The organism is Myxococcales bacterium, from assembly GCA_022563535.1.
Taxonomy (GTDB): domain Bacteria; phylum Myxococcota_A; class UBA9160; order UBA9160; family UBA4427; genus DUBZ01.
In genome coordinates this window covers 57,020-142,052 of sequence record JADFNE010000003.1, presented here as the reverse complement: position 1 = coordinate 142,052, position 85,033 = coordinate 57,020, and the positions used below count along the sequence as shown (strand labels likewise).

General features: G+C 60.2%; 78 protein-coding genes and 1 pseudogene (1 of these 79 only partly in view). 38 read left to right on the top strand and 41 right to left on the bottom strand.

Annotated elements, in window-relative coordinates:
* Positions 1 to 1,025 (top strand): transposase (locus IH881_02250; protein ID MCH7866488.1); only part of this gene is annotated, 1,025 nt, incomplete at its 5' end.
* 51 nt (positions 1,026 to 1,076) lie between these two features.
* Here IH881_02250 and IH881_02245 read toward each other — a convergent pair.
* Complete coding sequence (locus IH881_02245; GenBank protein ID MCH7866487.1) at positions 1,077 to 1,541, bottom strand: hypothetical protein; 465 nt, start codon at positions 1,539 to 1,541, stop codon at positions 1,077 to 1,079.
* 101 nt (positions 1,542 to 1,642) lie between these two features.
* Between IH881_02245 and IH881_02240 the strand changes: the two genes are divergently transcribed.
* Positions 1,643 to 2,872, top strand: coding sequence for a transposase (locus tag IH881_02240; GenBank protein ID MCH7866486.1), 1,230 nt, complete (start codon positions 1,643 to 1,645; stop codon positions 2,870 to 2,872).
* 328 nt (positions 2,873 to 3,200) lie between these two features.
* Here the strand turns inward: IH881_02240 and IH881_02235 are convergent, their stop codons facing one another.
* The 8 genes from IH881_02235 to IH881_02200 all read right to left on the bottom strand — a co-directional run bounded on the left by IH881_02235 (position 3,201) and on the right by IH881_02200 (position 10,264).
* Positions 3,201 to 4,133 carry a glycosyltransferase family 2 protein gene (locus IH881_02235; protein MCH7866485.1) on the bottom strand — a complete coding sequence of 311 codons (933 nt, stop codon included), beginning with the start codon at positions 4,131 to 4,133 and terminating at the stop codon, positions 3,201 to 3,203.
* Positions 4,134 to 4,146: 13 nt separating this feature from the next.
* Complete coding sequence (locus tag IH881_02230; GenBank protein ID MCH7866484.1) at positions 4,147 to 4,830, bottom strand: acetyltransferase; 684 nt, start codon at positions 4,828 to 4,830, stop codon at positions 4,147 to 4,149.
* 82 nt (positions 4,831 to 4,912) lie between these two features.
* The gene (locus tag IH881_02225) at positions 4,913 to 6,019 is read right to left on the bottom strand and encodes a DegT/DnrJ/EryC1/StrS family aminotransferase (protein MCH7866483.1); all 1,107 of its coding nucleotides are present in this window, start codon (positions 6,017 to 6,019) and stop codon (positions 4,913 to 4,915) included.
* A gap of 5 nt (positions 6,020 to 6,024) precedes the next feature.
* Entirely contained in the window at positions 6,025 to 6,954 is a 930-nt protein-coding gene (locus IH881_02220) for a Gfo/Idh/MocA family oxidoreductase (protein MCH7866482.1), read from the bottom strand.
* Positions 6,932 to 8,386 carry an NDP-hexose 2,3-dehydratase family protein gene (locus IH881_02215; protein ID MCH7866481.1) on the bottom strand — a complete coding sequence of 485 codons (1,455 nt, stop codon included), beginning with the start codon at positions 8,384 to 8,386 and terminating at the stop codon, positions 6,932 to 6,934. Before IH881_02215 ends, IH881_02220 begins: the two co-directional genes overlap by 23 nt.
* A 1-nt stretch (position 8,387) precedes the next feature.
* Positions 8,388 to 8,813 carry an FdtA/QdtA family cupin domain-containing protein gene (locus IH881_02210; protein ID MCH7866480.1) on the bottom strand — a complete coding sequence of 142 codons (426 nt, stop codon included), beginning with the start codon at positions 8,811 to 8,813 and terminating at the stop codon, positions 8,388 to 8,390.
* Between the two features lie 36 nt (positions 8,814 to 8,849).
* Positions 8,850 to 9,035 (bottom strand): hypothetical protein, encoded by a 186-nt coding sequence (locus IH881_02205; protein ID MCH7866479.1) that lies wholly within the window; start codon positions 9,033 to 9,035, stop codon positions 8,850 to 8,852.
* 158 nt (positions 9,036 to 9,193) lie between these two features.
* Positions 9,194 to 10,264 (bottom strand): chemotaxis protein, encoded by a 1,071-nt coding sequence (locus tag IH881_02200; GenBank protein ID MCH7866478.1) that lies wholly within the window; start codon positions 10,262 to 10,264, stop codon positions 9,194 to 9,196.
* Positions 10,265 to 10,569: 305 nt separating this feature from the next.
* On the opposite strand from IH881_02200, the gene IH881_02195 reads away from it, so the two are divergent.
* The 3 genes from IH881_02195 (at position 10,570) to IH881_02185 (ending at position 14,572) form a co-directional block, all read left to right on the top strand.
* On the top strand, positions 10,570 to 11,376 hold the full coding sequence (locus IH881_02195; GenBank protein ID MCH7866477.1) for a hypothetical protein: 807 nt from the start codon (positions 10,570 to 10,572) through the stop codon (positions 11,374 to 11,376).
* A gap of 25 nt (positions 11,377 to 11,401) precedes the next feature.
* A complete protein-coding gene (locus tag IH881_02190; protein ID MCH7866476.1) occupies positions 11,402 to 13,555 on the top strand; it encodes a hypothetical protein in 2,154 nt (717 codons plus the stop codon).
* 414 nt (positions 13,556 to 13,969) lie between these two features.
* Positions 13,970 to 14,572, top strand: a complete 603-nt coding sequence (locus IH881_02185; protein ID MCH7866475.1) for a lytic transglycosylase domain-containing protein — start codon at positions 13,970 to 13,972, stop codon at positions 14,570 to 14,572.
* Positions 14,573 to 14,580: 8 nt separating this feature from the next.
* Here IH881_02185 and IH881_02180 read toward each other — a convergent pair whose 3' ends face one another.
* Complete coding sequence (locus tag IH881_02180) at positions 14,581 to 15,792, bottom strand: cytochrome P450 (GenBank protein MCH7866474.1); 1,212 nt, start codon at positions 15,790 to 15,792, stop codon at positions 14,581 to 14,583.
* A 355-nt stretch (positions 15,793 to 16,147) separates the two neighbouring features.
* On the opposite strand from IH881_02180, the gene IH881_02175 reads away from it, so the two are divergent.
* Genes IH881_02175 through IH881_02165 form a run of 3 tightly spaced genes read left to right on the top strand, consistent with a single transcriptional unit; the run spans position 16,148 to position 18,166 of the window.
* Positions 16,148 to 16,657: a hypothetical protein gene (locus tag IH881_02175; GenBank protein MCH7866473.1), complete on the top strand. Its 510-nt coding sequence runs from the start codon at positions 16,148 to 16,150 to the stop codon at positions 16,655 to 16,657.
* Positions 16,658 to 16,717: 60 nt separating this feature from the next.
* Complete coding sequence (locus IH881_02170) at positions 16,718 to 17,488, top strand: SDR family oxidoreductase (protein ID MCH7866472.1); 771 nt, start codon at positions 16,718 to 16,720, stop codon at positions 17,486 to 17,488.
* 33 nt (positions 17,489 to 17,521) lie between these two features.
* Positions 17,522 to 18,166 carry a class I SAM-dependent methyltransferase gene (locus tag IH881_02165; protein ID MCH7866471.1) on the top strand — a complete coding sequence of 215 codons (645 nt, stop codon included), beginning with the start codon at positions 17,522 to 17,524 and terminating at the stop codon, positions 18,164 to 18,166.
* Between the two features lie 27 nt (positions 18,167 to 18,193).
* Here the strand turns inward: IH881_02165 and IH881_02160 are convergent, their stop codons facing one another.
* The 5 genes from IH881_02160 to IH881_02140 form a co-directional block, all read right to left on the bottom strand.
* The gene (locus IH881_02160) at positions 18,194 to 19,426 is read right to left on the bottom strand and encodes a thiolase domain-containing protein (protein ID MCH7866470.1); all 1,233 of its coding nucleotides are present in this window, start codon (positions 19,424 to 19,426) and stop codon (positions 18,194 to 18,196) included.
* Positions 19,427 to 19,518: 92 nt separating this feature from the next.
* On the bottom strand, positions 19,519 to 20,868 hold the full coding sequence (locus IH881_02155; protein ID MCH7866469.1) for a 3-hydroxyacyl-CoA dehydrogenase family protein: 1,350 nt from the start codon (positions 20,866 to 20,868) through the stop codon (positions 19,519 to 19,521).
* Positions 20,869 to 21,185: 317 nt separating this feature from the next.
* Positions 21,186 to 21,749: a DNA-3-methyladenine glycosylase I gene (locus tag IH881_02150; protein ID MCH7866468.1), complete on the bottom strand. Its 564-nt coding sequence runs from the start codon at positions 21,747 to 21,749 to the stop codon at positions 21,186 to 21,188.
* 61 nt (positions 21,750 to 21,810) lie between these two features.
* Complete coding sequence (locus tag IH881_02145; GenBank protein ID MCH7866467.1) at positions 21,811 to 22,269, bottom strand: YkgJ family cysteine cluster protein; 459 nt, start codon at positions 22,267 to 22,269, stop codon at positions 21,811 to 21,813.
* A 147-nt stretch (positions 22,270 to 22,416) separates the two neighbouring features.
* Complete coding sequence (locus IH881_02140; GenBank protein MCH7866466.1) at positions 22,417 to 23,055, bottom strand: HAD family phosphatase; 639 nt, start codon at positions 23,053 to 23,055, stop codon at positions 22,417 to 22,419.
* Between the two features lie 145 nt (positions 23,056 to 23,200).
* On the opposite strand from IH881_02140, the gene IH881_02135 reads away from it, so the two are divergent.
* On the top strand, positions 23,201 to 24,073 hold the full coding sequence (locus tag IH881_02135; GenBank protein ID MCH7866465.1) for an SDR family oxidoreductase: 873 nt from the start codon (positions 23,201 to 23,203) through the stop codon (positions 24,071 to 24,073).
* Here the strand turns inward: IH881_02135 and IH881_02130 are convergent.
* Positions 24,051 to 25,367 carry an alpha/beta hydrolase gene (locus tag IH881_02130; protein ID MCH7866464.1) on the bottom strand — a complete coding sequence of 439 codons (1,317 nt, stop codon included), beginning with the start codon at positions 25,365 to 25,367 and terminating at the stop codon, positions 24,051 to 24,053. The genes IH881_02135 and IH881_02130 overlap by 23 nt on opposite strands.
* A gap of 220 nt (positions 25,368 to 25,587) precedes the next feature.
* On the opposite strand from IH881_02130, the gene IH881_02125 reads away from it, so the two are divergent.
* Positions 25,588 to 25,902: a metal-sensitive transcriptional regulator gene (locus tag IH881_02125; GenBank protein MCH7866463.1), complete on the top strand. Its 315-nt coding sequence runs from the start codon at positions 25,588 to 25,590 to the stop codon at positions 25,900 to 25,902.
* Between the two features lie 3 nt (positions 25,903 to 25,905).
* On the top strand, positions 25,906 to 27,129 hold the full coding sequence (locus tag IH881_02120) for a permease (GenBank protein ID MCH7866462.1): 1,224 nt from the start codon (positions 25,906 to 25,908) through the stop codon (positions 27,127 to 27,129).
* Positions 27,130 to 27,149: 20 nt separating this feature from the next.
* Here IH881_02120 and IH881_02115 read toward each other — a convergent pair whose 3' ends face one another.
* Positions 27,150 to 30,191, bottom strand: a complete 3,042-nt coding sequence (locus IH881_02115) for a hypothetical protein (protein ID MCH7866461.1) — start codon at positions 30,189 to 30,191, stop codon at positions 27,150 to 27,152.
* Between the two features lie 234 nt (positions 30,192 to 30,425).
* Between IH881_02115 and IH881_02110 the strand changes: the two genes are divergently transcribed.
* The gene (locus IH881_02110; protein MCH7866460.1) at positions 30,426 to 31,682 is read left to right on the top strand and encodes a hypothetical protein; all 1,257 of its coding nucleotides are present in this window, start codon (positions 30,426 to 30,428) and stop codon (positions 31,680 to 31,682) included.
* A gap of 5 nt (positions 31,683 to 31,687) precedes the next feature.
* Here IH881_02110 and IH881_02105 read toward each other — a convergent pair whose 3' ends face one another.
* Together IH881_02105 and IH881_02100 are read right to left on the bottom strand one after the other, a co-directional pair.
* The gene (locus tag IH881_02105; GenBank protein MCH7866459.1) at positions 31,688 to 31,948 is read right to left on the bottom strand and encodes a hypothetical protein; all 261 of its coding nucleotides are present in this window, start codon (positions 31,946 to 31,948) and stop codon (positions 31,688 to 31,690) included.
* Positions 31,949 to 32,053: 105 nt separating this feature from the next.
* Positions 32,054 to 32,923 carry a TIGR03619 family F420-dependent LLM class oxidoreductase gene (locus IH881_02100; GenBank protein MCH7866458.1) on the bottom strand — a complete coding sequence of 290 codons (870 nt, stop codon included), beginning with the start codon at positions 32,921 to 32,923 and terminating at the stop codon, positions 32,054 to 32,056.
* A 146-nt stretch (positions 32,924 to 33,069) separates the two neighbouring features.
* Between IH881_02100 and IH881_02095 the strand changes: the two genes are divergently transcribed.
* The 4 genes from IH881_02095 (at position 33,070) to IH881_02080 (ending at position 41,829) form a co-directional block, all read left to right on the top strand.
* Complete coding sequence (locus IH881_02095; GenBank protein MCH7866457.1) at positions 33,070 to 33,597, top strand: ACT domain-containing protein; 528 nt, start codon at positions 33,070 to 33,072, stop codon at positions 33,595 to 33,597.
* A gap of 348 nt (positions 33,598 to 33,945) precedes the next feature.
* Positions 33,946 to 36,252 (top strand): thioredoxin family protein, encoded by a 2,307-nt coding sequence (locus IH881_02090; protein MCH7866456.1) that lies wholly within the window; start codon positions 33,946 to 33,948, stop codon positions 36,250 to 36,252.
* Positions 36,253 to 36,362: 110 nt separating this feature from the next.
* Positions 36,363 to 39,485: a HEAT repeat domain-containing protein gene (locus IH881_02085; protein MCH7866455.1), complete on the top strand. Its 3,123-nt coding sequence runs from the start codon at positions 36,363 to 36,365 to the stop codon at positions 39,483 to 39,485.
* A 121-nt stretch (positions 39,486 to 39,606) separates the two neighbouring features.
* Entirely contained in the window at positions 39,607 to 41,829 is a 2,223-nt protein-coding gene (locus tag IH881_02080; GenBank protein MCH7866454.1) for a thioredoxin domain-containing protein, read from the top strand.
* On the opposite strand, the gene IH881_02075 is transcribed toward IH881_02080, so the two are convergent.
* Complete coding sequence (locus IH881_02075) at positions 41,830 to 42,798, bottom strand: HupE/UreJ family protein (protein ID MCH7866453.1); 969 nt, start codon at positions 42,796 to 42,798, stop codon at positions 41,830 to 41,832.
* A 130-nt stretch (positions 42,799 to 42,928) separates the two neighbouring features.
* Between IH881_02075 and IH881_02070 the strand changes: the two genes are divergently transcribed.
* Positions 42,929 to 43,786 (top strand): SDR family NAD(P)-dependent oxidoreductase, encoded by an 858-nt coding sequence (locus IH881_02070; GenBank protein MCH7866452.1) that lies wholly within the window; start codon positions 42,929 to 42,931, stop codon positions 43,784 to 43,786.
* Between the two features lie 21 nt (positions 43,787 to 43,807).
* Here IH881_02070 and IH881_02065 read toward each other — a convergent pair whose 3' ends face one another.
* Both IH881_02065 and IH881_02060 read right to left on the bottom strand, forming a co-directional pair.
* A complete protein-coding gene (locus IH881_02065) occupies positions 43,808 to 44,389 on the bottom strand; it encodes a hypothetical protein (protein ID MCH7866451.1) in 582 nt (193 codons plus the stop codon).
* A gap of 201 nt (positions 44,390 to 44,590) precedes the next feature.
* A complete protein-coding gene (locus IH881_02060) occupies positions 44,591 to 45,487 on the bottom strand; it encodes a hypothetical protein (protein ID MCH7866450.1) in 897 nt (298 codons plus the stop codon).
* A 187-nt stretch (positions 45,488 to 45,674) separates the two neighbouring features.
* Between IH881_02060 and IH881_02055 the strand changes: the two genes are divergently transcribed.
* The 4 genes from IH881_02055 (at position 45,675) to IH881_02040 (ending at position 49,078) form a co-directional block, all read left to right on the top strand.
* Positions 45,675 to 46,664 (top strand): calcium/sodium antiporter, encoded by a 990-nt coding sequence (locus tag IH881_02055; GenBank protein MCH7866449.1) that lies wholly within the window; start codon positions 45,675 to 45,677, stop codon positions 46,662 to 46,664.
* A 95-nt stretch (positions 46,665 to 46,759) separates the two neighbouring features.
* Positions 46,760 to 47,536 (top strand): DUF481 domain-containing protein, encoded by a 777-nt coding sequence (locus IH881_02050; protein MCH7866448.1) that lies wholly within the window; start codon positions 46,760 to 46,762, stop codon positions 47,534 to 47,536.
* A 5-nt stretch (positions 47,537 to 47,541) separates the two neighbouring features.
* Positions 47,542 to 48,150: a hypothetical protein gene (locus IH881_02045; protein MCH7866447.1), complete on the top strand. Its 609-nt coding sequence runs from the start codon at positions 47,542 to 47,544 to the stop codon at positions 48,148 to 48,150.
* Positions 48,151 to 48,373: 223 nt separating this feature from the next.
* Positions 48,374 to 49,078 carry a urate hydroxylase PuuD gene (locus IH881_02040; protein ID MCH7866446.1) on the top strand — a complete coding sequence of 235 codons (705 nt, stop codon included), beginning with the start codon at positions 48,374 to 48,376 and terminating at the stop codon, positions 49,076 to 49,078.
* 108 nt (positions 49,079 to 49,186) lie between these two features.
* Here IH881_02040 and IH881_02035 read toward each other — a convergent pair whose 3' ends face one another.
* From IH881_02035 to IH881_01985, 11 genes are all read right to left on the bottom strand, one after another.
* Positions 49,187 to 50,902, bottom strand: coding sequence for a DUF885 family protein (locus IH881_02035; GenBank protein MCH7866445.1), 1,716 nt, complete (start codon positions 50,900 to 50,902; stop codon positions 49,187 to 49,189).
* Between the two features lie 25 nt (positions 50,903 to 50,927).
* The gene (locus tag IH881_02030; protein MCH7866444.1) at positions 50,928 to 51,794 is read right to left on the bottom strand and encodes a sterol desaturase family protein; all 867 of its coding nucleotides are present in this window, start codon (positions 51,792 to 51,794) and stop codon (positions 50,928 to 50,930) included.
* 68 nt (positions 51,795 to 51,862) lie between these two features.
* On the bottom strand, positions 51,863 to 52,567 hold the full coding sequence (locus IH881_02025; GenBank protein ID MCH7866443.1) for a hypothetical protein: 705 nt from the start codon (positions 52,565 to 52,567) through the stop codon (positions 51,863 to 51,865).
* 235 nt (positions 52,568 to 52,802) lie between these two features.
* Positions 52,803 to 53,198, bottom strand: coding sequence for a DsbA family protein (locus IH881_02020; protein MCH7866442.1), 396 nt, complete (start codon positions 53,196 to 53,198; stop codon positions 52,803 to 52,805).
* Between the two features lie 36 nt (positions 53,199 to 53,234).
* Positions 53,235 to 53,546, bottom strand: coding sequence for a hypothetical protein (locus IH881_02015; protein MCH7866441.1), 312 nt, complete (start codon positions 53,544 to 53,546; stop codon positions 53,235 to 53,237).
* Positions 53,547 to 53,697: 151 nt separating this feature from the next.
* On the bottom strand, positions 53,698 to 54,330 hold the full coding sequence (locus IH881_02010; GenBank protein ID MCH7866440.1) for an MGMT family protein: 633 nt from the start codon (positions 54,328 to 54,330) through the stop codon (positions 53,698 to 53,700).
* Positions 54,327 to 56,432, bottom strand: a complete 2,106-nt coding sequence (locus tag IH881_02005; protein ID MCH7866439.1) for a M3 family metallopeptidase — start codon at positions 56,430 to 56,432, stop codon at positions 54,327 to 54,329. Before IH881_02005 ends, IH881_02010 begins: the two co-directional genes overlap by 4 nt.
* A 35-nt stretch (positions 56,433 to 56,467) precedes the next feature.
* Positions 56,468 to 57,922 carry a sodium:solute symporter family protein gene (locus tag IH881_02000; GenBank protein MCH7866438.1) on the bottom strand — a complete coding sequence of 485 codons (1,455 nt, stop codon included), beginning with the start codon at positions 57,920 to 57,922 and terminating at the stop codon, positions 56,468 to 56,470.
* Positions 57,919 to 58,296 carry a hypothetical protein gene (locus tag IH881_01995; protein ID MCH7866437.1) on the bottom strand — a complete coding sequence of 126 codons (378 nt, stop codon included), beginning with the start codon at positions 58,294 to 58,296 and terminating at the stop codon, positions 57,919 to 57,921. The genes IH881_02000 and IH881_01995 overlap by 4 nt, the downstream gene beginning before the upstream one ends.
* Positions 58,293 to 59,267, bottom strand: a complete 975-nt coding sequence (locus IH881_01990; GenBank protein MCH7866436.1) for a sigma-54-dependent Fis family transcriptional regulator — start codon at positions 59,265 to 59,267, stop codon at positions 58,293 to 58,295. Before IH881_01990 ends, IH881_01995 begins: the two co-directional genes overlap by 4 nt.
* A 211-nt stretch (positions 59,268 to 59,478) precedes the next feature.
* Complete coding sequence (locus tag IH881_01985) at positions 59,479 to 60,168, bottom strand: SOS response-associated peptidase (GenBank protein ID MCH7866435.1); 690 nt, start codon at positions 60,166 to 60,168, stop codon at positions 59,479 to 59,481.
* Positions 60,169 to 60,237: 69 nt separating this feature from the next.
* Here IH881_01985 and IH881_01980 point away from each other — a divergent pair, with 69 nt between their 5' ends.
* Positions 60,238 to 61,254 carry a DUF368 domain-containing protein gene (locus IH881_01980; GenBank protein ID MCH7866434.1) on the top strand — a complete coding sequence of 339 codons (1,017 nt, stop codon included), beginning with the start codon at positions 60,238 to 60,240 and terminating at the stop codon, positions 61,252 to 61,254.
* Positions 61,255 to 61,666: 412 nt separating this feature from the next.
* Here IH881_01980 and IH881_01975 read toward each other — a convergent pair whose 3' ends face one another.
* The 4 genes and pseudogenes from IH881_01975 to IH881_01960 form a co-directional block, all read right to left on the bottom strand.
* On the bottom strand, positions 61,667 to 64,144 hold the full coding sequence (locus tag IH881_01975; GenBank protein ID MCH7866433.1) for a sulfatase-like hydrolase/transferase: 2,478 nt from the start codon (positions 64,142 to 64,144) through the stop codon (positions 61,667 to 61,669).
* Positions 64,144 to 64,500 carry a zinc-binding dehydrogenase gene (locus tag IH881_01970; GenBank protein MCH7866432.1) on the bottom strand — a complete coding sequence of 119 codons (357 nt, stop codon included), beginning with the start codon at positions 64,498 to 64,500 and terminating at the stop codon, positions 64,144 to 64,146. The genes IH881_01975 and IH881_01970 overlap by 1 nt, the downstream gene beginning before the upstream one ends.
* Positions 64,501 to 64,510: 10 nt before the next feature.
* Positions 64,511 to 64,652 (bottom strand): annotated as a pseudogene (locus IH881_01965) (transposase).
* Between the two features lie 515 nt (positions 64,653 to 65,167).
* Complete coding sequence (locus IH881_01960) at positions 65,168 to 66,892, bottom strand: amidohydrolase family protein (protein MCH7866431.1); 1,725 nt, start codon at positions 66,890 to 66,892, stop codon at positions 65,168 to 65,170.
* A 287-nt stretch (positions 66,893 to 67,179) separates the two neighbouring features.
* Between IH881_01960 and IH881_01955 the strand changes: the two genes are divergently transcribed.
* The 4 genes from IH881_01955 to IH881_01940 are packed head-to-tail and all read left to right on the top strand — an operon-like array spanning position 67,180 to position 70,209.
* Positions 67,180 to 68,253, top strand: a complete 1,074-nt coding sequence (locus tag IH881_01955; GenBank protein MCH7866430.1) for a ferredoxin--NADP reductase — start codon at positions 67,180 to 67,182, stop codon at positions 68,251 to 68,253.
* Positions 68,254 to 68,258: 5 nt separating this feature from the next.
* Complete coding sequence (locus IH881_01950) at positions 68,259 to 68,849, top strand: DUF4202 domain-containing protein (protein MCH7866429.1); 591 nt, start codon at positions 68,259 to 68,261, stop codon at positions 68,847 to 68,849.
* 42 nt (positions 68,850 to 68,891) lie between these two features.
* Positions 68,892 to 69,293 (top strand): peptide-methionine (R)-S-oxide reductase MsrB, encoded by a 402-nt coding sequence (msrB, locus tag IH881_01945; protein ID MCH7866428.1) that lies wholly within the window; start codon positions 68,892 to 68,894, stop codon positions 69,291 to 69,293.
* Positions 69,294 to 69,324: 31 nt separating this feature from the next.
* A complete protein-coding gene (locus IH881_01940; protein ID MCH7866427.1) occupies positions 69,325 to 70,209 on the top strand; it encodes a beta-lactamase-like protein 2 in 885 nt (294 codons plus the stop codon).
* Between the two features lie 5 nt (positions 70,210 to 70,214).
* On the opposite strand, the gene IH881_01935 is transcribed toward IH881_01940, so the two are convergent.
* Complete coding sequence (locus tag IH881_01935; protein MCH7866426.1) at positions 70,215 to 71,417, bottom strand: FAD-dependent oxidoreductase; 1,203 nt, start codon at positions 71,415 to 71,417, stop codon at positions 70,215 to 70,217.
* A 44-nt stretch (positions 71,418 to 71,461) separates the two neighbouring features.
* Complete coding sequence (locus IH881_01930; GenBank protein MCH7866425.1) at positions 71,462 to 72,268, bottom strand: cobalamin-binding protein; 807 nt, start codon at positions 72,266 to 72,268, stop codon at positions 71,462 to 71,464.
* Between the two features lie 92 nt (positions 72,269 to 72,360).
* On the opposite strand from IH881_01930, the gene IH881_01925 reads away from it, so the two are divergent.
* From IH881_01925 to IH881_01910, 4 genes are all read left to right on the top strand, one after another.
* Positions 72,361 to 72,726: a hypothetical protein gene (locus tag IH881_01925; GenBank protein MCH7866424.1), complete on the top strand. Its 366-nt coding sequence runs from the start codon at positions 72,361 to 72,363 to the stop codon at positions 72,724 to 72,726.
* Positions 72,727 to 73,065: 339 nt separating this feature from the next.
* Positions 73,066 to 73,476 carry an iron-sulfur cluster assembly accessory protein gene (locus IH881_01920; GenBank protein ID MCH7866423.1) on the top strand — a complete coding sequence of 137 codons (411 nt, stop codon included), beginning with the start codon at positions 73,066 to 73,068 and terminating at the stop codon, positions 73,474 to 73,476.
* 73 nt (positions 73,477 to 73,549) lie between these two features.
* Positions 73,550 to 75,427 carry a hypothetical protein gene (locus IH881_01915; protein MCH7866422.1) on the top strand — a complete coding sequence of 626 codons (1,878 nt, stop codon included), beginning with the start codon at positions 73,550 to 73,552 and terminating at the stop codon, positions 75,425 to 75,427.
* Positions 75,428 to 75,702: 275 nt separating this feature from the next.
* The gene (locus tag IH881_01910) at positions 75,703 to 76,170 is read left to right on the top strand and encodes a NifU family protein (GenBank protein MCH7866421.1); all 468 of its coding nucleotides are present in this window, start codon (positions 75,703 to 75,705) and stop codon (positions 76,168 to 76,170) included.
* A gap of 7 nt (positions 76,171 to 76,177) precedes the next feature.
* On the opposite strand, the gene IH881_01905 is transcribed toward IH881_01910, so the two are convergent.
* Positions 76,178 to 77,026 carry an LLM class F420-dependent oxidoreductase gene (locus IH881_01905; GenBank protein MCH7866420.1) on the bottom strand — a complete coding sequence of 283 codons (849 nt, stop codon included), beginning with the start codon at positions 77,024 to 77,026 and terminating at the stop codon, positions 76,178 to 76,180.
* 74 nt (positions 77,027 to 77,100) lie between these two features.
* Here IH881_01905 and IH881_01900 point away from each other — a divergent pair, with 74 nt between their 5' ends.
* The 4 genes from IH881_01900 (at position 77,101) to IH881_01885 (ending at position 80,748) form a co-directional block, all read left to right on the top strand.
* Positions 77,101 to 77,703: a tetratricopeptide repeat protein gene (locus IH881_01900; GenBank protein MCH7866419.1), complete on the top strand. Its 603-nt coding sequence runs from the start codon at positions 77,101 to 77,103 to the stop codon at positions 77,701 to 77,703.
* Between the two features lie 62 nt (positions 77,704 to 77,765).
* Entirely contained in the window at positions 77,766 to 78,221 is a 456-nt protein-coding gene (locus IH881_01895) for a VOC family protein (GenBank protein MCH7866418.1), read from the top strand.
* Between the two features lie 65 nt (positions 78,222 to 78,286).
* Positions 78,287 to 79,507 (top strand): MFS transporter, encoded by a 1,221-nt coding sequence (locus IH881_01890; GenBank protein ID MCH7866417.1) that lies wholly within the window; start codon positions 78,287 to 78,289, stop codon positions 79,505 to 79,507.
* Between the two features lie 122 nt (positions 79,508 to 79,629).
* Positions 79,630 to 80,748 (top strand): cytochrome P450, encoded by a 1,119-nt coding sequence (locus IH881_01885; GenBank protein ID MCH7866416.1) that lies wholly within the window; start codon positions 79,630 to 79,632, stop codon positions 80,746 to 80,748.
* A gap of 19 nt (positions 80,749 to 80,767) precedes the next feature.
* Here IH881_01885 and IH881_01880 read toward each other — a convergent pair whose 3' ends face one another.
* Positions 80,768 to 81,013 carry a hypothetical protein gene (locus IH881_01880; protein ID MCH7866415.1) on the bottom strand — a complete coding sequence of 82 codons (246 nt, stop codon included), beginning with the start codon at positions 81,011 to 81,013 and terminating at the stop codon, positions 80,768 to 80,770.
* 98 nt (positions 81,014 to 81,111) lie between these two features.
* On the opposite strand from IH881_01880, the gene IH881_01875 reads away from it, so the two are divergent.
* From IH881_01875 to fdhF, 4 genes are all read left to right on the top strand, one after another.
* The gene (locus IH881_01875) at positions 81,112 to 81,720 is read left to right on the top strand and encodes a molybdenum cofactor guanylyltransferase (GenBank protein MCH7866414.1); all 609 of its coding nucleotides are present in this window, start codon (positions 81,112 to 81,114) and stop codon (positions 81,718 to 81,720) included.
* Positions 81,721 to 81,816: 96 nt separating this feature from the next.
* Positions 81,817 to 82,374: a porin family protein gene (locus IH881_01870; protein MCH7866413.1), complete on the top strand. Its 558-nt coding sequence runs from the start codon at positions 81,817 to 81,819 to the stop codon at positions 82,372 to 82,374.
* Between the two features lie 75 nt (positions 82,375 to 82,449).
* Positions 82,450 to 84,021 (top strand): NAD(P)H-dependent oxidoreductase subunit E, encoded by a 1,572-nt coding sequence (locus tag IH881_01865; GenBank protein MCH7866412.1) that lies wholly within the window; start codon positions 82,450 to 82,452, stop codon positions 84,019 to 84,021.
* On the top strand, positions 84,015 to 85,033 hold the beginning of the coding sequence (gene fdhF, locus IH881_01860; protein MCH7866411.1) for a formate dehydrogenase subunit alpha. 1,822 nt of this gene lie beyond the right edge of the window; 1,019 of the gene's 2,841 nt are visible here — the first part of the coding sequence; the start codon lies at positions 84,015 to 84,017; the stop codon falls past the right edge of the window. Before IH881_01865 ends, fdhF begins: the two co-directional genes overlap by 7 nt.

The window sequence follows — 85,033 nt, the reverse complement described above, 5'->3', positions numbered from 1 at the left end:
CGGGCTTAGGCGAGCGATCGAGGCGACCCGAAGGATGCTCCCACGAGACCGCGATCGAGATCACCGAGTCCATCCTCGAGTTGCGCCGCAGACATCCTTACTGGGGTGCGAAGAAGCTCCTGGTCATCTTGAAGCGACGGCACCCCAAGGTCGATTGGCCGGCCCGCTCCACCGTCTGCGACCTCCTCTCGCGACACGGCATGATCGACAAGAAGAGAAGGCGGAAGTATCCCGGCCATGCGGGGAAGCCAGCGCAATCGATGGACGCTCCCAACGACACTTGGTGCGTCGACTACAAGGGAGAGTTCAAGACGCGCGATGGCATCTACTGCTACCCACTCACTGTCACCGATGGATGCACGCGTTTCATCATCGGTTGTCATGGTTTGCGTTCGACCGCACACAAGGGCGCCAAGCCCGTCTTTCACGGCCTCTTCAGGGAATACGGGCTTCCGAAGATCATTCGCTCCGATAACGGAGTGCCCTTCGCCACCACTGCCATCGGCAGACTGAGTCGACTCTCCGTCTGGTGGATCCGCCTCGGCATCTATCCCGAACTCATCGAACCCGGTCACCCCGAACAGAACGGCAGACATGAGCGTATGCACAAGACCCTCAAGCAGCAGACCACACGGCCTCCGGCCGCGACCCTGCGCAGCCAACAACGCCGCTTCGATCACTTCTGTAAAGAGTTCAACGAAGAACGCCCGCACGAAGCCCTCGACCAAGAGACGCCCGCTTCGCGATACAAGCCGTCGCCGCGGGAGTTCCCTTCCAGGCTTCCCCCGATCGAGTATCCCGCTCACTTTGAGAAGAGACTCATGAGCCGCAACGGAGGCTTCCGGTGGACAAGCAAGCGCGTGCCCCTCTCGCATCTGCTCGAAGGGCAGTACATTGGACTCGAAGAAGTCGGAGATGGAATCTGGGATGTCTACTTCAGCCATGTCCGATTGGGACAGATGGACGAGCGCATCCTCAAGGTTGAGGATGCACTTGGGAGAAGAATGAGGAATCCAATCGTGTAAACCATGTCCCCAGACTAAAGTGTTAACGATGTGTCCGGCCGTTCATCACGGCTACCCGGTGCCACCGCCCTCACCTTCTAGGAACTCGCGGAATGACTCAATAAACATGACCCGCCTGGATTGCCACCATTGTTGGATGCCAGGCTGACGGAAAGTCCATAGGATGTTCCTGGCAAAAACTTCCCATTCCTCTTCATCGAGCTGGTTCTTGCGGTACTGCTGGAAGGTGTTCTGGAAGTCTCGAAACACTGTAATCATCAGCGCATCGAACTGAACTGCCTCGTCCTCGCCGAACTGGCTCGAATCCTTGAGGCCCAAGCGGTAAAGGCGGGCGACCTTCTCATCGGTGATCAACATGGCACTGAAGTTCTGGCTCAGTTGGACGAAAGAAAGGCTGCTAGTTGCACGAACGGTCCTTGTGTTTTGCCGGATCTGAGCAGCCAAATATATAACGGACGCGATCACCGCGAGGGCACCCGCGAACTCACCGATGCTGCCCAGATCTTGAATCGTCACTTCCGCCGCCTGACGGTTCGGCGTTAATCGGCGTTGAAACGCACCACCGACTCTACCTAGGAGCCTGACCCAAGACTCGTTAAGTGGTAAGTATGACAGTCATGAATGAAGAGATCGAGTTCAAAGGCTACGAACAGGACCAGGGCCAGCTGTTTCCGGCGCATTTGAGCGAAGCGTTGGATGCGGACGACGCAGCATTCTTCATTAACGACTTTGTCGAAGGTCTGGACCTCATGGCTTTCGAGGAGCGTTATGCCGTGGCGGGTGAGCGAGCCTATCCGCCACGGATGCTGCTGAAGCTGTGGTTGTTCGGCGCGATCGAGGGGGTCTACAGCGGTCGCGAGATCTCGCGCCGTCTTCGGTGGGATCTTCGGTTCCGCTATCTCGGGGGCGGGTTGTCGCCCGACTTTCGCACGATCAATCGGTTTCGGATCCGTCACCGTGTGGATTTCGCTCAGGTGTTCCGCGAGACGGTGCACACGGCACGGGCCGCTGGCTTGGGAAAACTCGGCCGCGTTGCGATCGACGGGACGAAGATCCGCGCGAACACGTCTCGTCACAAAGCGATGAGCTACGGCCGGATGGATCAGGCGGAAGCGCAGTTGGAAGCGGAGATCGCGGAGATCCTGTCGAAGCTCGAGGCGGTGAACGAGTCGGAGGACGAGACGCACGGGGATGGAGACGGAGGTGGCGGTCTCCCTGCCGAGTTGCAGACCCGGCAACGACGGGTTGAGAAGATACGCGCCGTGCGCAAGCAGTTGGCAGCTGAACGCGGCGTGACGCTCAAGGCCAGCAGCCAGAAGAGCTTCGCCGATCCCGATGCAAACATGATGATGACGGGCGAGGGTTCGCTTCAGTACTGTTACAACGCTCAGGTGGCAGCGAGCGAGGATGGAGTGATCGTGGCTTCCGAGGTCACGACATCGGCCCTGGACAAGCAGCAGTTGGTCCCGATGGTCGAGGCCATCCAAGCGACCACGCGTCGCAAACCAGGCATCGTGCTTGCTGACGCTGGCTACCTGAGTGAAAAGAACTTGGAGCAACTTCAAAAGAAGCGCCAACGCTGCTTGGTAGCGGTCAGCGGCCGGAACAAACGGAAGTGGCCTCGGGGTATTCATACCCAACGAATGCACCGCCTCCTTCGACTGCCTTGGGCGCAGAAGATCTACAAATACCGAAGAACACAAGGCGAGCGTCCCTTTGCAGAGATCAAGCAGACGATGCGCTTCCGCCGTTTTTCTACGCGAGGACGCGCGAACATCCGTGGCGAGTGGCACTTGGTGTGTGCCGCTGCAAACGCGTTAACGATCTACCGAGCCGCAAGGGCATGAAGAGACGAACAGGCACAGGTGCGCGACGTTCAAAGGATGGCTTGAACTACCAGCCAATTCAGTCGGCACCTGCCAGAGCCAAGGAAACGAGCCTAGACCCATGCCTCACGGTGTGTCTTGGGTCAGGCTCCTAGTTATCAACGAGCATCAGTCTAGTCGTGTTATCCCGGGATGTCGCTTGGGTTCTGCCCTGATTTCGCGGACACTCCTCCGGCCGCATTATCGGCCTTTTTGGATGTGTCCGCGAAATCAGGGTAGAACCCCTTCATGGATACAAACCACAAACGGAAGCCGCACCGTGATGGTGCCCGCCCCCGCCGCGCGATTCTCACCAAATCTCTTCGATCACCGATTCCGGGCGGTGGTTTACTTCGTCGAAGATTCGCCAGATGTATTCGCCGATGATGCCGAGCATGACGATGATCAAGCCCAGCAAAAACGAGATCAAGGCGGCCAGCGTCGCGAAGCCCCTGTTCTCTTCGAAGCCCGAGTATCCGAGCACCCCCAACACGACGACGACGATGCCGTAGAGAAAGGCCAGGGTGGCGACGGCGAGACCGGTGAGTGAGATCAAGCGCAGAGGCACCATCGAGAAGCCGAGCAGCGAATCCACAAAGAGTTTGAGACGCTTGCGGAAGGTCCAGCGGGAGACGCCGTGTTCCCGCGCCTGCCGCTCGTATTGAATCACGGCAGGTTTGAAGCCCAGATAATGTGCAAAGATCGGAAGGCTGATGTTCTTGCCCGACTGCTGCATGTGGGTGAGCAGTGCGCGGTCCATCAACATGATGTCGAAGCCACCGGTCGGGTAGTCGCTCAGCACGAACATCTGCACCAGCTTGTGGTACATCCAGGCGAACAACCTCGAACTCCACGAATCCTGGCGCTTGCTGCGGGCGCAGATGACGTACTTGGCGCCGGCCAGCCACTTGTCCACCATTTCGATTACGAGTTCCGGCGGGTCCTGAAGATCTGCCGTGAGGATGGTGAAGCAGTCGCCGTCGACGAACTGGAAACCGGTCTTGAGCGCCATCATGGCGCCAAAGTTGCGGCTGTGCTTGATCACCTTGATGGCGTCATTGCCGGCTGCGATATCGAGCAACTCGCGGAGCGATCCATCCCCGGATCCGTCGTCGACGAAGATCAATTGCAGCTGAACTTCCCGCTGCCGGAGTTCCGCTTCAACCCGGGTCAACGCATCGTAGAGCGGGCGAAGAGATTCTTCGTTGTAGTAAACGGGGATGACAATCGAGAGCGTCTTCATCTCACTCCGGGTACTACTCGAGGAAGAACTCAGAGTTCAGACGGGAGGGGCTCGACAGGGTCTTCTTCCGCCAGGTTCCGATCACGACCTGGTTCGGTTCGACATCGCTCATCACGTGGCTCCCTGCTGAAATAATGCAGTTGTCCGCCACGGTCACGTGATTGGCGATCGTGCAGTTGGCCCCCAGAAATGTGTACTCGCCCACCGAGGTGCTGCCGTTCACCGCGCTGTGCGCTGCCACGAAGCAGTGGCTCGCGATCGAGGAGTGGTGGCCGATGAAGCATCCACTCCAAAAAATCACGTTGTCGCCCACGCTCGCGAAGGGCTGGATGACCGTCTTTTCGAAGACAAAGCAGTGTTCGCCGAGCTTGACGTTCTTCCAGACGAAGGCCTCCGGGCTGACGTACGAAGCGGCCCGATAGCCATGGTCTCTCGCCGCCTGGTAGAGCCGCGTGCGAACCTGGTTCAACCCGAAGTAGGTAATGGCAACGAAGAAGTGATGATCTTCGGGAGCGAAGTGCTCCGTGATCTCCTCGAAGGGAACCACCGGCAGCCCAGAAATCTCCTTCGCCTCGATGTACTGCTTTTCGACAGCGAAACCCACGACTTCGTAGGGCGAGTCGTGGGTGAAGTATTCGTAGGCGACCTGAGCGAACGCCCCCGTACCAATCAAGATCAGCCGCTCGCGTTTCTCCATGCACCAGAGTGTGGCGCGAATACGTTGCAGCGGCAACTGTAAGAAGACGCGAGCAGATGCCACGACGATCCGGAACAGGCGTTCAAGCGGAAGGAGCGAGCTCCCTAAGCGCGAGCACCACCGCCAGCTGTTGTTCTTCCGTCAATGCTGGATACATCGGAAGAGAAAAGATCTGCGTCGCCGCCGCCTCACAAACCGGCAGGCTGCCGGCGCCCGCTCCATACGCTTCGTAGGCGGGCATGCTGTGGATCGGCCAGGGGTAGCTCACGTTTACATTGATGTCGTGGTTTTCGAGCTCCGACACGAGCCAATCGCGTTGTTCGTGCCTCACTACGTATAGATAGTAGGCGTGGTCATTTCCCGGGGCGCTCTTTGGCAGCGCGAGGGCGGTGTGTTTCAGCAACTCGTCGTAGCGAATGGCGATTTGTCTGCGCATGGCGATGTACTGGTCGAGATGCCCGAGCTTCTTGCGCAGGATGGCGGCGTGAAGCTCGTCTAGGCGAGAGTTGTAGCCGTGTTCCTCGGCGTAGTAGCGCCCGTCCATGCCGTAGAACCGGAGGCGGCGGAGCTTTTGCTGGGTGGCGTCGTCGCTGGTGAGAACCATCCCGCCATCACCATAACCTCCGAGCAATTTGGTGGGGTAAAAGGAAAAGGCCGCAGCATCGGACATGCTGCCCGCCTTCTTTCCCCTGAATCTCGCACCGTGGCTTTGGGCGCAGTCCTCCACCAGCTTCAGGTCGTGCCGATTGGCCAGTTCGCTCAGGGCATCCATGTCGACGCACTGGCCGTAGAGGTGGACCGGCAGGATGCAACGAGTGCTCTCGTTGATCGCTGCCTCGACCTTCGAACAATCCATCAGGTAGGTTTCGGGATCGACGTCGACGAAACGCGGCCGCGCTCCAGTGGAAACAATGGCAGAAACCGTGGGCACCGCCGTATTGGAAACCGTGATGACTTCGTCGCCCTCGCCTATTCCCACGGCCTTGAGGGCCAGAAAGATGGCGTCGGTGCCGTTTGCGACGCCAACGCCGTACCCGACACCGCAGTACCGCGCGAACTCCTCTTCAAAGGCCGCGACCTCGTTGCCCAGAATCAGGCTGCCGGATGCCATGACGGCATCAATGGCCTCGTGAATTTCGGTCTTCTCGGCTTCGTACTCTTCGAGGTAGCTCCAGACTCGGATCGGCATGCTGACTAGCGTCCTCCCGCCGCACGACGCATCCAGTCGAGCACGAATGCATCGTCGAGCAATTCTAGCCGCAGGCTCTCGAGATCCCGCGCCTGAATCCTTCCGATGACTTCATGCACGAAGAGCGCAAAGCAGTCTGCGGCCGGCACCTTGACGATGGACGCGCCGCTTTGCTGAGTCAAGCGAAGCTCGTTTTCCAGCAGCTCCGGGGTCGTGAAGACGCGGTCCAGATCGACGCAGAGGTCGGGCCCCGAGAACGAAAGGCGATTGCGATACGCCGTCGTGAAGCCGAACTGGCCGACCAGCGAGCGGCCCTCTTGATATTGCAGCATGACATTGAATGCGGTTTCCACGCCGTCGCTTCCGTGCCTTGACCCCACGCGACACTCCAACGCCTCCGGGCGCCCGCCAAAGAACAGCCGCCCGGGAGTTACCGCATAGGGGCCGAGGTCGTTGAGCGCACCGCCACCGAGTTCCTGGCGGTAGCGAAAGTTTTCTTCCGCTAGTGGCGGGAATGAAAAACTGGCCAGAATGTTCGTGGGTGCTGCGCCTGGACGCGAAAACAGATCTCGAATTGCAGCGAGCTGCGGGTGGCGCGTATACACCGTCGCTTCGGCCAGGCACAGATCCCGGCTGCGAGACAATTCGACGAGCCGTTCTGCCTGTTCGAAGTCGAGCACGGCGGGCTTGTCTACCACGACGTGGCGCCCGGACTCGAGCGCGCGCTCGGCCCAGAGTGCGTGGTCACTGTTTACGAGCGAGACGTAGACTAGATCTGCGTCGCTCTTGGCCAGCGCCGTCTCATAGTCTGAGAAGGTGGCGTCGGCAGCACTGCGCGAGGCGACTTCAAAGCCTGTGACCTCCGGCAGCGCGGTCAGCGCCGGGATCAGCCGCTTGTTGGCGATCGCGGAATTACCGAGGATCAGGATTCGCACAGTCCTCCGCTCCAGAGATCAAACTCGCGCAGGACAACAAGGTGCGCGCGTCGACGCTGAGATGCCCAAACTTCAAAAACTCGAGTAGCTGCCCCAGGGTCATCCAAATGAATTGCTCGGGCAGGTCGAGCACGCTGTCGGGATCGAGTTCGAGGATCGTATTGCGATTCTCGAGTCGGAAGAAGCGCCCGCCCTCCTCCGACTGGAGTACCGAGTAACGGATCTCTTCGGGCCGCGGGTTCAGGAAGCGATCGAGGAAGGGAATCTCGCTTGCGCGTTCGCGTTGATGTTCGATATTCGATCGCGAAACCGTAGGAGCGAGATCGACTACGTCGAGGTTGCCGGGTTCGACTTTTCCCTGCACCAAGAAATGCAGCACCCCTGCGTGCTTTTGGGTGATGAACCCGTGCAGGCCCGGGGCTGCATCCCGAAGCATCGGCTGCGTCCATCGTGCAACCTCTCGCGCCCCCGCCTCCACCGCGACGGCAATCACAGAGAAGTACCCGCGTGACTCGTGCACGATTTCGCTCTCGGTGATCTTCCAGTTCTTCACATCGGCCAGCGGAATGGATTCGACACGGTGCTGGTAACGGGTCTTCATTTTCGTGAGCCATGCAGACAGCGCGTCCATCGAATGCATTGCACCGGATCCCGCGTAGATGGACCCGAGCAGATCTTTTTCGAAGCCTGCGAGCGTTTGCGCCTCGGAAAGATCGGCAAAACCTCGTTCCGCGTCGTAATACGGGATGCAGGAGATCACGGAGCGAGCGTCCATGTTCACAAAATGCTCTCGCCACTGGAGCTTCTTGATCTCACCGAGGGTGAGCCAGCAAAACCCGTCGAGCACGGGCACCTCGTCGTCATCTGCGACGTCGACAATCATGTTGCGATTTTGCTTCTTGAGAAATCGACTGGCCTGCTCCGTCTGCAGTTGGTCGACCAGCAGGCCCTCGGCCGGCGCCTGGGTGAAGTAGTCGAGATAGTTGGGCGCGCTGCCGCCGTGAACCTGGCTGTAGTTGCTTTGGGTCGCTTGTACGGTGGGCGAAAGCTGGACCGTGTTGATGTTGCCGGGCTCTGCTTTCGCCTGCATCAAGAAGTGTCGAATCCCGCCGAAGCGCTGGGAGAGAATCCCCAGGATCCCGATCTCCGGTTGGTTGATGATCGGCTGGTCCCAGCGGCCCGCGGGCTCGAAATTCGTTTCGACTCGGAGCCCCTCGATCCGGAAGAAGCGCCCCGAAGCGTGTACGAGATTTTGGGTCCCCGGTTCGAAGCTCCACTGGTCCATCTCATCAAACGAGATCCGGCGCACCCGAAACCCGCTCCCAGCGCCGCACTCGCGAAACCAAGAAAGAAAGTTCGAGTTGTCGAAGACAGGACTCTCCGCGGTCATCGACGAGCGCAGAAAGCTCACTTCCTTGGATTCGGCTTTCACGTCAGACGCCCTCGACACCGACCGCCGAGAGATAGTCGTCCCAGCTTCGCAACGAGCGGGAGATGTCGTAGTGGGTGCTCGCCAGCACCAGGCAGACGGCATCGGGGGTCATGCCCCGGATCTTGATGAAGATCATCCTGGGCATGTAGAGACCTCGCGTGGGGTCGTCCAGCTGGTAGGTGCTGGAAGACTTCCCGTCACACAACTCCATCTCGAAGCTGCCCGCCAGCGCGACCACCACCTGGTCAGTGTCCATGTGGGCGTGACCGCCCCGGTCCGACACGACGTGATGCATATAGAAAATCCGCCGGATCGGAAAAGGCGCATCCTGCTCACTCTCGATCGAGGTGAGGACTCCGCGATCGTCCCGGTTCGAGGGCAGATCGATCCAACGCACTTCGTCCAACCGGGGTTCAGCAAGCTTCATCGATGCGAGAGCATAGGTCTTTTTGCTGGACGGTTCTCAATCGACGTAGAGTGTTACGAAAAATTTCTCCACGATCACGCCCAGGAAGGAAAACGCCGATATCAACGCGACGAACAGCACAGCGATCATGAAGATGCGCACAATCCACCGGCGCCATTGGCGTGGCGCCAGCCCGAAGGGACGGGGAGATTTGTGGTTCTGTGTGCTGGTGTCGGTCTTCATTGCAATCAGATTCGGCGTTCGCTTCAAGCTCGCGACAATACTACCAAGGCCTGGCGAAAAAGAACCGCTCGGGCTTCGCAGCCCGGCTCTTTCCGTCCGGGGATGAAAATCCGGCAGGCATCGTGAAACCATGGGTTCGATCGCGAAGGGGAATCGGATCAGCGGGATTGCTGAATGATCAGCGCGTGCCAGCCGGTCTTGTAGGTTTCGTAACCTGGCGATTGCGCATGGGCGACCATACAGTCGCTGCCCGCAACTTTTTCCATCACATATCCCTTTGTCTTGGAAAAGAGTTGGCTGCGACCCTTGATCTCGATCGTATGGGTCAGGATCTCGTTGTTCGAGTCGGCCAAAACCAAACCAGCGTCATCGACAATGCAGACCCGGCTGATTGCTTTTTCTTCGAGACTCAAGGGCAAGTTTTCGCAAATCTCCTGGGCGAGGGACGCCCAATCGAAAACGATGCCCAACACTCCGAGAATCGATCCATTCGCGTCCCCGCCCTCGCGCACGGTGCAAGAGTAGACGAGGCCCAGTTGGCTGTTCACCAGGGGCGATCGGTGTACTGACTGGAACCCGTACTCGGTACCGCTGTGCGTCTTGATCGCCGCCTTGAACCATTCTGCATCACTATGATTGCTGTCTTGCGTGGAAAACTTTCCCGGGCGGCCATTCGCGATGACATTTCCTTTCAGATCACACAGCACGAGATCAAAATAGACCGTGTACGAATCAAGAATCACGCCCAGGCGCTTGCTCGCAAAATCCCGAGACTCGGGGGTCTGCTGAGCCAGCGCAGCCACCAGGCTGCCGTCGGTCGCCCACCAGCGGACGTCGCACGTTCGCTCATAGAGATTTCGATCGATCAGATCAATATTGACCAGCGCCAGGTCCATCAGGCGAGTGCCTAGATGATCGGTCGCGATGTGGCGTGTGATCGAACTGAGATCCGCGATGGTACGGCTGCTGCGCTCTTCCATCTCGCTGGTGACCTCGGAGATCTGCTTCGAAAGCAGAGCCACCTCGTCGGCGACAACACCAAACGCTCGCCCGGCATTGCCCGCGCGAGCGGCCCGGATCTTTGCATTGATGGAAAGCACCTGGGTCTGCGAGCTGATCTTTTCGATTCGCTTGAGTGCCGCCCCCAGTTCGACGGTGAGCTCATCTGCGATCTTGCTGATCCGCTCGATTCCTACGTCACTACCTTGATTCGTCTGTGATAGCGCCATCAAACACCACTTGTTGCTGTTATTCAGTTCACCCGCCAATTCGCTCCTGCTCATATCGGCAAATGCCACGGCATATGATTAGTCAATATGAAATGTTGAGAATGCCCTCTCGCTCGTGGCGCTACGATGGAATCCGAAATTTCCGCAGGACGACCTCCAAGTGCCTGTCGCCCGCATTCTCGGCACAAAATCGCGTGGTTTTCTCACATCGGTCAAGTCACGGAACGCCCCTATCGACTACTCTTCTCACTCACTACCCTCGTCAATACGAGCAGCAAGCCAAATCAACCCAGGAGTTTTTCAGCGTGTCCAGCCGTGTCCTTCCATTGTGCGCCAGCCTTGTCATCGGACTGCTGATCGGTGGTCTCGTGGGCCGATGGACCGCACCCTCGGTCCCCAGCGACAAAACCGCGCCCCCCATCCTCACCCAGCGAGCGCCCGATCCAGAACACGATGAGATCTCCACGCTCGCGAAGCACATGCAAGATGCGATCGCTTCGGAAGCGGGCCAGGGGCTCGCAGCGGTCGGTGAGATTCTCAATGCGGCGAGCGTCTCTGATTTGCTCGATTGGGGACGCGCACCCGAAAACGTCTCCCGTCGCATCATCAACGAAATGAGCGACGACGAGTTGATTACCACGATTACCAGCATGACCATGATCACCGCTGAAGAACTCAAGGACATCTCAGACCTGCGAGATTATGCAAATCGCCTCTCGCACATCGCGATGAGCGGCGTCATTACTCCAGATATCACCGACACGTTTGGTCACGACAGCGTCGAGGTAGAGTTCTCCACCAAGGCGAACAAGTCTACAGGCGCCGACGATCCCCGTTTCGAATTCTACGACGACACGAACAGGATTTACGCGGTGATTCCCAATAGCGAGAACTCGGGCGACAACCTGATGGTGCACTGGTATCGCATCGACAATCCCGAGATCCTCCTGTTTGACCGGTATCGGGTCAGTCCTGCCGACGAATACAGCTACGTATGGCTGAAGAAGGCTCCCGGACAGTGGCCAGCCGGAGAGTATCGCGTGGAGTTCTTTTCAGCGGATGAGTACCTGACCCCGATCGCCTCGGGGACTTACCAGATCAGGACAGAATAGCTTGCCGACGACGAGGTCGAGACCAATGAGTGCATTGCCGGGTATCACTCGCTTCGCCCTCGCGATTGCCCTGCTGACCTGCAGCTTGCCATGGGTCGCGGCATCCCGCGCTCAGGCATTGGAGCCCGGAGCAGCGACGGACAATTCCCTCGAACTCCTGATGGACCAGGCTCCCCTTGACGAAGTGGTGAAAGCGATCGCACAGCGGACTGGCAATCACTACGTCTTCGAGTCGCCGCTTCCCGGACGTGTGACCCTCGCTATCCCGTCCCGGGTGAGTGCTGCGGAGGCCACCGAAATTTTGAACGCCGCGCTGCTGCTCAAAGGCATGCTGGCGATACCCATTGAACCCGGGAAATACAAGATCGAGCGCTGGGAGAAGATGGCCGGAAGCGCTCCTTATACCGAAGCATCCCTCAGCAAAGGCGCCGAGGGCGCAGTCACCACCCGACTCGTCTTGCGCCACGCCGATCCGGAACTCGTGGCCAGCAGCCTGCGTCCAATGCTCCAGGCCTCAGCCCACGTGATCCCCTACCCCCCGGCAAACAGCTTGATCTTCGCAGGAACCGAGAATCGCATTCATCGCTTGATGGAACTCGCGCGGCTACTGGATTCCAGTCACTCGGATTCGCTCGTGGTCGTGCGCCTGCGCTACCGAGATGCGAGGGAGGTCAAACGTCAACTCGATGGGCTACTCAGCAGCGGCGGTCGGAAAGGCGGCCAAGGGTCCACGGCTGATGTGCAGATCGACGAGCGGACCAACGCGTTGCTGCTGACCGCTTCGGAAACCCAACTCGCACAGCTGCGCGAATGGATTGGACGGATCGACATCCCCGCGGCCAGTACCGGCGAACTTCATGTCGTCAACCTGATCTACCGCGACCCCGAGGAGCTCTCCCAACTTTTGCGTGGGCTCTCGGAGGAAGGAACGCGCGCGGCAGACAATGCGTCCGCCGTGGCCAACGTCGGTACTTTGATCGGTCGGGATTACTCCGTGGTCGCGTACGCAGCGACCCGCTCCCTGGTGATCCGTTCCGACCGTGAAACCTTCGACATGCTGCGAGGGTTGATTGCAGAGCTGGACCGCGAGCCCCGCATGGTACGAGTCGACATCAAGATCTTCGAGATCGCGACCGAAGGCAACCTGGCACTCGGAATCGGGGCCGCGATCCCCTTCATTGACCCGGCACCGAACAAGATTGCCGGCGCGCTGATCAATCCAGCCATTCTGCCCTTAGAGATTCCCGGAGTTGTTTCAGTGCTCGGCGAATTCGGCGCGCCCCTGGTTCAGATTTCCGGGGCGGACTCGATCCCAGGCCTCGGGATTACCGTAATCGCGCGCGAAACTGGGGCCGAAACGAAGTTGCTGCAGGAGCCCAGCATTATCCTCGAGGTGGGAGAAGAATCCGAGTTGTTCATCGGAGACAATATTCCCATTCCAGTCGCGGCAAGCAATCCTGCCAACGTCGGTCTCGCGCCAACCCTGCACACCACCATCGAGCGTCATGACGTTGGTATCTTGATTCGAGTCAAAGCCACGCTGAACAGCGACGACAGCCTGCGACTCCATCTGCATATAGAAAATAAACTCGTGCGGTCACTCGGCGAACCGGGGGTCGGCCCGATCCTCGCAACTCGAACGCTCGACACGTCATTTACCGCGGGCTTCGGCCAGCGGATGATCATCGCCGGGTTGGACAGCGAGGTCCGCGGTACAGAGGGCTTGGGTGTGCCCTTCCTTTCGAAGATTCCCATTCTCGGCCAAGCGACTTCCGCAACGCGCGATTCGCATCGAAAAATCTATTTGCTCATTTCCGTCCAGGCGCACCTGCTTCCCACAAGTGAGGAAAAACAGGCGACCGCAATCGCGTTGGCTCGAGCCGTCGAACGTTTCGATCACCGCCTCGAACCGGAGCTCGGTGAGAAATATGCGGTGCGCGCGGCTTCCTACTACAAGCTGGATACCGCCATGGCCGCCGAAGAACTGCTGCTCCCGGACATCGACCCGTGGCCCACGCTGATCGCCGAGCAAGAATCGGACGAGGGCGTTCGCTTCCATCTCTTCGTACACGGATTGAAGACCCTTTCGGAAGTAGCGGAGGTCGCCCTCGCCCTCGAACAAGCGGGCATGACCCCGGAGATCGTGCCCTTGTCCCGTAACATTGCCGCGGGTCGTTGATCGTTGAATGCCGCCACACCTGCTGGAGCTCAATTGACCTCGAAGCTGAACAGTCTGCAATTTCGATCCAATCCGGCGGTGGGAGCAGGGTTCGTCCCACTCGCCATCGCGCTGCTTTCGCTTGCCTGTGCAAACACCGTCCCACCTTCGTTCGATGCCACCGAATCGTCGATGATCGCAGAGGAGACGAAGACTGCGCGCACGGGAGCCGACTGGTCCGCTCTGTCGCGCGAGGCGCGCACCGCCATGCGTCTCCGACACTACGGCGAAGCCGAGATCGCCTGGGTCGCGGCGCTCGCACAGTTCGAGCAAACCGCTCCGAGTGATGCTCGGGTGCGCGCGACGTTGTCACATCTGGTGCGCCTCGCTTCGATCTACCGGCGCCTCGAGCGCCTCACAGAGGCCGAACGCGTGATGGCGAATGTGCTCGACTACGTGTCCGTCGTCGGCCGTGAATCCCTGCGAGCCGAAGGCTACAGCGACAGCTACCAATGGCAGAGCCAGCAAACTCTCGACAATGTCTACCGTCCGCGCCGCGATTTCGAAGAACAACGTCGAGACTTCGAACCCACCGTAGCCGCAATGATTCGACGCATCGCGCGCAAGTATCAGGTCGATCCCCATCTGGTGAAGGCCGTGGTGGCAGTCGAATCGAACTTCGACATTCTCGCGGTGTCCGACAAAGGTGCACAGGGACTCATGCAGTTGATGCCCGAGACCGCACGCGAAATGGGAGTCCGCTCCCCGTTCAAACCCAGCGAGAACATTCGCGGTGGGGTTCGCTATCTCCGTACCCTGCTCGATCGCTATGACGAACTGGGCGTCGCACTTGCGGCCTACAACGCCGGCCCGGTCGCGGTCGATCGCTATGACGGAATACCGCCCTACCCCGAAACCCAAGCCTACGTCAAGCGGGTTCTCCGGTTCTACCGCGAGTACCGCGAGGAATCTCGACGCAAGCATCCGAACGCAAAGCTCGATGGAAGCCAGGGAGACTTGCGGAGCCAATCCGACTGACGAACTCGCTAGACGTCGCCTCGCGCGCTGAATGGAAGCGTGGCGTAGCGCCGCACGTGGTTGCCCGATGCAAATTGTCCCCGTGCGAAATCCACGGTGAAGTCGGGACACCGCGCGAGAAGCTCTTCGAGGGCGACCCGCGCCTGCATGCGCACGGCCGCGGCGCCAATGCAATGGTGGGGACCGTAGCTCAGTGCCACATGGCGCCGGATCTTGCGGTTGATGTCGCACTCCCCCGCATTGTCGCCGAATTCGCGTTCGTCCAGGTTGGCCGATCCATAGAGCAGCATGACCTTGCGGTCCTTGGGGATGATCGTGCCTTCGATCGCAACCTCCCGAGTCGTCGTGCGCGCAAGACCCTGGACCGGCGAGGTGAGACGCAGAAATTCTTCGACGGCGACGGGGATACTGCCGGGATCCTTCGCCAACTGTTGGCGTTGTGCGGGATGCCGGGTCAGCAGCTCCGCGGTCCCGCCCAACAGCCCAGTTGTCGTATCGTTGCCCCCGGTCACCATGGTGAAGGCGAAGCCCAGGATCTTCATCAAGGAGAGCTCGACTCCATTGGGATTGGCGTGCACGAGAGCGGAGATCATGTCGTCACCGGGGTCTTTGCGAACTCGGTCGATCGCCGCACTGAAGTAGCCGAACAGTTCGGCGACCGCTTCGGTTGCGGAGCCAATGTCACCCTCGGCATTGGCCGCGACAATCGCATCCGTCCAACGATCGAACAGCGGCTGCTCCGACCGGGGAACACCGAGGAAGTGACCGACGATCAAACTCGGAAGCGGCTTGAAGAGTTCGACCACGATGTCGCCCTCCCCCATTTCACGCAGACGCTCGACTCGCTCGACCACGAACTCCCGAATCATGGGCTCGATCGCCAGAACCTGCCGAGGCGTAAAGCGTTTGATCGCCAGTTTGCGCAGCGCGGTGTGTTCGGGCGCGTCCATCATCACGATCGGAGCCTCGATCCCCAGGGCTTCCATTTCCCCGTAGTTCAGCGTCAGGCCCTGGGCGGAAGAGAACGTCGGGGCATCGACCGCGGCCGAAAAAACATCCTTGAAACGCGACAGTACGGTAAAGGTGCCGGCGTCATTCTCGAACGTGTGCACGGGATCGTGCTCGCGCAGTGCCTTGTACATCGGGAACGGGTCCCGCCAGCTTTCGCCACTGGGGGGCCGGTACACAACAGGGTCGGACTCGGTTTGGCTTGCGGGCATTTTCAAAGCCTTTCCTGTGGACAAAATTTAACGATGCGAAACAAAATACCAATTCTGGCCGCTTACTGGAGCGTTTCGAGTCTCCTGGCGGTGTAAATTTTTACGTCCGAAACACCTGTGACTGCATACGGTTACAAGACAAGCTGCCGATGCTCCCCGGTCCCTGATGAAATTCCCCAGGCAAGGCGAACATTCTCGCGGCAGACTTTTCGAGTCGCTCCGGATCGCAGGTCTGTACGGACCTGATTTTCTCCGGATCGGCAGCGAGCGAACATGGGCTGGCCCGTTTGGCCGTTCTGCGCCGGGACCTCCGGCTTGGTCGTCCCGACCGGATTCTTCAAAGGAGAATCACGCAATGGACACCACCGCATTCTACAAATCGCTGCGTCACGGAAATCTCGTTTTTGATATTGCCGCGTGTTCGGCGATTGGCGGCGCGAGCCTCGGTCTCTTCTTCTTTACCATCGACGCCTTCGAAGGGCGACCTTTCTTTACTCCGATGCTACTCGGAAGCGTGCTCTTCACCGGAGAAGCAATTTCGGAGACTGCCGAAATCAGTGTCCTTACCATTGCCGCCTACAGCCTGGTGCACTTCGCGGTATTCGCCGTCATCGGCCTGGCGGCGTCGATCCTCGCCCATCTCGCCGACTTTGCTACCGACCCGAAGCCAATGATCGCAACAGGTGTACTGGCCATCGAAATCGCATCCTTTGCCGTCGCGGGAGTTGGTTTTCCGGGCGTCATCGAAACCCTGGGCGTCGCCAGAATCGCGGTGGCGAACCTGGTGGCTGCGGCTGGAATCGGGATCTACTTGTTTCACTTCCGTCGCCGGTTCGAGTGGAAGACAAGCGCTCAAGGACGCTGATCGCGGACCTGAGCGAAGCTTCGCAAGTTCTTATTCCGCCCCGCGGACAAGGAGATCACTATGGCGTTTTCGGGCAAGGTCGCGTTCATCACGGGTGGGGGAAGCGGCATGGGGCAGTTGGCTGCCCGCAACCTGGCCGCGCACGGGGTTTCGGTTGCAGCCCTCGACGTGAATACGTCTGGACTTGCAGACACGGCCATGGGCTTTGACAACATTCAAACCATTGCAGCCGATGTCACCGTCCCCGCCGAGATCGAACAGGCGGTCAAATCCGTCGAACAAGAACTGGGTCCGATCGATCGCGTCTACAATGCCGCAGCCATTTTTCCGACCGGGCGACTGCTCGATCAGGACACCGCGACGATTCAAAAAATCATGCAGGTCAACTACGGCGGCGTGGTCAACGTCACCAAGATCACCCTGCCGAAGATGCTCGAGCGGGGAAGTGGCGACTTCATCAACTTTGCATCCATGGCGGGTTGGTTGCCGGTCCTTTACCTGGGGGCCTACAACGCGTCAAAGTTTGCGGTCGTGGCATTCAGCGAGGTCCTCTATCACGAAAACCGCAACAAAGGGGTTCGCTTCGCTTGTGTCTGCCCCCCTCCGGTGAGCACACCGCTGCTCGAACAAGCCCAGGAGACGGTATGGCCCAAGATCTTCGACGAAGTGTTGACGATCGAACCGCAGGTCGTTCTCGACGCCATCGAATCTGCCCTCGAGCGCGACGAACTCTGGGTGTTTCCGGGACCGGGAACCAAGTTGGGCTGGCGCATGCGCCGCTGGTTTCCCAAATTGATGTGGCGGCAGATCCACAAGACCGAAGGCTTCTAGTTCAACCATCGGGTACTCGGGTATGATTTGGCAGTGCCGAACCCAAACCCAAACGCAAACGCCCTCGAAGAATTCACCCGCGCGACCCTTGACCACTACGAAGCGAGCGCCGAGAGTTTTTGGCAGGGGACCCGGCTGCACGATGTTTCCCAGAACATCGACGCCCTGCTCGACGAAATCGACGGCCCGGGGCCCCATCGCATACTGGATTTTGGTTGTGGTCCCGGACGCGACTTGTGCTCGTTTCTCGAGCGGGGTCACGACCCGGTCGGGCTAGACGGCGCCCTCGCATTTGCAGACATGGCCCGAAGCCGCGCGGGGGTCGAGGTCTACCACCAGAACTTCCTGGCCCTCGATCTTCCGGCTCAGCATTTTGATGGGGTGTTCGCCAACGCTTCGTTGTTTCACGTGCCGTCGAGCGAACTGCCCCGAGTGCTCGAAGAGCTGAGGGATTGCCTGCGCCCGGGCGGCGTGCTGTTCGCGTCAAATCCGAGAGGCGACAATCGGGAGGGTTGGTTCGGGGGGCGCTACAACGTGTACCACGACCTCGAACAGTGGCGGCGCTACACACTGGCCGCCGGCTTCGAAGAAGTCCGGCACTACTATCGCCCAGCGGGTTTGCCGAGAGAGCAGCAACCCTGGTTGGCGACGCTGTGGCGCCGTCCAGTCGGGCTCTAGACCCTGGGCACCAAGCTAGACATCAATCTAGACACCAACGATGAAGCTGCAGCTCGTGGTACCGCTGCCGCCGATGTTGAGGGTCTGGAAGTTCTTTGCGCCCTCGACCTGGTAAGCCCCGGCCTGATTCGTGACCTGAAGATAGGCGTCGAGCAGCTGGCGCACGCCCGTGGCACCCACCGGGTGCCCTGCCCCAATCAGACCGCCGCTCGGGTTGATTGGAATCTTGCCGTCGATTTCGAGCCAGCCCGCCTCAACGGCCTTCCAGCTTTCGCCCGGAGCCGTGATGCCAAAGTGGTCGATGGCCATGTACTCCGACGTCGTGAAGCAGTCGTGCGTCTCGATCCCGTCGATCCCGCTGCTGTCCGCGATCCCGGCTCGCTTCTGCGCGCTGGTAATCGTGCTGCGAACGTGTGGCAGCACGAACTCGTTGTCCCGGCTTTCGAACACCTTGTCCACGAATCGCATGCGAGCCGTGTTGTGGCCCCAGCCCTTGATGCGCGGGATCTCCGAAAGTTTCATTCCGTTTCGCTCGGCATGCTTCGTCGCATACGCCTCGGATGCCAAGAAAACGCACACCGCGCCGTCGGTGACCTGAGAACAGTCAGAGATACGAACGCGACCGCCCACCTGCGGATTATCATCCGTGCGACACAGCGCGTGCTCCTTGTTCATGTACCAAGTGCGGGTCTGCGCGTTGGGGTTCAGCTTGCCATTGTCGTAGTTGATGCGGCTGATCTCGGCGAGAAACTCGTCCTTCAGGCCGTAACGCTTGTCGTACTCGTCGCCGAGCTTGCCGAACAGCTTGGGAAACGGAAACTCGATGCCCTTGGCTTCCTGCTCGTACCACGCAGCCGTTCCGAGGAAGGCCCCGCCGTCCGCCGCTGAAACGGTTTTCATCTGCTCGATGCCGACCACAGCCTGCAGGTCGTAGCGTCCCGCCTCGATCTCCGCAGAGGCAGCCAGGATCGCGATGCTTCCCGATGCGCAGGCGGCTTCGTGGCGACCCGTGGGCAGGCCGCTGAACGAGGGATGGACTTCGGTGAAGAACGCGCCGAGATGCCCCTGCATGCAGTAGAGCCCGGCAGCGAAGTTGCCGACGTGTGCGCTCTCGATCTCTTCCGGATCGATGTTGCAGACCTTGAGAGCGCCGAGCACCGACTCGCGCATCAGCGCGGTAAAGTGCTTGTTCTCTTTGGTCCAGTTGCGCGCGAAATCGGTCTGATATCCGCCAAGTAGATAAACTTCGGGAGTTGCCATGATGTGCTCCTGTTTCCCTGTTTCTAGAATCGCGTGCTCTGGTTCGGTTGTTCAGTGCGTGCCGAATTGCGGCTCATTCGTTTGCCTACTGCTCACCCAGCGACAAAGAACTTTCCGACGTTTACGTGCGGATGGGTAAAGAACGCCTTGGGCGTGCCACTCTCGACGGCACTGATGATCGCCTTCGGCACCGGCAGTCCCGCTTCGTCGATCATCCGGGCAGCAGCTGCGGCACCCATGGTGTCGACCAGGACGCTCGGCGGCGCCCAGTTGAAGCCTGCACCCATGATCATGTCTATGCCCGTGATGGTCTCCGTCACCTCGCCCACGCGATGGAATGCGTAGCTGATATAGCCCGCGATGACTTTGCGCGCGATGTCGGCTTCGTCGCCCTCGGCATCGAGGAAGATCGAAATACCCTCTTCGTATCGCCCCTGGGAGTACATGTGCGCGACATCGTCGATGTAATCGAGGTTCGGTAGCTTGATCTCGCTCACCGGTTTGTAGTCCCCGGAAGCGGCGTCGAGTGCCAGCCGGACCTTGCCATCTTTCTTGAAGAACCCCCCGCCACTCTTGTTGCCCATGACGCCCTTGTCCATGAGAGCGGCCATGTACTTCGGCAGTTCGTTGGTCGCATGCGCTTCGTCTTGCGTGTTGGCAAAGACGTTGTCCACGATGGCCCGGTGAATATCCCAGCCGACCAGATCGATGGTGGCCAGTGGCGTCAGCGAGCGCCCGGTGTAGGGACCGATCAGTCGATCGACCAGCACCGGCCCGAGATCCTCGGCCAGTTGCGCGGCTTCGTTGAGCACCTTGAAGCCAACGCGATTTCCGGCAAAGGCCGGAGTGTCTTGCGTGCGAATGATCTCGCGACCCAGACGCACGGTGGCGAAAGCTTCGACAAAGTCCACCAGCTCTTTGTCCGTGTCCGTGCCCGCGATCAGCTCGGTGCCGACAATCACGTTGGGCGGATTGAAGAAGTGGAGGCCCACGAAGTTCCTGCGAAACGAGTCGCTGCGCCCTTCACACAATTTATTGATGGAAAGTCCCGACGTCACGGTCGCTACGATCGAATCGTCTCGGCGCGCCTTCTCGACGCGATCAAACATCGCTTTCTTGATGTCCAGGACCTCGGTCAGACATTCGAAAATCAGGTCGGCCTGCTCGACCGCCGCTTCGAGATCGTTGTCGTAATCGCCGACCTCGGCTCGCGATGCCACCGTGGGGGAGCGAACCTGCTTGATGGCGGCCGCCAACCCCTCTTCGGCCTTTTGGCGAGTGCGGGCGAGAAACGTCACGTGAGGCACCGCAGTGGTAAACAGGGCGGCACTGCCAAAACCCATGGTTCCGTTGGCGCCGAGGACCACGACCCGCTCGATCTTGCGAGTCGAAAGAATCTTTCTCATCTCCGCCGCGCTCTGGGGCGTAGTAGAACCGGACATATCGTCTCCTAACTTGGGTACTTGGAGTGGATCCAAGATCGGCTCGCGGCAGGACGTACTTGGCCGACCGTCAGCTAGCTGGAGCGGCCGCTGCACCCAGTGTCTGGGGCGTGCCCGACCCACCAATTCGAAGCGGCAATTGTACTGAATGATTCCATCCGTTCGAGAGCAGAAATGGAGAATGGACCGGCAATCCGTAGGCAAATTCCAGATACGACGAGAATTTGCGCGAATTCGACAACAATTCCGACCCGGATTCAGCATTTTCAGGGCGCCTGCCCCTCCAGGCTGCCCGAAATTTGCCTCGACGAATACTGCTAGCGAGCAAGTTTGGCGTGCCGAAAACAACCCACTTGATGATCGTTGACCATGCCCACCGCTTGCATGTAGGCGTAACAGATCGTCGGGCCGACGAAGCGAAAACCTCGGCGCTTGAGATCGCGACTCATCGCCTTGGACTGGACGGTCTCCACCGGGATCGCCCGCGGACTCCTTCTACGATTCTGTACGGTGCGACCGTCGACGAATTGCCAGATGTACTTGGCGAAGGACCCCGCTTCGGCCTGAATGGCGAGGACGGCGCGAGCGTTGGTGACCGAAGACTCGACCTTCAGGCGGTTGCGCACGATGCCCGGATTTTTCAACAAACGCTCGCGCTTGCGTCGATCGAAGCGCGCCACTTTCGCCACCTCAAAATTGGCGTACACCCGCTGATATTCCGCGCGCTTGGACAGGATCGTGTTCCAACTCAGACCCGCCTGGGCCCCTTCGAGGATCAGCATCTCAAAGAGGTAGCGATCGTCCCAGCTGGGCACACCCCATTCCCGGTCGTGATACTCGACCTCCAGATCCATTCCCTCGGCCCAGCGACAGCGCTTCATCAGCTCTTCCCGGCATGGGTTTGCCCAGCAGGAGTCTACACCGGAAGCCCCGAACGCCGACCTAAGGCGCGGCTTCGCTCGACCCTGCGCGGCGCTTGGAGTCGAGTTCCCGCTCGAAGACCCTCGCGAATGGCTCAGCTGGGGATTCGCCTCGCACCACGCGGTAACCGCATCCGGGGAGCAGTTCACCGCCGACCTTGAACATCTCGGGGACTGGATACTCGCGACAAAAGTCGGGCCTCTCTTCGTAGATCTGACAACGTCCATCGCCGCCGAGGTTTTGGCAGGAAAAACGCAAGAGACCGTCTTCGTATACCTCTTCTCGAGGAACGAACATCGCGAACTCGGGCTCGCGTCGAGCGAGTCTGCGAAACCTCCTCAGACTTGCGAGCGGTCGGCCGCGATCCACCAGGATCAGATTGCGGCAGCAATTGCCCCTCATCTTGCAGGCACCCTCGATCCGCACCGGCTCACTTGCGCCCGATACCCACGCGCGCATCGTTGCAATCCAGTTCGTCATCTCCAACGCGCCCCCTTCGATCGACCCGCAATTCTTTTGGCGAGCGTCTTTCTCACGAGGGGGAGCGAGATGCTGAATCAACTCCACGGCAATTGCACTCGGGGGAAAGCCAGGTGCCCTGCCCGTTCCGAGGTTCAAGCGAGATTCTCACATCAGACCCGTGACGATTTCGGGGATCTCGCTCACGCTGCCCACAACGGCGTGGGCGAGACTCAAGTCGGCGTCTCCAGCCAAGGGATTGGGAATTATGATGCAGCGCATGCCCGCACGGGTGGCAGACTGCAAGCCGCGCTCCGAATCCTCGACCACGAGACAATCCGCCGGTGCAACGCCGATCCGCTCCGCCGCGGCCAGGTAGGGATCTGGATGGGGCTTGTGCCGGTCGTAGTCGCCCCCCATCAACACGAACTCGAAGTACTGCATGAGGTCAGTCTGTTCGTGGATGATTTTGAAATGTTCGGGAGACGAACTGGTCACGACTGCCATCGGCAACTGACCATGGAGCCGGTCCAGGCAGGCTTCGACCCCCTCGAAGACCCGCACCCCACCCCGCAGTGCCACTTCGTACAGTTGATTGCGCCGAAGACGCAGCGCCTCGAACTCGGTTCTGTCGATTCCTTCGATCAATTCTAAAATGCTTCGACCCTGACGCAGCGACACATCTGCAAAGTCGTCGCGGTCGATTTCGATCCCCTGCTCCGCCAGGATTTCGCGGTTGGCGGCGAAGAAGAGCCCCTCCGTGTCGACCAGCACACCGTCGTTGTCCCAGAAAATTGCTCGTATCATCAACTGCCCCATACGCGTTCCAGCTGCCAGTTCGAGCGTCGAACCTGCACCAGTATCTGTTAATGTATCACTTTAAGGTTCGCGCCTGGACTCCGCCGGGACCGCGCAAAGTCAATGTAAGAGAATGCGAGGAGCAGACAAGACAATGGCGATTGAATCAGTCGACATGACGGGCAAACAAGTAATGATTACCGGCTGCACTGCGGGACTGGGCCGAGCTGCCGCAATCGCCCTGGCGGAGATGGGAGCGACGCTTTCGTTGGTCTGTCGCAATCGCAGCAAGGGAGAAGCGCTGATCGAGGAAATCCGGCGCAAGACGGGACGCGAGGATTGCGAACTCTACGTTGGCGACATGGGCAGCCGGCGCGACATTCGCAGCATTGCCGCAGCCTACATCGCAAAAGATCGCCCCCTCGATGTCTTGTTCAACAACGCCGGCGTGGTCATGCAACAACGCAGCGAGACCGTTGACGGTTTCGAAACCACCTTCGGCGTCAATCACCTCGGCTATTTCCTGTTGACAGTCTTGTTGTTGGAACCACTCAAGGCGGCGACCGCCGGGCGAGTCGTCAGCACCGCATCCGACGCCTACAAGTTCGGCGGCCGACGCATGAACTTCGACGATCTTCAGAGCGAGCGCAAATACTCCACCTTCGGGGCCTACGGTGCGTCGAAGCTCGCCAACATCTTGTTCAGCCGCGAACTCGCCCGAAGGGTTGGCAACTCCAACGTCACCGTCAATGCGTTTCATCCCGGCATGGTGGGCAGCGACTTCGCCAAGAACAACGGCTGGATCGCGCAGGTGGCCATGACGCTGATCCGACCGATTGCGCGCAGTCCGCTGAAGGGCGCCGAGTCCGGGATCTACCTCTGCACCTCGCCCGAGGTCGAAGGTCGGACCGGCGGCTATTACTTCGACTGTGCCATCAGGGACACCAGACCGGCAGCGCGCAACGATGAAGATGCGTTGCGGTTGTGGGAAGTCAGCGAAAAACTTACGGGCGCGTCCCTTGCGTGACGCCCGCGCCGGTTGTTGCAGTCGGAATTGTCGTCGGAGTCGTGCGCCCCAGTTGAGAGTCGGAATAGAGCGTCGACAGGAAGCGGGCCACCGACTCGGTCACAATCGAATTGCGCGGTGAATGGAAGATGTCGAAGGCGTGCTGGGCGCCGGGGATCTCAGCATACGCCACCGGCGACTTCGAGCTTTCCCGCAACAGCCTGACGAACTGCCGAGCCTCTTCGACCGGAACGAGGCTGTCCTGATCTCCGTGAATCACGTACATCGGCGGAACATCGCTGTGGATGCGATGCATCGGCGACGCCTGTAGGAATGCGTCACGATCCGTCTCCAGGTTTTTCTTGAGCACGAGCTTCTGCAGCAGTTCGATGCGACGTTCATTCCCCAGAAACTGGTAATGGTCTGTGAAGTCGTAGACGCCGTAAAACGGAACACATCCGTTCATCGTCGTGTCAACGCTCTCGAAGCCGGGCTGGTAGACCGGATCGTTGGCGGTCAGCGCGAGCAGCGACGACAAATGCCCGCCCGCAGATCCGCCGGTTGCGACAATGAAATTGGGATCGCCACCATGGTTGTGGATTTCTTCGCGAATCCACTTCACGGCGCGTTTCACATCCACCAAATGATCGGGAAACGTGGCCTTGGGGCTGAGTCGGTAGTTGACGGCAACGCAAAGCCAACCGCGCGCGGCCATCAGATTCATCAGCGGCAGTCCCTGTTCTTTCTTGCTCCCGATGACCCAGCCACCACCGTGGATTTGCAGCAATACGGGAGCGGGTGTCATTTCATCCCGGAGCTTCTTGGGGGCGTACAGGTCGAGCATGTGCCTCCGGTTCCCGTCGTCGACGTAAGGAATGTCGCGAGTCACCTTCACATTGGGATGGCGCATCTTGAAGGCCCAAAGGTGGCGACCGGCCAGGGGCGGCGTTTGCATCGACTGCAGCGTGGCCGCCGACCAGCCCTCGTCATAGCCCGTGCCCAACGCATCGCACAGTGCTGATTCGGTCACCGCCGCCGCGCGATGCGCCACGGGAATCAAGGCCAGCAGGCCTCCCCACGAGGTAAAGGTCACGAACAATCCCAGCCAACCCGTCCAGGCGTCGAGTGCGCCGGTTGCGACAAAGACCAGGGTTGCGAGCGCCTGCCAGGCGATCTGGTGTAACGGAAGTTCGGACACCAGCCAGCCCGCAAAAAAGCCCGGAACGATGAGTTTTGGAAAACGACGCTGAGAGACAAATGCGTTGGCCGTCATGAGCGCTCCCAACAGCGCGACAGCGAGAAACACGTTGGACATGGCTTGAGACTCCGAGAATCAACTAGAGGGGTCTGGGGAGCCACAGAATAGCGCTCCTCAGCCCAATTGTTTTTTTCAGCTCAGGGAATTTCGGCCTTGACCGATACCCTATGGGGGTATAGGTTCTATACCTCCCCGGGGTATACGAAACCCCGGCGGGGGGAGCCGAAATGTCGGCCACTCGATCGAGACGTGGATCGCCAAACAGATCGACAAGAAAATGGGAGTCTTCAGCGTGAAGCATTTCAAGAGCCCCGCAGACAAGAAGAAACTCCTGACCCGACTGCGCAAGGTCGAGGGCCAGGTCAGCGCAATCTGCCGCATGGTCGAGGAAGAGAAGTACTGCGTGGACATCCTGCTGCAGATCTCGGCCGTACAAGGTGCTCTCGGCAAAGCGGGACAGCTGCTTCTCGGCTCTCACGTCGAAACCTGTGTCGCGACGGCCTTTGCGAGCGGCAACAAGAAGGCTCGACAGACGTCGATCGACGAACTGATGGAAGTCTTTGCCCGCTACGGCGGGATCTCGGGGCGTTAATTCATGCTTCAGTCTGTTTTCAACACGCTACTCGAACTCTCTCCCTGGTTTCTCCTGGGCATGCTGGTTGCGGGAGTCCTCCACGTCGTACTGCCCCGAAACTTCATCAAGCGTCAGTTCCACGGAAGCTGGGGCGTGGTGAAAGCCGTCGCGCTCGGGGTTCCGTTGCCCCTGTGTTCGTGCGGAGTCATCCCGGCCGGGCTGGGACTCAAGCGCGACGGAGCGAGCAACGGCGCCTCCCTGGGATTTTTGATCTCCACACCCCAGACCGGGGTCGACTCCATTCTCGTCAGCGCCTCGTTTCTCGGCTGGCCATTTGCATTGTTCAAGGTTCTGGCTGCGGCCACGACGGGCCTGATCGGGGGTTGGATCTCGGATCGCGTTCCCGAGGACGAAGTCGTCGAGCGCAATCTCGCTGACGCTTCCGATTCAAAGGACTCCGAGCTCTCCGCAATCGAAGACGCCCCGCGCGGTTTACGCGCCATGCTCAGCCACAGCCACTCGTTGCTCGAAAGCATCTGGCGCTGGTTGGTCTTCGGGATTCTCGTCAGCGCACTCATCGACACCTATTTGCCGGTTGGAACCTTGAACGTGTTCGCCGAGCTGGGCTCCCTGGGCGCGGGGCTGGCCGTGCTGCTGATCTCCCTGCCCCTCTATGTCTGCGCGACCGCCTCAGTGCCGATCGCAGCGGCGATGGTGGCCAATGGGATGCCCGTGGGTGCTGCGTTGGTGTTCTTGATGGCCGGCCCCGCAACCAACGTCGCGACCATCGGAGCCATCTATCGCGGCTTCGGCTCGCGACAGCTCGCCGTTTATCTGGGCGTGTTGATCGTGGGCAGCATCGGTTTTGGCGTCCTGTTTGACTTTGGCGTCGGCCCCTTGAACGTGAGCGATCACTTCCACGGTCAAGCCTCTCCAGTCTGGTGGTCACTGGCGAGCGCGCTGCTGATGGCCGGGTTGATTGCAAGACTCGCAATCCTGGACCTCACGCGCTTTGTACGTGCGCACTGGTTCGAGAAAAGTTCAGCTGAAGTCGAGATCGCAGTCGGTGGCATGACCTGTGGAGAGTGCGAACGAAAGCTCGAAGGCGCCCTGCTCGAGGTCGAAGGCGTGATCTCTGCGGTCGTTTCGCGCAACCCCGATCTCGCACGGGTTCGCGGAGCCGTAGATCGCGCGCTGATCGACCAGGCCATCATTGCAGCGGGCTATCGCGCGGTTTCAACCTAGTCGGCCAAAGCCTTCCGACGCTATCCAGTCGTCGTTCGCTGCGTTTTCGACATTCCGAGACGCTTGCCGCCCAGGACCATCATTCCCATCACCAGCAGGATCATGCCTGTGGATCCGAGGCCCGGCAGCTGAATGCCGCTGGGGAAGCTGAGCGGGTCGGTGGGGTCCGTGCCATGCGCGACCTCGAGTCCGTCGTCGAAACCATCGCCGTCGGTGTCTGCGTTGGCGGGATCCGTGCCCGTATCCGACGCACTCACGAAGATGCCGGTGTTGGTTTCTACGCCGTCGGTCAGTGCATCTTCGTCCCGGTCGATCCCCGCGCGAACGCCGGAACCCGGCGGGACGGCGGTGTAGGTAAGCGGCCCTTCAGCCGCGACGAGGGCTCGCAGGGCGGCATCGCTGCCCAGGACCCCTTTGTCGTCCTTGAATTGCACGCCCGAGAGCAGCCAGCCCCGCTCGACCCCTGCGACACTGCCCTTCACGATCAAGTCGCACTCGGTCACCACGCCGCCCAGGGTCAGGGAAGTGAACGAAGCGTTGCAACGCTGGATCATGAGGTCGATGCGATCGCCCGTTTCGGTTGGACTGGTCGATGTCAGCGTTACCTGCTGACCGACGATCGGCGCGAGGTCGCTGGGGAACGCAAACGAAAACGCCGCGATGTCGGGAATGTCATTCATCGGGTCGGGAAACGTGAAAACTGGACTGCTCAGAAAGTTGATCACGGTGTCCACACTGCCGTCGTGCAGATAGCCAAAACCACGAACTTGTTCGCCCGTGTGCCCGGAGACAGTCGAAAGTCCAAACATGCCAATCTTCTGATACAGATTTCGCATCTGGGGCACCTTCATGCTCTGGCTCTGGGTCGGCCCCTCGAACGTCGCCTGTGCCCCACTGCCGAAGAAGCCGTTTGCAGGCGCAAGCTCGTGACAGCCATCGCAATCCTCGAGGGTATCCGTCGCACCGGGGACAGGGGGAGCGATGATTGCGCAGTCGCCGGGGTCGCCACAACTGAAGAACTCAGCGCGACCGTGCGCCTGCGCGGCTGTCAGACTGTTGTCGAGATTTCGAATCGGGTTGGGTGGCAGAAAAATTTGCAGGGTAAAGTCCGAGAACCGCTGCATGTCCGCCTGCGAGATTCTTCCATCGTGGCCCACCAGACCTTCGGTCGCGACAATGAAGTTTCGGAAGCTCAGATCTTCGTCGCAACCCGAGGGACCACCGCCATTGGCGGGGCATGGATCCTGGCCCAAAGCACCATCGACCCGGTCGCCCCGCCAATGCATGCCCCCGTGCGTCGACAGGCCCCGCAGGGTCTGGGTCGTCATTGGCCCCTTCATGGGGTGAAACGTCGCATCCGGAAGGGGCAGGAATGGATTCGGCGAAGCGGTCTTCTGGGTATTGGTCGACACCGAGCCATCCGGGTCGCCGAGGTTCCACGCCAGGCTGTCGAAGTCAGCAAAAATGTGGCAACTCGAACACGAAGCTTCACCATTGCCCGATGTGTTGACCGCGTCGTAAAGGATTGGGCGACCGTCGACGACCGATTGGGGCTCGGGGTTGTAGAGCGAGTGCGTTTCCACCGTAGCCTTCGTGGTGAGATTGATCGCGGCGACCGCATTGTCAAAGCGGGTATAGACGTAAATGCGGTTGTTCGTCTCGTCCAGGGCAAGTCCCGCCGGGCCACCGCCGGTTGCGATGTAGTTCGCACTTTCCACAGTGGGGTCGAAGATCGATTCGAAGCTCGCGCTTTCGATGTCGGAGACGTCAAACACGCCAATTTTGGCCGAGCCGAAGGCGGCCATGTAAATCTTCGAGCCGTCTGCCGAAACGACGGCCTGAAGCGGCGTTGCCAGGCTGTGGGAAATCTGAGCGTTGATGGCCGTGTGGTTCGCACCCGCATCGGTGTGGAGGTTGCCGTAGTTGATGTGCAGGTTCAGATGCTGCGGATTGACCGTGACACCGCCTGGGTCCAGCACGCTGATACGCGACTCGGAGAGATGCCCCTGCACGGTACTGTTGAAGAAGTCGCCCGGGCCCTCGAAGCGCACATCGTTCGGGAGTTCGGTGTTCATGACGTAGAGCATTCCCGAAACCGGATTCACAACCATATTGAAGAGGATCGTGCCGACCGAATCGAAGACAATGCCGTGGGACAGGTTGTTTGCATTGACGGCGAACACGTCGTGGTCCGGCAGATCCAGGTTGACATTCGAGTCCCAGACGAAACCCGATACGTCGCGCCAGTTCGTGCCGTCGAACTTCACGATCAAGCCGGTCTCCGGCGCCGAGGCTCCGGCAAAATTCATGTCGGGGTCGGGAACTGCCCCCGAACCCCCGAAACCATCCGCGACAACATCCGCGTTGATCACGGTCGTCTGGTTGCCGGAGTGAAACCCGGCGACATAAACCGTGTTGCCGTCCGCGCTCACCGCGAGCGCACGCGGGGTGTCGGCGAAGAAGGTCAGGATCTCAAGCGGGTTTCCGCCGAACGCGCTGCCGAGGCTCGACCCGTCAAACACCCAGACATCGGCCCGACCGATGCCCTCGCTGGTGAGTTGGGGATCGCCTGCGCCGGTCGAAGCTGAAATCGTAGAATCGCTTCGGTGCTGGCCGCGGTGCGCCGTCGTGATGAACGCCCGATTCCCGCCAGGACCGGCAAACACGATGTCGCGCGGCTCGTCCCCCACGAGCAACGTGGCGACAACCTTTGCGGGGCTTGCACTGAGGTCGATGACGCTGACACTGTCCGACAGGTGGTTCACGACCCAGATCTCGTTATTGTTACGCGCCGCCACCGCCACGGGCTCCATGCCCACCGGGATTGAGTCCGTGTGGGTAAGGCTTCCGCCGACCACAGAAAACACCTCGAGCCGGTTGTCGGGGGTATTGACCACAAACAACTGGCTGCCGTCAGGTGAAAGCGTGATCGGCCGCACCGGGCCGCTCTCGAATTCGACGAACGAACTCGCGGCCACGCTGTTCCCGGCAAACATCCCGGCAATCAAGAGTCCCGCCGCAATCAACACCAGACTGCGCCCGAAACCGCGGTGCGTGCACATGAAGTCGTACCTCCGCAAATTGGGCGCCGGAGCACCCCCCACAGGGAGAACGCAATATTGATGCCCACGCCTGAACTGCCCTGCTCGCCTTTTGGCCGAGCCCACGCAGCGCGGTGGAATCCATTTACGACTTATTGGGAAATCTTCGGCTAGTTTCCGATCCGCCGAGGACAGGCAAATTTGGATTGCCAAACTGGCGATGGAAACTGGACCGAGCGGAGACAGGCGCGCTCCATGACGACTTCTCAGAGCGACCACAAAGGTCTCCTCCCCCGAGCGGGCGTTGCGGCGTGTTTCTTTTGGACCGCGCCGGTTTCCGTATTCACGGGGGGCGCCGTGCTGCTCTCACTCGGCGAGCAGACCCTGTCGAACCATTGGTCACCTTTGACCATGGGCCTGACCCACATTGGAACACTCGGGTTCATCACGATGACCCTGATGGGCTCCTACTATTTCCTGGTTCCGCTTCAACTCAACAGGAGCATCAAAGCCCCACGCCTACCCTATTTCGTGTATGTCACGTTCGCGATCGGCACGGTCTCACTGTGCGTCGGGCTTGCTGGAACCGCGGTCACCCCGGTCTTCATCGCAATCGGGGCCCTGTTTCCGGCCTTGGGTTGCTTCTTCTGGCCCGCGATCGCGTCGTTGCGCGGTACCCGGGGCCAGCCGAATGCGATCCCGCTTCGACTCGCGATCGGTTCGTTCGTGATCGTAGCCACAATCGGAATCTGGGTGGCACATGGACATGGGGGAATGAAATTTCCCGGGCCGAGGGCACTTTGGATCCAGGTCCACCTCGCGATCGCACTCTTTGGTTGGGTTGGTGGCATGGCGGGCGCGACCTTCGACCTGCTTTCTCGGGCGCGAACCCCAGCGAGCGGCGACTTGAATCAAGGAATCTCGAACTGGTGGGGGAGACTCCTGTGGCTCGGCATCGCCCTGCCGAGCGTGTTGCTTGGACTGCAGTACCTGGCTCTGATCGAGCTGTCCCAAGCAACGGCCAACTGGCTCGCTGCTGTCGCGATCACACCCGGGGCCATCGCCGCCTGGTGGATCCAGCCTCTCTACGGCCTCAAAAAGCTCCGCGACCCGATGAACGCAATTGCAGAACCACACTATTGGCAGACCGCCTTCTGCTTGGCACCGATCGCCTTCGTGCTCGGCATCATCGCCCTGCTGCACCCAGCCCCGCAGTGGCAGTTGGCGTTTGGCTGGGTGGCACTCTGGGGTTGGGCCGGAATGTTGGTCCACGCGAGCTTGCGCGAGTTCAGCGGAAACCGCTTCGCCAACCCGCTTCAAGAACAGGCGGAAGTCCCGGTGCGAGATCTCGCCTTTGCCCTGCATCTTGCATCGCTCGCCACCGGAATCGCGGCCATCGCGGTGGGAGGCCCCGCACTCGCGCGCTTGACCGGAACGCTATTGCTCGTGCTCGGAGTGAATCAGCTCAATCGAATGGTGCGCATCACGAGAGCAAGACGCGCAGTGGAATGAGCGCCTCAGCCTTCGGCGCGGTCCGAGGCGGCGCCGGGCTGGCGACTCGACACTGCGGCAATGCGCTCGAGTGCCTCGATCAGAAAAGGACGCACGACACCGTTTTCCCCGTCGATCGCGACGTAGTAGCCCAGGGGTAGCCGACTGTCGCGAGAGGAGCCCGAGGCACCGGCGATCGTCCCGCGACACCCGGTGTAGGGGCTCTCGGCCTGGACTACTCGGACTCGGTCACCTTGCTCAAAGCGCATCGTCGACTGTGCTTTCACTGTGCCCCCACGCATAAAGTTCCACATCGCGCATCAGAATGCGAATTCTTGACATGCGGCTCGAGGAGTCTGCGCGGCAGAAGGCACACACATCGACTCCTGGCTTCACTCGAAGGCGGAGATCACCTCGTCGGCAAAGCGCGCCACCCCGTCTACCTTCTGGTCCAGATCATCGGTCAGCCCGTGATAAAATACCCAGGGAAACGTCACCACGTGGCTGACGCCGATGTCCTCGAGCCGACGATACCCATCGACCCCAGCGGCGTCGGTCACCGACGCAAAGATTGGAAAGGGATCGTCTGCCCTTTCGCTATCGGCCCGATAGGCCTTCACCTTCGCGATCAAGACCTCGAGTTCGGCGAAGGTGTGCAGATCCGAGATCCATCCGTCGGCGAGGGTTGCCGCCCGACGCAGCGCCGGCGTCGACACGCCACCCACGTAGATTGGAATCTCGCTCGGCGGCACGGGGCTCATTTCCAGCGGATCAAAGTCGTAGAACTCACCGTGATGCTCCACCCAGCCTCCCGACCAGAGTTTGCGCAAGACGGGAATCATCTCGTTGATCCGTTTGCCGCGGTTGTGAAAATCGCGATCGACCAACTGAAACTCGTCCTTCATCCAGCCGGCTCCGATGCCGAGCGATACCCGCCCTCCGGACAACACCGAAGCGGTACCGACGGCCTTGGCCACGCTGTAGGGATCGCGCAGTGCAAGTACATAGATGCTCGTATAGAAATGTATTTTCTCGGTCTGGGCCGCGAGGGCTCCGATGGTCACCCACGGATCCGGCCACGGGGTAAAGGGAGGCCAGCGCGGCGTGCCGTCTTCGGTGTAGGGATAGGGAGTCTCGAGTTTCTGGGGATGCACGAGATGGTCCGAGGCGGACGCAAAGGCAAAACCCGCGCGATCGGCGGCGCGACACACCGGGCCGAGTTGCGCAGGGTCGCTAAAGGCCAGAGATAGGACGAACTTCAAGCTGGATCTCCCGTTGGGTGCATTCTCGCTAAAGCGCCGTCGGCAATCCAGATGCGGTACGCTCCACCCCCGGCCCGCCCAGTACAAACCGGTCGGGCCGCGGTCACGAGCAAGCGAGCGAGAGGCCGAGCGAGAGGCATCGCAGCATGAACATTTCCTTCGTCATGACACTGCTGGGCAAAGACCAGCCGGGGATCATCGAAGCCATTTCGGCGGTCGTGGAGGCCCACGGCGGCAACTGGCAGGAGAGCCAGATGGCGCGGCTCGCTGGCCGCTTCACGGGCTTCATCAGCATCAGCGCACCCGAGGCCAACGCCCTGGACCTCGAGAAATCTCTGCTCGCCCTGGCCCACGATGAACTCGACCTGCGGGTTGAACGCGTCGACAAGACCATCCCCGAGGCAGCGGTCAGGCGGGCCTCGCTCGAGATTCTCGGACAGGACCGGCCCGGCATCTTGCGCGAAATTACGGCGGCGCTCTCCTCCGCGGGAGTCAATGTGACTCGGCTCAACACCGGCTGCACCAGCGCACCCATGTCCGGGGAGACCCTGTTCCGCGCTGAAGCGGAGTTGCTCTGTCCGGCCACGCTCAGCTTCGAAAGCCTGCGAGAAGCCTTGGAGCAGCTCGGTCAGGACATGATGGTCGACATCACCCTGGACGAGACCCGCGACTGAACCAGACACACGCTAGATCTGTTCTCGCTGCCCTCGACTTGCACTATAGAATCCGTCGCGTTCGGTCGAAGATCCAGCCGAGATGTCTGCTGCGAAAAAACCGAACTGCCCTCACTGCAAACACTTCTTCGTCACCTGGACGAACGAATTTCCCCGCGGTTGTCGTGCGTATGGATTCCGTTCGCCGGAATATCCCTCGGTCGTTGTCGTGCGCGAGTCGGGAATTTCGTGCCAGCTATTCGAGGAGCGAGAGACCACTCCAGTCGAAGGACGTTCGATCCGCGAGGGGCGCCTCGTCCACTGATTCAATTTCTGGCGAGTCCGGTACACTTTGCCCCGGTTGTGAGAATGACACGTCGTAGCGCACTTATCCGTCACATCGAAAACCTGCGCGCAGGAATGATCCAATGCTCCGCGATCGCTCTGGTCGTGCTGTGCTCGAGTGCAGGCGTGTCGGTCGGCGCGATGCCCGCCCCCGAGGTGCCCGAGGGAGCCTTTGGTGAATCTGCGATCCACGAGAAGCGGCCCCAAGTTACTGCGCGGCTGCTGGTCGAATCCGAGGCCATCTCGACCGACGTGCCGTTTCGGATCGGCGTGCTGTTCGAGATGCAGCCGGGTTGGCACATCTACTGGCGCAACCCGGGCGACTCCGCACTGCCTACCCGCATCTCGTGGCAAGTCGACGACGCGACCCTGAGCGCCCTGCAATGGCCGGCCCCCAGTGTCTTCCACGAAAATGACGGAGACTTCACAACCTACGGCTACGCCGATCAAGTCCTGCTCAGCAATCGGATCACGATTCATTCCCGCATTGATGGACCCGTCTACCTCGGCACCAAGATCAATTTCCTGGTCTGCAAGGAAGTCTGCATACCCGGCGCAATCGCCCTCGAACGCAGCTTGCGGCTCGGCGCGCCGCCGGATCCCGATCCCGAAGTGCGGAAAATCTTCGACGCCTACGAAGCACAGATACCGATCTCTGCACGCAGTCACGAACTGGACGTCGCGACGCTTCTCTCACAAAGCGCAATCCGGCCCGGTGACTCTTTCTTGCTCGGAGTCGGCATGCGCAGCTGCCCCATCCCCAGCCAATGCGATCGGTTTGCGCTACAGGCCATGGATCCCGCCGCGATCTTTATCCCGTATGCCCAGACAAATCCCTCCCTGCGGCCGCTGGGCGTTCAGGGTTTCCCCGGCTCGATGGACGGATTTCTGTTGGCGCTTCGAGGACACATAGCGTTGGACGCCCCTTCGCGCAGCGAGGATCCGTTGCGCGGAATCCTCGCGCTTGCCGGCGCTGGCTATGTCGAAGTCGAACTTCCACTTCCCGTCGTCGCAAGCAAAAGCGAGATCGAACTCCTCACTACAGACTGGCTCGACCCGATCGTATTGGAGCGCCCTCTCCAGTCATCATCGATCGGCTTGATTTATGCCCTGGCTCTTGCCCTGCTGGGCGGGTTGATCCTCAACTTGATGCCGTGCGTGCTCCCGATTCTGGCCATCAAGGTCGTGGCTCTTTCTGAACTCGCCCAGCAAGAACGCAAACAAGTCTACGCCCACGGTTTTGCGTACGCCGCGGGCATTCAGGCTTCGATGGCTCTGCTGACGGTCTTTGTCCTCGCCCTGCGCCAGGCGGGGATCTCGGTGGGTTGGGGGTTCCAGTTTCGCGAACCCGTTTTTCTCGCCGCGATCGCGGTCCTGGTCGTGTTGTTTGCCTGCAATCTTTTCGGGATGTACGAAATCAACCTCAATACTTCGCGACTCGATCAGCTCGGGCGCGAAGCAACGGGACCTCGACGCAGCTTCTTCGACGGTTTCCTCGCCGTGGCCCTCGCCACTCCATGCTCTGCGCCGTTCCTCGGAACCGCGGTTGGCTTTGCCTTTGCCGGAGGCACCCTCGAGATCGCGTCGGTGTTTGCGGGCATTGGCCTGGGTCTGGCCCTGCCCTTCATCGCGGTATCTCTCGTCCCCGGGCTGTCGCGCTTCATTCCTTCCACGGGTTCGTGGATGAAACCCATGCGCACGGCGCTCGGCATGGCCCTGCTCGCGACGGGATTCTGGCTGCTCTGGATACTGGAGCGCATCGTCGGACTCGAATCCCAACTCGCCGTGCTGGGGCTTCTGCTCGCGGTCGGATTTGGAGCTTATGGTTTGGGACGCCTTCAAGAGTCGCGTCGCCAACGCCCTCTGCGAAGCATCGTCGCGGCCTTCGCCGCGCTCATCGTCGCAGTCGTGGCCTTGATCCCACTTCAACCCCTCAAAGCCGAGTTGCGCAACCATTCCGACAGCGCCATTGCCTGGCGGGCATTCGATTCGGTAGCCATCGCCGACGAGCTGCGGGCAGGGCGGCCGGTGTTCGTCTACTTCACTGCTGACTGGTGCATCACCTGCAAGGTCAACGAACGCCTGGTGCTACACGACGAAACCGTGCTCGCTGCGCTGGAACAACTCGACATTGCAGTCTTTCGCGGCGATTGGACGCTGCGCGACGAAGCCATTCGCCGAGAACTCGCGCGACACGGCAAGGCCGGCGTTCCGGTCTATCTGGTCTACAGCCCCGATCATCCCGCGCGCCCGAGCGTGCTGCCCGAATTGATCACCGTAGATCTGATCGTCAATGCCCTCAAACGGGCCGTTCCCCGAAAGTCGAGCTAGCCTGCCAGGACGAGGGACATGAATTGCTGTGGACCACCGACCCAGTCGGGTCGCAACACCAATTCGGAACCAGCGTAGACTGAGATTGTAAATTGCCGATGGAGTCGGGAATGGCCGAGGGACAGTCTCTGTACTGGCGCTTGATGCCCTCCGTTCGCGCTACGGAGCGGGATCGTTTCCTGTTCTTCTTTCAGCTCTCGGCCTTGCTCACCCTGGCGCAGACCCTGGGACTCGCGGGCAGCGAGGCACTATTCCTCGAACGGGTCGGTCCCGCAGCACTGCCGCTGGTCTTCGTGCTCGCTCCGATCGCAACCGTGTTGGGCTGCGTCAGTTATGCGACGATCGTCGGGAGCGTGCGCAACGACCGGCTCTTTATCCGGCTTCTGATCACCGCCGGGGTCGCCCTCGGCACGGGCACACTGCTGCTTCAACTCGAACTACCCGGAGTGTTGCACGCCCTCTTTTGTGCCGCCTACCTGACCCAGGCAATCTTGATCAATCTCCACTTCTGGACGTTTGCGGCGGACTTCTTCGACACCCTGCAGAGCAAACGCCTCTATCCCTATCTCGTCGTGGGCGCGAGTGCAGGCGGTGCGCTGGGGGGTACGCTCGCCGCGCTCGGCGGACTCGCCTTTCCAGCCGAGACGCTGATTCTCGGCTGGTCCATCACCCTGCTGGTAGCGGCTGGCGTCGTCTATCGGCGTCAGTCGGATCTGCAGCGCTGGCGGACCCTCGGAGTCGAAGAGAAAGACGAAAGTTCTGCTGCGGGATTGCAGGGAGCGCTTCGCTTCTTGAATCGCTCTCCGCTGGCGGGTTGGATCGCGATCTCGATTGTCGGAATGATCTCGGCCCTGTTTGTCATTCAATATCTCTATATGAAGATCTTCAGCGAAGCTTTCGATTCGGCAGAGACGCTGGCGGTCTTTCTCGGGACTTATCTCGCGCTGAGCAACCTCGCCGAGATCTTCATCGGAACAGTTGTGACCCCGCTGCTGATAAAACGACTGGGGGTTCCCGGTACGACCCTGGTCCACGCGCTGCTGACCCTGCTGGTGTTTCCTCTACTCTGGTTCTATCCGGTGCTGGTGGCCGCAGTCGCAGCCCGCGCCGTGCGCGAGTTGGTCGAAACTTCGATGGCCGCACCGGTTCGACAACTCTCCTACAACGCACTGCCATTCCGCTTTCGCGGTCGGGTGCGGGCCTTGCTCGAAGGGGTCGTTCTATTCGCCGCCATGGCGATGGTCGGGCTGGCACTGATTGCGCTGGGCGAAAATGCCAACTTGCTCTGGCTTTGCAGCCTCGGCGCTGGCATGAGTCTGGTCTACCTGTCTGCAGGCCTGATCGTGCGGCGCGAGTATCTGCGGGGTTTCATTCTCGAGCTTCGCCACGGCCGCCTGGATCTCGATATCGAACTTGGGCAGGGAGTTCTCGCAAGTCTGGCGCAACAGTGGGAAGGCCTGTTGATGGACGAGCGCAAGTATCCGTCACAGAGTCTGCTCAAGCTGGCGGCGGAGTTTTCGAAACACGGGTTCGGCCAGGTGGTCCTGCGCGCCAGCCATCATCCCCACAAGAAAGTTCGGATCACTTGCATTGAAGCACTCGCGAGTTTTGACCCCACTCGTCTGATCCAAAGCTTGCCGGTTGCACTGACGGACAAAGAGGTTGACGTTCGCCTGGCGGCGGTTCGGGCTGCGGGCTCGCTCGAGCCGCGCCCGACCCAAATCGAAGCGCGATTGCAATCTTGCCTCCGGGACAGCGACCCTCGCGTGCGGGCCCAGGTCGCTCAATTTTCAGGCCCTCCCGGCGAAGCGGTTCTCGAAGCGCTGCTCGAAAGTAAAGATCCCGCAGAGATCGTTGCCGCTCTCGAGTGTCTCCCCGCCGCCATGTCTCCCAGCGCCGAGGGCCTGCTCGAGCATTCCGATCAACACGTTCGCGCGGCGGCGCTTTCGACTTCCGCCCCGCATCGGGCCGAAGATGCGCCCGCTCGGCTCGACCGGATTCTCGACGCCATGGCGGACGCGGATCCAGAGGTTCGGCAGGCCGCTGCCCGAGCGCTACCCAACTTCGGAAGCGAGCGGCGAATCATTCGCTGTCTGGCGGACGCCCTCGACGATTCGTCCCATGCAGTGCGGGATGCTGCGGCCCGAAGTCTCGCATTGCTCGGCGAACAAGGGGTCCGGGCGGCACTGTCTCAACTGACGAGCTTGCGCCGCTGGACCGCCGAAGCCGCACTAGAGGTCATCGATCGAGCGGATGACATCCATAGCCGCCATCACCTCGCAGGGGTCTATCGAACATGCGTTCTCGATGCCTGGAAGCTCTATGCCGGCATTGAGATCGCCCCGATCGAACCCACCCTCGAAGCACACTTTCTCCGAGTGGCGTTGCAAAACGCCTACCGGAACAAGGTGTGGTTGGCCTTCCGAATCCTGGCGGTGCTCGAAGATCCATCGGTCGTGAAGAGCGTAAAGCAGATTCTGGACCGTGGATCGAATCGCGATCGAGCCGATGCCCTCGAGGTTCTCAGCAATCTAGGGGAGCGGGAGACGTCCGATCAGTTCGCGCTACTGCTCGAAGCCGGCCCCTTCCAAGACAAGCTATTGAATGCAGCTAGCTTCGTGCTGGCGCCGCAGGATCTTCATGAAGTTCTCGATCAGGCCGATCAATCGGAAGACCGCTGGTTGCGATTGGCCGCCGGGCCCTATATTTCGCTCAGATCCTCTAGCCGGAGCGAAGGCGATCTCGAACAAAATCAACAAGCGGACAACCCACAACCCGATCTACAATCCCAACACGAGGTCGATCTCATGCAAAGACTTCTCGCCCTGCGCAAGGTTCCCCTGTTTACCGAGTTGAGTCTCGAACGGCTGGAAAGCATCCATCAACTCATGCACGAATCCAATTACCTGGCCGGAGAGTGTGTCGTGCGCGAGGGCGATATCGGCGACGACCTGTTCATTCTTCTCGAAGGTGAACTCGAGATCTACAAGAACCATGGCACCCCCGACGCGCGACTCTTGAACACGCTGACCCCTGTCGCGTACATGGGCGAAATGGCCATACTCGACGATTCGGAGCGCAGTGCGACGGCGATTGCGTCCAAAGACTCGCGCCTTTTGAGTCTGGGCGGAGATACCTTCAAGGAGATCGTGCTACAGACCCCTGAGATCTCGTTCGAGATCTTCAAGGTATTGACGGCGCGCATCCGTGCCGCCGAAATGCGTCGAGAGTAATGGGATCAATCGGCATCGCTTTAGGAGTTTGTTTATGTTGCGTGCGTCAACCACCTTTCTCATCGTGCTCATCGCCATGTCGAGCACAGCTGAGGGCAAGAGCCCGGTGAACCTCGAATCGATTCCCAAAGCTGCCCCCGGTGCACCGGCGCTCCCGGACGAGGTCCGGCGCACCCTGGCCGAACATCTGGCCAACAAGGGATCGGACTATGTTCCGAGAACCCGCAATCTTTCGACGGACGGCGCGCCTCTGTTCACCAATCGCCTGCTGCTGGAAACCAGCCCCTATCTTCAACAGCACGCACACAATCCCGTCAATTGGTTTCCCTGGGGCGACGATGCCTTCGCTACCGCAAAACGCCTGAAGCGACCCGTCCTCGTCAGTATCGGATACTCGACCTGCCATTGGTGCCACGTCATGGAAGAAGAGTCGTTCGATGATCCAGCTCTCGCCGCGTATTTGAATGCGAACTTCATCGCGATCAAGATCGACCGCGAAGTTCGCCCGGACATCGACGCCATTTACATGGCGGCCGTGCACGCGATGGGAATCAGTGGCGGCTGGCCTCTCAACGTTTTCGTCACCCCGGAACGCAAGCCCTTCTACGGCGGCACCTATTTCCCCCCAACCCCTCGCGGCGGGCGACCGAGTTTTCGCCAAGCCCTCGAAGCCATTTCCAGCCAGTACGCTGAAAATCCCGCACGCTTTGAACAACAGGCCGACCAACTCGCGGATTACATCCGTAAAAATCTCGCAGGCAGCATCGCTACCACCAGTGAAGCCATTCCCACCGATGCCCTGCGAAATCTCGCCCAGCATTACAGCGACCACTCGGACCCGACCTGGGGTGGGATGAATCGCGCGCCGAAGTTCCCCTCGTCTTTGCCAGTGCGCTTCCTGTTGCGCTATGCGAACCGCACGGGTGACGAGCGCTCGGTTGAAATCGCCAGCCTGGCCCTCGAAAAAATGGCCGCCGGAGGGATTCACGACCAGGTGGGGGGCGGCTTCCACCGCTATTCCACCGACACGAAGTGGCTGGTGCCGCACTTCGAAAAGATGCTCTACGACAACGCCCTGCTCGCCCAGGATTACCTGGAGGCGTGGCAGAAAACCAAGCGACAGTCGTTTGCCGACGTCTGCAAAAAGACACTCCGTTATGTCGCCAAGGAGATGACGGCCCCAGGCGGCGCATTCTTTTCTGCGACCGACGCCGACAGCATGAATCTTCAGGGCGAATCAGAAGAAGGCTATTTCTTCAGTTGGACCCCGGCAGAGATCAACGAGGCGATCGGCCCAAAGCGAGCCAAGGAGATCGAGGCCTACTACGGCGTTACGTCCCTGGGCAACTTCGAGAGTCGAAACATCTTTCGCGTCTGGCGCAGCGATGCTGAAGTCGCTGCGGAACTCGGGATTGGCGTGGACACCCTGCTCGAGAACCTCGCCAGCGCACGGGCGCAACTCTACGAAACCCGCAGCCAGCGCCCTGCCCCGCTGCTCGACGACAAAGTCCTGGTCGGTTGGAACGGTTTGATGATTTCGGCCTTTGCCCGCGCCGGTTTCGCCTTCGACGACGCGGACTTCATTGCTCGCGCGGCCACTGCGGCCCAGTTCATACTCGATAACATGCGGCGAGAGTCGCGACTCGTTCGGGTCTTCAAGGACAACACTGCCTCGGGGCCGGCGTTTCTCGAGGACTACGCCTTCTTCATCAAAGCTTTGCTCGATCTATACGAAGCCCAGCCAGAGCCACGATGGCTGCAAGAAGCCATCGCGCTGCAGTCGGTACTCGACCGGCACTATCTGGACACCCAGGGCGGCGGCTACTTCAAGACGGCCGACGACGCTGAAAAACTGCTCGTACGCGAAAAGTCGGGCCACGATGGTGCGATTCCATCGGGTAACTCGATTGCAGCGCTCAACCTGATGCGGCTGTACGTCTATACCGGCGAAGTCGGATACCAGGAATCAGCTGAAATGCTGCTGGCCGCGTTTCATGGCTCGCTGGTCAGTAGCCCGAGTGGAGTCGCAGAGATGTTCCTCGCCGTGGACTACCAACTCGACACGCCGAAGGAGATCATCGTGGTCAGCACCGGACCCGGTCCCGATCTCGACGCGATGCTCGCTCCACTGCGGAGTGCATTCCTGCCCAACCGCACGTTGTCCGTCGTCGTTCAGGGCGTCGATCTCGAAGCCCACGCAAAGCTCTCCCCCATGCTGAAGAACAAGCGAGCGCGGCGCGGCAAGGTCACGGCGTATGTCTGCGAGAATCGCGTCTGCAAATTTCCCACGGAGTCGCCGAGCGAGTTCGCCCGTCAAATCGCAGAGATCAATCCGTATCCCTGATCAAAACAGCGCGGCGCCGCGCTCGAGCATCCAAAAAACGGCCAGGGACCCGATTGCATACGCGGACACGCGATCGACCCAGACTCGACGCACCGGCGTCTTCCGAAGCGATGCAATGATCCCGAGCATGACGGCGATGAAGGCCAACTGCCCCGCTTCAATGCCGAGGTTGAAGAACAACAAGGCCGACGGGATTTCGTCGCTGGGCAACCCGGCTTCCCGCAGCGCCCCCGCAAACCCCAACCCGTGCAGCAAACCGAAACCGAAGGACGCGAACCACGGGTGCTCGCGCAACAGCGATCTCACCCGCTGATCTCGGCGCACCAACTCGAGGGCCACCACCACCAGGCTGATCGCGATGCCTACCTCAACCCATTGTTGCGGAACGTGAATCAGGTCAAAGATTGCGAACCCGAGGGTCAGGCTATGTCCGAGGGTAAAGGCGGTGATCGCACCGAGGAGTTTGCGGGTCCCGACGATCAACAGCAGCAATCCCATGATGAACAACAAGTGGTCGGGGCCCAACGCAATGTGTTCAAAGCCCAGTTTGAGGTAGCTGCGCGCAACTCCCCGACCCGCGACGACCTGAAACTCGGTCGCGTCGGACGGGATCAATCCCTTGGCCACGCGACCGTCGGCAAACACGACCCGGATCAATGCGTTGGTGCGGCTGCGGTCGAGCCCCGAAATTCCGAGCGTCGAGCCGTCCATACCCTGCGCTCCGCAATCGACCCGCCAGCGCTCTTCCAACGAGGTCGCCAGCACCTCGGCCGACTTCTCTGTGATCGCGAGGCAACGCGCAGGCAATCGAGGCTCGAGTTCGACCCCTGGCGCGCGTAAATTCGGCGTCTTCCAGCGAACCGTATAGACACCGTCCACCTGCTCGCGCATTTCTAGCAGAGAAGGCGCTAGCGGATGAGCCTGGACGCTGGAAGCATCGACGCCAACCACGACAAAAGCAACAACCACCCAAACGGTACATTCGCAGAGTTTTCGTACGACGGTTTTGCAGCGGGAGCCCATTTCGCGGAGCTTAGTCGATCGCTACCGCGGCAGGGTTGTGAGATACTGGGGTTCCCAATTGACGAGGATGCTTCCAATGCAGAATTTTGTAGACAAAGTTGCGGTCGTCACCGGTGCGGCGAGTGGCATTGGTCGAGCTCTGGCGGTGAAGTTTGCCGATGTGGGTTGCCACCTGATGCTCGCCGACATGGACGACGCCGGTTTGGAAGAGACCCGTGCGCTGATCGAAAAACCCGGCGTAAAGATCGAAGTGCACCACTGCGATGTCAGTCGTCAAGACTCCGTAGACGCATTCGCCGACGCTGCGTTCAGTGCATTCGGCGCGGTCCACATTCTGTGCAACAACGCCGGCGTTCTCAGTGGGGGATTGTGTTGGGAAGTCGACATCAAAGATTATCAGTGGCAGCTGGGCGTAAACACCTTCGGAGTCGTGCACGGGGTTCGCAGCTTCGTCCCGAGGATGCTCGCCCAGAACACCCCTGGCCATGTGGTGAACACCGCTTCCATGGCGGCCCTCACCACGATGCCCTTTGCCGGGGCATACCACATGAGCAAACACGCCGTGCTGGCCTTCAGCGAATGCCTCTACCACGAAATGAAAGTCACCCAGAGCAAACTCGGCGTTTCGGTCCTGTGCCCGGAGTTGATCAACACGGGGATCGCAGAATCTGAACGCGTTCGACCCGAAAGCTACAAGAACGCGGACGGCGCACCGCCGATCACCCAATCGGGCAAGCTGGTGGTTGGCGCGCTGGCCGACGGCATCGCCAAAGGCGGCCTCGATCCTTCCGTGATGGCAGACCGAGTCTTCGAAGCGATTCAACAGGACCGTTTTTACATTCTGGCGGAGGACAGTTGGCGGGACGCCTGCAACACCCGCCTCGAGGACATCCGTCTGGGTCGCAATCCGACCTTTTCGCCGCCCAGCCTCTAACGCCCGGGGGTCATGCGCGGTCTAGAACTTTCCGCGAACCGCGAGCACTGCAGAAGCGTTGACCCGGCTCGCGAACGTGTCGCCGTCCCTGACGTCGACCTTGTTCGGCGAGTAGCCAGCAGCGAGGTTCAGGCTCAAGACCCATACCCGCAGACCAAAGCCACCGGTGGTATTGCCAATGACTCCGTCCTCAGTTGCACCCAACTCAAGTAGTTGCGCCTCCAGGTCCGCGAGGGTGGCAGTCGCGCCTGCGTCGAGCCCCATATCGGCTTCCAGTTGCGTGACAAGGGTGTCGAATTCTGAACTGCCAACGAGATCTTCGAGCTCATCGATCGTTCTGATGATATCTCCCTCCGCGGTAGCCATGATGTCAGCATTGAGCGCCACGTCGTAAGACTGGGCGTACCCGAGTGCGGCGGGGTTCCAATACGAAGCGAACGAATCGTTGACCGCCGCAACGCCGGCACCGCCCATTCCCTGATAGCGCGCGCCCACGAAGGCCCATTCACCGGCGGTCGCCGGACTGTTGCCGACCAAACCGAGGACTACACCAAGTACCCCGAGCAAGGCGGAACTGGGTCGTCGTCGAGTCCACTGGATCATGAATAACTCCTCAAGCGTCGCGCACTCACCGTTTTGGACTTTGGCACGTGGTTATCACGCCACTATCTCTCGTCCTCTCGTCCGGTACTGCGAAAGCCTGAGCACATTCAGATTTTAGATCACATTCCATACTCTTGGCGTGATCGGGGTCACAGTTTCGTGTTCCGCGTGGCTACTACCGCAGACAAGTTGCTCAAGGGTTCACTCGACCTCGAGGGTCAGGAGAAATATCCGCTTGTCTTCACTGGATCGTGTCGAAATGCGGGTTGAATAAAACTTGCCGCCCTTTTTCTCAACCCGACTCGACTGTGCGAGAGACCCGATCGCGACAGTTTCGCCGGGGTCGACGATCAGGGTCGTCGTAGCGTTCGAGAATTCGACCCGACCCGCGTCGTCAACCGTCGCCTCTGTGTTGGTGAACTCCAACTGGATGCGCCCGTTGCCGAGTACCCGTGGACTGGCGCTAAATCCGCGTTCGGCTGTGGCGCTGCCCAACACGACGCGACCCAACAGATCGCGTCCCTCGAGCGGTACCGTTCGGCCGCGCCCGACATGCCCAACCTGTCCACTCAAAATTCGCAGCCGGCCGGAAAAGGCCTCGCTCTCGCCCGTTCGATAGAACCGGCCTCTGACCTCCGCCGATGACGAACCCATTGACGCGTTCGCTGAAGAAACCGACACCCTCCCCACCCCCATTCCGACTTCGATTTCCCAGTCAATCTCGAGCCCTGCCCGAGCGAGTTCCGAAAGAGCGAGGCTCTGGTAGTGGATGAGCACCACAGGCGTCCGGCGATCTTGCCGCTTCAACAAGGCCAGCGCTTCATCCACGATACCCCTGGGCCCGATCAAGATCACCGAGTTGCTTCGGGCGTCGAGGGTCGCAGATCCTTCCGATCCAATCGCTGCCTGGGCCACGGGCATGAGTTCTTCCGCGATTCGATGGTTGGGAACGAAGACCTCAGTGACACGTTGCGCTCGGGCGCTCGACGGGCCGAGCATCAGAAGCAGGGCCAGCACAATTCTAAAGTGACGCATGTCGAGGAAGATACCCGACTTGATTGTCGCGAACGTCTGAATCCGGCAACTCCAGGTTCTCATTGCTGCTGCCCGAGTGGCTGGAATGACCGGAATCGCCGCCGAACGCGCTCCAGCCGATGTCAACGGGACTGCAATGGACGACTTCGAGATTTTGTCCTATCTCGTACCCGACAAGCATGAATACTGAACATCCCGACCCCCACTCTCGCCAGCCAGTCCCCCGCGACGACTCGGAATACGGACGCCAATGCTGATCCATCTACTGCAAATGGTCGGCGGCATGACGATTCTCGTGCTCGGGGGCGACCTGATGGTGCGCGGCGCCTCATCCCTGGCGCGATCCCTCGGCATCTCGCCCCTGGCCGTCGGACTGACGGTCGTGGCCTTCGGCACCAGCGCCCCCGAACTTGCCGTCAGTCTCGGAGCGGCATTCAACGGCTCAGGAAATCTCGCGTTCGGCAACATCTTTGGTTCGAACCTGGCCAACATCGGGTTGATCATCGGCCTCTCGGCGCTGATTCGCCCGCTTCCGATCGATGGGCTCGTCACCCGGCGCGAATTGCCCATGATGATCCTCGCGGTCGCTGCGGCGTCCGTCATGGCGAGCGATGTCTTGCTCGGCGAAAGCGTCGCTCAATACTCTCGCAGTGACGGACTGATTTTCCTTCTCTTCTTCGTCGTGTTCATCTTCTACACGGTCGGGGATCTGATCAGGCAGCGTTCGGCAAAGAATCGCAGCATCGCAAACGGCGACGCCGTTCCCGAACAAGTTTCAGATGCTGCGACGAGCAAACACGTATCCCGAGACCTAACCCAGATCGTCATCGGTCTCGTCGGCCTGCTCCTCGGTGCTCATTTCACAGTCGACGGCGCTGTCGCAGTCGCCCTGATCCTGGGCGTTCCCGAAGTCGTTGTGGGCCTGACGGTGGTTTCCGTCGGAACCAGTCTGCCCGAACTGGTCGCCACGTTATCCGCGGTCCGCCGGGGTGAGTTGGCAATCGCGGTCGGGGGCGTCGTCGGATCCAACATCTTCAATATCTTGCTGGTCTGCGGCTTGACCTCCGTGGTCATGCCCATCGTAATTCCGATGGGTGGATTGCTGGATCTCGCCATCACGGCGGTTCTCTCACTCGCGCTTCTGTTGGTCGCGCGGACCCATAGCCGCCTGATTCTGCGCTGGGAAGGTGCTGGACTACTTTTGAGTTACCTGACCTACATGGTGTGGCGATCTCTTTAGATGAATCTCCGAATCGAGCCATCCAATTGAATTCGACTGCGGATATGGATCCAGCTCCCCGTGCCCCTACGCTTCACATCGAGAGGTAACCCATCGTGCGCGACACAGTCCTGTTGATCGCGCTTTCGCTTGCGCTCCTGATCCCCGCCGCGGCAATCGCAGAAGCTGACGACACACCACGGCCAGGGCTTTTCGGCACTTCGTTTCTCGAGGGGTGGACGCGCAGCCTGGGGATTGGACTCAGTGGTTCGAACGGTCCGATCGACGAATTGAAATTGATCGCGGACGCGAAGGGGAAGTACGAAGACGAGAAGCATCGTCGCAAAATCAGCTCACAGTTCTATCTTTCAAAAGTGGACTCGGATGAGGACGATACGGACCGTAAGGTCTTCGTCGAGTACGAAGAAACTTGGAAGCCTTTCGCCAACTATTTTTTTCTACTGGGACTTTCGCGCTACGACAATGATCTACTCGAAGTATGGGACCATCGCATCAGTGTCTCCATCAGCGTCGGTTCTGAGCTTGTTTCAACCGAGAATCTCACGCTTCGCGCCAGCGTTGGCGGCGGACTCAACCATGTCTGGGAACTCGACGACAAACTTGACACCGCGCAGACTTCCCCAGAAGGTGTCGTGCGACTCGATGGCAGCTACGCGATCATGGAAGACGTAAGTTTTTCGACCACTCACACCTACTATCCCAACTTCGACGACACCAAGGAATTCCGTGTGATCTCCGACGCAGAATTCAAAGCTGACATCGGAGACAAGGGTGGCCTCACCACGAGTATCGGCGTCTCGAACGAATACGACTCACTGAAGGTCGGCGAGAACGACCTCCACTACTACCTCCGGCTCGGTTATGACTTCTAGTTGTCATGAGTGAGTCGTCGAAATCCACTCGAAGCTGTGGAGCCTGCTCGCTGTGTTGCACGGTGCTTCGCGTCGACGAACTCAAGAAGCTCGGCGGCGTCGATTGCCAGCACCAGTGTAAACCGGGCGCATTCGATGAACCCAAGGTCTTGGGTTGCGCGATTCACGAGCGTCGACCGCAGATCTGTCGCGACTACCACTGTCTCTGGGTTTCCGGTGGACTCACAAACGAAGACCGTCCCGACAAGCTAGGTGCGGTCGTCGACATCCTGACCCTGGGTGCGGAGACTCGCCTCTCAATCCAGGAAGCTCGTCCCGGTGCCTACGACACTTCTGCGAGGTTGCAGGAAATTGCCGCGCAGTATCGCGAGAGCATGCCCGTGCGGGTTGTCGAAGCCGGAAATTTTCTTGATCCCGACCGTCCATTTCGCGTCATGCTGGCCCGCGGCGAAGAACATCGGGTCTCGGGCGAATGGACGACCATTCAACGTCCGGGCGAAGCACCGACTCGCCACCGCCTGCCGTTGCCGGCGCGTCTTGTGAGACGCGCTGCAATTTGGTTTCGCCAGCGAAGAATTGCGGGAAGTCTGAACGCTCCGCCCGAAGATCAATAGATCGGATCGCGCTCCTAGTAGTGGTCCTATTCCCCCTCGATTGACTAACAATTCGCTGCCAACTCGCCACTTTGTTCTCATTCAAAAGCCGTTTTAGAACAAATTGCCGATATAATGTTCGCGAATTTTCCCCGGTGAGAAGCTCGACGGGGACGAGCAGCTTGAACGTCAGCCAACACGCCATCGACCGCAAAGGTCGATCCGGTCATCGAGGAGATGTCAAATGGAACTCGTTACAACCCTTGGAGGTTGGGAATTTCTCGTTCGCTACCTCCACTTTCTGGCGGGAGTCCTCTGGATTGGTGTGCTCTGGTATTTCAACTTCATCCAGACGCCCTTCTTTGGCAGTGAGCTCGGAGGCCAGGCCAAGAGTGCCATGACCCGCGGCCTCGTCCCCAACGCACTCTGGTGGTTTCGTTGGGGTGCGATGTTCACCTTCCTTTCCGGCCTCATTCTGATTGCCTTCAAGTTGCACGCCGGCATCAGTCTGGGCGATGGCTACATGACGCGCATCCTCACCGGAGCCCTGATGGGTACCTTCATGTGGGCCAACGTCTGGTTCGTGATCTGGCCCGCCCAGCAGGTTGTGATCGCCAATGCAGAAGCCGTGGCGGGAGGCGGCGACGCCAACCCCGACGCCGCAGCCGCGGCGGGCCGCGCGGGAATGGCCTCGCGCACCAACACCCTGTTTTCGATCCCGATGCTTTTCTTCATGGGTTCGGCCAGTCATCTGCAGACATTCAACAACGGAGACAATGACGCGACATATTGGATAGTCGCCGGCGCGATCATCCTGGCAGCCGAGGCACAAGCCTTGATCGGCCCCGGAGCCCCAACCCAGAAGCCGCTCACGAGCGTTTCGGGCACGATCCACGCGGGACTCGCTCTAACCGTAGTGCTCTATCTAGCAGGCGTACTGATCAACTAAGCCTTAGGTAAGGCCCCGCGTACAGAACAGCAAAAAAGAGAGGCCCGGTGCATTCCACCGGGCCTCTCGCATTTCCAAAATCCACCACCCCTCCCCACCCAAAGCACCCTACAACAATCCCTGTTCAACAAACACCTTCCGCAAGAAGCTCACAGGCATATTGCCCGCGTGCAAATACACTTCGTGAAACTTGCGATCGAGCGCCAAACCGCTCAATGATCCAGCCGGCCCCTTCGCAACATCGCGTTTCAATTCCCAGACAAGTCGATTGCCCGTGAGATACGACAGTGGATAGCCGCGCTCCTGGGAATACCAGTTCAACTCGCCTTCAATGCGGCCCGGAGCAAACCCCGTCACTGCGCGCAGCAGAGCGCCCGCAGCGATGAACGGATCGTCTGCATCCAGTTCGCGCTCGCCCTCATCGTCGAATTCGACACCCACCGAGAGAAAGTTCCGATTCCCCGTCATGAAGAAGAGATCGATCGCCACCCGGGCGCCAATCCGGTTCGTATCCCGCTTGGCGACGAACCGGGCCTCGTCCGTGAGTTCGCCCATGTATCCGACGTCGAGCATGTAGTCTTCGAGCATGGTGGTCCAACCCTCGGCTTGATCCATCGCGCTCACGTGCCGGCGAATCACCGACGGATGCGCCGAGGCGGTGGCGAGTTGCAGGTGATGACCGGGAATGCCCTCGTGAATCATCATGCCGGGTACGTCGAGGTCACAGTGGCGTGCCACCAGTTCATCGCTCAGTGTCAGGTAGATCAGACTGGTGCGGACGCCCTCGCGAAACGGCGCGGGGGAAACCATCGCGCCCGCCGGGATCGAGGGGGCCATGAAACCGGGGGTTCGCAGGATCTTCATGTCCTGTTCTTTGAAAATCGGAAACAGATCGTGTTCGGCTATGAAGGCGAGCACTTTTTCGCGCTCCTGCTCGTAGCGCGCGAGGATCCAGTCCGGATTTAGTTGCTCGGGCTTCGGCGCGAAGCGCTTTCGGAGTTCGCTCTCGACTTCTTCGATCGAGGCACTGCGCTCGAGTCCGTACTTTTTCGCCAGACGCCCACGCAACTCGGAAAGCGTCGCGGCGTTTTCCGCAAGATAGTCCCGGGCCATTTCGTGAAGCTCTTCGAGAGATTTTTCGATCCCCCGCAAGGCAACGATCTCCCGGGCGACGTCGGTTTCGAGGTGGAGTTCACAATGGGTTTCGAGCGACGCCAATTTCTCGCTGTAGTGCACGAGTGCCGCCTCTGCTTCGGCACGCGCCTTTTCAAACGCGCTGTGATCCGACCAGGACGTAGACGCGGACCAGTCCGCAAGCGTCGAAAAGAGACTCGGCAACTCTCTCACTTTTTCGAGATCCATCGCGCGCCAGCGTTCGAGCGGGGTGCCGAGGCGGCCCTGCAACGCCTGGAGATAGTTCGGAACCGCCTGAAGTCGCGAAAGGATATTTTTCAGTCGCTGCTCGGCGGGACGCGGATCGTTGATGAAGAGCATGAAGATCCCATCACCGATGTCTTCCGCGGCGCTGGGCAAATGTTCCAGGCGTGTCTGTCCTTGGAATCGGTAGGAGTCGGCGTGTATTTCGGCGCGCAGACTCAGCGCCGCGAGGTCGAGATCGAGACGCCGATCGAAACTCGACGCCTCCCGTTGAATTTTCGGGATCCCTTTCAGCAGCGAGCGCGCTCGGGTGAGTCGAGCGGGAATTCCCGCGAGGCTTGGATCCGGCAACGCACCCAGGTTCCGGTCGACCCCCAGGTTCACGCAGGCGTTTGGATCCTGTGTCCTGTGATCGTGAAAACTGTCGACAAACGCGTCGAACTCCATCTTCCCAGTTCTCCCATTTCAAGCCTCACATCGCCGCTTCGCGTAGATTCCGCAACTGCTTCGAGGTCAGCCCGGTACCGTCGGCCCGCCAGCCGGGCGCCCGAAATACAGTTCCCCAACACTCCCGGATGGAGCGCGCTTGCAGTAGATCTCCAGCGATCGCCCGCCACTCGTGAAACGCGATCGCAATCGGATTAAAGCTCTCGAGATTCTTGGTGAGTCCGTAGTCCACGACCTCGACTTCGGGTTCGAAGCTCCCGAACAAGCGATCCCATACGATCAAGATCCCCGCGTAGTTGCGATCGAGATACTGAGGATTGCGTCCGTGATGTACGCGGTGGTGCGACGGCGTATTGAAGATCCATTCGAAGGCCCCAAGTTTCCGAATCAGCTCTGTGTGCAGCCAGTACTGATACAGAAGACTGATCGCCTGGGCGGTCAAGACCATGCCGGGCGCAAAGCCAATCAATGCCAACGGCGCCCAGAACAATGAGCCGGTGATCGGAGTCGTCCAGGATTGACGCAGGGCCGTCGACAGGTTGTAGTAGCGACTCGAATGATGATTCACGTGGGCGGCCCAAAAAAATCGGGATTCGTGATGGAAACGATGGAACCAGTAGTAACAGAAATCTTCCGCCACGAAGAGCACCGCAAAGGACCAGACCGAAGACTCGATCTCAAACAACGCAAAGCTGTAGATGAAGAAGTAGAAGGGAACGACGGCCGTCTTGACCAGGGCCGAGAAGATCACATTGCCAACGCCCATTGCGAGGCTCGCCCAGGCGTCACGTGGTTCGTAACCCACCAGATCTGAGCGCCTTCTGAGCGCAAGGATCTCGAGCAAAAGCGTGAGTGCGAAGAACGGAATGGCGTAGTAGACGATCGTCGACATGGTTACGAAATCAGTATAGACCGTGACAGACGATCAGCATGGGACGAGAATGAGCGGAGTCGCGAAGCTCAGGGAACAGAGGCGAGCTGCCAGGTGCCCGAGCCGGGGTCCCAGATCTGGACATCCACGTCTCCCCAAGGCGAGAGCACGACGGCATAGTCGTCCGTGGAGCTGTGGAGATACACGGTTCCCGCGCCAGAACCCGCAGCACCGCTTAGCCCGGAATCTGCTGAAAACGAGTGGGGAGCGCCGTCGGCGCGAAACATCAACCGCCGCACCCGGCCGACCTGGCCCCTGGCCTGCACAAAACTCCACGCTCCTGTGAGTTGGTCCGCAGCGTCGCCATTGGCGGGCATTGTCGCCAATGCGCTGCCCCATGCCACGATCCCGTCGGCATCGACGGGCACCGAGGCGACGTATTCGGAGTCGGATTCCCTCCCGTCTCCATCGCGATCCCGGATCAGCAACGCCATCACCGGGGCTCCCTGATCATTCGTAATCTGACCACTGGTGCTATCGATTTCAAACAGGACGATGTGATCGTCGCCGGTCTGGATCGCTTCTTCCCGAGCGAGGAGCAGCAGGCCCTCGAGACCCCGAACCGTGACATCCGCCAACTCGCGATGGGGAACGGATTGAATACCTGGAACCGCAGCAACCGCGAGCAGGAAGGCGACCGAGATCCCCAGCAGCCACTCGACCCCGCCACCACGGGTTTGCGTTTTGGTTTCCTGTGAATCGTTTTGCGAATCGGGTTCGACGTCAGCCATCATGAAGCCTCCAATGCCCCCTCTGTAAATCGGCTTCAGAGGACAAGAAGCTGAGGGAATTCTCGAACACAAACGTGCACTCTTGCTAGCTCGCTGCGCACGGGTGAGCTGTCTCGCATGGCTCAGTACTGCGAGGAGAGCACTGGTCCTCTCACGAAAACAGGCGACCGGAGATAAAGAAAGCGGCCCGGCGGATCTCCTCCCACCGGGCCGCACTCAATACTCGGGCAGATCTTGCTCAGCCTTTGCCGAGTTCGCGATCGATCATGGTCTTGAAATCACCATAGGGCCTGGCGCCCGACAGGAACCGGCCATTGATGAAGAAGCCCGGCGTCCCGGTAACGCCCAGAGAAGAGGCTTCCTTCGTATCGCCATTGATACGGCCCTGAACGACATCAGATTTCAAATCCTTGCGGTAGCGCTCCATGTCGAGACCGATCTCCTGCGCGTACTCCACGAACTTGGCGGCCGACATGGACCGCTGCTGGCTGAAGATCTTGTCGTGCATCTGCCAGAATTTTCCCTGTTGATGCGCGGCTTCAGCCGCTTCCGCGGCATCCTGTGCGTGTTTATGAAACGAGAGTGGCAGATGCTTGAATACGATCTGGACACTGTCGGGGTACTCGTCGGTGATTTTCTTGAGAGTCGGACCGACTCTCGCGCAGAAAGGTCACTGAAAGTCGCTGAACTCGACCACTTTGACCATGGCGCCATCCGGCCCCCGGGTCGGCGCACCGGCCGATGACAGCTTGTAGACCTTGTCTGGATCGGGACCTCGCCTGCGTGCGGGGGCGGCAGGAGCCGCAGCTGCCGCCGCAGGTCGAGCCGCGATTGCAGTTTGAATACTCTTCATCACACTTTCGAATTCGGGGATCTGCGCGGTTACGCGATCAATCGAACTGGAGACCAGGTAGGCCCCACCGATCATGCTGAAACTCAGAATGATCGCGGCGACAACCACGTTAATGCCGTTGCTAGACAAAATTCAGCTTCTCCTCTCGCTCGTGTTTGGCGCTCGTGTTTGAATGATTCGATCGCAACCGACTCGGATTTGCGCGAATCGCAGCCTAGCAGACCCCGCCTCGCCTCTACCGGTTCAAAACTGCCGATCCAACGCGCACTACAGACGCATTTCAGAGGAACTCGTCCTCGTCGATCTCCTTGAGACGTATCGGATGAGGAGCGTGTTCGGGCCCATCGTCCCAACCGGGAACCGCCGCGGCCGTGCTCAGCCACGATTCGGCGATCGACTTGTCGAGCAGGACGTCGTTGTTGTCGAATCCCTCGAGAATACTCTCCCAAAGATCGCGCCCGCCGTCGTCCCACCAGCTGGGACTCGGGCAGTCAAAGTCGATGGCTAGCTTGATCATACTCATCGTTTGCTTCCCTTCTTGCGACTTCGCTCCCGGGTCTTCGGGAGTAAACAAGTGTAGCCGAGGCTGCCACCGGAAGCGGGCCAGATCGATGCGACCTCTTCCGTCTATGCTGACCCCTTCGGCTTCGAGTAGGCTTTGCTGGACCCCTTCCATGAACGGTTCGGATCGAGGGCTGATCTCCCCTTTCGCGTTGACGACCCTTTGCCAGGGGATATCGGCATCATCCGGCGTGGCGTGCAGCGCATAGCCAACTTGCCGCGCATGCCCTGAAAGCCCCGCGAGTTCGGCGACTTGTCCATAGCTCGCAATTTTGCCGTGGGGAATCTTGCGCACCACGGCGTAAATTCGCTGATAAGCGTCACTGCGTTTTCGCTTTGGTGGATTGCTCAACTGGTGCTCAATCCGGCATGACGCAGCAGTGCCTCGGGGCTGGGGGCGCGCCCTCGAAAAGCTTCGAATACTTCGCCTGGCGGTCGACTTCCTCCCAGGGCGAGGATCGTATCTCGAAACTTTCGACCCATAGTGGCCACGGCCACTTCGTCGTCGAGTCCCGCTTCTTCGAAGGCCGCAAAGGCATCCGCCGAAAGCACCTCGGCCCATTTATAGCTGTAGTAGCCGGCTGCGTAGCCCCCCGCAAAAATATGTCCGAAGGAACAGAGGAATCGGTCTTCGGGCAGCGGTTGCAAGATGGCGGTGCGCTCTGAGATGCGGCGCTGGACATCGAGAACCGATTCACTACCCGAGGGCTCATGACGATGGTGCAGCTCGAGGTCCATGATCCCAAAGTTCAATTGTCGCAACATCATGCTCCCCGCGCGAAAGGTCCGGGCAGCACAAATTTTGTCAAAGAGTTCGTCTGGCAGCTGTGCCCCGGTTTCGACGTGTCCGCTGATGCCTAGGAGAGTTTCCTTGTGGTAGGCCCAGTTCTCCATGAATTGGCTGGGCAACTCCACCGCGTCCCATTCAATGTTGCGAATTCCCGAGGCCAGACCGTGATCTACTCGGGTCAACATGTGTTGTAGCCCGTGACCAAACTCGTGGAAAAGCGTTTCGATCTCGTAAAAAGTCATTAGCGAGGGCTTGTCGCCCACGGGTGGCGTCTGGTTGCAGACAAGGTACGCCACCGGTAGCCGCACTTCGCCGGGCGCTCGACCGCACACGATGCTGCGCCCCACGCATTCATCCATCCATGCACCGCCGCGCTTTTCAGCGGGGCGGCTGTAGGGATCCAAATAAAAGGCAGCGATTGGACTGCCGTCGAGGTCGAGCACCCGGATAAATCGAACGTCGCTGTGCCAGACCGGCACGTCCCCATCCGCGTATGCGAACCGCACTCCAAACAGACGCTCGGCCAGGGCGAGCAGGCCCTCCAGAACCTTCGGAAAGGGAAAGTACGGACGCAGCTCTTCTTCGCTGTAGTCGAAGCGTTGCTCGCGAAGGCGCTCGGCCCAATAGCCAATATCCCAGTGGCACAGCGGACCCTCTTGCTGTCCCGAAGCGTCGGCATTGGCTTGAATCTCTTCGAGATCGGACCGCGCGGCATCGATGGACGCCGTGCGCAAACTCTCCAACAACTCGTCTACGACCGCGACGCTATCGGCCATCTTGGTCGACAGACTCAGATCCGCGAAGGTCTCGTAACCGAGCAGTTTGGCTGTCTCTTGTTTGCAGGACAGAATTTTCTCGATCATGGGTGCGTTGTTGAACTTGCCATCGCTGGCTCGGGTGATGTAGGCGCGATAAAGCTGTTCGCGAGTCGCGCGGTGGCGACCGTGTTCGAGAAACGGTTGCAGACTCGGATGATCGAGGGTGAGGCGCCAGGGGCCGTCGGCTGCAGTGGCGTCGGCTGCATCGCCATCGTCTCGAGCCGACTGGGCGGCCAACTCACGCCAACCCTCGGGTAGACCCGCCACTTCGTCTGGGCTGCGGAGCATCAGTGCGAATTCTTTGGTGGCGTCGAGCACATTGTTGCTGAACTGCGTCGCCAACTGTGCACTTTCTTCGGCGATCGCGTTGAAGCGCTCACGATCTTCGCCTTCGAGGCCGACCCCCGAGTGCCGGGCGTCGCGCAGCATGCTTTCGACGATGCGCCGTTGTCCGGGATCGAGATGTTCCCACGAACTTCCTTCCCGAATCGCGAGAAGGCCTGCGTAGATGACGCGGCTCTGTCCTTGTCGCAGACTAAAGGCCACGACTTCGGGCAGCATCTCTTCCTGGGCAGCGCGCAGTTCATCGCTGTTCTGCACGCCCATCAGATGACCAACGATTCCCCAACTGCGGGAGAGGCGATCGCCGATGCGCTCCAAAGGCTCGATCAAGCCCTCCCACGTCGCGTCGATCTCGTCTTCGACGGCCTGAAGCTCTTGATCCAGCTCGCGGAGTAGCGCGCGTATGCCGGGAACGACGTGCTCGCTGCGGATGCAATCAAAACGCGGAAGTCCACTCTGGTCGAGTAACGGATTGTCTCGCAACTCATTTTTCTCATCAGGCATTTCGTTTCAACTCTCCTTCGCTGCGCACGCTTCGGTCAAACGCCTGAGTCGTCCCGCAAAACTTTGCTGCCAACGACCACGATGGCCGTGTTTACTGCAAGTCCGATGATGCCCGCGTGCACACCCAAGACTCGCGCATGATCGGTAAAGGTGAGGCCCACGCTCAGTAATGTACCCACTACCAGGCCGGCCAGGGTCGCATCCGCCCGCTGATCGCGCCAATGAATCGCCAGCAAGAACGCCGGTACGCACTGGATCAACAACTCCATCTTCAACTCAATCAGTCGCCAAAGTGATACGCCTTCGGAAAGCGCTACGGGAATCATCGCCACCAACAGAATCGCTGCGAATCGTTTGCCGCGCAGGGTCGCCGCCGGATCGCGGCCAGAGTTGCCCAGCAGATCCCCCGCCATCATCGCGCCGAGGGAAAGCAAGCATGAGTCGGCGGTCGACATGATCGCAGCCAATGCACCGACAAACACGATCACCGCACCGAATTGGCCGACGCCGCCGGGCGCCGCCCACTGCGCCAACAAGCGCGGCAGGACCTGGTCGGTTTCATGCGCTCCGAGATCGCTGAGGATCGGAATGGCGGCGATCCCGATCAGGGTCACGACCAGGGTGGTGGCCAACGGCATGAAACTCATCAGCGCAAAGGAGTTGGCCAGACTGCGACCATTGCGGGCTGCGTAAATCCGCTGGATGGCCTGGGGATAGATGACGCTGCCCAGACCCAGCAGCGCGATCGTACTGAACCAACCCGCACAGACGATGGCGTCGGGAACTGCGACGGCATCGGGGCGCAGTTCCGACACAGCAAGCGTCACTGCCCCCATTCCCCCGGATCCACCCAGGATCCACGCAAACAGGGTACCGAGGCCCACCAACATGAGAATTCCCTGGGCGGCGTCGGTCCAGGCCACTGCGCGCATGCCGCCACGGGTTTCATAGAACAGGATGAAACCCGCGAGTCCGACGACACCGACCTCGTACGGGACGGCCTCACCCGTCACTACACTCGCGACGTGTCCCATCGCCTTGAGCTGCGCGAGCAAAAAATTCATCAGCGCGATGGACATCAAGCTGCCCACGGCCAATACCAGCGCACGCTCTCCCCGGGCGTTTCCTCCGGTACCAAAGCGGTGGCGGATCCAGTCGCCCGGAGTGACAAAACCGTGAGTGGTAGCCGCCGGTCGCAGCTTGGGCGCCAGCAAATGAAACACGACGATGATCGACATCATGAAGCCCGTCGACATGATGAACGAATAACCGCTCGCATAGGCGCGCCCGGGATACCCGAGCAGCGAATTGCCGCTGTACGCGGTGGCGTAGAGGGTGAGGAAAAGCACCATGGTTCCCAGATCGCGCCCGGCCAGGAAGTGGTCGCCGGGAGAGGCGTCCACACGAGCCCGACGCGCGACCTCCGCAATGCTGACCAGGACGACGAGATAGACCACGAGGGCCAGGGTTCCTAGTTCGCCAAAGCTCATGACGCGCCTCGGCTCGAAGACACGGCAGCGTTGTAGGCATGATTCTCTGCGCTGTTCGCGGAGTTGTCGCCGCTGTCTTCGACGGGATCCGATGTGTCTGAAATATCGGTCAACATCCACGCAATGGCGTTGAGGATTGCGACTCCGACGTAGCAGCCGACCGCCACGGCGACCCAATCGGGCAGTCCGAACACAATCTGCAGGGGTGCATCGGCATCGCGATACCACGGCACCGACACGAGGTACAGCAGCGCAATGATCGCGAGTAGAATGCGGCGCAAACGATTGCGGCCAGAGCGAACTCCGGGCGCGTCGCTGCCCAGCTGCGTTGCGGCGTGCACGGCGGGAGCGTCCGCCTCAGCTCCATCGTTCATGCGAGCAGGTTTAGCACTCTCGCGGGCAGTTGGCGGGAGCCTTTGCCTTGTTGGGTCGAGCCCGAGCGGGTCGTCGAGGATCGACCCCCGCTTCGTTCGGCGACTTCGATTTCAACACCATCTATTCCAGCAAACTCTCGAATTGAAACCGGAAGATCCTCGAGTTGGATACGCTTCCCATCGCCGAGTACGAAGCCACATTCCACGGCGTTTTGGAGTTCCCGCACGTTACCCGGCCAGGGATACCCGAGCAGAACCTCGAACACCGCCGGATCAAAGGTGATCCCCCTGCCCTCGGTGAGCACATCGCCAAAATGCTCGAGCAGGGACGGAATGTCCTCGGGATGTCTTCGCAGACTCGGAACGTCGAGGGAGATCACGCTCAGCCGGTCGCAGAGGTCCCGCCGAAAACGTCCCTTGGCCACGACATCGTCGAGTGCTTCGCCGGTCGTCGCAATCATGCGAACATCCACGCGTCGCGTTCCCCAGCGATCCCCGACCCGGTGGAATTCCCCGACGCTCAAAAACTCCTGAAGCTTGGGCTGAAACCCAGCGCCAATCTCGCTCACGTTCTCGAGCAGCAGCGTGCCGCGATGGGCGGCCTGCAGTAGTCCCTCTCGATCTCGTTCGGCGCCGACATACGCCCCGCGCTTCACGCCAAACAACTCCGCCTCGAGACGCTGGGCAGACATCGCGGCGCAGTCGAGCCTTACGAATGTCATTTCCGCACGAGACGAGAGTTCGTGAACGAGCCTCGCCATCGCGCGCCGACCGCAGCCCGGTTCTCCGCGAAACAACAGCGATGCTCGACTCTTTGCGGCCCTGCGAATCCTTGCGGTCAATTCACGCATCGTCGATCCATGATCCACGACGGCTGCGAAGGCCTCGTCTCGACTCAGTCGAGTGGCCAGTCGTATACTCGGACCAAGCGGTTCATCCCCATCGACCCTCGCGATCTGGGCGCGTGTCATCTGGCTCTCCCCCCAAGAACATCGTGCTCCACCCTCCGCCGGGTGTCATTCGGTGAAGTCCACCAGATTTGAATTCCTATCGAATGCGAGAAAGTAAAAAACCTCCGCTCGTACACGAGGTCAATTCCCGATTGCGGACGGCGCGCATTTGTCGAATGACTTTTTCGGGAAACTATCGAGCCGATGGCGCAGTTGCAACGATCCGTTTTATTTAGATCGGCTCGATGCAGGCCGGCTCATCGAACCGCGGGTTGTTCACCTTTGAACTCACGGCGAACGACTCGACCCAATCGACGGGGCACGGGGTCATGAGATCTGCAATCGACGCGCTGTCGCGGTTTTCCCGGTCCAACCAGCGCTTGTAATTCGACTTCGCCAGGATCACCGGCATGCGGGCATGGACTGGGGCCACCACCGCGTTGGCTTCGCTGGTGAGCAAAGCCACGGTTTCGAGGATCTCGCCCCCCTCCCCGCGCCAAAGCTCGAAGATGCCCGCGATCGCAAACAACTCGCGCTCTTGCATGCGAAAATAATACGCCTGCTTGGCCCCGCCCTTGCCGCGCCATTCATAGAAGCCACTCGCGGGCACCAGGCAGCGTCTGTGTGACATGGCCTTGCGAAAGGTCGGCTTGCTGGCGGCGGTTTCGCTGCGCGCATTGATCGGTGCGTGGGATGTCTTCGGGTCTTTGGCCCAGGCGGGAATCATGCCCCAACGCAGTGCGACGCACTCGCGGGCACCCGATTCCGCTTCGCGCACCACCGCGATCTCTTGACTCGGAGCGATGTTGAAGCGAGGTTCGAACCGCTCGACTTCGGAGACTTCAAAGTCCGCCGCGAGTGCTTCACTCGAACTCGTCAGGGTAAAACGTCCGCACACGATGGGCCCCTTCCCGCGAAACATGGTATTTCAACGGGGGCTAGAATAGCTCGCCCTTGATTCTCCACGCGCACGGCAGGAGCATTTTTCTGAATGACCTCTGAAACCGACCCTACCCAGGACGACTCCGGGGAAAATGCAGAGGACAAAGGTTCGCTTGCCAACCTGGCAACCCGAGGATCCATTGGCGGTGTTCTGATGGGCCTGGCGAATCTCGTTCCGGGCATCAGCGGCGGGACCATGCTGCTCGCTGCCGGAGTCTATCCTCACTTCATCTCCGCGATCGCCGAAGTAACGACGTTCAAGTTCCGTCCGCGGTCGATGGTGTTGCTCGGTACGATCGTGGTCTCTGCGGCCCTCGCGATCTTGTTGCTCGCGGGTCTGATGCGCAGCCTGGTGATCGAGCAGCGCTGGATCATGTACAGCATATTCATTGGACTGACCCTCGGCGGACTGCCCCTCGTGTGGCGCCTGGCGAAGCCCGCGACACCCGCTGTCTTCGCCGGAGCGATCGGTTCGTTTCTCTTCATGGTCGCCATGCAGTTGGGGTTGGGCACTGGCGGAAACGGCGGCGACGCGAGCAGCATGTTCTTGTTCCTCTCGGGCCTCGCGGGCGCGTCGGCCATGATCCTGCCCGGAGTCAGTGGCGGCTATTTGCTGCTGATCCTCGGACAATACGAATCAATCCTCGGCTCGATCGACACCCTCAAGCGAGGTCTGCTCGGCGGACCGGATATCGATTTGATTCTGGAATCCATGACGGTCGTGATCCCGGTGGGGATCGGCGTCGTGATCGGCATCGTCGGTGTATCGAATCTGCTTCGTTGGCTGCTCGACCGATACGCCAAGGCAACCCTCGGCGCGCTACTGGGCCTGTTGCTGGGTGCCGTCGTCGGTCTCTGGCCCTTTCAATACCCGGTCGAACCCGAAATCGGATCCCTGATCAAAGGCCGCATCGTCACTGTCGAATCCCGCGCGGAAATCGACCCCAAAGACTGGCCACTCCTTCGCTTCGACCCCAGCCAGGGTCAAGTTGCGGGATCCCTCGGACTCGCCATCGCGGGCCTCGCAGTCACCCTGGCCATCGCTCGCTTCGGCAACCGAGACTGATCCCGCCGCCTCGCCTCACGACCGTAGATCGAGCCCCTCGAATAGAGCTGGACTAAGAGGCAAGAGTGGCAATCCGAACTATCCGCACTTTGACGAAAAGCGGCTTCGCAGCCTCCGACATCCTGAGATCGTTCATTGCATCAACGGTCTTGAGACCCGCCATGCCACTCTCCTGTTACCTTTGTCTATTGATTGTCGTCAGTTGACTGACGTCGCTGGACGGTCAACGGATTGTGAATGATCGCCTCGTGATTGTCATGAACGCAGAGCGTCGATTGAGCGCTCTCGAACGCAGCGGTTCGACACCACAATTCGGCCGAGAGACAAGCCTGTTGCAGCCGGATGCGCGGGTCAGATCGAATGCCTTCCTCAGCAGCTCATCGCGGCTTTGCCTGCGTTGCGCATGCTCGTCTCACTCGAGTGCGGTCACATACGGCGCACCGGCTTCGTCGAACAGCGCGTAGACCACGACGTCCTGGGGCGCGAGGCGTGACGCACCTTCGTAGGCCAAGCGAAACGTGAAACCGCAGCGCGCAACGCCGTCGTTTCGGTGCTGACGCGCAAACTCGGCGCGCATGCGATTCTGCGCACCCTGATAGACGTAGTCTCCATCGATGAACACGATGAACCGTTCTGGAACGTAAAAGCGACCCTCGGACTTCACGAAGGCGTAGCCTTCGATGTCCACGAACCCGCCGGCGCCCTTCACAACCTCGAGGCGGCCTTGACTGCCATCCACTCGAACGGAGAGGCTAGCGCCGTCCGAGCGACGCAGCGCAACACCGGCATCAGATGTAACTTCGACGGTGTAACTCGGACGCTCGCCCGGCAGCAAGGCGGCAAAACGAAGCCCCTCGGCTGCCCCTTCGATCGCCAGGATCTCGAGACGATTCGATCCGGAGACGAGGGCAGTTTGTGGAATCAGCACCTCAAATCGCAGCTGCCCTGGTGAATCCCGAGAGGGGTCGACGAACGGAGTCGACGTAGCCCGCACGACTCCATTGAGAACAAACGCCAATGCCTCCGGCAAGTGAGCCTCCGAGCGAAGACTTCCCGTGATGTGAACCGGAAGAATCTCTCCCGACAAATCGACGGAGTCGAATGCTGTTGGATCATCGAGAAGTACTTCGGTCAGACTCGCCGGAATTTGCTCGGAGGTCATTTGATCGAGATGCCGGCCAACGATTTCCACATAGGGTCCAACGTCAAAGAACCCGTCCTGCTGTCCACCTGCAGAGGTCCGTCGCATCCTCGATGTCAGGGCCCGGGGCCAGTCGCTGAGCACGGCATCGAAATACAGGGACTTCGCGTAGCCGAATTTCAAGATCTCCTTTACTGGCCGTTCCTCGAGTGAGGCGTCGAGAGCCGACTGCCCGTCGACGTACCACGGGAGCTTCATTCCGATGAGATCTACGATCGTGGGAAGAACGTCGATGGTTTCGACGTTTCGATCACTTATCGTACCCCGGCGCTGGTGGGGTGCCTTGATGAAGAACGGGATCGCCATCAATTCGACGTGATTGCGTGGGGTCGCGCTGCGCCACGGTTCGCCCGGTTCGAAGCTCACCCCGTGATCGGACACCACGACGAGGAGGGTTTCGTCGTAGAGACTCTTCTGTTTCAGGTGCGCGACCAATTCGCCCAACAGTCGATCCGCGTACCCCACCTGCAACATATGTCTCTGCAAGCCGCGATGCGCAAATTCTGGTTCGGTCTTCCAAACGCCATTGCTTAGACCAAATGGGTAACGCACGACATCGGGCGCTCCGTAGCGCTGCCCACTCGGCAGGTGGTCCCAGGGCGAATGGGGGAAATTCACGTGTAGATAGCCGAGCGTCGCGCCCTCTGCGGCAGAGAAGGATCTGCTGAATTCTCTGAAAATCTCCGATAATTCGGTGCGGCCTGTGCGCTCGAGAAAGTTGGACCAACGATCATTGACTTGGGGCAATCTGCGAGTGAGCGGGGTTGGGAGTAGCGTGCGCAATCCGACCACCGTGCTGTCGGCGATCAGGACGATCGCGCGCTCCAGCAAAGGAACGCGAAGGGGACGGCACAACTCGGGTGGGCAGATCGAAGTCGAGGATTCCCGCGCTCGAATCTCGTGGGTCGGTGCGAAAAGAGTGAACAGATTTTCGGGATGGGAGTCGGCGTTCGCGAGTTGTTTCTGGTTTGCGCGACGCCCCGTCAGAATCGCAGGAATGGCAAGGGACGTTCCATCCGAGACGGCGGTGGCATTGCGGAACCAAATCGCATCACCGGCAAAATCCGCAAAGTTTGGTAGCCGTTGCGAATCGATGTGCCCAGACTCATTCACCAGGGAAAGCAAGGGTAGTTCGTCGAAGACCAGTATCAGTACCGATGTATCAGGCGCGCGAAACCCGTGCTGCGGAAGTGCAGTGGGGGGCGTCCAAACGAGGGTGGCCACCGGAGAAAAGCAAAGGAATAGAAGTGGAATACCAGGGGACAAGACCCCGATCACACTCGCGAAACCGCGAAGCATCTGATTCGTAAAGTAGACGACCGTGGCAATCCCGGCCGCCGCGATCTCCACCGCGATGACGACTGAGCCATTGATATCGAATAGACGCATGGACGCAAAGCCGACCGTGACACCAATCAGAACACCGGCGAGGCATGCGCGCGCAAGCGAGGCGGCACCCCCCCCCAGTACGCCCACGACGAGTGTTACGAGGAACAGGCCCGCGGGCAGTCCGAGGTAGACAAACGCGACGAACAAGAGGATTTCGCCTGGCAACGACCCGTGTGCGACGAAAAAGTCTGCCCCAGCACCCAACACGTCGAATAGCGGCTGCGCGATCGAGACGGCGCACAGGCCAACGAGTCGGACAAATCGCCAAAGCGATTCTTGCGGCCGGCGATCGGACATCATCAGACACTATCGCAATCGGAAATCCGATCGCCGGATATCACATCGACCACGAAGTTCCCGACCTTCTGACTGGTTTCCACATAGCGATAGGCCGCAACGATCTCGTCGAGCGCATAACGTCGGTTGATGACCGCTCGGTATTCTCCGGCCTCGATGCGCGCTTTCAAGAATTCGACGAAGGCCTTGCTCGCCCTGGGCAACGGAAAGATGACTCGGCCGCTGCCACAAATCGACGACCAGATCGCCAAGAGCGCGACCTGACCGCCGCAACCGGCCCGCCTCGCCTCACGACCGTGGATCGAGCCCCTCGAATAGAGCTGGACTAAAAGGAAAGCGTGGCAATCCGAACTATCCACTCCGTCACCGCTCGATGATGACCCGAGCCTCCTCGAGCGTTAGAAGATCTCCCCGTTGAGCAGCTCGTCCCGGCACTTCCCGTTGAACGACTCCACATAGCCGTTCTCCCAGGGGGATTTCCGGGCTCGATGAAGAGCGTGCTCACAGTGCCATTCAAGCTCGCCATGGGGGCAACTCTGGGGGCATCTGTGCCGAGTCCTATGAGGCTTCGCTACTGCTTACAGGCGCTTTACGGGGTCTATTCGACAGCGGGTCCCACCCCCACCAATCACCACCAATAGGAACTCCACTACCACAATCCCTCCCACCCATCATCCGCAACCAACCCGCAACCCCACTCCCAAAACCCGCGCCTCCAATTCACTTCCCCAACAGTCCCAAGACACCGAACGGCGCGACACATTTCTTGCAGAACTCTACAGCTCAACCAAGGCAACAGAGTTCATTTGCATGATCCATCCGCTGCTCACACCGCGTCTATATTGTCAGACCCACAATCAAAGACGGCTCCCGCCTATGCGAAGACGCGAGCCGCAACTGGTGCGAGATTTTCTGCGGCACCGCGCAATGCAGTTCTACCGCAGATGGGGCGTCGGCCTCGGATTCATCCTCGGCCTGGTGATTTCCCTGTGGCTCTGGCTTCCGGGGTTCTCTTCTTAACGCCCGCTAGGCCCGCTGACCAATTGCCACAGTTTCGGTGTCGCGACCGGATCGCAAAACTGTTCCGGGGAACTCGCCCGTGTGATTCGCGCCCTCGATGATCTCGACACCGTTCACAAACACGTGCTCGATCCCGATCGCGTCGGCGTACAGACGCCCCGCATTCTCCGGAAGATCGAATCGCGTATAGGTTTCACCGACACCGACCGTCTCGGGATCGAAAACGACCACGTCCGCATGCCAACCCTGCTCGAGGCGACCGCGCTCGATGAGACCGTAGAGCGCCGCAGGCACCGAAGTGAGTTGCCGGATTGCTTCTTCGATTCCGATCACCCCCTGCTCTCGTACTCCGTTTCCGAGCACCTGGGTCGAGAACGCGAATGTGTCGATCATGTCGAGATGCGCACCAGCATCCGATGCACCGATGACACTGCGATCGTCCTGCCAGATCCGACCCCGCAGCGCCCAGGTCTCGGCGTCGTCCCCCGTCGAGGGCGGCATGAAGTAGGTCTGCAGATCGTCGGCAATCGCAATTTCGATCATCGTGTCGAAGTCGGACTTGCCAAGTTCCTTGGCGATGTCCCCGATCTTGCGTCCGGCGTACTGCTCGGTCTCCTTTGAAAAGACCTGGTCGACAGTCATGTTTGCCCAATTTGCAAAGAAGCGGAAGATTCCCGACTCCTCGGAGTGCGCGTCGGCGTCCATTGCCGCGCGCTTCGCCGGATCCCGCAAGATCTCGATTCGCTCGGAAATGCTCAGCCGAAAAAACTCATCCCAGCGGTACAGCGCATCAAAAATAAAGCCCGCTTTCAGATTAATCCGCACGGTCATCGGTTGGGGCACCGTGAGCGCCAGCACTTCGGCTCCGCGCTCTCGGGCGTAGTCCGTAGCCGAGAGTTGCGCCTCGGCAAGCTCACTCCCTCCGGTCGCCGGTGCGAGCACGTTCCAATTGAGTGAGCGCTGTGCGGCGAGGGAAAGGTCCGTCATCAACTGCTTCTGTTCGTCGGTGAAGGCACCGATGCCGGGCAGAAACTCGAGCAGCGTCCCCGGGTAATCGCGTACGACCCGGGCCAGGGCAATCATCTCTTCGCGACTGGCGTGACGGGACGGAACGGGTTTGCCGTCGGCGTCGTTGTGGGTCGGAGAGATGGTCGACGAGAAGCCCATTCCCCCGGCCGCAAGCGATTCCCCCAGCAGCCGCTCCATTTCCGCGAGTTCGTCGGGGGTGGCCTTCTCCCCGACCGCGCGCTCGCCCATCACCACGCGACGCAAGGCCGAATGGCCGACCATGAAGCCCGCGTTGACCGCGAGTTTGTTGTCGAGCTTTGCGAGATATTCCTCAAACGAAGTCCAGTCCCAGGGAACGCCGTGTTGGAGTGCTTCGAGGGGCATGCCCTCGACCCGGGCCAGCATTCGCATCAGGTAGTCCCCGGCCTCGGGCGTCAGGGGTGCAATGCTGAAACCGCAATTCCCACCCATCACTGTGGTCACACCGTGATAAGGCGACGGGCTCAGGGTCCCATCCCAAAAGGCCTGGGCGTCGTAGTGGGTGTGGACGTCGATGAAACCGGGGGAAACCACTTTGCCCGAGGCGTCGATTGTCTTGCGCGCTTCACGATCTACCTCGCCGACCCCGACGATTCGACCATCGAGAATGCCGAGGTCACCGGGTCGAGCCGGGTCTCCACTCCCGTCGATCAGCGTTCCGCCCTTGATCAAGACATCCAACATTTCACAGTCCTCCATCAATGCCGCAGCGCGGTCGCGTCGCGGCTCGGAGCAGCAGCGCTGGGGACGGGGGCTCCGGAGACACAATCATGCCTCGCCGGGGAGTCGAGGTCAAAGTACGGATGGGTACACGCTGGCCCCTGCCCGGACACTGGCCGAGGGCCGTAGATCGCCCTACTCTGCGCTCCGGCCGCGCCAAGCTTGGCCTCTAGATCACGAAATTTTCGCGCAATACCCAGGAGCCTGGCCTCAATTCCCGGCGAGCGCGCTGAGCAACCGGAGTCGGCAACGTGTCCCCGAGCAATCCAAACGCGAGCAACGATCCCCGCCATCAATTTCACGAAATCACCGTCTATGACGTGATCCGAGAAACAGCCGATGCAAACTCCTTCATCTTCGAGATTCCGAGCAAACTGGAGGAACTGTTCCAGTACCAATCCGGTCAGTTCTTCACCTTCGAAATTCCCTGGGAGGGATTCCAGATCAAGCGCTGTTACTCCCTGTCGAGCGCCGCGAGTTGGGGAGAGAAACCGAAGGTTACGGTCAAGCGCGTCGACGACGGCCGCATGTCGAACTGGATGAATGAAAACCTGAAGTCGGGGGATCGAATCCGCGTGATGCCCGCCGCGGGCGCCTTCGTTCTCCACGACCGCCCGGGCCCTCAACGCCCCCTGATGCTGTTTGGCGGGGGCAGTGGCATTACGCCGGTGGTTTCCCTGCTCAAGCACGCACTGCGCAAAACCGAGCGCTCGGTCAAGTTGCTCTACGCGAACCGCGATGAGGAGTCGATCATTTTTCGCGCCGAACTCGAAGCCATCGAAGAACAATTCGGTACGCGTCTGCAAGTGATTCACCATCTCGATGCCGAGAGTGGGTTCTTGACTGCGAGCGGGATCGAGCAACACATCGAAGGTCGCCACGACTCGGACTTTTATATCTGCGGCCCGACCCCATTCATGGACGCGATCGAGGGCGTGCTCAAGAGTGCGCCGCTCACGGGTGGAGAGATCCACGTCGAACGCTTCATCTCGGCGGTAGACCCGGACCGCGAGCGCGAAAGCGTTGAAGAGCCCCTCGCCACGGGTGCTCCGAACAAGATCACGGTCCTGCTGAACGGGACCGCCCACAGCATCGAGTATCAGGAGGGCGAAACCATCCTGCAGGCGGCGCTGCGTGCCGAACTCGATGTCCCGTACTCGTGTCAAGACGGCTATTGCAGCTGCTGCATGGCCAAACTTCGCGAGGGTGAAGTATTCATGGCCACCCACGAGGCACTTACCGACGCAGAGATCAATGAGGGTTGGGTACTCACCTGTCAGGCCAAGCCCACGACCCAGGTCTGTGAGGTCGAGTACGAGGACTGAACGCCATGAATCGCATGCGCTTCGAGCGAGCGGTTGCTGAGATTGATCGCGTCAACGCCGACGATCCGCATCAGATCGAAGTGCGCGGTGTCGTTCGCCCCAAGGAACTAGGCCACGCCGACCTGGCCAGTGAGTGGGTCGCACGTCTCGACGAGCAGCCGAGTGAAGCCTTGCAACTCGCAGCCCGTGCCCACCATCTGCGCCGCTGGTCACTTCCGCGCAACGACTATCCAGAAGGGCGCAGCGGATATCTGGTGTGGCGGCAGGCGCTCAAGCAGCAACACGCAGACGAGACCGCGCATATTCTCGAGGCGTGTGGCTACGAAGCCTCTGTCATCGAAAGCGTCAGCCGAATCATCTTGCGCAAGAATCTGGTCCAGAACCCAGACGCCCAGACTCTCGAAGACGCTCTGTGTCTCGTGTTCTTCGAAACCCAGCTGGTCGAACTCGCCGGCAGACTCGACCCGGAGAAGATGCGAAACGTCGGCATCAAAACCCTGCGAAAGATGAGCTCGAGGGGGCGCGCACTCGCGTTGGAGTTGCCCCTCGACCCGCAGTATATTGAACTCTTGCGTGAGCTCGAGAAAGCGCTTTAGAAGTAGACTGAGTTCGATATGAGTTCGATAGAGGGAGCATCCATGGCCGACAAGATTGAACGAAGCGACGAAGAGTGGCGCAAGGAACTCAGCGGGGAAGAATTCGCCGTGTGTCGCATGAAGGGAACCGAGGCCGCATTTTCGGGTGAGCTTGTCGACAACAAGGCAGCCGGCAGATACTTGTGCCGCTGCTGTGATGGAGAACTCTTCGGATCGGAGGCCAAGTTCGACTCTGGAACCGGCTGGCCGAGTTTCTCGCAGCCCGACTCCGACGCGTGCATCACCGAAATCGAAGACATCAGCCACGGCATGCGCCGGGTCGAAGTCACCTGCAGCCGATGCGATTCCCATCTGGGACACGTGTTCCCAGACGGTCCCGACCCGACGGGCTTGCGCTATTGCATAAACTCCGTCTCGCTTAAATTTCGACCCGGAGAAGAGTGATGGCGTGCAACGCGGCAGCGAGGACGCTTCGATGAGCGATGCCCCCCCGATATTACTGGGCTCCACGCTGCCGGACGTCGACGTCTGGTCGGAGCGAGTCGTGGTTGCCCTGGGTCAGAACCCGAGCGCATTCACGGGTCCCGGAACCAACACCTATCTCATCGGAACGGGCAAACAACGGATCCTCCTCGACACGGGAGACGGTCGCGAAGCGTATCTGCCCATTCTCGAGCAGGCGCTCGAGCGTGCAGAATGCGAAGGCCTACAGGAGATCGTCCTCACTCACGGTCACCCGGATCACATTGGTGGCGTCGAGAGCATCCTGAAGCGCTTTGGCACCATGCAGGTCAGCAAACGCCCGTGGCCCGAAACCGACGCGCTCTATCCGTTCGAGATTACGCCAATTGACGACGGCTCGGTGATCAAGACGGAAGGTGCCACCCTGCGCGGGCTTCACACACCGGGACACTGCCCGGATCATCTATGCTTCGTGCTCGAAGAAGAGTCGGCCGTGTTTTCTGGCGACAACGTCCTGGGGATCGGCACCACCGTGATCCCGGCGGAGAGCGGCAGCCTCACTGACTACATGGAATCCCTTGGGCGACTGGAGAGCGAACCGCTAAAGCGGATCTATCCCGCTCACGGTCCCTGCATCGAGAATGGTCCGGCCAAGGTCCGCGAATATATCGAGCATCGACTCGCCCGGGAGGTGCAAATCCTGGCCGCCCTCGGAGCAGAGACACGCAAGGTGATCGAGATCGTTCGCACGATCTATGTCGGCTATCCGGAAACGCTCTTCCCCGCCGCGGGACAGTCCGTGACCGCACACCTCGTCAAGCTCGAAGCCGAAGGGCGCGTAAGTCGCCAAGAAGAAGCGGCAGCTAGCATCCTCGAAACTCATTGGCGGAAGATCTAGCGGCCTCAACCGTCCAATCTAGCTACGGCGGCGTCCCAGCCAATCCCCTGGCCGATCAGGTCGCGAAATTCGTTGACTTGACGCGCGCGCTTGAAGCCCACAGCTCCGGTGAGCTTGCCCTCGCGACCGAACAACACGAGGCAGCGCCCCGCTTCGAGGCTCCCGAGACCCACGCGCATTTTATCGCCCTCGCGCACCTCGCCCGCGATCTGAATGCGCAAGTCGAATTGATCCGTCCAGACATAGGGGACATGTTCAAAGGGCCCAACTTCCTCTCCGAGGAGTAGACGCCGCGCTGCGTGCACGCTCTGCTCGACGGCGTTCGTCCAGTGTTCGACCCGGGTCGCGAGCCCCGTGCGGGGATCGCGCCAGCGCGCGACGTCTCCGGCCACGACAACATCTGGAGCAGCGGCCGCGCAAAACTCGTCACACAAAACTCCATTGTCCAAGGCGAGCCCCGACCCCTCGAGCCACTCCGTCGCAGGAGTGGCTCCGATACCCACCACCACGACCTCCGCTTCAACGCGAGTGCCGTCCTCCAACTCGAGTGCCTCGACCCGCTCTTTGCCCACAAAACCTTTGACCCCGACACCGCATCGCACTTCGACTCCACGCTCGCGAAACACACCGGCTACGTGTTCCCCGAGAACGCACCCCAGACCCCGCACGAGTGGCGTGTCGAGAAATTCGACCACCGTCACTTCGAGACCGCGTTCGCGACAACTGGCCGCCACTTCCATGCCAATGAAACCGGCCCCGATCACGGCGACCCGAGGCTTAGATTCGAGGGCGTGACGCAAGGCTTCCGCGTCGGCCAGGGTGCGCAGAACAAAGATGCCCTCGAGATCCGGGGCATTCGGGAATTTGCGCGCCCGAGCTCCCGTCGCGATGATCAACCCGTCGTAGTCAAGGGTGTCTCCAGCTTCAAACACGAGTCGCCTGGCCCCTGGATCGAGCGCGGTCACGCGACGCGCGAGCATCCATTCAATTCCTTCGTCGTCGGCGAGTTCGTGGTGCAGAACGATCTTGTCCGCATCCCAGTCGCCCTTCAGAAACTGCTTCGAGAGTGGGGGACGGTCGTAGGGCATGCACGGTTCTTCGCCGATCGCACAGATTCGCCCCGGATAGCCTTCGCGCCGCAAAGCTTCGATGGCGCGCAGGCCCGCAAGCGAGGTGCCCACGACCGCGATGGTGCCAAATGATTTCAACGCGAATTTTCTCTTCGGCTAGTCAACAGTCGACTCCCGACCCTTCAAGGATCGACCTCCCCGGAGATGATTTGTTCCAGGCGATCGAGACCGTCGGTCAAACAGGCGGGACCGGGTTGCAAAATGATCTCGGGTGGCACTTCGAACAACCGGCGGGTTTGCAGCGCCGAAATACTTCCCATCGTCTTGCGCGCGCGAACCGATGCCACATCCAACGGTTTGCCACACCAACTGGCCAACATGATCTCGGGGTCCGCCGCAAGCACCTCTTTTTCGTCGACAAAGCGCTCCTTGGCGAGTTTGCCTTGGGCGCGTTCGCTGAAGATGTCCTTGCCTCCCGCAATTTCGATCAGTTCACTCACCCAGCGAATCCCGCAGATCATCGGGTCGTCCCACTCTTCGAAATAAACCCGGGGCCGATCGGCGCGCGCCTCAGCTCGTTCGTGTACAGCTTCCAAATGCGAGACGTACTGCGCAACCATCTGCTGGGCCGCCTTGCGACAATGCACCAGGCTGCCGAGATCGACGATGACGTCGAGGATTTCTTGAATGCTGCGCTGGTTGAAAATCAACACGGGCAAGTTGGCAGCGATCAAATCCCGGGCGAGGTCGGCCTGGATGTCCGAAAAGCCGATCACGAGGTCGGGACGCAGCGCCGCAATCTTGGACACGCTACCCCCGACGAAGGCCGAGACCACCGGCTTTTCGCGCTTGGCCTCGGGGGGACGCACGGTGTAGGCGCTGATGCCGACCACGCGATCGCCCTGTCCCAGGCTGTACAGGATTTCAGTCGGTTCCTCGGTCAAGCAGACAATGCGCTGAGGCCCGTTGGGTTGTCGATAAGACAGCATCGAATTCCTGTATCCCCCGCAACCCCGGTGATTCTCACAGGCCATCGCATGGATCCGTGCGACCGACGCCTGCGGTTGATAGATTGTGTCCGATGACCAGTCTACGAGAAGTTCCTCACGACAAAGTCAGCGACGAGCCTGTTTCCGACAGCGAGAATCCCCAGGGTGTCGACATGTGGATCATGCCCTACTTACGCGATTCGAGCCTGTGGCCGGTGCTGATCGTCCTAGTCGTGCATGTCGTGGCGTTCGTCGCTCCGGTGATGCTCTACGCAGTGCGGGATCGCCGTGCGGGTCCCATAGTCGCACTGGTCATCTTGGCGCTGTTGACGCTTCGCGGCTTTCGCTGGGAGATCCATTCGCGCAAAAAGTTCGGCGCTATTTCGTGGCTCATCGTCACCACCTGGATCGCGAGCTGCATCGCCGCCTACTGGGCCAATTTCTACGATTTCCTCTAGACCCCGGGAACTGCCACTCACAACCACCCCAGCGCTTCTTGCGCCCCGCAGACGACCTACTCGCATGCGTTCCGCGCACGTGCTGCCGGTCCAAACTTGTTTCCCGGCGTGAGCGGCGTTACACTCAGAGGTCGCTAGACCGCTGAAATTACTCATTTTTTGCCCAAGGCGGGCGCGGTGTTATCAATTCCGTGCTGGTTTTTGCCGATGAGTCGAGAGTACCCGGGTCGAGACACAATTGTTCGAGCCCACACGCGGACTACACACGAAGAACGATGGCTTGACGCGGACGCGATCGCGACGAGATCTACAACGATCTAGAGGACGGAGAACGAGACCATGGCCGACGAATCATCGAGCAGCAAAGTCAGCGCGCCCCTGGAATGGACCGCCCCGGCCGCCACTCAATCCTCAGACGAATCCGGCAACAACCAGGTCGTGTCCCTTACCCCGGCGGCTAAAACGGAAGTCCGGCGCCTGCTCATAGAAGAGGGAATGCCCGGTCTTCGCCTCGGCATCAAGGGCGGCGGGTGCTCCGGCTTGAGCTACTGCCTCGAATTCACCGAAGAACAAGAGGGCGATACGGTGATCGACTTCGCGAACTTCAAGGTATTCCTCGACCGCAAAAGCACGATCTATCTCAGCGGAATCACCCTCGACCACCAGAGCGGCCTCGAAGGCCGCGGATTCGTTTTCCAAAATCCACAAGCGTCGAACACCTGTGGGTGTGGGGAGAGCTTCTCGATCTGAGACGCTGGCAGTCCGCTGCGATCTGCCCGGGCCCAGAGCCCGCTCTCGCATCGTCAGGTCGCGGAACAACGCCATGATTCCTGAATCGAACACTCTTGAACTCGCCGGTGCCGTCCGGAAATCGGGCTTCTTTGCCCGGTTGGCTCGGGGAGAAGCCGGTGCCTGTGGACTCGCGAACCCCGGTGCCATCCTCGCTCGTGGCAAGGACGCTGCGAGTTTCCTCCACAGCCAGGTGACGAACGAAGTCGATGCCCTCGCAGCGGGCGAAGGCAATTTTTCTGCACGAGTGAATCGGCAGGGACAGTTGTTGCATTTTTTTTCGCTGCACCGGCTTCCGGCGAAGGCGGAAACTCCAGCGGCATTCCTGTTGATCCTCGAGCGCGAAGCCGTGCCGCAGCTGCTCGCGGCATTCGACGACTTCCTGTTCTCGGACGACGTGAGCTGCACGGATGTCTCGGACGACTACCAGTTCAGCACGCTGCAGGGCCCGGACGCCAGGCATGCGATCGAAGAGGCCTGCAAGGCAGATGGGTCTGTTGCCTGGGAAGGCTTCGAGTCGTACGGCATTCGCGAATTGGAATTCGCGCCCGACGAGCCCGGCCTTGTCATTTCTCGCTCGCTTACCGGTGACGCCGGCTATCTGATCGCCCTGCCCAAGAACCCCGCTTCGGCGGCCGAACGCGCTGAGGAGAGGTTGGAACGGGCCGCCCGGCAAGTCGGGTTCGAGGTGCTCGTCGAACCCGAACTTTCTCTGGTGTTGGAAATCATGCGCATTGAAGCGGGCCAGGTACGGGTCGGCCCCGACACTCGAGATCGCAAATGCATCCTGCCCGAAACCGGACTCGAACAACATGCGGTGAGTTACACCAAAGGGTGCTACCTGGGACAGGAAGTGATCGCTCGAGTGCGCACCTATGGCGCCCTGCCCTTTGGGCTGCGGGGACTCGTCTTCGAGTGTGCCCAGCAAGGAGATTGGTCCCAGCAAGCAGCGCTGCTCGAAAGCCTGCCCGACCCCGGTCAAGCTCTTCATGCGAGCGAGAACGAAAAGAGCATCGGCCAGATTGTTTCCCGCACACTCTCGCCGGTCCTCGGCTACCCGATCGCCTTTGCCTATCTGGACAAAGCCCACCGCACACCCGGAACCGAAATCGACATTCAGGGAAAGCAGGGCCCGATCGCAGCACGGGTCACGCTGTTGCCGTTTTACCATGCACCGGGTCGCGATGAGCGTGTGGCGTTCCTCTATGACCGCGCGATTCGCGTCTTCGCTCAGGGGGCGGAGGAGCAAGCGCTCTCGATTCTCGAAGATGCGCTGCAGCTCGATCCGGGTTTTTCAGACGGCTACGAGGCCGTCGGGGTAATCCTCGGACGCTCCCAGCGCTTTCACGAGGCCATCGACATTTTCAAGCGGCTCGAGGAATTGGCCCCCGAAGCGCCAATGGTGAATACCAATCTCTCGCTCTACTACATGAAGATCGGCGACAAGATTTCCGCGGAAAACGAGGCCGCCAAGGCGATGCAGAAGAGCTTGGCGTTGGGCACCGGAACTGGCATCACCAGCGACGAGATCGATGCGCAGGTGCAGCAGCAAGCGCTGAGTGACGCCAAGCGAAAACTGAGCATGTTCAGCCAGGTACTCGAAATCGATCCTGACGACCAGGTGGCGCTGTTTGGCAGTGGGAACGCGCTGTCGACCCTCGGCGAATGGGAACGCGCTGAGTCGCACTACGCCAAGGCGTGTGAGGTCGATGCCAAGAATTCTGCGGTCTATCTGGCGCGGGGCAAGGCCCTGGAGGCGCTGAACCGGCCGGCGGACGCCGAAGCCGTCTACCGCGACGGCATGGAAGTGGCGTCGCGCAAAGGCGATCTGATGCCGCTCAAGGAAATGGAGCACCGGGTGCTACTCTTGTCCGGAGCGAGCCAAAGCGCCAACGGGGGAGCAGCAACATGAATGTCATCGAACGCGTAAAGAATTTCCTGGGCGGCGACCCCGGCGACGATCGGGCCGCCGATTCCGAAAGCCAACCCGAAAGCGAAACCGCAACCAACACCGAAGCAAATGCCGAAAGTGACAGCGTGGAACAACCCCTCGAAATTCAGCTCAGCGATCCCGGCCCCGAAACCGACACCTGCAAGATCATCCTCAATCGCGATCTGTCGCCGGACAAGACCGAGTTCTTCGAGACGTACGGAGAAGCAGAGGGCTGGCCGATGGTTCAGCGGATCATGCGCGTGGCCGGAGTTCATTCGGTGATCGTAAAGGGCAACATGTTGATCGTGGCCAAGCACGCCGGGGCCGAATGGCCCAAGCTGTTGCAACCGATTGAAGACGCAATTCGCAGCGGACTCGATCCGACAGTCGATGACGTCGCTTCGCCGGTAGACGCGATCGCCGCAGCCGCTGCGGGCACGGGCCCCGAAGACGAACTGCGCAACCGCGTCCAGGCAATCCTCGACAGCGAAATCAATCCCTCGGTCGCCAGTCACGGCGGCTACATCTCACTACTCGATGTACAGGGCACTCGCATCTTCCTGCACATGGGAGGTGGCTGCCAGGGTTGCGGCATGGCGAGCGCCACCCTGAGACAAGGCGTCGAAACCACATTGCGATCGCAAATTCCGGAGATCAGCGAGATCATGGACACCACCGATCACGCCGCTGGTGCGAACCCCTACTACGAATCGGGATTCTGAATTCGAGCTACTTCGTGAGTTCAGCCAACTGGTCGAGCGCGGGGAGCAATGCATCCGCTGCGACCGAAGGCGCCCCGAACAACACTCGCGATACCCCGGCTTCTTCACAGCGCTTCACGACCTCGGGGTCTGCCGGACAGAAGTAGATCGTGATTTCGAAACGCTCCACGTCGCGCCCCGCCTCTTCCAACTCCCGGTGCAGACGCGGAATCAGCAGCAGGGGATCGTCGTCTCCTGCGGCCATGAGCGGAATCCAACCGTCGCCGTAGCGAACCGCGCGCCGAATTGCGGCGGGCCCCGCGCCGCCGACATGAATGGGCGGATACGGGGACTGCACGGGCTTGGGCCAGGCGTGACAAGCACTGAAGTCGACGAAGTTGCCGTGGTACTCGGCTTGCTCTTCGGTCCAGAGTTGAATCATGGCTTCGACCTTTTCGCGCATGATGACGAACCGGTCGCGATGGGGGATGCCGTGATTTTCCATTTCGGGCTGGTTCCACCCGCCGCCGATGCCGAACAGAAAACGCCCCCCAGAGTAGAGATCGAGGCTCGCCACCTGCTTTGCGGTCTGAAATACGTCGCGCTGGGGAACCAGGCAGATTCCGCTGCCGAGTTTCAGCGTGGTCGTGGTCGCCGCAGCAAAGCTCAGCGCAACGAACGGATCCGAGACCGCGTAGTACTCACGGGGCAGACCCGCCTCGTCGCCCGCAGGGGGTCCCGGGGTGATGGGGCCGAGTGGCATGTGAGAGTGCTCAGCAAACCAGACAGACTCGAACCCCCGCGCCTCGGCGGCGGCGGCGAATTCACCTGGATGCATCGAGATGTCGGTCGGAAAGTAGGTCAGTCCGTATTCCATGCCGGAATTCTACCACCTGCGCCGCCTGACGGAGAGCCCCAGACAAACCCAATGAGGGCTAGACTGGCCCCACCATGCCGAGTGACTCGCAGTTCGTGGTCAATGCGAACGACGCAAACTTTGAAGAAGTTGCGATCCGCGGTTCGACGCAGCAACCCGTGGTGGTCGACTTCTGGGCAGAGTGGTGTGGACCGTGTCGCGCCCTCGGTCCGCTGCTCGAGTCGCTTGCAGAGGAATTTGCCGGCGCCTTCCTGCTGGTCAAGGTCGACACCGAAACCGCTCCAGAGGCTTCGCAACGGTTCAATGTGCGGAGCATCCCGGCCGTCGTCGGTATTGCGGATGGAAAAATCGTCGCCGAGTTCGTCGGCGCACAACCCGAGGCCTCGGTGCGCGAGTTCCTGGCCAAGTTGATCCCGCCCCCCGCCGAAGCCCAACCCACAGACAAAACCGACGCCCCGGACGGTCCCGCAGCCCAACTGCAGCTAGGCGCAGACCTCGCGTCGCGCAACCAGCACGAAGATGCGCTCGAGATCTATCTCGAGGTCGTGAAGGCATCACCCGACTTCGAGGATGAGGCAGCGCGTCGCGCCATGCTCGAGTTGTTCGACGTGCTGGGTTCAGACCACGATGTAACGCGAGCCTTTCGAGCCAAACTCGCCCGACTGCTCTACCGCTGACACGCTGACAAAGAAAAACTGAACATGTCGGCCCTCTTCATCGCGTGGAACGGAAATGAAACATGGTGAACATCAACGGGATCGCTCACGTCCAGTTGAGCGTGAGCGACATGAGCCGCTCAGTTCCTTTCTACAGGCGGCTGTTGAACTCCATGAGCCTGCAAACCATCATGGATGAGGACGACTTCCTCTATTGCGTGGGTGGCAGAACAGGGGTGGCGATTGCACCGGTAGCGCCCGAATTCGAGGACTCCGCATTCGATCAGCGCCGCGTGGGCCTGCATCATGTGTGCTTTCGCGCGCGCTCTCGAGAAGACGTCGATGCCATTCACGCGGTGGCGCTGGAAATCGGAGCCAAGATCGTTCATCCACCAGAAGACGGCAGGTTTGCGCCGGGTTACTACTCCGTGCTGTTCGAGGATCCCGATGGGATTCGCATCGAAGCCAACTTTGTGCCCGGCAAGGGCCACCTCGAGGAAGGCGTCGAACTTCCCCTGAAGGTGCGTGGTGGCGGCTGATGGGGATTCGTGGCTGGCGAGTGCGAGCGCTTGAATTGAAGGATTTAGTCGGCTAAACGCTCCCAATGGCAGCAACCGCTTCCCTATCCCGCTTTGACGCAAACGAAAAAAGAGTGCTCGCCTTCACCGGTGCGGCGCATGCCCTCACCCACTACGTCGAACTTGCGTACCCCACCCTTGCCGTGGTGTTTGCGGTAGAAATCGGTCTCCCGATCGAAGAAGTCCTCGGCTGGAGCCTGATCGGGTACATGCTGCTCGGCTTTGGAGCCCTTCCCGCCGGCTACCTGGCCGACCGCTTTGGCGGCCGGGTGCTCGTGACAACCGGGTTGTTGCTTTCAGGGGGCGCGATGTTCGCGGCGGGCTTCGTAACACCGGGTTGGCCAATCGTCGTGTGTCTGGCATTTGCGGGACTCGGCGCCAGCACATACCACCCCGCCGGAATGGGTCTGATATCGCGAAGCATCTCGGCGCGGGGCACCGCACTGGGCATCAACGGTATTTTTGGAAACATCGGGATCGTGCTCGGTCCGGCCGTCACGGGCTATCTCGCATTGACATTCGGAAGCCAAACGACCTTCGTCGTGACGGGCATTGGAATCCTGATGGTCGCACTCGCCACCGGAGCCCTGCGCTTCGAAGAACCCCCACCGGGGGCGCAACAAGAAGCCGTACACACCGGTGCCCCAGTACCTCGCCTGCTCATCGCGAGTTTCGTGATCCTCTGCGCAGCCGCGCTGCTCGCGGGTTTCAGCTACCGAGCCAACTCGGTGGCCCAACCGGCCCTATTTTCCGAACGCATCCATTTTCTGAATTTTGGCTTCGCTACTTCGCTCGCCATGTGTGCAGGGATCGGAGGGCAATACATCGGCGGCCGGATCGCAGACCGTTTCCCCTTGCCGACCTCCTACCTGCTGTTTCACGCTGCGAGTCTACCGGCGGTCCTCTTGATCCCGTACTCGTCCGAGTACGCGCTGTTCGCGGCAGCGGCGCTGTTTGCCTTCTTCGCGCTGGGCATGCAGCCGATCGAGAACAGCTTGTTTGCTCAATTGACGCCGGAGCGCTGGAGGTCCACAGCCTACGGGCTCAAGTTTACGTTGACGTTTGGAATTGGTGCGAGTGCGGTCGCGGTCGTCGAGATTGTGGCGCCCAGTCAGGGGTTCGTCGGGGTGTACCACGTGCTGGCGTTTGTGGTGGGGGCGATCGTCGCGGCTTGTTCTACGCTGGTCTGGATTCAAAGAATCGGGCAAACTGGTTGGGTCGACTCCAGACCTGCAGCAAATTCGTGATGACCCTGAGCTGGGGCTAGGGGCCGGGGAGAGAACCACTGCCGAACCACCCAACACGACCCGAGATCCGTTTACTCGACGGCAATTTCTATGGCGGCGATCCTATCGAGTCGTACCGCTGGATGCGCGAGCATGCGCCCGTCTACTATGACGAGGAAGCCAAGGTCTGGGGCGTCACCCTGCACGAAGATATTCTCTCGATTTCAAAAGATTCCGAGACCTTCTGTTCGGCTGAGGGTTCGCGCCCAGAAAGCGCTTCGTGGGTCCCCTCGATGATCAACATGGACGACCCCGCTCACCGCCTGCGACGCGCCATCGTCAATCGCGGCTTTACCCCGCGACGGGTGGAGGATCACGAGCCCAAGATCCGAAAGATCTGCAACGAGTTGGTCGATCACGTCGCCGCGCGCGGTGAGTGCGACTTTGTGCGCGACCTCGCCGCACCCCTGCCGATGATCGTGATCGGGGACATGTTGGGGGTGCTGCCCGAAGATCGCGATCGCCTGTTGCGATGGAGCGACGAGATGCTCGGCGCCACTTCGGCTACTGCCGGGCCGGATGCCCTGAGGCTCGCCGTCCAGGCCGGCAGCGAGTACGCCGCGTATACCCTCGACGTCATCGCCAAGCGTCGCGCCGACCCGGAGATCGACGATTTGATCGGGCTGCTGGTCAACTCGGAAATCGAAGGCGAGAGCCTCGATGAAGAAGCACTGATCCACGAAAGCCTTTTGATCCTGGTTGGCGGCGACGAAACAACCCGGCACGTGATCACCGGGGGCATGCTCGCATTGATGCAACATCCCGATCAGCGCCAGATGCTGCTCGACGATCCGTCGAAGATCCCGACCGCCGTTGAGGAGATGCTGCGCTGGGTCAGCCCCATCAAGAACATGAATCGCACAGCGACCCGGGACGTAGAACTCCGCGGTCAGAACATTCGCAAAGGCGACAAAGTGTTGCTGCTCTACCACTCGGCCAATCGTGACGAGCGGGTGTTCGCGGATCCGGATCGCTTCGACATCGAGCGCGTGCCGAACGAGCATGTCGCCTTTGGCGGGTACGGCAAACACTTCTGCCTGGGCTCGAGTCTGGCCAGGCTCGAGCTTCGGTTGTTCTTTGAGGAAGTCTTGCCCCGGCTGCCCGACCTCGAACTGGCAGAGGGGGCCAAGCTCGAGCTTCGACCCTCAAACTTCATCGCCGGTCTTGAAGAGATGCAGGTGCGGTTCGCGCCCAAGTCTTGAACCGGATCCTGGCATGGGTTCAGTCCGGGGCTGTGGTCTGGGTGTTCGCTGCTGATTTCGAATAGGCGCGACAGCGGGTGACGGGCAGCGGCGGATACGCCACCAGGGAATCGTCTTCAGCTGCTTTCTCACAGCGGTAGAAACCACTGCCCTTCGCGCTGGTGAGCCGACGCGCGTAGCGACACGTGAAGCACAATCCCACCTCGCGTTCGGATTGCGAGCCGTCTGCTGTGCGGCCTTCAGTCTTTTTACCATCGTTCGCCACGACAGCCCCCATTCCAAGTCCACCCTCCAACCTGTCCTCGCAATGCTTAACCCGCCGCTCGAGAGATCACAATTCTGCCAATCCGCTAAAGTCATCGCATGTCCCAGGCAGCACTCGTCCTCTGCGGCGGCTTTTCAGAACGGATGGGCCGCGACAAAGCCAGCCTGCCCTTCGGTGGTGTAACGCTGCTCGAACGAATCGTCGGCATCGTCGCGCCGTGCGTGGATGAAGTCTGGCTCGTCGCGCGACAGGGACAGGAAATTCCACCCAACCAGAAGCTGGGACTTCAAGTGGCCCGGGACCCCGCCGAAGGGCTAGGCCCCTTGGCAGGATTGACCGCCGGGCTGCGCGCCATCCCCGCCGAACGTGCGTTCGTTGTTTCGTGTGACCTTCCCCTACTTCAGGACAAGCTCATACGTGGTCTGTTCGATCTTGCAAAGGGTCTGCGCGCTGTAATTCCGACGATCGGCGGCCACTACGTTCCAACCTGCGCGGTCTACTCGAAATCCCTGGTCCCCGAACTAGAAGTGATGCTGGCGGCCGGAGAGCGGCGCCCGCGCGCAATTTTAGAGCTGCCGGGGGTGAGTGCGCTCAGTGAAGACGAAGTCAGGATCCACGACCCCGAGTTGCTGAGCTTTCGCGACTGCAACACCCCGGAGCGATACCGCGAAGCCCTCGAGTTGGCGGGATACGAACCCGAACGCTGAATCTTGTCAATTGCGCCAGAGTCAGCGAGCATATGCCCAGCACGTATCCGGTGGGCACCTCCCCCCCACAAATCAGCAGATCAATTGGGATTTACATTGAACAAGCAGGCCTTCTCGCTAATCGCCGGAGTTGTGTTTCTCGCGCTCAATCCAAGCGTTGCAACCGCGTTTGAGGTCCCCAAAACGGGATACTACGTTGGCCTCGGCCTGGATTTGGCAGAGGAGTCCTTCAAAAAGTACAACGACGGAAAAGGGTTCAAGACCGGAGTCGGTTTCATTTTGACCGGGGGTAACCGGTTCTATGCCAACGTCGCGATCGAGGGTTCGTGCGAGTATTTGAAGCACCTCAACTCCAAAGAAGAAGGCGACATCAGCATTCTGGCCTTCAACGCCAATTTCAAGGGATACCTTACGACCCTGCGGTTTCAGCCGTTTGTCTTGATCGGGATCGGGGTTACACGCTTCCATTTCAAGCCGCCGAGCGGGGGCAAAGAAAACAACGTCGGCCTCAGTGCGCACATCGGCGGGGGGTTCGACTACTATCTTTCGCCCGAGATTTCGGTCGGGATCACAGTGGCCTATGTCGGAACCACTGGGAGAATTAGTAAGCGCGAACACACGACGATCGGCCTCGGTGCACAGTACAGATTCTGACGTATCCCCTGAACTTTGATGCTAGGGTCTGGTCCCGATCCATTCTCATTTCCTGACGATAGAGTCCTCACTTCCATGAATCTTCTCCAAGAGCTAATCGAGCTTCAGGCAGAACGCGGCTTCCTTCCGGAAGCCACGCTGGAAGAGTTTTGTCAAACCCGTCGGATTCCCCGCGCCAAGGTCGAGGAACTTTGCTCGTTCTATCCCCATCTGCGTCGAAGCGAGCCGGCTCCCCACCGCGTCGCCGTTTGCCGCGATCTCGCATGTTATATGCGAGGAGGCGCCGATGCCCTCGAATCACTGCGGTCGCGCTGCGCAGCGCGGGGCGACGTGGAATTCGAAGCCGTCTCCTGCCTCGGTCGTTGCGACAACGCGCCGGCCTGCAGCGTCGACGACGTTCCCATGAATGCGTCCCAGGCGCTGGAAGCACTCGCCCACGAGTCCATCGAGTCGCAGGCAGAACCTGCATCGACTGCGACCTGGCGATGCGATCCATATGCCGGTACCGACGCCAACCCACCCTACGATCTGCTGCGCAGAACCCTCGCCGCGCCAGATGCTTCGAGCCAACTCATCGAAACCCTCAGCCAGTCCGATCTCCGGGGGATGGGCGGTGCGGGATTTCCCACGGGCCGAAAGTGGGGGTTGGTTGCAGACCAGCCCGCAACGCCCCGCTATGTCATCTGCAATGCGGACGAGAGCGAGCCCGGGACGTTCAAAGACCGGGTCCTGCTGCACGACGTGCCCCACCTGGTGATCGAAGGCATGGTGCTCGCCGGCCTTGCAATCGACAGCCACGAGGCGTGGATCTATATCCGCCACGAATACGAACCCGAACTCGGCAGGGTGCGCCAGGCACTCGACGAAGCGCGACGTCTTGGCGCCTTGGGCGAGAACATCTTCGGAAGCGGGTTCGATTTTGACATCCAGGTCTTCGTTTCACCGGGCGGATACATCCTGGGTGAGGAGACCGCCCTGCTCGAAGCGCTCGAAGGTCGTCGCGGTGAACCGCGCAACAAGCCCCCCTACCCCGGTGTCGAAGGGCTGCACGGGAAACCGACTCTGATCAACAACGTCGAAACCTTCGCGTTGGTTCCGCATGTAATCGAGACCGGGCGTGCCGACCTCAAGTTCTTTTCGATCAGCGGTGACGTGGCGCAGCCGGGGGTATTCGAGGTTGACGTCGGAACGACCCTGCGCGAGTTGGTCGACCTCGCCGGTGGCATGGCGGACGGAGACGAACTCCTGGCCTTCCAACCCGGCGGAGCCAGCACCGGGTTTCTCTCCGCAGAGCACATCGACATCCCGATGACCTTTGAGGCGCTCAGAGAGGTGGGGAGCGCGCTGGGATCTGGGGCGGTCATCGCGATTCGAGAGGGACGTGATCTCGTCGAACTCGCGGGCAACTTGACCGCCTTCTTCCGCAACGAATCCTGCGGCAAGTGTGTGCCGTGCCGGATCGGAACCGAAAAGGCCGTGAAGCTGATTCAGATCGGCGATGAAACGGCGCTGGCCAGCATTCCGGCACTGCACGAGATCTTGCAAGAGACCTCGATCTGCGGACTCGGACAAGCCGCTCTAAACTCCATTTCAAGTGTGTTGGAGAACTTTCCCAGCTCGCTGGCCGCGGGGCACAAACCATCGTGACTCCCTCTGAACAAAACATCACACTGACGATCAACGGTGAACCCGTCGAGGTTGTCCAGGGAACCTCGCTCTGGGACGCCGCGCTACAAGCGGGACACTCCATCCCGACTCTCTGCCACGACCCGAAGCTGCGACCCGTTGGGGTCTGCCGGATGTGTGTCGTTCAGGTCGAGGGCGAACGGGTGATGACGGCGTCCTGTGTGCGAGAAGCCCAGGCGGGCATGGTCGTCCATACCGACAGCGAAAAGATCGAGCGCTGCCGTCGCGGCTTGACCGGAATGCTGCTCGCCGAACAACCCGAACGTTCGGCCCGGGAAGACTCAACCGGCGATGACGCCCTGTTCGCGCTCGCGCGAGAGCAAGGTGCTGAACGAACTACCGCCGACGGAGCGATGCGACCGCAGGATGATTCCTCCCCGGTCATCGCCGTCGACCACCAGGCCTGCATTCTCTGTGATCGCTGCATTCGCGCTTGCAACGAAGTGCAACACAACGACGTGATGGGACGCACCGGAAAGGGCTATGAGGCCCGGATCAGCTTTGACTTCGATCAACCGATGGGAACCTCGAGTTGTGTGAGCTGCGGCGAATGTGCCGCAGCGTGTCCCACCGGAGCCCTTGTCGACAAGCTGGACAGCGAACAGCACGCAGAACCTGCAGTCGAGACCAAGACGAAGCGCAAACCGCTAGAAGCACTGGCCAAGGTGGATTCCGTTTGTCCCTACTGCGGGGTGGGCTGCGCGATTCGTTATCACGCCAACCCACAGAAGAACCGTATCCGCTTTGCCGAGGGTCGCGAAAGCCCGGGCAGCCACGGTCGGCTCTGCGTAAAGGGCCGCTATGGCTTCGACTACACGTCCCATGCAGATCGGCTTACCACTCCGCTAATTCGCATCGACTATCCAAAGCGGCCACTTTCGAGCGAGGTTCAGAGTTCGAAACGGCGGCGGCGCAAGCCCGGCGGCCTGGTGAACATGAACGATGTGATGCCCGCATTTCGCGAGGCGACTTG

Coding starts and splice junctions, on each gene's coding strand:
- IH881_01900 (MCH7866419.1), top strand. CDS start 77,101: ATGCCGAGTGACTCGCAGTTCGTGGTCAATGCGAACGACGCAAACTTT.
- IH881_01920 (MCH7866423.1), top strand. CDS start 73,066: ATGGCCGACGAATCATCGAGCAGCAAAGTCAGCGCGCCCCTGGAATGG.
- IH881_02150 (MCH7866468.1), bottom strand. CDS start 21,749: ATGAAGCGCTGTCGCTGGGCCGAGGGAATGGATCTGGAGGTCGAGTAT.
- IH881_02185 (MCH7866475.1), top strand. CDS start 13,970: ATGGCGAATGTGCTCGACTACGTGTCCGTCGTCGGCCGTGAATCCCTG.
- IH881_01910 (MCH7866421.1), top strand. CDS start 75,703: ATGCGCGTGGCCGGAGTTCATTCGGTGATCGTAAAGGGCAACATGTTG.
- IH881_02175 (MCH7866473.1), top strand. CDS start 16,148: ATGGACACCACCGCATTCTACAAATCGCTGCGTCACGGAAATCTCGTT.
- IH881_02160 (MCH7866470.1), bottom strand. CDS start 19,426: ATGGCAACTCCCGAAGTTTATCTACTTGGCGGATATCAGACCGATTTC.
- IH881_02235 (MCH7866485.1), bottom strand. CDS start 4,133: ATGAAGACGCTCTCGATTGTCATCCCCGTTTACTACAACGAAGAATCT.
- IH881_02095 (MCH7866457.1), top strand. CDS start 33,070: ATGAACATTTCCTTCGTCATGACACTGCTGGGCAAAGACCAGCCGGGG.
- IH881_01940 (MCH7866427.1), top strand. CDS start 69,325: ATGAGCGATGCCCCCCCGATATTACTGGGCTCCACGCTGCCGGACGTC.
- IH881_02030 (MCH7866444.1), bottom strand. CDS start 51,794: ATGTCGACGATCGTCTACTACGCCATTCCGTTCTTCGCACTCACGCTT.
- IH881_02225 (MCH7866483.1), bottom strand. CDS start 6,019: ATGCCGATCCGAGTCTGGAGCTACCTCGAAGAGTACGAAGCCGAGAAG.
- IH881_02120 (MCH7866462.1), top strand. CDS start 25,906: ATGCTTCAGTCTGTTTTCAACACGCTACTCGAACTCTCTCCCTGGTTT.
- IH881_01975 (MCH7866433.1), bottom strand. CDS start 64,144: ATGATGTCCGATCGCCGGCCGCAAGAATCGCTTTGGCGATTTGTCCGA.
- IH881_02190 (MCH7866476.1), top strand. CDS start 11,402: ATGAGTGCATTGCCGGGTATCACTCGCTTCGCCCTCGCGATTGCCCTG.
- IH881_02145 (MCH7866467.1), bottom strand. CDS start 22,269: ATGACGAACTGGATTGCAACGATGCGCGCGTGGGTATCGGGCGCAAGT.
- IH881_01960 (MCH7866431.1), bottom strand. CDS start 66,892: ATGTTGGATGTCTTGATCAAGGGCGGAACGCTGATCGACGGGAGTGGA.
- IH881_01950 (MCH7866429.1), top strand. CDS start 68,259: ATGAATCGCATGCGCTTCGAGCGAGCGGTTGCTGAGATTGATCGCGTC.
- IH881_02210 (MCH7866480.1), bottom strand. CDS start 8,813: ATGAAGCTTGCTGAACCCCGGTTGGACGAAGTGCGTTGGATCGATCTG.
- IH881_01885 (MCH7866416.1), top strand. CDS start 79,630: ATGCGCGAGCATGCGCCCGTCTACTATGACGAGGAAGCCAAGGTCTGG.
- IH881_02025 (MCH7866443.1), bottom strand. CDS start 52,567: ATGATGGCTGACGTCGAACCCGATTCGCAAAACGATTCACAGGAAACC.
- IH881_02055 (MCH7866449.1), top strand. CDS start 45,675: ATGCTGATCCATCTACTGCAAATGGTCGGCGGCATGACGATTCTCGTG.
- IH881_02135 (MCH7866465.1), top strand. CDS start 23,201: ATGGCGATTGAATCAGTCGACATGACGGGCAAACAAGTAATGATTACC.
- IH881_02085 (MCH7866455.1), top strand. CDS start 36,363: ATGGCCGAGGGACAGTCTCTGTACTGGCGCTTGATGCCCTCCGTTCGC.
- IH881_01925 (MCH7866424.1), top strand. CDS start 72,361: ATGACCAGTCTACGAGAAGTTCCTCACGACAAAGTCAGCGACGAGCCT.
- IH881_02110 (MCH7866460.1), top strand. CDS start 30,426: ATGACGACTTCTCAGAGCGACCACAAAGGTCTCCTCCCCCGAGCGGGC.
- IH881_01890 (MCH7866417.1), top strand. CDS start 78,287: ATGGCAGCAACCGCTTCCCTATCCCGCTTTGACGCAAACGAAAAAAGA.
- IH881_02045 (MCH7866447.1), top strand. CDS start 47,542: ATGAGTGAGTCGTCGAAATCCACTCGAAGCTGTGGAGCCTGCTCGCTG.
- IH881_01985 (MCH7866435.1), bottom strand. CDS start 60,168: ATGTTTCGCGGGAAGGGGCCCATCGTGTGCGGACGTTTTACCCTGACG.
- IH881_02070 (MCH7866452.1), top strand. CDS start 42,929: ATGCAGAATTTTGTAGACAAAGTTGCGGTCGTCACCGGTGCGGCGAGT.
- IH881_02155 (MCH7866469.1), bottom strand. CDS start 20,868: ATGTCCGGTTCTACTACGCCCCAGAGCGCGGCGGAGATGAGAAAGATT.
- IH881_02040 (MCH7866446.1), top strand. CDS start 48,374: ATGGAACTCGTTACAACCCTTGGAGGTTGGGAATTTCTCGTTCGCTAC.
- IH881_02240 (MCH7866486.1), top strand. CDS start 1,643: ATGAATGAAGAGATCGAGTTCAAAGGCTACGAACAGGACCAGGGCCAG.
- IH881_02090 (MCH7866456.1), top strand. CDS start 33,946: ATGACACGTCGTAGCGCACTTATCCGTCACATCGAAAACCTGCGCGCA.
- IH881_02230 (MCH7866484.1), bottom strand. CDS start 4,830: ATGGAGAAACGCGAGCGGCTGATCTTGATTGGTACGGGGGCGTTCGCT.
- IH881_01995 (MCH7866437.1), bottom strand. CDS start 58,296: ATGAACGATGGAGCTGAGGCGGACGCTCCCGCCGTGCACGCCGCAACG.
- IH881_01990 (MCH7866436.1), bottom strand. CDS start 59,267: ATGACACGCGCCCAGATCGCGAGGGTCGATGGGGATGAACCGCTTGGT.
- IH881_01865 (MCH7866412.1), top strand. CDS start 82,450: ATGAATCTTCTCCAAGAGCTAATCGAGCTTCAGGCAGAACGCGGCTTC.
- IH881_02180 (MCH7866474.1), bottom strand. CDS start 15,792: ATGCCCGCAAGCCAAACCGAGTCCGACCCTGTTGTGTACCGGCCCCCC.
- IH881_02200 (MCH7866478.1), bottom strand. CDS start 10,264: ATGGCGCTATCACAGACGAATCAAGGTAGTGACGTAGGAATCGAGCGG.
- IH881_02065 (MCH7866451.1), bottom strand. CDS start 44,389: ATGATCCAGTGGACTCGACGACGACCCAGTTCCGCCTTGCTCGGGGTA.
- IH881_01915 (MCH7866422.1), top strand. CDS start 73,550: ATGATTCCTGAATCGAACACTCTTGAACTCGCCGGTGCCGTCCGGAAA.
- IH881_02000 (MCH7866438.1), bottom strand. CDS start 57,922: ATGAGCTTTGGCGAACTAGGAACCCTGGCCCTCGTGGTCTATCTCGTC.
- IH881_01905 (MCH7866420.1), bottom strand. CDS start 77,026: ATGGAATACGGACTGACCTACTTTCCGACCGACATCTCGATGCATCCA.
- IH881_02005 (MCH7866439.1), bottom strand. CDS start 56,432: ATGCCTGATGAGAAAAATGAGTTGCGAGACAATCCGTTACTCGACCAG.
- IH881_02205 (MCH7866479.1), bottom strand. CDS start 9,035: ATGAAGACCGACACCAGCACACAGAACCACAAATCTCCCCGTCCCTTC.
- IH881_02130 (MCH7866464.1), bottom strand. CDS start 25,367: ATGTCCAACGTGTTTCTCGCTGTCGCGCTGTTGGGAGCGCTCATGACG.
- IH881_01875 (MCH7866414.1), top strand. CDS start 81,112: ATGTCCCAGGCAGCACTCGTCCTCTGCGGCGGCTTTTCAGAACGGATG.
- IH881_01980 (MCH7866434.1), top strand. CDS start 60,238: ATGACCTCTGAAACCGACCCTACCCAGGACGACTCCGGGGAAAATGCA.
- IH881_02125 (MCH7866463.1), top strand. CDS start 25,588: ATGGGAGTCTTCAGCGTGAAGCATTTCAAGAGCCCCGCAGACAAGAAG.
- IH881_01895 (MCH7866418.1), top strand. CDS start 77,766: ATGGTGAACATCAACGGGATCGCTCACGTCCAGTTGAGCGTGAGCGAC.
- msrB (MCH7866428.1), top strand. CDS start 68,892: ATGGCCGACAAGATTGAACGAAGCGACGAAGAGTGGCGCAAGGAACTC.
- IH881_02140 (MCH7866466.1), bottom strand. CDS start 23,055: ATGATACGAGCAATTTTCTGGGACAACGACGGTGTGCTGGTCGACACG.
- IH881_01930 (MCH7866425.1), bottom strand. CDS start 72,268: ATGCTGTCTTATCGACAACCCAACGGGCCTCAGCGCATTGTCTGCTTG.
- IH881_02170 (MCH7866472.1), top strand. CDS start 16,718: ATGGCGTTTTCGGGCAAGGTCGCGTTCATCACGGGTGGGGGAAGCGGC.
- IH881_02035 (MCH7866445.1), bottom strand. CDS start 50,902: ATGGAGTTCGACGCGTTTGTCGACAGTTTTCACGATCACAGGACACAG.
- IH881_02060 (MCH7866450.1), bottom strand. CDS start 45,487: ATGAGAACCTGGAGTTGCCGGATTCAGACGTTCGCGACAATCAAGTCG.
- IH881_02115 (MCH7866461.1), bottom strand. CDS start 30,191: ATGTGCACGCACCGCGGTTTCGGGCGCAGTCTGGTGTTGATTGCGGCG.